Below are 101701 nucleotides of genomic sequence, written 5' to 3'. Positions count from 1 at the left end.
TACTTTAACTCTTCATCTAAAATCGTACCTTCAGCAATCATGTTCGTATCTCCGATCAGATACAGTTCTTCGCCGACCACTTCGACTTTTAACTGTCCCCCCAGCACTTCAATCACGACTGGATCTGCCTTGACTAATTCTTTTTTCGTCAAGACATAGGCTGTTGAACCGGTTCCGGTTCCGCAAGCCAAGGTAAAATCTTCTACGCCGCGTTCATAAGTCCGTTCCACGACAGTTTGATCCGCCAAAATGTCATAAAAATTAACATTGGCACCTTTGGAAAAGGCCGGATGATTCCGCAGTTTGCGTGCAAAAGTAAAAATCGTTGCCAGTTCGGTCATCGCCAGATCCGGCAGCTGAAGGACTAAATGCGGAATCCCGGGATCTCCCAGTTCCACATAATCGACCACGACTTCTTTGCCATCGACTTGCAGTCTTTGGTCGGCTTTAAAAACCGTCGGCGAATTTAATTGGACACGGTAAGTCCGTTGAGCTAAGCGCTCAGCGGGAACCGTACCAGCGATTGTTTCAATCACCATTTTTTCTTTGGTTAGACCAGTCTCATAGGCCCAACGTGCCACACAACGGGCTCCATTGCCGCACATCTCCGCTTCAGAACCGTCCGCGTTGAAGAAACGAGCATAAAAATCGCCCGTTGTTTTCGCCGCTTCAACAGCGATCAATGTATCCGCACCCACTGATTGCCGCCTCGTGCAGACCCGCGCGGCGAAGGAAGATAATTGTTCACTAGTAAAATCCAACTGCCGATTATCGATCAAAATGAAATCGTTGCCGGCTCCTTGAATTTTATAAAAGGGTACTTTCATCTTTTAACCTCATTTCAAAACTACTTATTTTAGAAATTCCGGAATCACTTCATTTTGGATGATTTGGTCCAAACTTTGTCTTTTTACGATCAGCTCGGCTTGGCCTTGATTGGTTAAGACAACCGCGGGAATCGCCAGTTTATTGTAATTGCTGGCCATTGAATAGCCGTAAGCGCCTGTAGAAAAAGTCGCAAAAAGATCCCCCGACTCAACCTGTGGTAACTCAATATCTTTAACTAGAATATCGGTACTTTCACAGGCTTTACCCGAAACGGTGACTTTCTCAACAAGTGCTTCATCCGCCTTATTTGCCAGAATTCCCGTATACTCCGCCGCATATAGACCTGGGCGAATATTGTCGGTCATGCCACCATCGATACTGACATATTTACGCAACCCAGGCAGTTCTTTGATCGCGCCGATTTGATGCAGACTGATCCCCGCTTCCGCCACGATACTACGCCCCGGCTCAATCACGATCGCTGGCTGAGGATAGTTTTCCTCTTGGCAAAAGGCCAAGACTTTTTCCATCATCGGATCAGTGAAGTAGCTAAAAGGCTGCGGTTGGTCTTGCTCCGTATAACGAACACCAAAGCCACCACCGAAATTCAATTCTTTGATTAAATAATCGAAACGTTCTTTAACCATTTTGACTAGATCCAATGCAATCTCTACCGCCGCCAAATGCGCGTGATTGTCAAACAACTGGCTGCCCACATGGAAATGGAAACCTAAAAAGTTGACCTCTGCCGTATCGATGGCATTTTTGATTTGAGGAAATAAGATTGTCTCATCAATCGGAATACCAAATTTTGAATCCTTTTGCCCCGTAGAGATAAAAGAATGCGTCTGGACATTGACCTCTGGCGTAATTCGAAACAAAATATCCACGACTTTGCCTTTTTCTTTGGCAATCGCCGCGATCAAATCGACTTCTTGCAGGCTGTCGACAATGATCCGCCCCACGCCGTAATCGATCGCCATGGTTAATTCTTCGATCGATTTATTATTGCCATTCATTTCAATATGAGCGGCTGGAAAATCAGCTTTAATCGCCGTATACAATTCACCGTCTGAGACAACGTCCAATGAGAATCCTTGCTTTTCAATGATTTTCAACATCGCTAAAGTTGAAAAAGCTTTACTAGCAAAAGCCACCCGGACATTTTGATATTTTTCAACAAAATCCCGCTGTAATTCCTGGCACTTGTCTTCGATCATTGTTTTTGAAAAAACATACAGCGGTGTACCAAATTTCTCTGCTAATGCCACCGTGTCGCAACCATCCCACATCAAATGTCCATTTTTCGTTTCAAATTCCATCGTAAGCCCCCTTCATTATTCACCATTCAATCCCGCAATCAGATTGACATACGTCTGAATCCCTAATAAGAGATTGACTTCATCAAATTTCAACTTGCTACTATGCAGCGGATAAGTATAGCCCTTTTCTTCGTCGCGAATACCTAAAAAGAAAAACACGCCCGGTATTTCCTGTTGATACCACGAAAAATCTTCTGCAATCAAATAAGGCGGTGTCTCTACATAATAATCTGCCGCAACTTTTTCCAATACAGCGACCATTTGAGGATCATTGTCGACGACCCGATACATATGATTGAAGTCAACTTCCGCTTCACAACCGTAGCCTTTGGCGATTTCACTCGCTAGTAATTCCACCCGCCGAACGACCTCGTCATAGACTGCGTCATCAAAGGCCCGCATCGTGCCATGTAAAACGACTTCTTTGGCTACGATGTTCATCGCTTCACCGCCATGGATCGTACCAAAGGTTAAGACGACATTATCGAGCGGCCCGATATTCCGCGCCAAAATACTATTCAAGCCAGAAATCACTCCGGCAGCCGCCACAATCGCATCTTCACCTAACTGCGGTTGCGCGCCGTGACTGCTGACACCCTTGATTGTAATGGTGACTTCCGCATTGCGCGCCATCATCGCCCCTGGACGACAAGAGATTTTTCCCGCCGGTAAATCGGGAAAGACATGCAGTCCGACGATCTCTTCCACTCCTAATTTTTGCAAGATCCCTGTTTGCATAATTAACTCTGCTCCGCCCGGTCCTTCTTCCGCCGGCTGAAAAACAAAGACCAACGTCCCTTGAATTCTTTCTGGATGTCGATGTAAATAAGCGATGAAGCCTAGCAAGGTCGCCATATGACCATCATGCCCGCACGCATGCATTTTCCCCGGTGTTTTCGACGCAAAAGCATAGCCCGTTTCTTCTGCAACCGGTAACGCATCAATATCCGATCGAAAAGCCAGCGTTTTCCCCGCTTTTGCTCCTCGCAAAACAGCAATCGTGCCGGTTCCCAGCACTTCATATGTCTCCGTAACTCCAAATTCTACTAATTTATTACGAATATACGCCGCCGTTTGCTGCTCTTCCAATCCTAGCTCAGGAATCTGATGCAGCTCCCGACGCATCATTGTGACTAAATCTTCTAACTCTCTGACTTGTGTATCGACCATCGACTCACTCTTTTCCACTACTATTCTAAGAAATAATGCTATTCAGATTAAAAATTAATTGATAGTTTCTCATATTATAGTACAAAATGAATCACAGGTCATTCATTTGTTTTCACTATTTTCAGAAATTATGCTCCAACGCTTCTTGTCTGTCTTTCTATTACCTCATGTATTAATAAATAGCTTTTCTTTTGGGATTTAGATCAATGGACTATTTGATTATGATGGTCTTGTCTGCTTTTTTTATAAAAAAATCCCTTACCAGCGAAATACTTTCTGCAAAATCCGAATGGTTTTTTCATCAATTAAAATTTTCATGAGATTTTCGTTGGCATGCGCTCATAATTGAGCTATAATTTTACTATTAAAGAGCTTTTTACAAAGACTTTGAAAAAAAGAATGAAGGAGTTGTTTCCCTTGAAAATATTTGAAGGATCTGGTGTTGCCTTAGTTACCCCGATGAAAGCCGATGGTGCCGTTGATTATAAGAAATTAGAGGAATTGGTGGAATGGCAAGTCAGCTCAGGAACCGATGCGATCATCGCTTGCGGAACTACTGGGGAAGCTTCTACCCTTGCCAACGATGAGCACATCGCAGTGATCGAGGCCGTCGTCAAAAAAGTTAACGGTCGGATTCCCGTGATTGCTGGAACTGGTGTCAACGATACGCAGCACGCGATTGAATTATCAACGGGGGCGGAAAAAGTCGGCGCCGATGCGCTATTGATTGTGACTCCTTACTATAACAAAGCTTCTGATGAAGGCTTGTTTTTACATTATCAAAAAATTGCTCAAAGCGTGAAATTACCGATTATTTTATATTCCGTGGCATCACGGACGAATATGAACATCACCCCGCAAATGGTGAAACGCCTAGCCGAGATTCCTAACATTGTAGCAATCAAAGAAGCCAGCGGAAATATTTCCCAAGTTGCTGAGATCGCTCATTTGATGCCGGATGATTTTGCTATCTACTCAGGCAACGATGATCAAGTCTTGCCGATCATGGCACTCGGCGGCAGTGGTGCGATTTCCACGATTGCCAATATCGCACCTCGGCAAACCCATGAATTAACCCAGGCGCTTTTAGACGGTGATTTCCCATTGGCTAAAAAATTGCAATTGGCGCAAATTCCATTGATCAAAGCGATTTTTTGCGAGGTCAACCCGATTCCAGTTAAAACCGGCGTCGGCTTACTAGGCAAAATCGAGCCAAACTTCCGACTGCCTCTTTCAGCGGCTAAAGCGGAAACGGTTGAAAACTTGAAAAAAGAAATGACTGCTTATGGTTTGGAGGTTGTCCAATGATCGATGTCATCTTAAGTGGTGCCAATGGCCGCATGGGGCAGGTCTTACAAACCTTGATCGCACAACAGTCGGAAATGCAAGTCGTCGCTGGGATTGATCGTGAAGCGTTTGAAGCGGATTTTCCAACCTATCAAAGCATTGAAGCGTGTCAAGAAACGGCCGATGTCGTGATTGACTTTTCCCATTACTCGGCCGTTCCAGCGGTCTTAACTTATTGCGCCGCAAAAAAAATGCCGGTGGTAATCGCGACAACTGGTCTGCCTGATGCGGTGAAAGAACAGCTGGTCCAAACGAGCCAACAGACTGCCGTCTTTTTTTCAGCGAATATGTCGTTAGGAATCAATCTGCTGGCTAAGGCGATTCGGGAAATTACCCCCGTTTTAGAAGACGAATTTAATATCGAAATCGTGGAAAAGCACCACAACCAGAAAAAAGATGCCCCTAGCGGTACGGCCTTATTGTTGGCTGATGCGGTCAATGATGCGGTGGTGGAAAAGAAGACCTACATTTATGGTCGCCATGGCAATGACTTAGAAAATCCTTTATCGGAATTAGGCATCCATGCGGTGCGGGGCGGAACGATCCCTGGTGAGCATACCGTGATTTACGCCGGCCCCGACGAAGTGATCGAACTGAATCATCTGGCGTTATCCCGCAATATTTTTGCTAGCGGTGCGGTCAAAGCTGCGAAATATGTCAGCCAAAAAGCCCCGGGCTTATACGATATGGAACAATTAATCGACGAAAAATAAAATAGATCGTGGTTGGTCAAAACTTTTTTGAACGACCAAAAAGAAAGACTTAAAAAGGAGTAGATTCAATGACTTTAACCGATCCTTATGAAATTGCGAAATACATTAAAAATGCTGAAAAAGCGACGCCTGTGAAAGCCTATGTTCAAGGCGATCTCACCGGTCTCACCAAAGACAAGGTGCAGTTTTTCGGGCAAGAAAAAACTTGGATCTTAATCGGAGAAAGTCAAGCCGTGCAAGAAGTTTTAACTGAACATAAAACCAAGATCAGCGCGGTCCATCTTGAAAATGACCGAAGAAACTCTGCGATCCCCCTTCTGGATATCAAAAATGTGAACGCTCGGATCGAGCCAGGCGCATTGATTCGTGAGCGGGTCTCAATCGGGGATAAAGCAGTCATCATGATGGGCGCAATCATCAATATCGGGGCTACAATCGGTGAAAGTACGATGATCGATATGGGGGCCATTTTAGGTGCTCGAGCAACGGTCGGCAAACACGCCCACATTGGTGCGGGTGCGGTGTTAGCTGGCGTTTTAGAGCCGCCGAGTGCTTCACCCGTAATTGTAGAAGACAATGTGTTAGTGGGAGCTAACGCAGTGATTTTAGAAGGCGTGCACATCGGTCAAGATGCGGTCGTGGCCGCAGGCGCGATCGTCACTAAAGACGTTCCAGCTGGTGCCGTCGTGGCCGGAACGCCTGCAAAGATCATTAAAATGAGAGACCAAATTGATCCGGTAAAAACTGAATTTTTAGAAGATTTACGCTAAAAAACAGCTTGGCGAAGAGAAATCTTCGCCTTTTTTTGCATTATTACTGCACTTTCGACAAAATATGCTATAATACTAACGGATTAGAACAACTCTATAAAGAAAGCGACTGAATTATTCTCGTGAATTTAAAAAGTATCAAAAAATCAATCAAAAACCGCAACAAACAGATCAACAAAGCCTTTGCGCAAGTTGAAGAAACGTTAGCTGCCCACATCCATAGCGAGGTCAGCATTTATTTTGATAAGGCCGAAAATTATCGGATTCATCTTGATGAAAAAGCAACAGACGGCACCCTTCGTCAAATCGTCAGTGCTGAAGATGATCATTCATTCAAGAACCTTGTCGACACGTATATCCAAAAACCCCAAAGCGATACATTGAATCAATTGACCAACAGTATTTACAACTTGTGGTCTGAAAGCTTCAAAAATGCGGCTTCAGTTCCTGCTGAAACAGATCAAGCAGCTGAACTAGCCCAAGATATTTTGGCTGATGTCGCTAAACAACCGGCGGATGCAGGGGTAACGGCTGAACAAGCCGAAGCGTTAAATCAAGCGTTAAAATCAAAAGCGAACTACTCTGCTGAATGGTCAGAGGCAGACAAAGCCATTGAGGTTTTCTACAACCCGCCTAAAAAAGACCGTCAATTATTAGCAACCGTCGCAGCCGATCAAACCATCACTTATACAGATGCGTTAGCAACCAAACGTGTGATGAAAAAAGAATTGCCTGATATGATTGCGGCAGTCTTAGCGTAAGTAAAGCAACCCCCATCGTCTTTTGACGATGGGGGTTTTTCCTGCAACGGTCCAAAATTTTCTGACATAGTCCCTTACTGCACATTGCTCCACAATAACTATTTCGTATCTACTCTTTTTTTCGCTCTTCCAATAAACTCAACAGTTCAAACCCAGTATTCACTTTAGAGTAAATCGAACAAACAACAAACAATCGTTTGTCGGCAAACGTTACTTTTTTGAAGCGGCTAGATGAAGCTGGAATATGATGGTGTCCGTGGATCGCCCCGATGATGTTGTATTGGGCGAATAACCTCTCTATCTCTGGTTCCCCACAAGTATTTTCCTTGTTGTACGCCTCACTCGTTTCTGGCAGCAGGCTCAATTCGTTGAATAACGGCGCGTGGGATACAATGACCGTTGGTGTCGTCTGGTCAGCGCCTAATAATTCTGTCAGCGTTCTTAAGATAAATTGCTGCTGCGCTTGTTTGCGCCGAACCAAGGCAACTGGAAGCGTTAAGCCGATATAGCGTACCCCTTGGTGCATCACGGCACGATTATTCAACAGCTGCAACTTGGGAAAACGGTCGCTAAGTTCACTTTCCACGACTTCATAAAAGGGATGATCCCCCACTGGTAACAAATACCAAGCCTCGTCCGGATCATTCAGCAATTCTTTGAACCAAGCATAGTGGACAATCGGTTGCCATTTCTCCCATTCAGGCGCCTTTTGGTCCGATGTTTCCGGTAATACATCAAGCAATTCATGACCGCCGATCACATAGATCCCTTGAATCTCCTCATCTTGTACACGAGAATCCGACAGATCACCAGCTAAAATATTGAAATGCCGATTAACAAAGGGCAGTTTCCCCTCCTTGGCATGGATATCAGAGACCACATTGATTAAATGGCGATTTTCTGTTGAATGAACATTTTTAAAATATTTTTCTGCTTGATCTGGTGGCACACTATGCGCCAGATAATTTTTTCGGACTTTGCTGAGTTCTGCGCCATATTCGGAGCGCAGTAGCGGCTGGGTATTGACGATAGGCCCGTTGGGAGCGACCACTAAGGCATTTTCCAAGTCTTGTTTGATCTCTTGTGGGAATAAAGACAGTGCGGGTTCGATCTTCGAATGGATCGACAACCCCTGCTCCAGCAACTGATCCTCCGAGACTGTCGCTAACAGTTGAACATTTTTGCCGTCAATCATTAATGGCAACGCATTGGCTGCCTGCACCGCAAATTTCAAATACTCCGCTAGATAACCGGCGATACCGGTTTTGGTATTTTCACTATAAAGAAATTTTCCGGCCAGGTTCGCTGACAACGGTCCCGTCTCGTCGTGTTGCATCAACCGGCCGGCGACTTGGATCTCTAATAAAGGATTTTGCAAAATCGCCTGATAGGCCTGTTTGACTTCAAAGGAATTTTCCGCCACTCGCTGACCCGTCACTTGAAAAATACTCAAACTTAAGTATTTTTCCAAAGTCGTTTGATGCAATTCGACGTAGCACCGGACTGCTTCTGGATGGAGCAAATATTGGACTGCCGCCCGTTGGATATAATTACGCCCGGTATCATAAGGGATCGCCGAATAGACTAGATCACCCTGTGATGCGATCGCCAATGAATGATTGCGCGTGTTATAAGTCAATTGAAAATAGTCATTTTTAAAGACCGTCTTATTGACTGGCCGGCGTTTGTTTTCCGGATAGGCTTCGATCCGTTCGGTTAAAATCGGTGGCAAAACAATCGTTGCCAGCTCGTTGTCTTTTTTTATACTCAAAGCCTGTTTCTTTTTCTGCGATTTCATCCAAGCACCTCTACTCTGCACAATTTCTTTAATTATAACGTGTTTACTAATATTGCGCTCAAACATTTGTACTCACTGCCTATCAGTCTCTCTTCTTTTGTAGCCATCACCACTTTCACTAACTAAAAGTATTTATTCTCCAAAAACGTAAAAATATCCAAGTAGACTTGAGAATTCTAAGTCTGCTTGGATATTTTTTCAAGTTAATTATTAATATACGCGGACACCAAAGTCTGGTGTGTAGTATTGGGTTGATCCATACTTCACGTTTTCACCAGGTTGTGGTGCGTGAATGTATTGGTCGCCTCCGGCTGAGATCGCTACGTGATAGCTTGAGCCTTGGTCGCCCCAGAATAATAGGTCACCTGCTTGCGCCTGACCAACAGAGATCTGAGAACCAGCTGATTCTTGTGCCACGGTCCAACCACCGATGTCTTTTCCAGTCACTTGTTTATAAACGTACTGGGTCAAACCAGAACAGTCAAATCCGCTAGTATCTTTTCCACCCCATACATAAGGTGTGCCGATATATTTGCCTGCTTCATCAACAATTTGCTGGCCACGTGAAGTTTCAGTTGCTTGTTGCTCTTGTTGAGCTTGTTCTTGTTGTCTTTGTTGCTCTTCTGCTTGTTGTTGTGCTAATTCTTGTTGTCTTTGTTGCTCTTGCGCTTGTTGTTGTGCTAATTCTTGTTGTCTTTGTTGCTCTTGCGCTTGTTGTTGTGCTAATTCTTGTTGTCTTTGTTGTTCTTGCGCTTGTTGTTGTGCTAATTCTTGTTGTCTTTGTTGTTCTTGCGCTTGTTGCTGTGCTTGCTCTTGTTGTTTTTGTTGTTCTTGCGCTTGAACTTGTTGGTCAGGTGCTGGAATTGTTTGAGCTGGCTGTACTGGGCTAGCTGCAGGTTGTTCCAACTGATCAACTACCGGCATCTCTGATGTTGATGCAACAGTGTCAACAGTTAACAATGTATCTGTCGCCGTTTGATCAACTGTGGCCGTTGTTTCAACTACTGGTGCGGTTTGAGCGACCGGTGCTTCGACTGCTGGAGCCGGCTCTGCTTGAACGACTGGTGCTTCTTCTTTGACTTCACCGTTACCCACGATGACTGTTTGCCCTGCATAAATATTACTGTCATCAATCTTGTTCCAATCCGTGAACTCTTTTACTCCAATCCCGAATTGATCCGTGATAGAATTAACCGTGTCGCCCGATTGTACAGTATATTCTTGTGCCTGTGCGGGTGTCTCTGCAGCTGGTTGCGCAACTGGTGGTGTCACTGGCTCAGTAGCGTCGCAGCTAGACAAGTTATTTTCTTGAATTGTAGAAACTAATTTTTGAACATATCCTTGATCTTCAGTGAAACGTCCTTCTAAAGCGGCTGCAGCTGTTTGATAATCCTTGGCATTACTGCGCCATACCCCGCTGAAGTAGTTTTCATTGCCGTCACGAGAAGTAGTCTTGATGATCTCAATGTAATCTTGTATTGCTTCTTTATAAGAGCCATATTTTTTTAGCTCTTTCTTTTCAGTTTGTCCAGTCGCTACATCTTTTTTATCCAGCATTACTGACTGACCTTGGTATTGACCTTCTAGCCCGAATAGATTGTAATAAGGGGCTTGCGCAAAATCATGGCTTCCCCAATCGCTTTCGATAATTGCCTGAGCAATCATTATCGAAGCGTACAAATCATGTTTTTCAGCTAACGGTTTGATTTGAGACGAAATTTCCTTAATAAAAGCTTTTTTATCAACATTTGACGTAGTTGCGGTTGGATTTCCTTCTACTGCTTCTGCTTCATGTGTGTTAAGTAATGGCGCGGCTACTGATGCTGTTACTAAAGCTGTACCTAAAACGGTGGACCCCTTTTTCAAGTAACGGTAATTAGAAGTCTTCTGTCGTTTTTGCTGACGCAGCTGACGCCGAGTCAAGGTTCCATTTGACATGCACATCTCTCCATTCTCTCAATTAATTTCTTGACGTATTAATTATAACACATCATAAATACCTGAGTAAGATTAACAAACCCTAATTATTGATATTTCGTATTATTTTTTAAGCGAATCGACCAAAACATTCTATTTTTAACTTATTATTTATTTTTTTGAAAAAGCGAATGCCTCTCAAAACTTTTAAGAGGTATTTAAAAGTCTTTTTTTGTTAATTTGAACAAACGAGGTGATTCTATGCTAAAAGAAAAAGTCAAAGCTCTGCCAAAATTGCCTGGCGTTTATAAAATGAAAAATAGGCGGGGAGAGATTATTTATGTAGGAAAAGCGAAAAATTTGAAACAGCGGGTCAGCTCCTATTTTATTCAGAACAAGCAGCACTCCCGCAAAGTCCAAGAGATGGTTCGCGAAATCGTGGACTTCGATTATGAGATCGTCGATACGGAATTTGATGCACTGCTTTTAGAATGCCAGCTGATTCATCAAATCCGGCCCCGCTACAACCGCTTGATGAACTACTACGAAAACTACGGTTACTTTCAATTCATCGACCGGCCGCCTTATTTGCGGGTATTAAGCGAATGGTCTGAAACCGGTTTGGTGATTGGTCCCTTTTTTAAGGAGAGCAAAATCCAAGAGCTGAAGCAGATCATCAACAGTGTCTATCGCTTGGAAGGACCATTGAAGTATGTCGCTGGCATCGTCAAAGATTACCAAGAAATCACTCCTGAAGCGGAATTTGACCTGCGAATCCAAGAGATCAAGTCCACGCTTCTCGGTCAATCGACTGCCTTGCTTACGCGAATCGATCAACGAGTCCAAGCCGCCAGTGAGCGCCATGATTTTGAGGCTTCGGCAGAATGGTGGACATATTATTTGACCGTCCAGCGCTTTTTACGTCGCAATAAGCAATTGATTCAGATCATGCAAAACCACGTTTTCGTTGGCATTTTGCCGGAAAACGGTCTGTATTACTGCTACCTCTATGCCAAAGGTGAACTTTTGAATCGGGTCGTTTACCAGCGTCAGCCTACCTTTCAACAAGCAAAAAAAAGATTGGAAAAAAGAATTTCTGCTAAAACTTGGCAGCGACTTTCTGCTAAAGAACGCTTGGAAAAAGCTGATGTAGACTTGTTTCCGCTGTTCTTTAATTACTTGAATCAGCATGGACAAGTCTTAGCCCTAGAGTCCTCCTCAAAATAGTTTAGGTTTGTATTCGATTTCATTACTTGTTACAATCGGCATAAGACTTTTATGAAGTGAGGGATGAACATGCAAATTGAAAAAATTACTAAACCAGCACAAACAATCGTTTCGATGTCCACGCATATTTCCCATGAACATTTGCCTAATTACATTGGAACTTCTTTTGTTGAGCTATTAGAATATAGTCAGAAAAACGATGCCGAACTGGTGGGAATGCCCTTTGTTTCCTACTTGAATCTAGATGAGAGCGGTCAGCCAAAAGACGAACTGATCGCTGTTGAGATTGGTTTTCCAATCAATCAAGAGATCCCGTCAACAGAAAAATTTCAAAGCTATCTTCTGCCAAGCTATCAAGCCATGCGAACACTCTACATTGGTGACTATGAGGAATTGACAGAATCCTATCAAGAATTGATCGAAGCCATCAAACAGGAAAATGGGGTCTTCACCTTCCGTAGCTATGAATATTTTCTGACGGATGCCTCGGTTCCTTTAGAAGATCAAGAAACTATGATCGAATTGACTTATCGTTTAAAACAAAAGGATTTATTTACCAATTAATCTAAATTATTTCCATAAAAAAGGAGAAAAGCTCTTCAAATGTGTTTTTGAAGAGCTTTTCTCCTTTTTTAAAGTCTTTTATCAACTTTGAAAGTTGTTTTTTTATTTTTCAATAAGCCACCTGCTTGACAGATAAAAAAACAGATTTAAAAAAACGTTAAAAAGTTTTTTAAAAGTAAGCGGTAACTTTCCCCTTAGTTCGCGCAAAAAAACGTGGTGAATCTAAGATTACTTATTCCTGCTTCGCTTATTCTGCCTAAAAAGCAAGCGGTCCCGACACGAATGAACCCCCATCAAAAAATCAGCTTGCAACCACTTCGCTCACTGTTAATCATGAATAGAAAGATAAGTTGAACAATCATCCATTTTTTATATCAGCTAGAAGGTCTGTCCCCAAGTTTCAAACAGCGCTTTGCCCTCAGAATAGTTTAAAATCGTTAAGCTAGAATTATCAACGATTCCACCTTCGCGGATTTTCGCTAACGGTAGGCCTTTTAATGTATTCAATAAAGCGATCAATAAAATGCCGTGGGTCACTACTAACACGTTGCCCTCCGGCTGGTTTTTGGCGGTCATGTCAATGACTTGCATACTGCGGGTAATCAAAGTTTGATAATCTTCTGCGTGAAATCTTTGGGCATCAAATAAATCTGGGCGCGTCCGATAATAAATCAGCTCTTGCGGATAGTTTGCTTTGATCTGATCAATCGGCTGACCATCCCAATCTCCTAAGCGTAATTCACGCAGCTCTTCAACAATCGTCAGCTGGGGTGCTTGCTCATTTTCTGCTAATATGATTTCCGCTGTCGTTTGGGCGCGTTGTTGCGGAGAAGCCAACGCCAAATCAAAGGAAACATTTTTTAAATGCTCTGCCATTTTCTGCGTGGCTACCACCCCAGACGGAACTAAAGGGGAATCGACTGTGCCTCCATTGAAGCGTCCTTCCGCATTGATTTCGGTTTTTCCATGTCGAACAAAATAAAAAGTTGTCATATCTCCACCTCTTTCACCTACCGAGTATACACTAATATTCAGTAAATTATACTTCAAAACTGCCGGTTGCGGCTAAAAACCAAAAAATAACCATTTTATAAAATTATAAATTTGTCTATACGTGACATCGCAACCGGATTCATTTATAATAAAAACAACAAGGAATGTGATAAGAATTCGTTTTCACTTAATTTAAGTGTGAATCCGTATCAAAATGTAATCAAAAATTAATCTCATCAGATAAGGGAGGCCTCACATGGAAAAAAATCGAAAACAGACCAGTACAGATCTTGCTGTCGCCACCGCAGGTATTTTTAGTTTAATCCTATTCAGTGTCCTAACTCTGGCACGAATCGTCGAACATCGCGAAGTAATGGATCTACTTAGTCTCTTAACAGGTGCGGCCGCAGCCTTCTGTTATGGGAAATTTTTATGGTTTAATCAGCGCAGTTGGCTAGTTTTAGCGCTTATTCTGCTAGTTTCCTGCCTGTTCTTCTTTGTCCGTTATTTATTTTAATCATCAACTGTCGAGATTTTCCTCGGCAGTTTTTTTCTGGCTCGCCATTTGCTACTATTATAAGAGCGAAACAAGCCGCACTGACTCTAATAAAGGAGAAAAATGTTATGTCTGATTTAGCTACCCTCGTCGATTTTTTGACAACCGTCCCTGATAATCCCCACTTTACAGCGGATACCTTGATGATCGCCGGCAATAGTTTAACAGAGTTGATCCGCTCGGCCGCCGAATTTTGTGAAGCGGAACCGAGCATCCAACAGGTCGTTTTCATCGGCGGTATCGGCCACGGAACGAAGCCGTTAATTAATCATTGCCGAAAAGAATTCCCCGAACTGATCAAAGGCGACTGGGAATTGCTATCTGAAGCGGAAATCACGCAAGCGATCTTTAAGCACTATTGCCAACGCCCCCTCAATTTCCGCTTAGAAAAAGCATCTACCAATACTGGTGAAAATGCCCGTTTTTCGCGACAGCTCTTTCAAAAGGAGGCCCCGAAAACCTTCTGGCTCCTGCAAGATCCGCTTTTGCAAAAACGGACTCATTTGACCTTTAGCAAAGAGTGGGACTTGCCGCTAACCGCGATCCAACCGCTGAGCTTTGAACAGCCAAGATTGCGCACTTTTACTGATCGACCACATTTTGCAAATCCCCAGATGGACAACTGGTGGTCAACCGAGTACTTTTTATCTTTAGTCGTTGGTGAAATTCGGCGCCTATATGATACGGAAGAAGGCTATGGTCCAAATGGGACTGGCTTCATCCCCCATGTGGATCTGCCGACAGTTGTTTTGTCCAGTTATCGTCGTTGCCAAAAATATTTAGCGCAGGATTTGCGCAATTAGCTTTTTTATAGAGTCCTGCAATCGGCCTTTCACCCTTCACCAAGAAAAAAAGCGAGCATCCTCCCCTGTGCTTTCAGGAGGATGCTCGCCTTTGTATTCCTATTATCTAGCTCTTTTCCTTAAACGCACCGGCTCTTATAACTCATGGATCTGGGATTTACTATCATACCAAAGTTCTTCGGGCGAATAACTATCGGTTCCGTTCATCACGACTTCCCCGTTTGCCTTAATCTCAAAATCCGAGCCAATCCACTGTTGTCGCGCACCGGCAAAAAAGACCGAACGCTTTCCATTTTCTTTTTTACGAGTGAATGGATGTTGTACAATGTCTTCGTTCAGGCGTGTTCTTAAATAGCGCGTCTCCCCATTGTCAAAGGTGACCCGCAAAAAAGTGGCCAAATTTTCTACTTTGACGGCTTTTGGAACGGTTCCGGCTGGATACGTTTTATTGGCTTCCGACTGCTTATTCATCTGCTTTGCTCCCCCTTGTTTGGCAAACAGCAACGCTAGAAAGGACGGTTTGGAATTACCTAACAATTTATCCGTTGAAATCTGAAAATACTGGCTGAGTTTAAGCAACGTATCAAGATCCGGATAACTTTTATTCCGCTCCCATTTGGACACGGCTTGCGGCGTCACATTCAAAAGCTCGGCCAAGTCCTTTTGCGTCATCTTTTTCGCTTCCCGTAATTCTTTGATCTTTGTTCCTATTTCCACCATAAAGATACCTCTCCCCAATAAAATCGGCAATGAACCGCTCGTTGAAACTAGCCAAATTAGACTCAACCAACCGTTGAACGCTTCCATTTTACCATTCTTTCAGTGAAAAAAAGACTTGATCGTACAAAAAAAGCAGAACGTTTTACCGTCCTGCTAACTGGCTTATTCAATTACCATACTGACAAAGCCCACGACTTTATCAAACAAATCGCCGAAGAAACCGGAGACGCTTTGCCATAACCCACCGAAATCTGGATTTGCGATGAAATGCTGAACTTGTGCGATCGCTTGATCCTTATAAATATAAATGATAAATAGTAAAAATAGGACACCGGCGATCCGCCATAAAACCGAGCCAACTTTTACCACAAAGAAAATCAGCAACGCAATAAAGGCGATTGCAATCAATTGTTCCATTTATAATTCCTCCTCATCTCTTACTCTCATAGTCGTTCCCGTGAATCATTCACTTACAAGACTAGTATGCCCTGTTTCTTAAGTTTTGGCATGGGTCCAAAGACTGAAATTTTTACGCAAAAAAACAGCAAAAATGAATTCTAAGATTTTTGTAAGCGTTCGCTTCGCGTCAACCATGCGCCTTTGAGTAGTTATTAGAAAAAAACACATTTTATTTCTTTGGATTTTAACAGAAACTTTCTCATAAACTCTAAGCGTATTTACGCTGTATTAAAAATTATTCTCGTTACTATGAAATTAAATAAACCATAAAAGGAGTCGTATTTGTGTCTACAATTACCGAACAAGCCCTAGAAGAGCTAAGTCCTTTTGAATTAAGTCTCTTTTTAGAACAAAAAATTCATGAAAATAATAAAGTCACGAACTTACTAAATGCTGGCCGAGGAAATCCTAACTGGACCGCCCCTACCCCGCGCGAAGCTTTCTTTTTACTTGGGCAATTCGCTACCCAAGAAACGTTATATGGTCCAGGTGAACTAACTGCCGGAATGATTCAAGCCGATGCAGGCCGCAGTCAACGTTTCGTTGATTTTTTAGCTGCACACCCGGGCAAAGGTGCCGATTTCTTGAAGAAAATCTGGTTTTCCGACAACAATTATCTCGGAATGCCGAAAGAAGCTTGGCTAACTGATATGTTAGATCATATCATTGGTGACAACTACCCCAATCCCGTCCGCTGTTTAAGCGCCTGCGAAGGGCCAATCAAGGCTTATTTAAACCAAGAATTGTTTTCTAACAGTACTACACCTTTTGATATTTTTGCTGTCGAAGGCGGAACTGCGGGAATTTGTTATATTTTCGATACTTTGTTGAATAATTTCTTATTAAATCGCGGCGATAAAATCGCTTTGATGTTACCAACCTTTGCACCCTACTTAGAAATTCCAGAATTGCCAAAATATTCTTTTGAGATCGTCAAAGTCCAAGCAGAGCAAACAATGCTTGATGGTAAGATGACCTATCAATATCCGGATGCTGAAATCAATAAGCTGCGGGATGCTGAAATCAAAGCAGTCTTTGTCGTGAACCCAAGTAATCCGACCGCTAACGCTTTGGCCCAACCGACGATCGAACTCTTAAAAGAAATCGTGGCAACCGACAACCCAGAATTGATGATTTTAACCGATGATGTTTATGGCACATTTGTCCCAGTTTTCACATCACTATTTTCAGAAATTCCTTACAACACTGCTTGTATCTATTCTTATTCAAAATATTTTGGTGCAACCGGCTGGCGGGTCGGTACGATCGCAGTCGCTAAACACAATCTGTTTGACGAATTGATCGCCAACTTGCCGCAAGACAAGATCCAACAATTGAATGAACGCTATGCTTCATTAACTGCCGATCCAACCACGATTACTTTCATTGATCGAATCGTAGCCGACAGCCGTGATGTGGCCTTGAATCATGCTTCTGGCTTATCCGCACCACAGCAAGTCATGATGGTGATGTTTAGCTTGTACAGTCTGTTAGATGAAGGACAAGCCTACAAAGCCGAAGTCATGGATATCTGCCGTCAACGGGAACGATTGTTGTTCCATACATTAGGACTGCAAGAACCGTTAGAAGATTTAGATACAGCTTACTACTGCGAGATCAATTATGAAGATTGGACCCGCAAACGTTATGGCAATGACTTTGCTGATTATCTAAAAAACAAATGGACCGTCACCAAAGTATTAACTTCCCTCGCCGAAAATGAACAATTGATGCTATTGAAAGCTAACGCCTTTGGTAGCAGTGAATGGGCGGTGCGCGTTTCCTTAGCTAACCTGGCCACCAACCAATATCCTGAAGTCGGCAAACGGATCATCCGCCTGACAGATACCATCCGGGATCAATGGCTGAAAACAAAATAATCTCAGTGAGTATGCGCCCTCGTTTCGTGGGGCGCATACTTTTTTTATTCCCCGTTAATTGGCTGAGGGAAAACAAAGCCAATTGGCTGTTTTCAACCGCTGAGGAAAAGACTATGCTTTGTACATGTAAAAAAGCCCTTATTTATGATCACTTAGCGTTAGGAGTTGAAATCAATGAAAAAAACCGCAACCATCGCCGGCTCAGATGCCACAGGCGGCGGCGGATTAGAGGCCGATCTAAAAACTTTTCAAGAATTCGGCACCTTTGGCTTAGCCGCAATCACTTCGATTGTTACACTAGATCCTGCAACCGGACGGCACAGTTTACACCAGCTGCCCCTCGCCCTGCTGCAAGAACAGTTAGCTTCCATTTTTGCCGGACCGATCGATGCCCTAAAGACTGGTCTATTGCCGACCCGGGAAATAATTGAATTGACCGCCGCAAAAATTCCGAATAACTGGCCATTGATCGTGGATCCGGTCATCGGCGGCAAAGGAACCCAAGATTTTATTGAAAATGATCAAGTCCAAGCGCTACGGGAAAAACTATTACCCCAAGCACTGATCACCACCCCCAATTTACGCGAAGCGGGCATCTTGTCTGAATTAGGCGAACTCACTTCAGAAAAACAAATGCAACAAGCTGCAAAGAAAATTGCGCTACTAGGCGTAGAACATGTCGTCATTAAAGGCGGTACCCGTTTAAATAGCGAGCAGACGCTCGATTTACATTACGATGGGCAGACCTTTCAGACCTATCCCCATCCAGTCATCGCAACGCCTTACAATCATGGCGCCGGATGTACCTTTGCTGCGGCGATTACTGCGGCGATCGCCAAAAATTACCCCATCGAAGCAGCCATCAAAACAGCGATCGACTTTGTTCAAGCTGCAATTGCGCAAGGGGAAAAAATCAATCCTTATGTTGGGCACGTGTGGCACGGTGCTTACACTCAAGGAGAAAAACGAATGGAGTATGTTGATGAAAACTGATCGAAAAATTCAAAACCTCGTATTGATCGCCCTCTTTGCGGCGCTGACTTTGATTGGAACCATGATCAAAATTCCTTTACCGACGGGGGCGTTTATCCACTTTGGCAATTCCGTCGTCTTACTAGCCGTCCTTTTGATCGGCTACTGGCAAGGCGCACTAGCTGGTGGGATCGGCTTTTTCATCTTTGATATCTTAAATGGCTTTGCGGCTGAAGCACCCTACTTTTTAGTCGAAAGCTTCGTTGTCGGAGCGGCCGCCTACTTGGCTTTTACCTTGTTCAAACAAAAACCAACCCGCGTATCGCAAATCATCGTGATCGGCATCTTCGCCGGTATCGCTAAATTTATCATGTCCGTTATCAAAGCGACCGTCATGGGGATGATCGTTGGCGCGCAATTCAAACCGGCTTTTTTCGCCGCATTAGCAACGATGCCAGCAACTGTCATCAATATCTTTTCAACGATCTTGATCGTTAGCCTCGTCTTTTTCCCTTTAAGACGAGCGATGCAACTGATTTTTCACAACCAGCCGGCTTAATGGTATAATAAAGCTCCTTGGCAGGGGCGAAAGAAAATCCACACCATCCGTTTAAAGGATTGGTGTGGATTTTTTGTGTCGTATAGACTAAAGGATAACTCACCCCTAATCAGCTTAAGAATCCGTGTTCAAAATTTAAATAATTAAAATAATTTATGAACACAAATTCATTTTATTATTTTATTTTAATATGTTATAATTTTATTTGTAAGTTCGTTATTAAATAAAAAAGGAGGAAACAAAATGACTTTTCAACAAGAAGAACATTCTTATCGTGTGACCTTTGACTTAGAAGAAAATATTTTTATTGTCTACTCATCAGTCACTGGCCAACAAGCAACTGGGATCACCATTGAACAAGCGATCAACGATCTAAAAAAATCAGCTTAAGGAGCGCATTTCTCAATGAATGAAGCCTATAATTAAAAGCCTCTGCTTAAAATGGAAAGCAGGGGCTTTTTTGCTGTCTTCAGCTTACATAATTGTTCGTTTTTCATTAGCTAAATAAATGTCAAACTTCCAATCATACACGTTATACTGAGGAAACGAAACTATGGAGGAAACTATGGAGGTTGAAAAAATTATGAAACAATTGTTATTTCCATTCTTCGCAATAAGTTATTTGTTAGCTCGTATCACCCTTCACTTGTCCCTTTACCCGATCGACTGGCTGGCCGGTCTCTTTCAGTAAAGGAGTGTGAAGTCGATTGGAACAATTCACTGAATTTTTAGTAAGTCTAGTTAGCTGGGCAGGCACCTTCTTTTGGCAACTGTTTACTGTCATTTCAGATATTATCACCTATTTATTTTCTGCCCAGCTTTAGAAATCAGTCTGCTCTAAAAAAAGAACTCTTTTTTACTTGACTCTCCCCTGCTTTTATTAGATGATGGGGATTTGAGTAAGAAAGTAGGAGAAACATGAGTATCTTAGATTTAACTGGGATCGCCCAACAATTTGGGGACAAGATCCTCTATGAAGATTTAGAATTACATTTAAACAAAGGGGAACATCTCGGCCTGATCGGACAAAATGGCGCAGGAAAAAGTACCTTGATTAAAATTATCACCGGTGAACAATTACCGGATGAAGGCACGATCGCTTGGCAAAAGAACATTCGCGTTGGCTATTTGGATCAGTATGTCGAAGTAGATCCGACGTTATCGATTCGAGCTTTTTTGAAGACTGCCTATGCCGCAGATTTTGAAAAAGAAGCCAGAATCGGCGAACTTTACATGGAATATAGTGAGTCACTGGATGATAAATTATTGGAAAAAGCTGGTCGGCTGCAAACCGAATTGGATCAAGGTGATTTCTATCAAATCGACACATTGATTGCAGAAATGAGCAGCGGTTTAGGGCTAGATGTGCTCGGTATGGACACACCACTGGAGGATTTAAGCGGCGGTCAGCGCTCAAAACTGATTTTAGCGAAATTACTTTTAGAAAAACCAGATGTCTTGATCCTCGATGAACCAACCAACCATTTGGATGATGAACACGTCACTTGGCTGAGTCAATTTTTACAAGATTTTGCCGGCACTTTTGTGGTGATCTCCCATGATCGCGACTTTTTAAATCAAATCACGACCCATATCGCTGACATCGAATTTGGAAAATTGACGAAATATACCGGAAATTTGACCAAAGCGTTAAAACAAAAGGAGCAGTTTCAAGAGACTTATCTGAAACAATATGCAGCTCAAAAACGCCAGATTGAAAAAACCGAAGCTTATATCCGCAAATACAAAGCCGGTTCCCGTTCAACGATGGCCAAAAGTCGCCAAAAGCAATTAGACAAAGTCGAACGTTTGACGCCGCCGTCATCCAATGCGGTCGCTCATTTTGAATTTCCTTACGCACCGATTGTGACAACACTCGCCTTAGAGACGACCGACTTGGTAATTGGTTATCAGCGACCGTTGTTGACACCCATCAATATCACCTTGCGCTACGGTGAAAAAGTCGCCATTCGTGGCTTTAACGGAATCGGAAAATCGACCTTGCTGAAGACCTTGATTGGTGCGATTCCTAAACTTTCCGGTGAATTTCATTTTCCGGCGAATACGAAAATCAATTATTTTGAACAAGACCTGCAATGGGAAAATCCTTATCAGACCCCACTGCAATATTTGAGTGACCATTTCCCCAAAGAAACGGTCAAAGACTTACGGAAACATTTAGCCAAAGCTGGACTACCGAATCAATTAGCGCAAGAACCTTTGAGCACTTTGAGCGGTGGCGAACAAACCAAAGTCAAGCTTTGTCAAATGACCATGCAAACAGGCAATCTGCTGATTTTGGATGAACCGACCAATCATATCGATCAAGCCACCAAGGACAGTTTACGAGAAAGTCTAGCCAATTTTGCTGGCACCGTCATTGTCGTTTCCCATGAGGAAGGTTTTTATCAAGATTGGACCGATCGCGTGATCGAAATCAGTCAATAAACTTCATTCAATTTTCTGCCCCACTACTTTGTCTAACACAGACGAAGTGGTGGGGCTTTTGCGATTTTAAGGCAGTGAATTGCCGCGATTAACGGTCGGCGATCATTCATTGATTTTTTTAACCAAAAGCGAAATTTAGGTAGTTTAACCGGATGTTTAGTTAATTTTCGGCCGACAGCAACCAAGCCTTTGACCCGTTGTCCGGCACTGGAAGCTAGGCGCAGTAAAAACTTCCGCCAGTCTTTTTTCGAAAAATAGGCTTCAAAATCGCGAAAATAATGGCGCAGTGTTTTGCTCAGCGGGCTCGTTAAAAAGATTTGATGGACCAAATCCGGCAACATTTTACTAAAATCTTCTCTCCCTAATTTATCCCGTACCTGCAACGCTACGAGGTAACGGATCGTCAGGTCTTCATCCTGAGATGCTTGATAATAGTCCGTTAACCGTTTTTCCAGCGTTTTACGCTTTAAACAAAATAGTTGCCGCGGTGTGAACCAAGCCTCAGTCATATCCTCCGTTCCCCTCCCTATTTTTGTTACCGCTTTCAATATAGGCTATTTCACTACTTTTGACAAATCCTGTTGTTTGATCCTTTCACATTGCTCACACGTGGTATTATCCTACTTTCTTCAGCGATTTATTTTTTTCACCCGCTGCTTCGGCAAAAAAATAATCAAATTTATTGTCGCTTTTTTTTTAGATTTTCCTGGAGCTCGGCTCTTTTCTCGCCATATCTTCAACTTTCGTGTAAATTAAAATTAACGGATATTAAATCAACCGAAGAGATTTTAGGCACGCCGAATCTTTTTCTTTTATTTTCCTGAATTTGGGTGTATGATGTCAACGTAGAAAAGTTTATAGAAAGGTGGGAATCTTTTGAGCTCAAGTAAACATCCCATTTTGAAACATACAAACGGACTTTCTTTAGAAGAAGTCAATGGTACTGTGGAAGTACCGAAAGGCAAAAATTTCTGGCGCACCTTGCTCGCCTATTCAGGACCTGGGGCACTCGTTGCCGTCGGCTATATGGACCCAGGAAATTGGTCCACCTCCATCACCGGCGGACAAAATTTCCAATATTTATTGATGTCGGTTATTTTACTATCTAGTTTGGTCGCCATGCTTTTGCAATATATGGCAGCTAAACTGGGAATCGTCACTCAAATGGACTTAGCTCAAGCAATTCGAGCCCGAACTAGTAAATCTTTAGGGATTGTCCTATGGATCTTGACCGAGTTGGCGATCATGGCGACGGATATCGCTGAGGTGATCGGAGCGGCGATCGCCTTGTATTTACTATTTGATATTCCATTAGTCATCGCCGTCTTCATCACTGTTTTTGATGTGCTGGTCCTCTTACTCTTGACTAAAATCGGTTTTCGAAAAATTGAAGCGATTGTTGTCTGTTTGATCTTCGTAATTCTCTTTGTATTTATTTATCAAGTGGCTTTATCTGATCCGAACTGGGGCGATGTCTTAAAAGGGTTCGTCCCCACCCATGAAACTTTTGCAAATACTCCAGCAATCGGCGGGCAAACCCCATTGACCGGAGCTTTAGGAATTATCGGCGCAACTGTGATGCCTCATAATTTATATCTTCATTCAGCGGTTTCACAAACACGCAAAATCAATCATGCCGACGAAGATGAAGTTGCCAATGCGGTTCGTTTTACTACTTGGGACTCCAACATCCAATTATCGATGGCTTTTATCGTTAATGCCTTGTTGTTAATTATGGGAGTCGCCGTCTTTAAAACCGGAACGGTCAAAGATCCTTCTTTCTTCGGATTGTATGAAGCTTTATCCAATCCGACGACCATGAGCAATGGGATCTTGATGAATGTTGCCAAAACGGGAACCTTGTCCACCCTATTCGCTGTCGCCTTATTAGCTTCCGGCCAAAACTCCACGATCACCGGAACATTGACGGGACAAGTCATCATGGAAGGCTTTATCCATATGAGGATGCCGATCTGGTTACGACGGTTAGTTACTCGGCTGATCTCCGTTGTCCCAGTCTTAATCTGTGTCTTGCTCTTTAGTGGAAAAAGTGTGATTGAAGAACACGAAGCTTTGAATAATCTAATGAATAATTCACAAGTCTTTTTAGCTTTCGCCCTACCTTTTTCAATGCTGCCTCTATTGATGATGACTAATAGTTCGGCTGAAATGGGCGAGCGGTTCAAAAACAAAAAGATCATCCAGTTACTTGGCTGGATCTCCGTAATCGGCTTGACTTATTTGAACTTGATTGGTTTACCTAGTCAAATCGAGGGATTCTTCGGTGATTCCCCTTCTGCGACTGAATTATTGACCGCCCACACGATCGCTTATATCTTAATCGCCGTTGTGTTGGCACTCTTAGCTTGGACGATCATTGAGCTCCATAAAGGAAATCAACGCGTCGCTGCGGCCGGAAAAGTTGAAGAAAAATTCGAAGAAGACTTATCAGAATAAACAAAACGTCACGCTGGTCCCAGTTGGTCAGCGTGACATTTTGTTTTCATTTAAAAATTGGATAACTATTTTCAAAATGGCACTATGAATTGATAAATGTTTGCACCTTTTTATAATCATTGAGGGCATAGAGCATTTTCCCAAAATCTTTATAGGTATTCTTGCACCCACTGTACTCGCCTACCCCATCCATCCCCTTCAGCAAGGAGTTCAGCACTACACTCGTGGAAATTTTCTTCGCTCCGTAAATAATTGACAGATTGGGATTTTCGTTTTTTAGCGTCCTGACCGCAGCCTTGATTTCTTTTTCGGTCAGATTGTCTTTTGCACCCACTTGATCGGTTTTCCATTTAATGATTTGAATTTGATTTAAAAGTTTCTTTTCCAGTTTTAAAGGATTCGTCACTCGTGCCAAAATAATGAAGCCTAACGCATTTGCCTCTTCAATGATTTTATCCAAAGCCGTTACTGTATTGGCTTGATCGATATCATCCAAGATTAAAACATCGGCACCATCTGTTTTGATTTTTTCCAACCGATTGCGCATCGAATCTTCATAAACAACCCCGACATGAATCCGATTTGTTGCTGCTTTAATTAAAGGAACGTCCGTTGGCCTGGCAGTAAAAATTGCATCTAAATTTAATTGCGCTATTTTTTGATCAATTGGAATTACGTTATTTACCGCATCTGTCCCTCTCCATAACACCTCTGAATTGACACAATAAAACGGAATCTGCAAACTCTTCTTTTTCATACTGTTTACTCTCCTTTAAATTTTAGTGAAAAAAATCACAAATCGAGCTAAAAAAATATAAGACCTTTCCAAAACAATCTGTCGCTCAAAAATAACCTGTCTGATTTAATTCAGTATTATCCCATAGAACGGATGACCTGTCAAACGAAATTGTGAATTATCGAACATTATTTTTTACAGAAAAAATTCTCTAAGCTTCCTTTTTAGTGAAAAGAAATTTTCTGTTCTTCAACTTATTTTTTTTGCCATTTTAAAATCGTACAGTTATACAAGCAAGCTACTTTAACTCGAGAAACCATCAGCCACCCTACCAAAAAACTGCGCTATTATCGTATTTATTTGGGTGAAATATAATTTCAAATGGACACGATCAGTTCTTTGACTTTAAGTATCCCGAAAAAATTTACTTGACCAGACCCGCTCTTAGCGATATTTTACTTGAACGATGCGCAAAAAAATAGTTTTGAATGATTCTTCATCACGAAAATTTTTTTCTTTTTCGCTAAAAATAGTTTACTTTTTCACAAGATAAAGGTATATTGTACTTGAATGTAAAAACGACCAAAAAGGAGTTTTAGCCATGACAGCTCATTTTGATTCGACCGAACAGACTCTCGTTATCATCAAACCCGACGGTGTCCAAAGAAAACTAGTCGGACGGATTATCCAACGCTTCGAAGACCGCGGATTAACCATCAAAAAGATGTATCAAACCATGTTAGAACCAAAAAAGGTGCAAGAACACTATGATCATCTCAAAGAGCGCGACTTTTTCCCAGCACTGATCGATTATATGACTTCTGGCCCAGTCGTTGTCATTATATTAGAGAATAAGGATGTTATTCAAATCGTTCGCAGTATGATTGGCGCGACCAATCCCCTGTCAGCCGCTCCCGGAACCATACGTGGTGATTTTGCTGTTAGTACCACTGAAAATGTTATTCACGCCTCTGATTCTGAAGAAGCGGCCGCAGTAGAAATCCAACGCTTTTTCCACGAACAATAGCGCAAAGACGCCACTAAGAAAGCCTGGTGGTCTACGCCGGGTCCCCCCGTGACGGGCGCTCGTTTATCAAGCGGAAATTCAACCTGCTTTTTACTTTGGGGGAGACCAATTAATCGCCGCCTTTTTCGCCTGAGAAAATAATTGGCGATAGCTTAATTGATAGCTCTTCCCGTCCTTAATAAAATGTGTGCCACATTGCCGAAATTCAAAAGGGACTCCTTGCGCAATCGCTTCAGCACGTATTTTCAAGATCCAATCATAATTCAACGGTCGAGCCTGTCGATGGTATTCCCCACCTGCCATCACCCGTTCGATTCCATTCAAATACTCCCCAATGGTAATTTCTTCCAATAACGGCTGACAAATAATGTTTTTATGTTTGATCGGCAACTCTTGTAAAAGTGACAAGCGTTGATCGGCCCGCGTCTGATTTTCCACCGAAACACCGATGGTCACGTTCTCGTAGCCCGCACCCCAATCGGCGGGCAGTACGGCGGATAAGCGTTCGAGCCGTTTGGTTAAAAAGACAAACATCAAGTCCGGCCGTTCTTTGATCATTTGCCAACACTCAGCCCGCCAAATATCGGCTTCCGCCAGCAAAAAATCACTGGAAAAGCAAACATAGACCGTCTGCCCGCCCTTCATCCGATAACCGGTTTTCGTTTTTTCAACGGGGGCCGCAAACTGCGCCGTTTTTTCAATCTGACTGGTGTCGATCTTGCGTTTTTTATCGCCTTCATGAATGAAACAATATTTGCAGCCTTCGCTAATGCGGCGACACCCCCGCCAAGGATTCCAAAAAGCCATCTTCCCACCTACTTTTTTCTTCTATTTTAACAAATTTTACTAAAAGGATTCGAGCGCTACCATTATCAGAGCAATAATCGTAAAAAAATGCTAAAATTAGGCGACAAATGCTTTGCAAAGGAAGTGATTTTTTGGAAGAATACCGCGGCTTATTAGAAAAAACCATCCTATTACAAGAAAAGCCGATTATGATGTCCTTACTGATTATGAGTGATGGCGAGGAAAAAACCGAAGTCTTGATCAAAGACCGTTATCTCTCCAGTTATGTCTTTCGCCTACCCGCTAATAAATACATGATCCATATTGCCGGCCGGCGCAATAAACGCAATCAGCTAGTCGCCAAACATTTTGAAATTATGAATCCTGATGAATATATCAAGATTATTGGCGCCCCAGAATAAAGAATTTTATGAATTAGAAGAGGAGCAAATCCCTTGTCCAAGAAATCTAAACTAGTTGTCACGATCCTGATTGTGGCAGCTAGTTTCGCTGTTTACAGCTTACAAAAACAACCTGATGCCCCCAAAAAAACGACGCCCACCACCAGTCAAACCCAAAAACAAACGGGTTCGAGCGTGTCACAAGCCGATTTAGCCGCGCTTACTTATAACGGGACGCAAACGATTGAAATCAATCAAAATCAGCCGACCTTTTCAAAAGAAGACCTGAAAACGACTAACGGACCTTGGGAAACGTACGGAGCGTTGGATCATTTAAATCGGGCGACAGGAGCAGAAGCCTTATTGAACCAAAAATTGATGCCGACTGAAAAACGGGGCGAAATCGCCAGCGTCACCCCGACTGGCTGGCACAATAAAAAAATCAACGGTCAGTACCTTTACAATCGCTCGCATTTGATTGGTTACCAACTGACGGGCGAAAATGCCAATTGGAAAAACTTGATCACCGGCACGCGTCAATTAAATAGTCCAGAGATGTTACGTTTTGAAATGGATGTCCGCTACTACCTAGAAAAAAGTCCAAAAAATTATGTTCGCTACTCCGTTGTTCCGGTTTTTCGTGGCGATGAATTGCTGGCCCGCGGAGTCCATATGATGGCCCAATCAATCAACAACGATGCCGTCAAGTTCAACGTCTACATCTTCAACGTCCAAAAGGGCGTCACGCTAAACTATGCGGATGGCACTAGTCAGATTGAAAAAACAACGCAGTCCACTCCTTCAAGCAGTCCCGCCAGCGCCAAAGAATACGTGGACAGCAATGGCAACGGGTTGATCAAAGGGTCAAAAAGCGGCGTCTATCACCTGCCCGGCAGCAAGTACTACGATCAGACGACCAATCCCAAAGCCTGGTTCAAGACGATCGAAGAAGCTAAAAAAGCTGGCTATCGACCAGCCAAATAAATTTGAAAAAAATTCTCATTCCTAGTTTACAGTTATATTTCTTACGTTACAATAACGTTACAAAAGATAAAGGAGTGAGTTTTTTGAAAAAAACAATTTTTGCTTTCTTACTATTATTTTTATTCCCAATGAGTGTACAGGCCGAATCTTCAAATGCAGAATTAACTCATGAATCGAGCCTCACTATTACCGAACAAACTAGTTCAAGTGCAAGTTTCGTTGAGAACAGCACAGTGGCAACGACTGACTCCGATGATTCTGCTGCAACCAGCGAAACTGAAAACAGCGAACTTAGTAATCTCCAAAAAGCTCAAGATACTACCATCGATCAAATCGAAAAAGAAACTGGTATTAAAAAAAGTAATGATCCAATCGATAATGAACAAGACCCTGAAAAAATTCGTACACTGTTGAAAGATCCGTCAATGGCCAGCATCCTTTCACCTAGCGAAGTCGACAGCTATTCGGATCAGCAGTTGCTGAATGCGATGCTCCTTTGTCAACGCATCAGTGCCGATACTTATGGATTAGATGTCAGCGGCTATGCCCGCATCCTACAAGCCTTATATAAAGACCACACTTTATCTTGGGACAACATTCAAAATATTATCAATTATGATCCCCATTATTATACGAATGCCCTTGAGATGGTGGATAAAATCGACAGTCTGCAAGCTTATCTAGCGGCCCTTTATCCTAGTAACAGTTCCTTTATGGCGATTCGTCAAATGAGCAATCAAGAGTTAACCAATGTCTTGAAACATATCTCGCCGCTCCAAGAAGAAATGATCGCCACTCAAGGGAATTTTTTCCCAGGCATCATCGCTTGGATTGCTCGCTATGCTAATGACGATGACGTACGTAGCGGTGGCACTGTCCCAACGAATCCTAGTACAACTGAAACCACTTCAACTTCTACCAGCTGGAGTTCAACTACTGCATCAACAACCGCAGAAAGTGCTGAAAACAGCGTTCCTGCTAAGAGTGATCCCAATAAACAGGAGGATAAAATCTTAGGCATCCTTCCTCGGACCGGCGAAGAAAGAAGAACTTGGCTGACTGTCGCTGGCGTCCTTCTCTTGGTTCTGATCGCATTTATCATGATTCGTCGCAATCGTAAAAAATAAAGATCAGTGAGCGAAAAATCGCTCACTGATCTTTTTTATTGATTCTTTGCTTGGTAAGATTGCCAATCTGCTTCAAATTGGGCGATCCCATTGGTAGTTAAGGGATGGCTCCACAATTTTTCAAAAAGTGTTCCCGGAATCGTCGCAATATCTGAACCTGCTAAAGCAGCCGCCTCCACGTGTCCTAAATTTCGGATGCTGGCGGCGATAATCTCTGTTTTAAAGTCATAGTTATCAAAAATCACTCTAAGATCACTGACTAATTGAATCCCATCTGATGCGATATCATCGAGCCGGCCTAAGAACGGGCTGACGTAGGTCGCTCCGGCTTTAGCGGCCATCAAGCCTTGTGCCGCCGAAAAGATCAAGGTCACATTGGTTTTGATCCCTTCTTTTGCGATCGTATGGACGGCTTTCAGACCCGCTTCGGTCATCGGAATTTTCACTACGATGTTTTCCGCCCATTGATGAATCACTCGAGCTTCGCGAATCATTCCTTCACTGTCTAATGAGGTGACTTCAGCACTGACGGGACCCTCAACTAAGTCACAGATCTCTTTAATGACGGTTTCAAAGTCTTTGCCTTCTTTTGCGATGATAGTGGGATTGGTTGTCACACCATCCACCAAACCAAGTTGATTGATCCGTTCGATTTCTTCCATGTTCGCGGTATCTAGAAAAAATTTCATTATTTCCTCCTATCATTGATTTCCTCGACTGCAACCTGACAATTGACATAAGCGGAAAAAGAAAACGCTTTCTATTGACAAGCCTATACCACTCACCCACTTTCTTCAATAGCTAAATTCATTGTGACAGTTTTGTTAGTTTCATCTCAGCCCCTCGCCCGATTTTTATCCGTCCTTGACTTGCTAAGCTAGTGCTAATAAATTAGAAAGGAAAAACATTCAACTATGCTTAGAAAATTAATTTACGGAATCATTTATGGGGTGGCTGGAATTTTTATTTTACTTTTTGGTGCAGCACTATATTCCAAACAGTCACCGGGGGAAGTCGCTGATCTTTTGGATCAATACAATCCTATTGTCCCTAAAAGTGAGCTTTACGTAAAAACCACAACGCCTCAATCGATAAACGAGAAGGGGACCGCCCTCTACCAGCAAACGGCCGCTAATAAAGATGGCAAAACCCAAAAGGTCCAATTCAATGATTTTAACGGCTTCACTAATTCGAAAAAAAAGCGCTATTTGAAACTAATTATCAAAGGTCATCATGTAGAAGCTTATGAAGACGTAGCCCGTAGTCAAGTTCCCGAAAAAGCGTTGAAGAAACTTGATAGCCGTTAACCAACGAGGTTGTGACAAGGGTAGCTTATTTCAAAAGAAGCTCCTTTTGAAACACTATTTATTCGGAATAAGGAGGTGTGACAAGCTTTTTGTCACACCTCCTTATTTTGGGATAGCCTTTTTTGAAATTAGTAGCACTAAGAGGGGTTAAAGAAAATCCGCCTTAAGTCTGATAGTCCTCCTATACTATGTAATGTATAGTATTACGTATAGAGAGGTGTTTGTGATGGACAGTCAATTAAAAAAAGGCCTGATCGAGTATTGTGTGTTGGCTTCCCTTGTGGAAAAAGATTCTTATGGCTATCAAATCGTCAAGGAGATCGATTCCCAGCTTGAGCTGACCGAGTCGACTCTTTATCCCATCCTCAAACGGCTAGAAACAAATGAAAAAGTTGCGACGTATTCAAAAATCCACAATGGCCGCTTGCGCAAATATTATCACCTAACAGAATTAGGTTTTGCCAGTATCCAACAATTTTTACACGAATGGAACGACGTCGAAGCGATCCACCAGTATATCAAAAGGAGTGTTGCAAAATGAATCGCGTAGAATTTATTAAGGAATTAAGCAATTATTTGGCTTATGAAGTCCGCCCTAGCGAAGTCCACCGCTTGATTGAGTATTACGATGAAATGATTTTAGATTTAATGGAAGACGGTTATTCGGAAAAAGCGGCCGTCGCGAAACTAGGAGATCCTCAGCAGTTGGCTTATGAAGCCGCTGGGATTCCCACCGAGGTCAAGGTCCCCCGCCGTTTTAATTGGTTGTGGATCAGCTTGCTGATTTTAGGCTTTCCTTTATGGGGCAGTCTAGCACTGGCGGCATTTCTCGTACTGTTGAGTATCGACATCATAATCTGGTGTATCCCCTTCACCGGTGCTTGCATCGCTGGCGGAACAATCATCGGTGGTGCTGTCGCGGCTTTCACCAGCCCTTTTGTCCTGTTTGATTCCATTTTTATGGGTGTGACTCAGTTTGGTATGGGGTTGTTTCTGTTCGGCTTCGGTCTATTATGCATGTGGTTGACTTATAAATTCAGTGCAGTCTTTATCAATCTGCATCGCAGCTTGATGGGCATCATTCGGCGCAATATTTTCCAACGAAAGGTGGTCCAAGTATGAAAACAAAATTACTCGTTCCAAAACTAGCCACGTATTTGCTTGGTGCTGGAATCTTGATCATGCTGCTGGGCTATGCCCTCTCTGGTTTTTCACCGGAGCGCTACCGCATGAGCTATGATGACCACCATTGGTATAATGTCGTCAATTTTCATAGCGATGATTAAATAAAAGTGGAGGGACAAGAATTTTGTCTCTCCACTTTTTTCGAATATACGAAATTTTTTGCACAAAAAACAAAGCTTTATTTAGAAAAATCAGCAAGCGAGTCTTCTCCGGCATGTTAAAATAGAATAAAAAACAGAGAGGATGGCCTTTCATGAGTAATGGTCTGAAAAAGCAAGATTATTCTTTTCGCAATTTACGCGGAGCAAATTTCCATGATCTGACCTTTGAAGGCGTTGATTTTTCCAATGCCGATTTATCTGAAGCAAATTTAGATAACTGCCTGTGTATCGATTGTGATTTTTCCGAGGCACAGTTAAAAAATGCTTCATTAAAAGGAACCGATTTTCAAGGCTGTAGTTTGCGCGGGGCGGATATTTCTGGCGCCAACTTATATTTTGCGCTACTGGAACAGGCTGACTTGACCGATATTATCTACGATGAAACCACCCAATATTTCGAACTTCACTGTCCTCAAGAAGGAGCGTTTATCGGTTATAAAAAATGTTTTGATTTTCGAATCGTGCAATTACTGATCCCAGCAGATGCCCGTAGAACTTCCGCCACCAATACCTGCTGCCGCTGTGATAAAGCTAAAGTATTGACTATCAAGGATATGCATACGAATGAAGATTACGAGGAAGCCGTTGCTTATGTCGATGGGGATTTCATTTATCGCGTAGGTGAATGGGTCGTTGCTGATAATTTCAACCCTAATCGTTGGGCGGATTCCACTGGTGGAATTCATTTTTGGCTAACGCGAAAAGAAGCTGAAGGCTATTTGTAAACTTCGCAAAAAATAGGTGTGATCAAATCTTGATCACACCTATTTTATTCTGGCAAATCATTCTGTTTCCCCTTCTTATTCGCTTGAAAATAATCCAGCGTTACCCCTTTCAGATCGGTTAAACGCAATATTTCATTTAAAGAAGCAAATTCCTCATAAAGCTTCTGCTGCTCTTCATCCAGTTGGTAAACTGCGACGCGACCAAAAATTAGTGGCGCGGCGAACATTTTAGCTGCCACAACTTGATGGACCCCTGCCCCTTGCAAGATATAACCATCCTCTTCTTGGTAATAATGAAAATTCAGCGGCATCAAAGCTTCTGCCAACGCTCGGTCGCCATACGCGGCTTGTTGGCTTGTAAGGCCACGCTCTTCCAACGCCTTTAACTGTTCCTCACTCTTTGCAAGATCGCTCCCGGCGGTCTTGCCCATAAAAAAATCATAGACCGAAGTGCCAGCAAGCTCCAAATCGCTGTTTACCGCCAGGATTTTAGGAACTGGAATAACTTGATCGGATTCTTCGGTCGCTTCAATGGGCTTATAATAATTTTCTACCGCAAGATCTTGAAAAAAAATTCTTTTTTGTTGTTGAATGTGAGCTAGTGGAAGCCCTGCTTGCAACATTCGTTCTATCGCACTATTTTCAAAATCAGTCTTCATAGCAAGCTCCTTTCAGTGTGCCTTCCCTTGTTTCAGCTTCGCCAACAGTCCCTCTTAGTCAATCGACTCCCAGCCAGCATTTGTAAAAAGGCACAAACGATTTTTCTTGTATGACTTGTTTACTAGTAGGTCCAATCTTCCTAAAGGTCTGAATCAGGTTCAGTTTGCTTATTGATTGAAATCATTAGACCAAACTTTCTTGTTCTAGCTCCCAATAATACAAAATTCCGGGTGATTGCTTCGACTCTTCCGTTTCTGCTACAAATTGCTGAAGTTCTGCTTCATTATAGCCAATTTGTAAGTTGACGCCATCTGTAATGATCGGTCGCTTCAACAACCCAGGATTATCAGTAATCACTTCGGTCAGTTCTTCAAGGGATAGCTCATTAAAATCAATGGTGAATTTATGGTAGACCTTGGAGCGAGTGGCGATTATTTCTTCTGTACCGGTCTCTGTTAAAGCCAAAAGATCTGCCAAATCTTGTTGCGCTAGCGGGTTGATTATTATGTCTCTTGCTTCAAAATTTACTTCTTGTGCTTCTAACCACGCCTGCGCTTTCCTACATGAATTACAACTAGCCGAGCCATAAAGTTTTATCATTTTTAAAAACACCTTTCGTCAAGTTTTCTTTTTAAATACGGTTTGTTATTCTACAATTCTTACGATACAGTACTTATCATTTTTTGTTAATCTAATTTTAAAAAAGCACCATTCAACGCTAGTCAAAATTCGCTGTTTTTTTCTTTTTTTATAACGAATGCAATACGAAAGAAGGGATAAATCCCAGTCATAGTCCTTAATAGAGATCATTTTGATAACAACCTCTCACTCATCGTCTCCTCATGAATCAAATATTTCTTTAAGAAGTAAAAAGATGATTTTTATAATAATTATTTGTTGGATCATAAATATTAATTAATAAAAAAATCAGAAAATTCCCTGAGCAGAACTGAGCGAAGCAATATTTTTTGACATTTCTTCATTGAAATTGGTCAGCTGATTCATTAGCCGCTTGCTTTTTTAAAGGGAACAGGTAAACTAAACTCGAGCATAAAAACACATGACGGTTGGTAGTCCGTCGCATGAAAATGTCAGTAACCTGCCCTCCCCGGGTTGTCCCTTGCTTAGATTAAAAATTAGGGAGGTGTCATTATGAAGTTAACGGTTTACTTCGATGGCAGTTTTTGGTGTGGCTTAGTCGAAACTGAAGACGATGGTCATTACCAAGTAATCCGATATGTTTTTGGAGCTGAGCCAAAGGATGCGGATCTTTTCTTATTCATCACACAGCACTTGCCGCGCTTATTAGCACAAGCTGGGACGGTCTCTGCCAAGCCGCAGACTAAAAAATGCGGAAATCCAAAACGGATGCAGCGCTTGATCAATCGACAAAAACGGCAACCAGCCGTATCGACTAAGGCACAACTTGCTATTAGCGAATTACGAGATCAGTCAAAAACGGCGAACCAAACGCACCGACGGCAAAGAAAAGCTGCCTATGCTAAAGCCCGCTTTCAACAAAAGCAGGCTAAAAAACGAGAAAAACATAAAGGACATTAAACGGTTTCCGGACTCTTCGCTGTTTGGCGGATCGTTCCTGAAACCAGTAAAAAAAAAATACAGCCGTGGCTGTATTTTTTTTACTTTATTTTCGTCCAATCAACAGAATAGTCGACCGTGATCTTATCACTGACAAAATAATTATCGTCTCCCTGAGGCAGGCGCCAATTCACACTGACACATCCTGGTCGACGGTACTGTTGATCACTTTCATAATTTTCATAAAGAACGAACCACGGAACCAACGAAGTCCCCTTTCCGTTTTCATCCATGTAACGATCCTTAGTATCAAAACGAATGATGTCACCCGAATCATCGAAAGTAAACCGTCCCTTGGCACTCACGCCGTTCCACGTAATCTTCCCTTCAATCGTTCGCTCATCCAATGTACGCCAACTTACATATGTTTGTAAAAATAAACTCGGTAAAAATACTGCATCGGCTAATGCGGTGATCAGCTGGCCTTGATCCATCTCAGGACCGGTCGAGTGAAACAACGGAAACCATTTAGCTAACACACCGATCATTGCACCGCGCCCATCCTGAACACTGTCTCTCACCTGAACAGGCAAACCAAACAGCCGCGCCTGTAAAAACGCGTAGCGATCTGGCCGATCGACAAAGTTAACTTGCCGAAAATCAATTGAGATTGGCTCTTTGTCCGGTGCCATCCGAAATTTGGTATGTTCAAAGCGGACATACATATTGCTCATCAGCGGTTGATTGACATAGCCGTTTTTCTTAAGATACTTTTTCAAAAGCGGTGGCAGCTCCGCAATCGCTGCTTCCGTGATCAATGCTGGTTGAACCGACGATGATTGAGACTGAAAAGACAGTTCAACATCGGTTAAAAACTTCGTCCAGGCCGGTCCGCCCGGCAAAATAAGATAAATGACGATCAAAACAAAAACGATCATAAAACACCAAAGCAGCATGTTCATCCTCCTCACAAATCATTTCTATCATTCATCTCCACTATACATGAAATCAAGCAACTAATCCTCCGACCAAGGGCGGAGTTGCCCCTGACACTTCCTGCTGAAAAAGTCAGCCCGCTATTTTTAATACAACGTTGACTTAAATGATACTATGTTGTATTATTCTTTTGGAAACGTTTCAATCTAATAAAGAAAGAGTGAATTTTATGAAAAAAAAATCAGTAATTATCAGTACAGACCCGGGAATTGACGATGCCGTTGCAATTGCTTTGGCTCTTTTCAGCGAACAACTTGATGTGAAGCTGATCTGTCCTATTTTTGGGAATGTAAGTTTAGAAAATACTAAAATAAATACCGAAAAATTACTTACGCTTTATAAAAAGTCTCCTCGTGTTGTATTAGGCAGTCATCAACCACTGTTAAGAAAATCGATCAATGCCAGCAATGTCCATGGTAAAACTGGGATGGACGGATATGCTTTCCCTGAACCTGTACTTTCAGTCGACCAATCAGTGACTGCTGCTGCTGCAATGCACGAAGTCGTTGTCCAGTCAGAAGATAAGACAACTCTGATCGGTATTGGCCCTTTAACTGATATCGCTTTATTTATCCATCAATACCCACAAGACTTTGAAAAAATTGAACAAATCGTTGTCATGGGCGGGAGTTTAGGTAGAGGGAATTACGGCGTATTGTCCGAGTTTAATTTTGCCGCTGATCCAGAGGCTGCTAAAATCGTTTTTGATAGCGGCATCCCAATCCAAGTTGCCCCGATGGAAGTTGGTCGTCAAGCCAAAGTAATGCCTGCCGTTTCCGAAAAAATCAACGATCTAGGAACGATTGGTGAGATGTTCTATCAGCTATTTTCAAAATACCGCGGAGGCAGCTTCGCTTCAGGTTTAAGTATGTATGATGCCTTAGCGATTGGATTAGTTTTGAATCCAGCAATGTTTGAGATTGTTTCAACAAGAGTCGAGATCGAAACGACAGGTTTACTGACTGCGGGCGCATCGCTGATCGATCTAAAAGGCTACTTGAATCTTTCTGCCAATGCCGAAGTAGCTATCAGTGTAGATCCTGAACAATTTGAAGAATGGTTTATCGAATCCATTGCTAAAACAAGATAAGGAAAGAGTGGTTGAATAATATGAATGTTTTATTAACTTGTATCGTTGGTATACTAGCTGTTGGAATTCTTGTTTATATGTTATTGAAAAAAAACGATATTAAGATGACTTTACTGATTTTGGGTGTCATCCTCATGTATATCGCCCTTATGATGGGAAGAAAACTTGAAATAAGTGAAACAACCGGTGCACTTTTACTCGATCCCTTTCAAGTAATCGTAGATCAATTCACCAATACCTTGGTCGGTCCTGGGTTTGTCATCCTGATTTTAGGCGGTTACAGCGCTTATATGAACCACATTGGCGCAAATAAAGTCACCGTGCAGGCTTTAACAAAACCAATCGCAAAAATAAAGTCGATCTATATTCTAATCCCAATTGTTTTCTTGATTGGAAACTTATTGTCTTTAGTTATTCCAAGTGCTTCTAATTTAGCGATTATTTTATTAGCCACGCTCTATCCAGTTTTACGGACAGCTGGTATGTCTCGCTTAAGCGCAGCGGCCATCATCGGAACTTCCGCTACGATCGTGCCCACACCTTTAGGTTCAGACAACGTGGCGATTGCTTCATTATTAAATGTAAACGTTACAGACTACGTCTTCAAAAGCCATGCCATTGTTTCAATTCCTACTCTTTTAGCAATTGCGCTCGTTCATTATTTCTGGCAAAAACATGAAGATCTGAAGCAAAAGGAAACTCTGAGTTATGCAGAAGAAATCGCCGGAAATGACGGAAATGAAGCAAAAGCAGATACTGAAACTACGTATTCTGGTTTTCAAGCCTTTGTCTACGGGATATTGCCTCTACTACCAATCATTTTATTACTGATTGTTTTTGTATTGAACCTGGTTCTTGGAACTACATTGAATATCAGCGTACAAGTAGTCAGCCTGATCAGTTTCATTATCGCTGTACTTGTCGAATTTGTGACTCGACGCTCCGTCAATTCCGTTTTAAAAGAAACAAGCTATTTCTTTGATGGAATGGGTAGTGTCATGAGCATCGTGGCTTTATTAGTTTCTGCACAAGTCTTTGTCCAAGGACTTACATCAATCGGTATCATCGAATTGGTTCAGAAAACAATGGAAAATATCAATGGTGCCGGAATTCTACTACCAGTTATCATGGTGGCCTTTACAGCAGTAATCGTTTTGCTTAGCGGAAGTGGAACCGCACTGCTTTTTGCAATGATTCCATTAATGATTCCGCTTTCGAAAGCTGCTGGAATTGATCCTGTCGCTTTGTCGATTCCTATGCAGTTATCTGGTAATCTTTTGAGAGCCGTTTCTCCAGTCGCAGCGGTAATACTAATTGTCGCCGGGACAACAAAACTGTCTCCGATGCAAATCGTTCGCAGAACGTCAGTGCCAATGATCTTCGGCGTGATCCTTTCATTAGTGCTCTCATTGCTTCTTTTTCAATAGTGACAATGATTTATTGCAGACGAACAGCCAAACTCAGTGATTATCCCCATATTATGGCTTTGATCGCTGACGGAAAGAAACAAATGGACAAAGCGGGTATTACTCAATGGGATACCTCCTACCCGAATAAGAAAATCATTCGACAAGATATCCAGCAGAAACATTTGTTAATTTACGGTATGCACTATGAAGCCAGTGTTGCCTTCTCAAAAAATAAAAAAACCGGTTTTATCCAACGTCTAGTTGTCAGCTCGCAACATCAAAGAAGCGGAATTGCCCGATTTATTTTGTCAGATATCATTCATGAAGAAAAACAAAAGAGTGAGTTATTGCAATTAAAAATAAGCACAAATCATTCTAACCTCCCGATGCAACATTTATTGTCCAGTCTAAACTTTATTTCTTACAGAACATATACGATGCCTGGTCGTGAACATTTCGGTTCCTTTATTGAATTTATCTATCCAATCTGATTATGATACAATGCAACTATATTGATTTTACGAGGAATGGTGATAAAGATGCATCGTACGCCAAAATATGTTCAAGTTTACAACCAAATTTTACTGATGATCAAACGATCGCAATTTGCTCCCGGTTCAAAATTACCTTCTGAGGAACAATTAACGAATGATTTCAATGTCAGCCGCGTGACCCTGCGGACCGCCTTGTCTCTTTTGAAGGAAGACGGTATCATCAGTAGCATTCATGGTCAAGGACATTTTGTCAATCTTTCAGAAACGCAAAAAAATGATCAGGGGATCCGGGCCTTGGGGTGTCCGATTTTAGATAGTTTAACTATTCCGATCGAACAGATCACTCAAAAGGATGCATATTATTTTAAAAATCCTAGTAGTGTGTTTACAGATAAGCTATTTGAAGTGAAGGATATCTCCTACTTTACATTGAACGTTTGGTATAAACTCGCTGAAGAAAATGTTGCGAATATTTTTTCAATCTTACTACCCGAAACAATTAAAACATTCGGCTTGGACTTGGAAGACAAAGAACAGATTATCCAGTTTTTGGAAAAAGATATTTATCGAGAAGTAGCCAACTCTAAACTGACGATCAGCATCTCCTCAAGAAAGCCGGATAGCTTCAGACGGGAGTTTTCCGAAGACGAGACATTAGTGCTAATGACCGAAAATCTCTATACGACGAATGGAAAAGTCTTGGCGCAAAACAAGTATTACATCGCTGAAAACTTTTTTAGAACTTCTTTGGTTCGCTACCAGACCAGTCATTAAATGCGCTATAATAAAAAAGGATCACTCATTTTCTAGTATGAAAGAGTGATCCTTTTTTGGCTTATAGAAAAGCATAATCCGTAAACAATAAAGCTCAGATGTTTGCTGCCCTCACTGCTCTTCTTTCAAGCTGCTTGTTAATAATCTCCATAGAAAAAAGCGTGACAGAAACTTGTCACGCTTTTTCGAACAAATGATATTCAGCAGGAGCTACTGTTTCAACGGCTTATTCGTTATAACTTAAAACTTTTCGACTATTCAACGGCTGGCAGAGCCGTTTGTTTCTACCGTGAATAGCGATAAAGCGGGCAAGTTGTTTTTCTGAAACCGTCAAGCTCGTCTGCAGCACATACCACTCCACTCCTTCAGTCAAAGGCGGCGTCGTCAATGACCCGATATAATGGTAGTAACTTTTATTTTCAGGGAGTAGACAGGCCAGCGAACAAACACCGTCTCCTTGTTGCTCATACTGCTTTAAGACTTGTTCAAAGTCCGGATTAGCGGCACCGATCTGATAAAACACGCCGATCACTGCCTGCTGACCATTTGGGGCTTGAAATAAAAAATGACCTTCTAAAGGAAAAGTTTGACCATCTAGCTGATGCTCAGAATCCGTATGAAAATGCATTTGCACAAATTGAAAACAGCGATTATTCAGATAGGCTTCTCCGGCTCCTAAGAGCTGCAGATTCTGACCGTTGTTAAAAAAAGTGGCCGGTGTCGTTGAAAAATTCACCTGAATATTGCTCAGGTGAGCATCGGTCTCAATTTGGCTCGTTTCAATATCAATCGGTGATTGACGCTGGCCCTCTTGGCGCAACCACTCGGCTTGACGACAATAATCAATCAGAAATTCTGCTTTCATATAATCCCTCAATTACCTAAAATTTTTACAATGATATCATTTTCCGGAAATTTTTTCCATCCATTTGCAAATATCACGAAAAACTGTTGGTTTTTGAGTTTCATTCAAGAGCTCATGGCGCGCACCTTCGTAGAGTTTGACCGTCACCTGTTGCACGCCCGCTCCTTGGTAGGCGGCGGCTGCCTTCAGCACGCCTTTGCCGAATTCCCCGACTGGATCATCGCTGCCGGATAAAAATAACAGCGGTAGTTCTTTGGAGACTTGTTGGAGTAACACTGGGTCTTGTGTGCGAATAATTTGTGAAAATAACTCCTGATAACCACTTAAGGTAAATAAAAAGCCGCAAGCCGGGTCCGCCAGATAATTGTCGACTTCTTGTGACAGACTGACCAACCAATCTTTATCCGTTCGTTGGGGAGAAAACTTACGATTCATCCTACCAAAAGCCAGGCGATCGATCAGCCAGCTAGGATGTTTTTCTCCTTGGATCTTACTTAGTCCTTTAGCAACGCTTCGACCAACACGCGTCAGCCAGGCCGGCTGCTGACCGGTACCGACTAAAATGGCGCCACTAATCTCTGCGCCGTATTCTGTTAAATAATTCCGTAAAACAAATGAACCCATGCTATGACCCAAGACTAAAAAAGGAATGTCCGGGTAGTTTTTCTTACCCCACTGTGTCACTTGGTACAAATCGCGCACTAAGCCATTTTCAGTCTGGGAATCGTGGAAATAACCCGCCGGTTGCTGATGCATCGAAGCACCATGCCCTAGATGATCGTGGCCGATCACTGCGATTTGCTGCTGATTCAAATATTCAGCAAAACCAGCGTAGCGTAAGAGATGCTCCGCCATCCCGTGGGTGATTTGCAACACGGCCCACGGTTTTTCACACGGCCAGTGATAACCTTGCAGCCGCGTTTTTCGATCGACAGAAAGTAAATCAAATCGTTTCAACCTGTTCGCTTCCTTTCTCGTTTATTTGCTAATTTGGAGTCTTTACGAAAATTTCCAACTTAAGTTGGAGGTCCTTTTCTTGAAAAATGCTACACTAGTATCAAGGGAGTGATGAAATATGTCTTGTATCGGAAATTTAATCTGGTTGATTTTTGGTGGTCTAATCGGCGGATTGACTTGGTGTTTGGCCGGTTTATTATGGTGTCTCACGATTATCGGCATTCCCATAGGGTTACAGTGCTTTAAATTTGCCAGCTTGAGTTTTGCGCCCTTTGGAAAAGAGATCGTCTACTCAACAACGGGCATAAATTTTATTGTCAATCTGATTTGGCTGATCGTCTCTGGAATCCCCTTAGCTTTGGGGCATCTGATTAGTGCCTTGCTGCTTTGTCTGACCATCGTCGGGATTCCTTTTGCTGCCCAATCCTTAAAGCTTGCGCAATTAGCCCTAATACCTTTTGGCGCCCAAATCATTTCAAAACGCTACTGATGCTCGTAAAAAAAGAGGAAGGACAATGTCTTCCTCTTTTGCTTATCCAAAAATCAAGTAAATCAAACCCACAATAATCAATGCCAGATTCAAGGTCACTTGGATATTCACCATTAACGGAGTGATCTGCTTTTTCTTGCGGCGGGCCAGACTAAGAAAGACATTGTATGCCCCCACCAAAATAATAAAGATTACTAACGCGATTAAAAACAAAAAGCCACTTCCCTTTTTGTTTTTAGTGTAACGTGAATAGTCTTGCAAGTAAAGTCAAAAAAAGCTAATCTAATTGTTTGAAAAAATCCCGCAGCTCAGCCTTCCGACGCTCACTTAATTCTCGCTTAGGAATATCTTGAATCGCACCTTCTAAGCCATACAATAGATGTAAACAAGCCCCATCATCAACTAAATGGCGGATCTTTAAAAAGGCCGCCTCCGTACCTAGCTCACGCAATTGAGCGGGTTCCACGATCCCTACTTCTGCCAATTTCCCTTCATTTACCACACCAATATTTTTCATTTCTGAAATTCTCATTGCCGACTCCTTTTAGATCTATTATACCCTATAATGTAAGCGGAAACGATATTTTCATAAAAATTTATCGCTTACTTTTTCTAAAAACCATTCGGCTAACCACCAGTACGAATACGGTGAGTAATCCGTAAATTAAGGATGGATCAGGCGCTTCTTGTTTAAGCGTCACATCCGTTGTGTTTAGCTTTTGGGCCTTTTCGGAAGTAATTGTAAGTTCATCCTCTAGTGACCAATGATAGCGATAACTTTTTTTCGTCCTCGGATCGTAGAAAGGACCCTCTTGTGCTTCTTGCCCATAAGCTTCCAGTACTACTTGATACTTTCCCGGTGCGACGCGCTTGTTTTCTCCGGTTTCATTCAAAAAACTGGTTAATTGAAAACGACTATTTGGTGCCACCTGTAAATTTTTTTGAATTCCTTGATAGAAAGCGGTGGTCTGCCCTTGCTTTATCAGCGTTAGCTGACAAACAAGCTGATTTAAATATGCGGCAGCCGGATTTTGCAAAGTACTTTGTAGTACCGTCCGCTGATTGACTTGTCCTATTTGGCTTTTGATCAGGCGTAGATCGGGTGGCCCAGTTTCTCTTTGCTGGCGAAGCAAAACTGCTAAGGCGTAAGAGAACTTATTGTTGATTGCCACCCCCGACTGATTCGTGACTGCTGCCGGCTCTGTTTTCTCGCTAAAGGTAATCCCTCCAGCAATCAAGCCGCTAAAAACTTCAGCTGGCATTTGAAGAGTGAAACGATACGGTCTTTTCGTATGAGGCTCCAGTTTCAACTCGCGAGGTGCTTGGATCAATTCAGCAAAATCAAAACGCAAGGTTGGATCATTGATTTTTTTGACGTCGGATCCGCCATACTCAACCACTCCGTTATCATTCGTAAATGCTGAATGGGTAGTCGCTGTGACTAGCACCGGTTGCGCCGTATCGTTTTTTAGCCAGATCGTCAATTCCTGTTTGTGGTTTGGTGGCATCAGCAAATCAAAATAGCTACTATTTTGCGCTAGCTGATTCGCTGGAATTTCTGGTAAAACTGAAAAGTTGAATTCCGCAGCCCAACTGGTATTAGTAAAACTACCCAAAAGTACCAAAAATCCCCACAACACCAATAAATGGCTTCTTCTACATCTTTTAAGCATTTGGTGGCGCATCAGTTAAACACCAAGTAAAGGTCGTGGTATACGCTTTAGCCAGTTTAGTGGCTGATCCGGGTACGAATAATTCAATACTTTCAGCCGCCGTCTGTTCATCACCCCAAGCAAGCAGAAAGGTCCCTGCACCAGTATTTTTTTCAGACACCAAAACATCCTTCAGCATATTGTTTGGCTGTATCACTACGGACGTTGAAGCGGTGGGAGGCACTGATTCCGCAATCGTTGCGATCCGACCGTTTTTAAAGGTTACTTGGGCCCCACTCAAGCTTTCGCCTTCTTCTGTTTTAAATTGCTCTGCTTGTTTGACCTGCAACCGCCAGCCAGCTTGACTCCCCCGTTTATCTGAAACTTGAATATAATTAGGGCCTTGCTTTTCTTCAGAGGTGGTCGTCTGGTATTTTTGCGCCTTGGCTAGATAAATTTTATCTTGTGTCGTGATCTTCTGCGCACCAAAATCCAAACTTGAAGCATAATCAATCGATAGCGCTCCCCCAGTACCGGGGTTAGGACCGTTTGGATCAATCGGATCGACTGGCTGAATTGGTTGAAGAGGATCACTCGGATTCAAAGGATCGGTGATTTCTTCATTTGGTGTAAAGGTGATCATTCCTTTTGTGGTATACTCACCGCCTTCAGCCGCGGTTGCTTCTGGCAGACAGATGCCGACCCCAGAAAAAAATAATAGTAGCAACAAAATCAGTCGTTTGCTCATGTTCTTCCTCCTTTTGATTTTCTTAACTCTCAAAAGAAGATACGCAGTTTTGCTTGTTTGCTTGGAACACTTCGACTTCTATCTTAAAAACACACAAATAACAGCGGTTATAAGAATGAATATTTTTTATCTTTTTCAGCTTAACGCTTTATTTTTAACCAATTATTAGGTTATTATTTAGGACAAATGATATTATCAACAAAAAAATAAATTACTGGTGTTACTTTTTAATAATTGAGAATCGAGGGAATATTTGATGCTAGGAATGGATAAAAATACCTTGTTGAAGATTCAGATCATCGAGACTTTAGACCGTCTATCGGCGCCGATTTCATTAAAAGAATTACAATTAAAGATCGAGCACGCCAGTCTAGGGACGATTCGGATGAATTGTAAAGAACTGCAAACAATTATCGCTGAGCTTTATAAAAATAAAGACTATTCATTGAAACTTTGCATAAATAACGGTGGTATCCAGCTAGAACGCTCCTCATCGAATCTTCAATCCTTGGCTGGCTACTTATACCAGCAGGACCTTGCTTGCCAAATCATCCGTGCGATCCTAGTCAAACGGAAGATTTCAGCCATCCAGTTTTGTATGGCCAAAAATATCAGCGAATCTAAATTACGACGCAAAATTAAAGAAATCAATCGCGAGCTGGCCGATTATGAACTTTATATTTCTTGTTCAGCAAATATCAGTTTAAAAGGTCGTGAGGTTGATATCCGCCGCTTCTATTACATCTTTTTGCGGGGGCTCTATCAGCAATTCGCAATGGTCGGGGCAAGCGATACAGACTCTTATTACCAGTTGTCTCAGCAGATCGAGGCTGATTTAAAACTGACCGACAATCCCGCCAACCGTGAGATGATCAGTTTTTGGCTTTTTATTACCAATCAATTTCTAAATAAAAAAGCAGATCTGACATTCACCAGGGCGGAACAAGAGTGGCTCAATCAATTCAAGTTTCCTAAGAAGCCGCCCTTTTTAAAAACTTGGAACACGAATGAATGGAAATTTTTCCTTCATGCGATTTATAGTTCATTGTTAAATGATTTTGAATTACAAACCAAAAACCCTTCACAAGATCAGGTCTTTAGTCAAGCTGCCACCCACTGGATCGCAGCCTTCACCAACAATTTCAGGCCGCTAAATCACCGTGAACAAAAATTTATCACGCGCAAAATCAAACAGCTGTATGCGGCGCTGGTCTTTTTCAATTTAAACGATGAAATGCTTAACCGTCTAAGTGACACCCTTTCACTCAACACATTGCAGACCCAGTTTCCTTATTATCATCACCGTTTCGAAGCGTTTTGGAACAAGTTCACTCAGGAGGTTTCATGGTGTGACCAACAGCAACTAAAACTTTACTCCTTGTTGACTTGTGTCAGCCTTTTTCCCTTGGAGAATTGTCTACCGAATATTTCTATCTATGTCTTCTCTGAGTATAGCGAGCTTTTTAGTATTCTTATTCGTGAAAAGATCCAGCTGCATTTTAAAAACCAATACCATTTGGACTTTGTTGCTGAACCACAGACGGCCCAACTGATCATTGGAACCTCTCCAGCCTGTCGAAACTTTTTAGTGGAGGGCCAAGAATTCCTGATCATTCGTTCAAATCTGTCCGCTACTGATTATAAAGATATTGAAGTCGTTTTAACTTCCTTAGTGGCTAAAGATTTAGCAGAATCGTCAAAAAAGCTAAATTTGGGTTGATAAATTGCTAAAAAACACGTATTGTAGTATTTATCACAAATCCAAAGGAGGCTGTTATGGTTTACGTTAGTGAAATGTCTACGACTCCCCCAACGGAGTTTGGTTCCGAATTAGAAGCAAAAACGTATGCTGTCTTGGAAAAATTAGCGATTTCTTTTCATCAAGTCGCCACCGGTGAAGCACTGACGATGGAGGATTGTATCGACATCGATCAGCGTTTAGGAATCGAAGTCGTCAAAACGATTTTCTTATGCAACCAAAAGAAAACAAAGTTCTATCTCTACATTACTCCGGCCGATTTCAAATTCGTTACGAAAGAATTCGGCAAGAAATTAGCGATTCCGCGGGTATCGTTTGCTTCGGCTGATTTATTGAAAGAACGGCTAGGCGTAATTCCTGGGGCGGCAACCATTTTTGGCTTGTTATTAGACCCAGAACACGAGATCCAACTGGTTTTTGATCAATCGGTGGCCGACCGTGAATGGTATGGCTGCAGCTCCGGTTCGGTTACCAATTATATGAAATTAAAAACGGCTGACTTGTTCGAAAAATTCTTGCCCTATACTGGTCATGAAGCAATTTTTATCGATTAATCGGTTGTTCATTCAGAAAAAGGAGGTCTGACAAAAATTTTGTCAGACCTCCTTTTTGGAACGATCTTGTCCAATTGAAACGTTAGCCGTTAACGGACTATTTTGTTAACATTTGACGGTGACACAGCCGATTTCCTTGATTGGTCCCGTAATTTCTTTGCCGCAATCTGAACCCACCGCTTGAATCGCGAAGTAATGGGTGCCTTTTGGTAAGCAGACTTTACTTAATGAATAATCCAAGTAATAGCCTTTCCCAAAAGAACCATTCATACATTTCGCATAACGAACATCGATGGTTTTATAGGCTGCGCCATAACCACAACCGCCCGTTTTGCGATACACACGAACTTTCGTGTATTCTGTCGGTTTTTGCGTTCCTAAGAAAATTTGTGCGCCATAGTAACGCGTCGGACGACCGCAGCTCAACTGATTTTGGATACAGCCTTTTAAATCGGTTCCGATTTCTTTCTTCTTAAGGGTCGTTGCACAAGCTGATCCCCATTGAAGGCTGACCCAGCTGCTCCATTGACCATAATTAGCTTTTACCCAGTAATAGTACGTGGTGCACGGATTCAAGCAATTATCTTGGTAAGTCATTTCCGAACCCTCTTGTTTACCAGTGACCTGAATCGCAGTCGCCTGATTGATATTATTGGTCGTACTGCGATATAACGTGTAGCTGGTAGCATAACGCGTAGCTGCGTTATCGCTCTTCGTATTCGTCCAAGAAACTTGGATCGCTCTTTCGGAAACGGCCTTGGCTTTGATACATGGATTCAACGTCGTTGCGCAAACCGTAAATTTACTGATGTTCCCACTGCTAACAGTTTCAATCGTGTAAGAAGGCGTTGCTTTTGGACGTTTCACCATGACTTTGTAGCAATAAGTTGTATTGTGGTTCAATTTGAGATCATTGTAACTGGTTTTCCCTTTAACCGTTGCGATCTCTTTGAAGGAACTTGAGTGGTAATCGTTACACTTGCTCGTGCTCCGATAAATTTTATATTCGGCATCTGCACCTTTGGATTCCCATGAAAGACCTAACCAATGGTGTTGAGTCTCCGTGATGCAAACCGATTTAACAGCATCCCATTTTTCTTTGTAGTTGTTTTGATTGCAGTTTTTATCACTATGTTTTTTGTCACAGTCTTCATCGTGTTTCCAGTTGTCGTTGCAACCGTGCCCGTTATGTTTTTCATCACAATCGGGTTTGTGTTGCCATTTATTGTCATTACAGTTGCCGCCATTATGATTTTTGTCGCAGTTTTCATCATGTTTGCAATTGTTGTTGTTGCAGTTTTTGCCACTGTGTTTTTTGTCACAATTATCCGTATGTTTCCAATTATTTTCGTTGCAGCCTCGCCAACTACTGTGTTTTTTATCACAGTATTGGCCATGCTTATTGTTGTCATTACAAGACGAACCGCTATGTTTCCCATCACAGCTGGTTTTGTGTTTCGTTGTTGGCGCACAATACGCGCTGGCTACTGCCCCAGAGTCTTGTGCTGTCTTACTTGTTTCAGTCGTCTCACGCTCAGCTTCTTTAGAATCACCCACTTCTTTAAGAACATCCTGATTGGCGACTGGTTCGGTGGCCGCTTGTTCTTGACCTTCGACCACGGCTGAAACTTTATAATAGTAAAGATAATCAGCCTTAAGTGTTCCGTTGACCTTGGCATCCATGTAAGGATCGGCGGTATGGGTATCCTTGGTTGTTTGAACTCGTTGATACTCACCGTCTATCTCTTCCGCCCGATAAATATAATAATTTTCGGCCTTGTCTACTTTATCAAACTTAATTTCTGACCATTTTTGTGTAGCATTATGCTCTACGGTCAAATTAGCAGGAACCGCCTGATCAGCAGCAAAAACTTGCGCTACGCCCCCTAACGAAGAGAATGTCATCCCCAGCAGCATCACCAGTGACATGATTCCCTTTATTTTTTTCCCCCATTTACTTTTCATTCTTTTCTCCTTTTCTGTTTAACCCGTAAAAAAATCCATACCAAATAAACGTCCCTTAATTAATCGAAACAACTTTTTCAGTTTATTTTGTGAAGAATGTTTTTGGCCAAAAACAGAAATCAGGTATTCATAGCTCACCCCCTTTCAAGAAATCTGCAAACTAATTTAGTCAGATAGCAACGCAATCAGCAGATTCCTCAACTATTTTCCTGTTATCTCGAATATAACAATTTTTATGATTTTTATCTATATTCCATCAAATTTCAAAGATTATCTTTGAATTATGATGAAAAATTTTTGCAATAAAGTGAACCTTCCGTTTATTTAATATTCTATTTAATAAACGGATTGTGGCTCTTTGCCCGCCTTAGACACGCCAAAAAAGACGAAGCAAAAAATGCCTCGCCTTGCACATATTTTTAGGAACGCTGATTGATTGAAAGAATCTTTTGCTGCAAGCGATCATAAACCACTGTGAATTCGGCCACCTTGGTCGGGGAAGTCGGCACGCGGAAATAATAATCGGATTGACCATCCGTCGGCGTATTGGTGTGATAAAAACCCGCCAGATACGCATGGGAAAGATCTCCGCGAGTCGCCTCAAATAAGTCAAAGAAACCGCTGGGATCGGTGATATTCAGACTTTTTTCCAGCGCCTTGAATTCTGTCTGCTGGCGATCCATACCACCTTTTTTCATTTGACGATACAGTTGCGTATCGGTGCCACGCCGGTTAAGTTCTGTCCACGCCGTCTCAAAATCAGCTGTCTTATCTAAATACGTATCGGACTGAGTGATGACGGACTTCACTTCCGCTCCATCTTCAGCCGTTAATTGAACGAGCTTATCTGTAGTAAAGCTCAAACTAATCGTATAATCGTGCCGCGTTCCCGTAGTATCCGTGAAGCTCCAGACTTGCCGCTGGGTCATCACTGGCTGGTCGTCCATTAACCGCTGACCAAAACCTAGCACACTGACACTGACAAACCCGTTTTCTTCGGAACTCACCATCGGATAAATTTTACGATAAAGATCAAAAATATTTTTTTCAGTCTGGGCTGGACCGTAAATTTTTTCAATCGCCATAGCCAGCGCCTGCGAGCTAACAAACCGATCGTCTGCTTCAAGAGCCTGATTCAGCGCCTCGACTTTTTCAACTTGCTCGGTCAATAAGCGTTGGTCATTGACATCTTTTAAGGGCAGCACGGTTAGCTTCGGTAATTCTTCCTTTTTAACTGCTTTATTATCACTGGCAAAAACACTGAAGGGTAGCGTAAACTGCGGAAAATTCCCACTTAATACGACGGCAATCGTCCCTAAAAAAAGGGCAGCTAAAATTCCCCAAAAAATCAGCCATTTTTTTGTTGTGTTCATAGGTCACCTCGTCTCCACTATATTGTGGCGACAAATTATTCGAGCGTCAAGTATTTCTAATGAATAAACACTTATTTTTATGAAATAATCTAAATTTTTTCTTGCAAAAATATGAATTGGATAGTTATTCGAGTCATTTTCTATTACACTAGAGGAAATGATTTCAATAAGGATAGGCAGGATATGGCAAAAAGACAAGAACGACATGAAACTAAAAAAACAAACAGCGCGAAAGGCGCTCCTAAGAAATTGCCTAAACTGGCAAAATCAACCAAGATCTCACTAAGCATCTTAGCGGTACTGCTTGCGCTGGTGATTGCAGGGACCGTTTTCTTCTTCCAAACATATGGCAAAGAAGTCACGGCCGCGATCGATGCCGGTGAAGAACACGCCGCTACGATTCAAGAAAGTGACTTCAAGCAACATCATCCGACGACGATTTTAGATAAAGATGGTCAAGTCATCAAAGAACTGAAGACGCAAGAGCGAGACTACTTAACATACGATAAGATGGACCCCCTTGTTTCCCAAGCGTTGATTTCGATTGAAGATAAACGTTTTTACGAACATCACGGTGTCGATACGCAAGGCTTGCTGACGGTCGCATTGAATGCGGCACTTGGTCGCGGGGTACGGGGCGCCTCCACAATTACTCAACAGCTGGTCAAAAATATTTATCTAACACCCGAAGTTTCTATCTCTCGGAAGATCGAAGAGATGGTGATGGCGCAAGCCTTAGAAAAAAAATTCAGCAAACACCAAATTTTGGAATATTATTTGAACAATGTTTACTTCGGTCATGGGGCCTATGGAATCAATGCGGCGGCCAAAGTCTACTTCGGCAAATCGATCAACGATACGAGCCTGCTGGAAAAAGCGACTTTGGTTGGGATCACCAACAATCCAGGGATTTTTGATCCCACCACTGAAAAAGCCAACGCGCTAAAACGGGCTAAATTGATCTTAGAAGAGATGAATGCTCAAGGCTATATCACTAAAGAGCAATACGATCAAGCCGTGGCTGATGATTTTACCGCCAAGATCCACAGCAATGCTCTCAATAACCAATTAGACAATCATGAAGTGGCTTTAGCGGTCGATTCAGCGACGAAAGTCTTGATGGGCCAACAAGATTTCCGCTTCCAATACCAGTTCGATTCTAAGGAAGAAGAAGATCGCTACAATAAAGAATATAAAACCGCCTATAATAAAGTCTATCAACGGATCCTTTCCGGCGGGTATCAAATCAGCACCAATATCGATCCTGCCATGCACGATCAATTGCAAGGTATTGTCAGCAACGTGATGAATGCTTGGCAAGATCGAGGCGACAATAATTTTTACACAAAACAAGCGGCGATGACCGTCATCGATAATCAAACGGGAAATGTCGTTGCTAGTATCGGCGGTCGGGGCGAAGAAGGCAATTATTACAATCGCGCTTTCCTTTCCCTTCGTCAACCGGGGTCTGCAATCAAGCCATTGGTAGCTTACGCCCCCGCCTATGAACGTGGTTTGTTGGAAAATAGTACGGTCTCCGATGATCGCTTAAACAATACCTATCCAAACAATGTTTATAATGGTTCCAAAGGTCTTTTAACATTGCGTAATGCTTTAGCGATTTCCTCCAACGTAGTGGCGTACAAATTAGCCGATGAAAATCGTGAAGCCACAAAAGAACCAGTCTATCAACCGCTGGCTCAAATGCAATTTACCGGACTGGACGTTCAAGATGACAATCCGATCATTGCCGTCGGCGGAATGACCTACGGCGCGACTACTCAGGAAATGGCTAGCGGGATTGCCACCTTGGTCAACCAAGGAAACTATCGCGCACCGTCAAATATCCAAACAATCAAGCGCAGAGACACTGGGCAAGAAATCTTCTCCCAAAACGATAGCGCACAACAAAAAGTTTACAGCGATGATGCTGCTTATTTAACGATCGATACGATGAAGGCGGTCCATCAAAATACCGATGGAACTGCTAGCGGACTTAACTTGGCTCACAATCAATATTGGGCCGTCAAAACCGGTACGACTGACGAAGCCAAAGATCTCTGGACCGTGGGCGCGACACCTTACTATACCGTTGCCGTCTGGGCCGGCGATGATACGCCGCAGCCGCAAGACAACGCCAGCGTCGGGCAAGCGACCAAGGAAATCTTCAAACAAACGATGGATCTTTTAAATAATGGCAAAGAAGATGTTGATTTCCAAATGCCCGCGTCGGTCCAAAAATCAGGCAATCAATTGGTTACCCGCTCCAGTCAAACGAAACAAGTTCTAGCGGCCCGCCAAGAAGCTTTGCAGACGGCAACTGCTAAGATTGATACGTTAGCCAAGGAAAAAGCCAATCAATTAACCATAGCCAAATTGAATACGCCAATGGTCGAAGAAGCATCGACCTTCAGTAATCAATTGATTTCCGATCGAATCGACAGTTTGAGTCAATTTGAACTGATCGTCACGGATACGCAAGACAATTGGCAAACCTTTGACCAGTATGCTCAGCAAGTTTTCGCCTTAGTCCAGCAAGTCGAACCAACGGGCGGAACACTTTCTGACCAATATACAAACGTATATCGCAATAAAGAAGCGGAATACGCTCACGAAAAAGCTGCCAGAAATGCCGAGTTGAATTCGATCAATGACCAGATTCAAGACGTCGAAGACCAAAGCAAAGATCTCGACAAACAAATCAGTGAGTTGAAAAAACAATTAGAAGCAGAGAAAAAAGATTAAACAAAAACAGTCGCCAAGTTGGCGACTGTTTTATTATAATAAGAAGAAAAGGAGTGTTTTAATGGACACTGTGTTGACGCTTTTGACCGCTAAAGATACCAAAGAAGCTCTGATGGCTTTCAAAAAATTGGAAGCTGTATGCCTGGGCGAACCTATTTACATGGATAAACTTGAGTCATTCTTGCCTGCCCTTAATGCAGAGACGCCCTCCGGACGAGGACGTGCTTTTAAATTTTTTATGATCAACGCACGCTGGGATTCGCAAAATATCATTGACACTCATCTTGAAGAAATTTTAGCGATCTTGGATGATTCCAAAGCTCCTATTATTCGTCAATGTATTCCCTACTTAGTTTATTTAACAGAAGCTAAACCAGAAATGACTCCGCTCATTCGCCAAAAATTGGAAAATCTGGATCTCAGTCAATTTAAAGAAAGCATGCAAAGTTTGATCAAGAGAGACATTGCGAAGGTCTTGACTGAGATGAAAAGCTAACCCTTTTTTCTTCTTGTCAAAACTAAAATCTCAGCCCTAACAGGCTGGGATTTTAGTTTTAGATTTGTATCTTCGTTCCGCTGTTGCCTTTAACGGCTTCTGAAGCTTGTTCCAAAGAAGCAATGATGGCCTGACGACCGGCTTTTGATTCCGCAAAATCAATCGCAGCTTCAACTTTTGGCAACATGCTGCCAGGAGCAAATTGATCTTCCCTGATATATTGTTTCATCTCTGTCACTGAAGTTGTTTCCAGTGCTTTTTGCTCTGGGGTACCGAAATTGACAAAGACATGATCGACTGCCGTCAAAATAATGAAGACATCGGCATCGATCAAAGCCGCCATTTTAGCTGCCGCAAAATCTTTATCGATTACAGCATCGACTCCCTTGTAGCGAGTGCCTTCATAAATAACTGGAATGCCTCCTCCACCACAGGCGATCACGACTTGCCCCGCGTCGACTAAGGTTTGTAAACTGATTTTTTCGTAAATATCGACTGGTTTCGGTGAAGGTACTACCCGCCGCCAACCACGACCGGCATCTTCAACGTAGACATCGTCGCTTTCTGCCATCAATTTTTGGGCTTCCGCTTCGGTGTAATAGCCCCCAATCGGTTTCGTTGGATTGGTAAACGCCGGATCTTGTGGATCGACTACGACTTGCGTCAACATCGAAACCACCGGAATATCGTTTAAACCCCGGGCGACTAATTCTTCATCAATCGCTTGTTGCAAATGATAACCGATGTACCCTTGGCTCATCGCGGTACATTCAGGAAACGGCATCGTGTCTTCAGGCGTTTGGCTAGTTTCTTCAAAAGCTAAACGAATCTTGCCGACTTGCGGGCCATTGCCGTGAGCGATCACCACATGATGCCCGGCTGTGATTAGATCGGCGATTGATTTCGCCGCTAATTCGGCTTTAGTTAATTGTTCATTGGCGGAATTTCCTAACGCGTTTCCACCTAATGCGATTACGATTTTTGACATGCGCTTCTCCTATCTTTGCGGTTGTTGTTGGGTGATACAGTGGATATTCCCGCCGCCGTAAACAACTTCTACGGTATTGACACCCACGATTTTTTTATCTGGGAAGATCATTTCCAATTGTTCCAAAGCTAAGGCATCATTCTTATCGCCATATTGTGGCACGATGACCCCGTTGTTGGTAATCAAGAAATTCATATAAGAAGCGATACAGATATCGCCGTCTTCCCGTGGCAGTGTTCCTTCCACGTAGTCGATCTTGAAATTGCCGTCGATGGTGACATTGTCGATCGGGCAACAGATTTTATGCACTTTTAGTTTGCGGCCTTTGGCATCGGTCATTTCGTTCAAGCGTTTATAGGCATCTTGGGCTGCTTCATAAAATGGACTATTTTTATCTTCGGTGTAGATACAAGCCACTTCGCCTGGGCGAACGAAACAAGCAACGTCATCCACGTGACCGTTGGTTTCTTCTGGATCAATCCCATCACCTAACCATAAAACTTTTTCACAATTTAAGTAGTCGCATAATTTTTCTTCGATTTCTTCTTTGGTCATATGTGGATTGCGCCCTTCACTCAACAGACACATTTCCGTTGTCAAAACCGTTCCTTCGCCATCCACGTGGAAAGAACCGCCTTCTAAAATAAAGTCCGCTGTCCGGTAAGAGTCAACCTTTTCGATTTCACAAATTTTTTGTGCGACTAAATCATCTTGATCCCAAGGGAAATACAACCCGTCAACTAAACCGCCCCAAGCGTTAAAGCCCCAGTCATTAGCTCGTAATTCACCGTGGTCATTGATTACAAAACTTGGTCCACAATCTCGCACCCAAGCATCATTATTCGACATTTCATAAACGGTGATTTTTGCTGGTAATTGCCGACGACAATTTTGGAATTGTTGCTGAGAAACCACGACGTTCATCGGCGTGAATTTACTGATGGCTTTAGCCACTTCCGCAAAAGCTGCCTGAGCAGGTTTGCCACCATCCCGCCAATTATCCGGCCGCTCCGGCCAAATCATCCAAACTTTTTCTTGTGGTTCAAATTCACCGGGCATTCTAAACCCGTCTTGTTTCGGTGTTGTCTTCTCGATTCTCTTTGCCATGATAGATGACTCCTTCTTTTTTAATTTTTTTCATCCAAATGATTGCTTCACCAAACAAGGTGAAGACGATTGCACCGATGGTGATCGGTAACTGCTGACTCAAACTTTCGGCATCAAATTGTAACGGTAGCGCGGTAAAGATCAATGAGATTACAATCATGATCATTGGTAATGCCACCAAGATTTTCAACACGGTATCACTGCCTCCGACTTTAAACGGACGCGGTGTATCGGGATCACTTTTGCGTAATTTGTAAAAAGCTGGAAAGACTGGTACATAAGACATCAAGAACATCACGAGATTCAATGAGAAGAATGCCCAGAATAGATCTTGGTTTGGTAGGATCGGTGCGATCACGACCACTACCGTTGCCACGATCCCATTCATGATCGCTGCGCCGATCGGCATTTCGTCTTTGCCGCCACGCTTTGCAAAAATTTTCGGCATGTCCCCATTTTCGGCTGCGTAACAAGCCGTATTATTGACACCTAAAGACCAAGAGATCATATTGCCGAACAAAGTCAATAGGAATAAGAAAGCCATCGCGATGATGAACCAACCACCGGTCGAGCCGGTCAATAACTTGAAGCTGTCCATCAAACCGCTGCCGGTACTGATTTGATCGGTTGGAATGGCAACGCCAATCCCAAAGGCTGAAAAGATGTAAATTGCCGCGATCACTAACCCACCGGCAATAATTGCTTGCGGGATTTGTTTTTTCGGATTTTCCATATCGTCAGCAAACGTACAGATCACTTCAAAACCTAATAGATTGAAAATAATCACTGAAATAAAGGACAAACTATTCAAATTGAAGCTAGGTAATAAAGAAGCTAACGTAAATTCATTGGCGGCCCCTTTAGTCGCAAAGGTATACAGGCCTAACGCACCAATCAAAATCGCCAACAGCATCTTGATCACCGCGGCCCCATTCAAGATCCAGACACTGTCTGCGACTGGATAAAAACTGATCCAAACGATCACCCAAATAAAAACTAACTCAATCAAAATCGCGGGGATCGTTGAAAATTCAATTCCTGTGATCGTCGTTAATAAATCGGGACACACCACAGCTAAGGAAGCCAACCACAGTGGATAATTGATCCAATAATACCAAGAAACACGGGATCCCCAACGGTGGCCGAAAGCTTGGGTCACCCAGTCATAAATCCCACCATCACCAATATAGGTGGTCCCTAATTCTGAAGAAATCAAACCATACGGCAAAAGGAACGTGATTAGTAGAAAGATCCACCAAAAAAATTGGGAATTTCCGATCGCCGCAACCGGCGCCGCCGCCTCTGCCACGAACACGACACAGATAACGGATAATATTGCACTCATCAAACTAAATTTTTTCTTTTTTGCTTCCATTTTTCTTCCTTTCCGGTAGAAACAGGGATTGAGGATTGCCCCAATCCCCGAATGGAAATAATCTTGATGAATTTATTTAACCCTGCAGATCATTTCCGTCCTTACCTGTGGGTCTATAGTGCTTTACCTAAAAAGACTTCCAGTTCTGCTTTAGCTGCTGCTTGTTGTTTTTCGTCGATCGGATTCTTATCCGCATAGTCATGCATCAAATAAACCAATAAGCCGCGAATCGAGGTCAAACGATTTTCTGCTTCATCAAAACAGATGGAGTTTGGTCCGTCCATCACTTCATCGGTCACTTCTTCGCCACGCGTTGCTGGTAGACAGTGCATGAATTTCGCATCTTTGCCAGCGCGGGCCATCAATTCATCATTGACTTGGTATTTCGGATAGAAAGTACTCATCCGTTCTTCTTCTGATAACTCTGCTTCGTATAAGCCGTACCAAACGTCGGTGTAAACAAAGTCCGAGCCTTCGATCACTTCGATTTGATCAGAAACGGTATAGGAACCGCCCGATTCTTTACAAATCGCATCTAAGCGCGCCCGATGATCGTCATTTAATTGGAACCCTTGCGGACCAAATTGGACAAATTCCATGCCCATTTTAGTAGCGACTAACCCCAGTGAGAAACATACTTGTGTAGCATCACCGATGAAGGAAACTTTGCAGTCTTCAATTTTCTTGCCTGCCGGTAAATGTTCGATCATCGTACAAAGGTCGCCTAATTCTTGTGTTGGATGGTTGAAATCAGACATACCGTTGATGACTGGAATCGTTGCATTATTCGCTAAATCATAAACGCTGTGATGACGTTCCACCCGAGCCATTAGAATATCGACTAACCGCGACAAGACGCGACTGGTGTCTTCAATGGTTTCATGTCCGCCTAATTGGATTTGACCGGGCGCCAAATATTCTGCGTGCCCCCCTAATTGAGTCATCGCTGTTTCAAAAGAAACTCGCGTTCTAGTAGAAGATTGTTGGAAGATCATGCCTAAGACTTTATTTTTTAATAATGGCGGATAAAAACCGTTTTTAATAGAAGCTTTGATTTTCAGTGATAAATCAACAATGTATTGAATCTCCTCCTTCGTGTAATTTTCTGTTGTAATGAAATCTCTTTTTGCCATGATGACGCCTCCTAAGTAATTTGTTTGCTTTTGCTCCTTTACTTTAGGCAAAAAATGGCAAGTTTACGATAAGCTAAAGGATGTAAACACTAACATTTGCGATTGTGATTAGTTTCACCTGGTTTATTTTTAGATATAAACCTTTTATTTTACAAGGGTTTAGAAAAGTTTAGAGGAAAGTTTAGCGTATTTTGAAGCGATGGAGGAATAAATGATGTTATACTTAACGTGCGAAGCAGGATTTTTCAACTTCAAAATGAAAGGGGATTCAATATGATCGTAATCTTCATTTATAATATCCTTTTGATCATTCTATACTCTGTAACCATGGCATTTGCGATCAATTTCTATTTAAAAGAAAAAAACAAACTGTTTTTATTAATCAGCGCCTATCTGGCCTTCTTTATTTTCGATAATATCATTATTTATATGACCGAGTTCATCAACTCCTTTGCCCACAGCTACGACCAAGCCTTTATGAGTGCCCCTGCAGTCAAAACCATTATTTTTCTCGGCAATGCCTTCTTCTCCGTTTCGATTATCGCCGCTCTCCGTAAAGAAAAATTCAAGGCGTTGCATTATGGCTTATTGATTGCTTTAGCTGTTTGGATGATCTCTGTCCCGTTACTGCCCAATTCAGCTTTTAAAGTTTGGCTTTATTACTTGGCCAATCAGCTTTTCCTTGGCTATTTAGGTTTTTATTGTTGGCGCGGTAGTAAAAAGGCCTTGCCGGCAATGAATCAAAGCTATTTAAAAAAATTAACTTTGATCAACATCTTCTTTAGTATTGTGATCGTGCTGGAAGATAGTTTCGTGATTTTCAATATTGATCAATACAGCTCGTTGACCACTAAAATTTATAATCGCAGTATTTCAGAAGATATCTTTTCCATTGTGATTTGTCTCCTGCTCTTCCACTTCTTCTTAAAAAACCAGCCGGAGCCTGAAGCGACTGAGGATCAAGATACTACTCTTTCCATCCGACAATTTTGCACTGCGCATCAATTTACTAAAAGAGAAGCTGAGATTTTTGCATTATTACTGGCGCATCAGACCAACCAAGAAATTGCCGACCAGTTATTTCTCTCGCTGGGAACGGTTAAGACCCATGTTCACAATATCTTTATTAAACTGGATATCAAAAAGAGAACGCAGATTTCCCCATTATTTGAAGAATACCAAACCACTTCCAAAGAACGGGTTACACTAAGTTGATTTTACTCGCTAAAAAAGGCGGTCTGACAAAAAAATCTTGTCAGACCGCCTTTTTTCGCAGAAACGTCTTACCCGTAGGTCTTGAAAAAAAGTCAGCTAAAATTTCTTGCAGCAGTTTCGCCCCATCATAGCCCCCTTGACTTAGTCATCCGATGAATCGGATTCTTCTGAAGAAGAGCTGGAACTAGAGCTCGAGCTGGAAGAGCTGCTGCTGGAATCAGATTCGCGGGAACGAGATTCTGACTCGGCTTTTTTACTGTCAGCTTCTTGTTGCTTGCTCTCATCGATCGAATCCAATAGCTCTTGGTAGGACTCATAGATTTCCTGCTGATCGGCTAAATCTTTCTTCAATTCAGTCAATTCTTTATTCCGTTCCGCCAGTGCTTTGGCTTGCCGTTCTTGATAACTTTTTTCCGCGGCTGCCATCGCGGCATCGCTTTGTCGGATCTGACTGGCAAATTGTGCATTTGCATTCGCCAGTTGATTTTTAACAGGGGCTAATTTATTCAACAGTCCTTGTTTTAAATCACCATCCGGCAAAATCGCCAATGTTTTTACTCCAGCCAAATAATCCGACAAGCTCAAATCAGCGCCTTTATTCAGTAAATTCGTTACTTCAGTTTCCGCATTGCTGAAATCTTTGGCCTGTGCTTCCGCAATTCCTAAGATCATACCGAGATCTTGGCCCCAGTCCTTCTCTTTGGCTGAACTTTCACTTAGCCGCTCTTGCAAGCCTTTGATTTTAGTCTCATTAGCAGATTTTAAAACTGGATGGGCCGCTAGATCCAAACCATTTAACACGTCATGTTCAAAAAGTGCGTTTAAATCGGTCTGAAGTTCAAAATTTTGCTTGGCTTGTTCGATATCAGCTAAGGTCTGGCTTTCACTTTGCTGATTCTTCACTTCCTCCGCTAAATCATCAAAGGCCGCCACTGAAATATCCGCCTTAAAATAGCCCGTTTTTTGATCGGCGTAAAGATCGGCTAAACGTTTATTCAGTACTTGTTTATTTTCTTTTTCTGATTGAATGATTTTATCTTGATAAATCTGGTAACCAGCAAAACTGACCGCGCCCAGCACAACCAGTCCTAAAATTACCCAACCGATCGTCTTTTTATTCAAATCGGTTCCTCCTTATTTCTCTTCTTTTTACGAGTATGGAAAATAGCGATACTGCTACTATTAAGTTGAACATAGCAGAATCTATTTAAGAATTTTCCAATATTATAGCATTTTAATCATTCCTAGAGATGAGTTATAGCAGATTCTTTAATAACTCTTTTGATTTTTTTGTTATTTTAAAATTATTAGAATTTTTTAGCAATTATTTTTTTAAAAGGATTATAGTTAAATTACTAAGAATTTTCTGATAAAATCATTCTAATCTTAAAAAAAGGACTGATTTTATTGGAAAGTCATGAAGAATTAGATAGAGGATTAAAAAGTCGTCACGTCCAGCTGATTTCTATTGGGGGTGCGATCGGAACCGGTTTGTTTCTTGGTTCTGGCAAAACGATTCAATTGACCGGTCCTTCGATCCTGCTGTCTTATCTGATTACCGGTGGCATTATTTTCCTAATCATGCGCGCTTTAGGCGAATTGATGCTGTCAAATTTGAATTACCATTCATTTTTAGATTTTATTGCTGATTATTTAGGCACCAAAGTGGCCTTTGTAACCGGCTGGACTTACTGGTTTTGTTGGATCGCCATCGCGATGGCCGATTTAACAGCGACGGGAATGTATGTAAGCTATTGGCTCCCTCATATCCCCCAATGGTTGCCTGAGATCATTGCTCTAGCTTTACTCTTAGGATTGAATTTAGTAGCTGTTGGTTTGTTTGGCGAATTAGAATTTTGGTTTGCTTTGATTAAAGTAGTCGCCATCGTAGCCTTGATTATTGCTGGTGGAGTAATGATCTTTACCGGTTTTAAAACGAGCGCCGGACCCGTTGAAATTAGCAACCTTTGGCGCCATGGCGGCTTCTTTCCAAAAGGGGCTGGTGGTTTCGTCCTCTCCTTCCAAATGGCAACTTTCGCTTTTTGCGGTGTCGAATTGGTTGGTTTGATCGGCGGCGAAACTTCGGATCCTAAAACCGTGCTCCCTAAAGCCATCAATACGATTCCCGTTCGGATCATTTTATTTTATTTAGGCTCACTCTTTATGATCATGTCGATTTATCCATGGTCAAGCTTATCCGCCGATCAAAGTCCCTTTGTGCAAGTCTTTTCGGAGATCGGTATTACGGCGGCTGCTTCGATCGTTAATCTAGTCGTTTTAAGCTCTGCCATGTCGGCTTGTAACAGCGCGATTTACAGCACGAGTCGGATGGTTCGTTCATTGGCCCAAGAAGGCAGTGCACCAAAAACCTTTACTAAATTGACCCGTAATCGCGTTCCGGGAAATGCGCTGATCTTTTCAACGATGATCATTTTTATTGCAGTCATTATGAACTTTTTTGTTCCTAGTCACATTTTCACGATGATCAGCTCGATCGCCACGATCTGCTTTATCTTTATTTGGGGCATGATCGTCTTTACCCATCTGCGCTATCGGCAAACCAAACCGGAATTGGCAGCTAAAAGTACTTTCAAGTTGCCCCTATTCCCTTATACGAATTATTTGGTCTTTGCTTTTCTCGCTTTCGTCTTGTTCGTTTTAGCACTAGCAGCTGATACACGGGAAGCTTTGATCTTTTCGCCGCTATGGTTCATCGCACTATTGGCGATTTACCATTTCAAATTCGAGAAAGACAAACCGATATTCGGTAAAATTTTTAAGAATTCTGAAAGTCGCAATTAAAATCAGTTATTTTTTTATGGGCCAAGCTTATCGCGACTTTTCACAAATAAAAAGGAGGTACGACAATTTTTTTGTCGCACCTCCTTCTTTTATTTAGTCTTCTCCCCGATCTGTAAAGAGCTGACTCTCCCGCCGCAGCAGATAAATTTTATGGATGTTAATAATCAAGGTCTTGATCACGGCATAGACTGGAATACAGATCAGCATCCCGACGATCCCTGCCACACTTCCGGCTCCAATCAATACTAAGATAATCGTCAACGGATGGATATTCAAGGATTTACCGAATAAGAGCGGCTTGATCAAATTACCGTCTAACTGTTGAATGACCAAAATGGAGATCCCCATGTAGAGCGCTTGAAAAGGTGAAACAAATAAACCGACGATCACCGCTGGCACCGCTCCGATAAAGGGTCCCACATAAGGAATGATGTTCGTAATGCCGCAAAAAATCGCCAACAACAGACTATAAGGCTGTTTAAAAATACTCATAGCAATAAAACTTAAGATTCCAATGATAAAAGCATCCAACACCGTACTGCTGATATAAGCTGACAAAGTCTCATTCAATTCACGGACTGTTTGCCGTAATTCTTTGCGAATCGTCAGGGGAAAGAACTGTGAGACGGCATCTAAAAATTTGTGGCCATCTTTAAACATAAAGAGCAGAATAAATGGCACCGTAAACAATAGTACGAAGAATTTCATGGCAAAACCGACAACCAAAGACAGACTAGAGGTTACACTGACTAACCCCATCTTGATCAAATTATTGATCGTCAGATTCGCAGAAGCCAACTGCTCTTCTAAATTGAAATTCTTAAATTCCGCTTGATTGGCCAGATCATTCAACCAACGACCGGTTTCTTCCGCATAAGCCGGTAAATTCTGAGTAAGCTGAACCGTTTGCTCGATCATTCTTGGCACTGCGTTCATCATGATCAACACGATAACAATCGCCACCACGATAAAGGACAGCAAAAACCCAAAAACGCGGGGAATCCCTCTTTTTTCTAAAAAAACCACGATCGGATCAAACATGTAATAAAGAAAACCTGCCACTAACAGCGGCAATAAGACCGCGGAAAGCATCCCAATCACTGGTTTAAAAACATTCGGCATTTGTAAAAGAAAATAGATCCCGATAATCGTTAAGACAATCTCCGCCGTCCAAAAGAACAGTTTAGATTGTTTGAAACGTGATAGCATAAATGCCTCCTTTAAAAAATCATTAGCCCTGAGGACCTACACTCATCTTATCATTTATCGTAAAAAGTAAGAACGGTTTTGCTGAAAATAAGCTATAAGTTTTAGTTAATAACTAATTTGACAGAAAGATTCGCTCCTCGCTTACCCTTTTAATGAGGAAGCTTGTTAACTGCTGGCTCTTCTTGTATGCTACAATTTACTAAAACCCACTATAATAATGAGGAAATACGTATGAAAAAAATAAGAGCAAAACTGGCCAGCGAGCAACTCGCCGAAAGAATCTGCTACACTATCCTCTGCTTTTGCGGCATCTTTTTCCCCCTTATAATTTTTAGTTACTATTTTTTACCGGAAGCACTCCTGCGGGGGAAAACCGGGGCTACTTTTGAAATGACTGGAAACTTATTGAGCCACACGCTGCAAATTTTCCGGTGGAACTTGCTTTCAGTGGGCTGTCTTTTGATTGGCTCGCTTTTTTCCAAGAAAACAAAAAAGGAAAAGCACTATTTTTCAACCGGTTATACCGTATTCTTTGTCCTGATCGCCATCAATGCCATTACGCTCGGCACTTGGTCCTTCTCCGTTGAAAGCGTAGCGGTTCCCTTAACTAAGCGGATCATTGGTCTTTTTCAAGTAAATAAAAATGCGGGGCTGATTGAAATGTTTGGACAACTATTGATTCTCTGTTCTTTGGCAAACATCAGCCTAGTCAGAGTCTGTGGCAAAGAGATCCAGACTAGAAAATTTAGTGCCATCAAACTAACGACTAGCGAAAAAATTGGGACCCTGCTCGGTTTACTACTGATTTTTGTGGGCGCCTTGATTGAAAGCCACACGATTTTAAATCGGTGATGAGTGGACTTGGCTAGCTGAAACATGTAGACACAAAAGGCGAAAATCCTTCCATATTCTTTAATGGAGGACTCTCGCCTTTTTTGTCGCAGATTTAATAATGTTCGGTTGACACGCTTATGCCTCCGCTTGCTCCTGCAAACGCTGGATAAAGCGTTCTAAGCGCCGGATCGCCTCTTTTAGTTCCTTGATGGAATACGCATAAGAAAGACGTAAAAAGCCTTCACCACTTTGCCCAAAAGCTGAACCAGGAACGACCGCTAATTTTTCTTCAGCCAATAGGCGCAACGCAAATTCCTCACTGCTTAAGCCAAATTGGCGGATTTCTGGAAAAAGATAGAAGGCGCCTTTGGCCTTGTAACAGGGTAAGCCCATTTGCTCCAACGCATGGTGCAAATAATTGCGGCGTTCTTCATAAGATAAACGCATCGGCTCGACAGTTTCCTGCCAATTGTTTTTCAAACCAGCTAAGGCGGCATATTGGCTGGCAGTCGGGGCTGCCATGATCGTGTATTGATGCAATTTTAACAACTGCTCCATAAAAATTTCCGGTCCCGCCATAAAGCCTAAACGCCAGCCAGTCATGGCAAAGCCTTTTGAAAAACCATTGATTACGATTGTCCGCTCTCGCATTTCCGGCAGTTCCGCGATGCTGGTGAAGGGCTCATCGTAAACTAATTCCGCATAGATTTCATCGGTGATCACTAGTAGATCATGTTTTTTCACCACATCGGCAATCTTGATCAACGCTTCGCGATCCATCGTTGCTCCCGTCGGATTATTAGGATAGGACAAAATGAGAATCTTGCTCTTAGCCGTAATCGCGCCTTCCAATTCTTCTGGCGTCAGCATAAATTGATTGGCGGCCTGTAAATCGATGGGCACCGGCGTTCCCCCTGCCATCTGAGTGATCGGTTCATAACAGACAAAACTTGGCTGGGGAATAATCACTTCATCGCCTGGGTCAATGAAAATCCGAAGCGCCAGATCAATCGCCTCACTACCGCCGACTGTCACCACGATCTCACTTTGCGGATCATAGTGGACTTTATTGCGAAAAGCCAGATACTCACTGATTTTTTCCCGCAGTTCTAATAGACCGGCATTGGCCGTATAAAAGGTTCGCCCTTCCTGCAATGAGCGTACCCCCTCGCGCATCATATGCGAAGGCGTATCAAAATCCGGCTCCCCCACTCCTAGAGAAAGGGCATCGGGTTGTTCCGAAACAATGTCAAAAAATTTGCGAATCCCCGATGGTTGAATCTCAGTAATTTTTTTAGTCAAAAAATTTCTCATGGGCTCACCTGAATTCTATGATCGGAATCGTCTTGATACAAGTCGATCCCCCATTCTTTGTATTTATCCAACAGAAAATGCGTTTGGGTGCCAGAAACAGCGGGAATCGATGCCAAATTCGTCGAGATGAATTTTGAGATCTCTTTGATATTGCGCCCTTGCAGCAGCAAAATAAAATCAAAACCACCGCTGACAAAAAAGAAGGATTTGACTTCGGAAAACTTGCGTACTTGTTCCGCAATTTCACGATACCCCTCTTCACCGTTAGGGATCGTTTGGACTTCGACCAAGGCTTCGATCCAATCATCTTCAACTTTATCCCAATCGATCAAGGCCCGATAGCCGCAAATTATCTTTTCTTGTTCCAAACGTTTGATTTCTGCCGCCACGATGACAGGCTCTTCCCCCAGCATGACTGCGTATTCCTCAACGCTTAAACGGCAGTCGGCTTCGATCAGTTTTAATAACTGCTTGCGTTTACTTTGTTCCATTTGAACGTCTCCTTTAACTTAACAACTTGTTAGTTAGTTTTAATCTTTTATTTATTATTCCCAAAAAAAAGAAAACTGTCAAATTATTATGAAAATTCATGTTTCGTGTTGGAAATTATCCAAATTCCTTTTTTAACGAAAATATTTCATGGTTTTTATAACACAAATGAAGAATTTCATAGTACAATAATTAAGATGAGAAACAAGCAAAGTAGAGCCAGATAGGAGGATTGTGAATGGAACAAGTAGTCGAACTTTTTATTGATAAACAGCGGGAACGCCTAGCTGATGGCAAGATCCGCCAGGAAGAATACGAAGCCTTTTTAGAGGGAATCAATGATGCCCTTTCATTTTTAGGCAAGCATTATGTGAACAGCTCACAAACAGTTGAAAATGAGGAACGCAAAGCCGTCAGCTTTAACGAGATCGAGGAAAAATACAAGAAATTTCGTGAAGTCGCCATGTATAAAAATAGCTTCCTTCGCGTTTCAGATATTATCAAACATTCCGGTCAAATGACCCCCGAACTTGAAAAAATTACCAATACAATCAAAGAAGAACTCTAGAAAACCGTTTTTATTTTCTAGAGTTCTTCTTTTTTGCGCGTGATGCCTGTTAGCCCTTCAATAGCAACTCATTGTAAAAGGCTTGACCGATTTCTTTTAATTCGGTTTTATTAAAGGATTTTGCCATCCAAGTCGGCATCACCATTTCGATCTGACCGTAAAGTTCAATCATCACTTGAATAAAACTTTGCGCATCTAATTGATCGATCGCTTTTCGTAAGCGTCTCGCCGGCTCCAACAGTTGACTTTCCAACTGACGACTGCGATAAAGCCGATAGATTGTCCGACCTTCTTCTGCCGCCAATGAAAAGAGCGGCTGTTCACCAGCGATTGATTGCAGACTTTCTTGCTTATAACGATCGTAACGCTGCTGCCATTCCAATAATTCACCATAAACGGTTTCAATTTTTTGCTGGCGCACGGTCGCCAATGCACTGTAAAAATCAATCGGTAATTTTTCGACCCGGCGGTCTCGTTTGATCCAAGTCGCCAAGGTCGATTGGGGGATACCGGCCAACTGACCGAATTGTTCAACCGTGATTCCCAAGTCACGGCGAATGTACATCTTGATCGGATGTTCAATCGTGGTTAATGCCATTTTAGCCACCCCACTCTCCTGCAATAGTTATACTTCATTATAACGAAGCCGCTAAAAAATACCAAGCTGAACCGCAGCGGCTTTTCAGCTTGGTCGTTAGTTACGTTAGTTGTGTTCTTTTTTCTTTTTGCGTCGCCGGCTTGGACTTTCATGTTGATTTACTTGATCAGTCGGACCTTTTGGTTGATTCAGCCAGTGATCCTGTTCCGTTTGCTGGTTGACACGACGCTCCGTCATTTCCTTTTGGATTGCCAAGCGCTGTTTTTGTTTTTCTAAACGAGTTAGCTCAGCGGCTACTCGGCGGCGATCATTCTCATTTAAGGAAGCCAGCTGCTCTTTCCGCTGCTTGATCTCCTTGTCGAGATGATCTTCCCAATCCGCCATGACTTGCTTCCAGCGCTCCGGATCTTGCTCATCGCCAGCTCTTAGGGAATCCCGTAGTAAGGTCGAATAACGGCGGACGGAATTGCCCCAGACTTGATTCCGAGCTTGTAAATAATCCGTTTGCTGTTGATTATCCAAAGATGCCAGCAAGTCATCCTCTTCGCGATCCACGATATTTTGTAAAAAGGCCAGAATCGGTAAAATCAAATAAATCACCAGTGCTAGTTTTACAAAAAAATGACCAAAAATCAACAATAGCAACCGAAAGCCGATCGCCAATAGATCTTGTCTGTTCAATTCCTGCACGCGCCGTTTTCGCTGTGTTTCATCCTTCAACGACTGCTCAGTTAAGGCGACGATCAAACGCCGCATCACGAAGGTGACGATCAAGGTCAATACCCCATAAATCAAAAGGGTCTGTTGGATCGTATCTTCGATCAACAAGCGAGTAGCCGACGGGACCAGTGACAAGAAAAACAATAATAGTAGATAGACCACTAGATCCTTATTTTTTACTCGCTCGATTTTATTGAAGGCATAACCGGTCTGAAACCATAAATTAGCCACAAAACAAAAACTAATAAAATAAATCCCCACCGCCCGAAATAAGGAATACATATCCACCGTTCCATTGGTGGCGGTCTGAATCGGTAATTCTAAAACGATAATCGTCAGAATAATCGCGATAATCGCATCGCCAAAAACTACCACGCGTTCTTTCATCTTTTCAGCTCCTGACTTTTCTTTTGGCTAGCCGCCTGCAGCAACTAACCTTATCAAATCTATCATAGCTCAAACCTAGTAAAAAGAATAATGATACGGATAAAAGTTGGCTGATGCTACGAACAGCAAAAAAGCGGTGTGACAAGAATTTTGTCACACCGCCTTCTGCTTCCTTATTCGCCGATCGGTAAAATCACGGATGATTCGGCCAAGTCTAGCGTATAATCTATCGCTTGATTGCCCCGCACGGTCATGCCAAAATCAGTGCCATAAACGGCTAAACCAATTTGACGACCGGCTGGCAAATGATACATCGTCGGTTGCAAGCTGACTTCTACTTCAACGAACTGATTGGCCTGCAAGTCATCATTTTTCCAAGCATTTTCCCGATTTTGCAGATTGATATGACCGCGGGTAATCAGCTTATACTCATCTTCTGCCCCTAATTTGAATTCAACTAAATTATCTTCCCGCCAATTACGACCTAATGGCAAGCCGTGTAAAGCCAAAACATCCGGAACTGGTTTCAAACGTTGAGCCGTCCCAAAGTCGATCAATTCAAAACTCAACATGCCTAAATCCAGACTGGAAGCGACTTTGATTTTAACTTTTGGTCGACCGTTTAAGAAGAGCGCTTCATTCAATTTAGCGGTTTTAGCTAAATAGCGGTGCCCATCCATGGGGCCAGCTTCCTTCAACTCTTTTTCCCATAAATCGATATTTTTCGTATAGCCTTCATATTGCGCTAGTGGCAATTGATCGCTAAACGTCAGTTGGCTTTCACTGGCGGTTTCGGTCAGCGCATTTTCAGCTAGATGATAGACTTTTTCATTGGTAGGGCCCCAATCTGTCAAAGTCTCCCACGTTTCTGGTGCCGTATTCTTTTGGTAAACGATGTCTGGCAAGATTTCCTTGGCATTGTTTTCTACATCGTAAAGTTTATGACTCAGCCACAAGTTCATCATATCTTGAAAATCTAGTGACGGCATATTGTTGATATAGATATGCTGTCCTTGATGTAAGATCAGTTTTTTCGCAACCGGTACTTCTTTTAAAGCCTCCCACAGATCGGCTACTTGCCGCGGTTTCACGTTCCAGTCATTCAATCCGTGAACCATCACCACATCACATTTGATGTCTTTGATCAACGGCAAATAATTTCGTTCGTCCCAGAAGGTATTATAATTGCCAAACTGGCGGTCTTGCAGGATTGCCATTTCCTGCAAATAATTCAAGAAAAATTCCTTACTGTGGAGATAATCCCCAGCGTTACGCATCTTACTGAAAGTTTCGATTGCCAGTACGTCGGCATCTTCGCCCGGAAAGCCCCCCGGAGCAATCACTAATCCATTATCCCGGTAATATTGATACCAATCAGAAATCGCTGCTTCGGAAATAATCGTTTCCAATCCTTCAACTTGGCGGGTCGCACAAGCCGTCGCCAATGTTCCTAGATATGATTTTCCGGTCATCGCTACCTTACCATTGCTCCACCAAGCTTTGATCTCGATCTGATCGGTCCGGTTGGTGAAGGCCCGCCGATTGCCAGCCAACCATTCGATATAAGCCACCATCGCCGTCGTTTGTTCGACAGAACCACACGTTTGAATCCCATCGGAATCCCGCGTACCGATACCCGCACCGTAAACTGCCGCAAAGCCGCGCGCTAAGAAGAAATCATTCAAACTATGATTGTTCTCCCGGCTAAACGTTTCCGTCGCATGGGTCGCATGGCCTTTGACAGCTCGCTCTTTTGGTAATACAACGGGAGTTGGTTGGTATTGAATCTCTTCATAGGTCGTTTCCGTCGGTTCTTTGCGCTCCAAGGGCACATTGACATCATAAGTCAATGCTTCGCCAGCTGGCCCATTGACTCCTTGACTGTAAGGACTCGCCGTAAAGACCGTCGCGACTTGCAAACCTTCTTCCGTTTCTTGCGGACGTAAAATTTCTAACTTTAATAAATCCCGCTGACCATCTTGATCCGTATCCAAAGGCGCTTCCACGTAAACTACTTCTCGTATCAAACGGCTTGTATCAAAAACGGCTTGGGCTTTCCCGTTGAAGAAGAACGGTTTACTAACCGTCGTTTTTTCGTAATACCCCTCAGAAGCCAGCTTATCTAAATAATTCAACCCATTTTTCGTATGGCTGATTAAGAGTAAATACCATGCTTCGATCACCGTCTCCCGCAATGAAAAATCACCATCGATCATGGGAACGCCAATTTTTTCGGCATCCGCCAAAACATTTTTCACCTCAAAATCAAGCGTTGGTTCAAATTCCAACTGCTGCAAAGCCACTGTGTAAAAAACTTCTTTGGTGACAGGCGTGCCGGCTTGGTAAAAAGCGCCTAAGTCTGTTGTTTCATTCGCTAAAAAGTTTCCTAGTTTATTGACAAAGCCGCTGTGGTCACGCACCGCTAAAAAACTTTTCTGTAGAAATTCAAACCAAAGTTTCGTCGCATCTTTCGCTGACTCAACTGTCAGAAACTCAGCCGCTGATAATTCTTTTTTCGCTTCTGCTAGTGAAACACGTTTTAAACCAAATTGATTAAGTTTCATCTCGTTCGCTCCTTATTTTTCGTTACTTTTTCCAGAAAACTAAGCATCTTTATTCCTGATAAAATAATTATAACAAATCCCACTTCGAATTTGCTTAAAGTTCAATGAAAACGGTTGCTTTATACTCTATGCAGAAGACCAAAAAATTTAGGTCTTCCTCTTTCCTGAGCAAAACAACTAAAAATGCCCTCCAAGCTGATTGCTTGAAGGGCATTTCGATTAAACTAACTCAATATATTTTTCATTCTTCTCTAAATGATGCAAATAAATCAGTAAGCGATCATACAATTGATCATTGGCTTCTTCGATGGCTGAACCAAGGTTTTCACCGATCTCTTTGACTGTTCGTTGACCGTCGATCTGCTGAAGAATAAAACTGCCATATTTATCTAGTTCCATCTCAGAAGTTTCTGGGATCTTGTAATGAATCTTGCGTAAGACTCGTTGGATCCAAGCATTTTGTTCGGTAATGACAAAGACGATGCCATCGCGAACGTCATAATGCAATCCTTCTTTGAGGCGATAAACCCGTTTTAACAGTTCTTCCGTCTCCGGATTTACTGCTTCCGGCTGGTTTTTAGTCATTGTGTTTCACTTTCTTGACGCTTAACAATGGCGCGATAATTGCTACCACTAAGATTGCTAATAACAAGAAGGCTGAACCATTAGATCCTAAGAAACCAGTTGGTGAGCCAGGTGTTACGACACCTGTTACTTGTAAGATGATTCCGATTAGACCGATGATTGAGCCACCAGCAATCAAACCAGATGATAAGCTGACACCCAAAGTAATCCGTTCTTCGGCCACTTCTTCGGTTTCTTTTTTGTTTAATTCATCGATTAGACGACGGATTAAGGCACCAACTAAAATGATTGAAGTTGTTGAAATTGGTAAGTAGAAACCAATCGCAAATGTCATAATTGGCACTTTCATGAAGTGTAAAACAATCCCCATTACGATCCCAGCGATAACCATATGCCATGGAAGTGATCCAGACATGATCCCTGAAGTCAATGTTGCCATCAAGTTCGCTTGTGGCAAACCAAATGGAGGATTTGAACCAGTGATTGCTAATTGTGGAGCTAAAATAACCATCATACCAGTTACGATAACGACGCCCACGATATTAGAAATAATGAAGTAACGACGGCCTTCGTTGAAGTTTCCGCCCATTACAAAAGTAACTTTTTGTGATTGAGAATAACCACCGGCTACAGAAATTGCTAATACGATAAAGGTACCGAACATTAATAATTGTTGTGTATTTTCAGCTGACGTCCAGCCCATCATAACAAAGACTAATGTCAAGATAACCATTGACGCAATCGTCATACCAGATACTGGTAAGTTTGAAGTTCCGATTGTACCAGTCAAACGACCAGCAACGATAACAAATAGGAAACTTAAAACGATTGATAAAAGACCACCGATCAATGCCATTGCGACACTGCCAGTGATGATGAAGCCCATTACGATACCTACGACAGCACCGATGATCAATGGCAACATTCCGCCGCCTTCTTGTTCAACACCGTCTTTACGGCCTTTCAAAGTTGCAGAGATTGATGAAATGATTGTTGGGATCAGTTTGATCGCACCGATCAATCCACCAGAGATCATCATACCAGCTCCGATGTATTTAACATAAGAACCAGAGATCACAGCAAAGTCAGAAGCGCTCAACAATTGTGCTGCATTATCCCAAACGTGTGCATTGCTGTTAGCCATTTCCATGAAATAGCCAAGTAAAGGCGCAATCGCGAAGTTTGCTAAGATCGAACCTGCAAACATCAACACAGAAACGTCCATCCCAACGATAAAGCCGATTCCGGCTAATAATGGGTTAACTTCTGTTTCAAATTTCCATTTGTAGAAGCTTTCATTTACATAGCTGATGACATTGTTCATGATGCCGAAAACAGAACCAGTCAAAGCCGTTAAAACTCCACCGATACCAAAACCGATTCCCATGTATTTCAATGAATCGCCACCAGTATCAGAAGCGACTAGTGTTTCAGAGATCGCCATTGCTTCTGGATAAACCAATTTACCGTGTTCAGAAACTAACATGTAGTCTTGAACGATTGAGAATACACCGACACCTAATAATACAGCACCGATACCAAGGCCGACTCCTTGGATGAAGTTCACTTTACCACCGACTAAGATTACGGCTGGTAATACGAAAATCATACCTGAGGCAACTGATTCCCCACCACTTGACATTAATTGCAATAAGTTCTTACCTAAAATTGTTTTAGGTTTTACAAATAGAGCGACTAGCCCTGATCCAATAATTGCACCTGGAATACCTGCGGCTACTGTCAGACCTGCTTTCATACCTGAATAAGCAGTCGATGCAGCGAATAGTGCAGCCAGTAAAATACCTAAGATCATAATGATCGGTGAACCAGATTTTTTAGGTTTGTCTGCAACGTAAGGGACGTAATCCTTACCTGCTACTCCACCAAAAGCGTCTTTTGAGAGTTTTTTCATTATCTTTGAAATTCCTTCCTTACTGTCTTTTCCTCAATGAGATGAGGAATCCTGTAAGAACAGGATTCCTGCTCTCTCATAAGTGCCTATTTAGCTAAACGATAAATTGCATCTGCATAGATAGCTGTTGCTTTGAACAAGCTATCAAGCGGCATAAATTCGTTTGGTTGGTGCATTACGTTTTCTTCACCTGGGAACATTGCGCCGTATGCGACACCACGTTCTAAGATTCGACCGTAAGTACCCCCACCGATTGATTCTTCATGACCTTCAAGGCCAGTATGTTCTTCGTAAACGTCCAATAATGTTTTCACTAATGGATCAGTTGCGGGAACATAGTGAGGAGTTTTCACATCACCGATGATTGCGATGGAAACGCCTGCTTCTTTAAGAACTTCTTCCATGTTCGCTAAGATCTCATCTTTTGTGATACCTTCTGGATGACGAACATTGATTGTGATTTTTTTGTCGCCAGCGGCACTGTAATCAAACAAGTTGGCTGATGAAGTAGTTTCACCCATTACATCGTGTTTTGTGTAAGCATTTAATTTCTTACCACTGTAATCTAAGTGTAAGTATTCAGCTGTTGTTTTGATGTAGTTTGCGCCATTGCCGTCTAAGTTGTAATCAGCTAGGAATGCTGCTAAGAACGTTGCAGAGTTCACGCCGAATTTTGGTTCTTGTGCATGAGCCGCTTTACCGATCACAGTCAGTGTGATTTCACCGTTGTTTTCAGCAAATTCGCCCTTCACGTCAGATTTTTTGATGAAGGCTTCAAAAGCTGCTTTCATGTCGGCAACTTTTCCTTCGTCGTTAACTTTCAAGACTGCTGTTGCATCTCCTGGTACCATGTTCGTCCGTAAGCCAGATTTAAAGCTTACTAACTCAAGGTCGCTAGCTTCAGCGTTGTCTTTGTTAGCAAAAGTTAATTCGTAAGATAAGATCCCTTTTTCACCATTGATGATTGGGAATTGAGCATCTGGAGAAAAACCAAATTTAGGCATTTCTTCCACTTCCATGTAACGGTGGATGCCGACCCATTCGCTCTCTTCATCTGTACCGAAGATAAAACGAATCTTCTTAGAAATTGGTAATTCCAAATCTTTAATGATCCGCATTGCATAGTAAGCTGCGATTGAAGGTCCTTTATCATCAGCTGAACCACGTGCGTATAATTTTCCATCTTTGATGACTGGTTCAAATGGATCGGTATCCCAGTTATCATCTACTGGTACTACGTCAACGTGTCCCAATAAACCAAGCATATCGTCGCCTTCGCCGTATTCGATGTGGCCAGCTACGTTTTCGATGTTTTTCGTTACGAAACCATCACGCTCACCAAATTCCAATACTTTACGTAATGCGGCAGCAGGTCCAGGTCCAAGAGGTTCTTCTTTTGTTCCATGTTCCACGTCGCGAATACTGTTGATGCGAATAAGATCGCCTAAGTCTTTCAGTAAGTCGTCTTTGCGTGCTTCTACTTCTTTTTGCCAATCAATTGTCATTGTTTAATCCCTGCTTTCTCTTTTTTGTAACAAGTTTTCAAACCTGTTAGATTCATTAGAAAGATCATGTCCAAATAAATTTTTCAAATTTTGACAGCTTGAATAACTTTTTCTAAAGACGAATTCACGGTCCCTTTTGAGGATGAAAAACGCCAAAACAATCAACGGAAAATTCCGCTCATAAATGTCAGAAATGTTATTCTATGATTCCTAATTCCGCAGTTTGTTTCACCTCCCAAATCAATATTATACCGTATTATTATTCATAAGTCATTGTGAAAAAACTATCATCCAATAAAAATAAGTCGATTTTTATCAGAAATAAACTTTTTTACTAGTTTTCCCCCGTTATTCAAGCGAGCCAAAATCCGGTCTTTTTTTTGATGACATGACGTATTTTAAGCCTATAAGAAGTATAGCGGAGTTTGAATGCGTTTACAAATTATATTTTATTCATATAGCGTCTTTTGTTCTCATTTTATTGTTATCTATTACTAATTTTTAAATTTTTGAATTGTTCTGATAATAACAAAAAAAGAACCTCGTTCATTCGAGGCTCTCTTTTTAAATTCATTCCGTTTTTTAATCAAAAACTCATATAAATGTTTTTTTATCCGGTCTTCTTACATTTTTAAAGCAGCTTGCGCCAGCGTCATCTTCGCTTGGGGAATTCTAAATGGCGAGCACGAAATATAATCGATCCCTAAATCCTTCAAAAAGGCGATTGATTTCGGATGAGCAGCTGCCTCCCCACAAATACCAATCTTCAATTGAGGATTTGTCTTACGACCCCCTTCGATTGCTAGCTTCATCAACGCGCCTACTCCAGCCTCATCCAATACTTGGAAAGGATCATCGGCAAAAATACCGCTGTCCAAATATTGCGTAATAATTCGTGGCGAATCGTCCCGCGATAAGCCCAACGCCATTTGAGTCAGGTCATTGGTCCCAAAGCTAAAGAAATCTGCATATTCAGCAATCTCTTCTGCCACAAAGCAGGCTCTAGGAATCTCAATCATCGTGCCGATTTGATAAGCTAAAACTAGTTGCTGCTTCTCTAAACTTGCTTGAATCGCAGTTTCGATCGCTGAACGAACCCGGGCAAATTCTTGAGCATCGATTGTAAAGGGAATCATGATTTCCGGTTGGATCACAAAATCGTTTTCTTGCGTGACTTCACAAGCGGCCTCAATGATTGCCTCGGCTTGCATTTGATAGATTTCAGGATAGGCCACCCCTAAGCGTAAGCCGCGGAAACCTAGCATCGGATTGACCTCGGCCAAGTTATCCGTTTTCCGTTTCACTTCATTGAATGTTTTCCCTAAATCCTTCGCGACCTCGCGACATTCATCGGCACCCTTTGGTAAAAACTCATGCAATGGCGGATCAAGCAAGCGAATCGTAGTGGCTTTGCCTTGAGCAGCTTCATACATAAATTTAAAGTCCTGTTTCTGGACTGCCTTCAACTCTTTTAAGACAGCAAGCCGTTCGTCTAAACTATCCGCCAAAATCAACTGCCGGAATTTCAAGAGGCGACTTTTCTCAAAAAACATATGCTCCGTTCGGGCCAATCCAATGCCGACCGCCCCTAAAGCCATTCCTGTTTGAATATCCTTTGGCGTTTCGGCATTGGCCCGCACTTTGATCCTAGCATGACGATCCCAAATTGCATGTAAATCATCTAATGCGACGGTATTCGTCACTTCTTCCATCGGAATTTCACCGAAATAGATTTTGCCGGTGCTGCCATCGACGGATAAAATGGTTCCCTCTTCGATCGTTTCACCAGCGACGGTTGCTCGTTTTTCCGTTTCACTGACATCCAGGCGTTCACAACCGACGACGGAGCAAATCCCCATCCCCCGAGCCACTACTGCCGCATGGGAAGTCATTCCACCACGACTAGTGATCACGGCTTCACTGACTGCGATGCCTTCAATATCTTCCGGTGAGGTTTCTTCTCGTACTAAGATCACCTGTTCACCGCGGGCTTTGGCCTCGGTCGCAGCTTCCGCTGTAAAATAGACCGCTCCGGTTGCCGCTCCGGGACTAGCAGCTAGACCAGATAAGAATGAGACTCGTTTTTTCAGGCTATCGGCGTCAAAATTAGGATGCAAGGCGGCTTCCAGATCCTTCGCTTCGATTCGATTGACTAATTCATTTTCATCGATAATCCCTTCATTATAAAAGTCCAGTAAGATCTTCAAGGCCGCTTTCGATGTGCGTTTGCCACTTCTTGTTTGCAAAATAAATAATTTTTCCCGTTCGATGGTAAATTCAACGTCCTGCATATCATGATAATGCTTTTCGAGATTCTCGCAAATTTCCTTCAACTGCTGGAACTGTTCGGGCAATTCATCGGCTAACACTTGGATCGGTTTCGGTGTCCGAACCCCTGCTACAACATCTTCCCCTTGCGCGTTAATCAAATATTCACCGAACAAACCGGGATCTCCTAACGATGGATTGCGGGAAAAGACGACACCGGTGCCAGATGAGTCGCCAAAATTCCCAAAGACCATCTCTTGAATATTGACTGCCGTTCCTAAATCATCGCTGATATCATGCAGGCGACGATAAGTTTTGGCCCGTTGATTGTTCCAGCTACCAAAAACGGCCTCAATCGCTAGATACAGCTGTTCGATTGGATCTTGCGGAAATTCACGTTTGAGTTGTTTGCGATAAATTTCTTTGTACTCGCTTACAATTTGTTTCCAATGATCTGCCGTTAATTCATTATCAAAGTTCAAACCGTTGACTTTTTTCAAGGCTGTGATGCGATTTTCAAACTCATTATTGTCCAGCCCCATCACGACGTTGCCGAACATTTGCAACAAACGACGGTAACAGTCATAAGCAAAGCGTTCGTTTTGACTATTGCTGGCAAGGGCCACCACGGTTTGATCATTTAGCCCTAGATTCAAGACAGTATCCATCATGCCCGGCATCGAAAATTTTGAGCCGCTGCGGACAGAGACTAATAAAGGATTTTCAAGGTCATTAAATCTTTTTCCTGTTTTAAGTGACAGTTTTTCAACGGCTGTCATGACTTGCTCTTTCATTTCAGCAATCAGCTGGTTGCCATGATTTAAATAATGCAGACAGGCTTCGGTAGTTACAGTAAAACCGGTCGGTACTGGCAGCCCTAATTTGGTCATCTCAGCCAGATTAGCACCTTTCCCACCTAATAAGTCTCTTTGTTCTTTTGATCCTTCTGAAAATAAATAAACCCAACGATTCATGGAATTCTCCTTTAAAATAGTTTTATTTGACTTGATTACAGTTTAATACGATGATTATATAAAGTCAATAAGATGTTTATTTATTTTTATTAACCACATATAAGAGAATGAATCCCGACTCAATTATATTTAAGGCAAAAAAAAGGTGTGACAAAATACTTGTCACACCTTCTTTTTCGAATAAACGGGATAGCCACAATCAGCCTTAGTCGCGATAACAAAGCGCCAAACCTTTTAAAAAATTCCGCGTATAATTATCTCCACAAGGTTTAAAATTGCGGTGCCCTTCTTTGCGCATGATCCCACTAAGCTCACTTTTTGATGGATAGACTTCAGCGGCTGCTAAAATATCTAACAGATCCTCACTAGTCAGTGCCAGTGCAATCTTAACTTTTTTCAATAGCACATTATTGATATGTTTGATCTCCCCAGTTGGTGCCGGTGTCGGCTGCCCCGCTTGATTTTTAGGTGCGCCTCGTTTCAAAAGGATAAAACCGTTCAAAAAGGCATCAAATGCTTGATTGTCCAACATTTTATCGTAAATATTTTCTTCAAAATCGTTCCCTGCGACTTTTTGCCGGCCGCTTTTTGTCAGCAAAGCCTTTTCTTCTTTGCTTGAGATGGTTTGGCCACCTAATTCAAAAGCTTTGATAATATCCGTATCTTTAATATCCAAGGCATAGCGTAGCCGTAATAATCGATCATTGTTGTTCATCATATTCCTCCACCGTTTGTACTGCCTTTTACTATATCACATCTGCCACGCTAAAAGCGTTCGACCGCGCAGACTCGGTGAACGCTTAAGCAAAATGAAATAAATTTAAGGCAAAGTTGAGACTAGCTTTCTTCGATCACAAAACCATGCGACAAGAGCTGGTAATCAGTATCTTCATAAATATTTTGACCAAATAAACGACAGCCGCTTTTTTCAACGCGAGTCGGTTGACCTTCGTTAAAAGTCGCGATAAGCGTTTTCCCGCGATAGCTACGAGTCAGAGAGAAGATTTTCTGCTGATCATCGTATTCCCAAATCAATGTCCCATAACTGAAGACATCAGAAAACTGCTTTCTAAGGGCGATCAAGGCTTTGACAAACGTTTTGAATTCCTCATCTTGCTCGTCCCAGATCATACAGCGCCGACAATCCGGATCCATCTCGCCTTCCATCGCTACTTCGGTGCCATAATAAATACAAGGAGTCCCTTTTTGGATGAACATAAAGGTCAAGACGGCTTTTGCCAAGTCACGATTTCCTTGACATAAAGTCAAAATCCGCGGTGTATCATGGGAATCTAGCAAATTAAAACTGACTTCATTGATTTGATCCCGATAAAGCAATTGCTGGCGATTCATTTTAGCGATCATTTGTGAAATCGAGATCGACTGTTCGATGAAAAAGTCCTTGATACTGTCTGTAAAGGCGTAATTCATCACCCCATGGAACTCGTCGCCTTCCAACCAGCGTTGGGCAGAATGCCAGATCTCCCCTAAAATATACAAATCGGCTTTTTCTTGCAAAACCGCCGTATGAAATTTTTTCCAAAAATGATGATCGACCTCATTGGCAACATCCAGCCGCCAGCCATCGATATCAAACTCACGAATCCAATAGGTCGCAATAGCTAACAGATACGCCTGTACCTCGGGGTTCGCCGTATTGAGCTTAGACATATTTGGATTGAAGTTAAAGGTATCATAGGTCAGATCTTTCGCATTTTCCGAACCGGGAATCGCTGTATAGCGCGGCGGAAAAGAATCAATATGGAACCAATCGGCATATTGTGATGCTTCTCCCTGCAAAAGCACATCCTGCCACTGAGGGGAGCTGGCTCCGAGACGATTGAAGACCGCATCCAACATGATCCGCATGCCCCGCTGATGAGCCTTTTCTACCAATTCACGGAAAATTTGTTTATCACCAAAATGGGCATCAATCTCATAATAATCAATCGTGTCGTATTTATGGTTCGACGGTGAAGTAAAAATCGGACATAAATACAAGCCGTTCACGCCTAAATCTGCTAAATAGTCCAATTTATCAATAATCCCCTGCAAATCACCGCCAAAAAAGTTCTCTCTTGTAGGTTTTTGACTGCCCCACGCTAAAACGTCTGCGGGATCGTTGGTAGGATCACCATTATAAAAACGTTCGGGAAAAATTTGATACCAGACCGTTTCGGCGACCCAATCAGGTACTTTGCAACGATCGATTTCTTGAAAATAGGGCATCCGAAAATAAAGATTGTCCTGACTCAGCCGTTCCAGTGTATAATCAAAAACTCCTTGATCATTATAAAAAGCTTGTTCGCCCTTCGGATCGGTTAAACAAAACCCATAGGCCAAACGCCGATGCGGAGCGGTCACTTCGATCTCCCAATAATCGTGGAACTCGGTCGTATAGGCTTTTTTCATCGGTTGTTGTTCTTGGTACCATTTCTCTTTCGCAAACGTATAAAAATCTCCGCTGATCAACCCGACGGATTCAATCTCAGCCCGAGTCGTTTGCAAGCGAATCCGCATCACATCTTTCGTATAAAGATAAGCAAATTCGCTTTCGGGACGATGATAAATTCCTGCATGATTCATCCCTCCACCTCCATTTCTGTTTTCATTGTACCAAAAATCATGAGAGGGCCTCTAGTCTGAACTTTCTCAAGGGTTTATACGCATTTTTTTTAGCAAAATATGCTAATATAGTAGTAGAAGAAATCTTTCTTCGCCTCGTTTATCGAGGATCACTCCAGGGCGTAGCATGTTTGGGGAAGCGGCTGCGTCCGTATTTTTTTTTGACAAAATTCGCAGATTCTGTTTTAATAAATGTATCAAAAACAGAAACGAGGGATCATGCCATTGAAAAACTAAGCGAATGTTGGAAGTTGCAAACTGATATTATCTTGACCGATGTCAAGGGATCAGTGGGCAGATTTTCAGGATTGGCTTAGGATTTCAAAGGATGGTCTCTTTTTGTTGTTTTTCTAGTCTAGCTGTCAATTTTATGGCTAGTTCGACAAAGACCTCCCCCTACTCCTTTCCTGAAAATTGGGAAGGATTTTTTGTTTCCAGCGGGAAACGAAAAGGGGGAATTTTTTTATGTCTACCATTAAACTGACACATTTAACTTTCGGCTTCGATAAACAAGTCGATTTACTATTTGAAGATGCAAATTTAACCATCGACAGCAGTTGGAAACTGGGCCTCGTTGGGCGTAACGGACGCGGCAAAACGACTTTATTACAGCTGCTGTTGGGGAATTATCGTTACCAAGGAACCATTCAATTTCCCATGCGGCCGGTTTATTTTCCAGCCGCCGTCACTGATGAGGCGCAATTGACTTATTATGCCCTGCTGGAAGTGGCGGATTTTGAACTTTGGGAACTGGAACGGGAAATGAACTTGATTCAATTAGATCCTCAGCTCCTCTGGCAACCGTATCAAACACTCTCTGGCGGTGAACAGACCAAAGTTTTATTGGCGCTGCTGTTTACCCAAGAAGATTTTTATCCTTTGATCGATGAACCGACCAATCACTTAGACCAGCCCGGCCGGCAGCATGTTGCTGAGTATCTTCAGCACAAAAACGGCTTTATCGTCGTCAGTCACGACCGGCAATTTTTGAACCAAGTCACCGATCATACTTTGGCGATTGAAAAAAGCCAGCTAGTCTTATATCAAGGTAATTTTGCGACCTATGAGGAACAGAAAAAATTGCGGGATGAGTTTGAATTAGCCCAAAACCAAAAGATCAAAAAAGAAATCGGTCGGCTGAAAAAAACGGCCGCCGAAAAAGCCGAATGGTCGCGTTCACGAGAGACCGATAAATACGGCAAGCCTTCTGAAAAAGGCAGCGGGGGCATTTTCGATACCGGTTTCATCGGTGCTCGAGCGGCCCGGACTATGAAGCGTTCAAAAAATATCGAAAACCGGATGTACGAACAGATCGAAGCTAAAGAAGGACTGTTAAAAGATTTGGAAGACGTTGATCATTTAACGATGAATTATCAGGCGAGCCGCCATGCTCAGCTCTTAAAAATCACGGATTTGATGCTCCACTATGAAGGGCACGCCCCGCTTTTTGCGCCCCTCTCCTTTGAGCTGAAGCGCGGTGAAATCACGGCTTTGACTGGCGCTAACGGCATCGGAAAATCCAGTGTGCTCCATTACTTGCTGGGCAGTTTTACAGGCGAAGCCAGCGGAGAACTATTGCGTCCCAACACCAAAGTCAGTTACGTTCGCCAAAACTATGAAAATAACCGCGGCAGTCTGCAAGCTTTTGCCGAAGCCAACCAGCTAGATTATTCCGCTTTTTTAAACAATCTGCGAAAACTCGGGATGGAACGAAATGTTTTTCAAAATAACATTGAAGAAATGAGCATGGGCCAGCGAAAAAAGGTGGAATTAGCTAAATCTTTAGCTCAAGAAGCGGAGTTGTATATTTGGGATGAACCCTTGAATTATCTAGACGTTTTCAACCAAAAGCAGCTAGAAGATTTACTCCTGCAAATAAAACCGACCATGCTGATCGTCGAACACGACCAAACTTTTTTAGAAAATATTCATGCGCACCAGATTGCTTTAAAAAAAAGCTGAACAAAAAAACGACCTAGCGATAATCGCGCGGTCGTTTTTTACTGGTTTTAACCGAAAGCTTGCTCCGTTCGAGAAATAATCTCATCTTGTAAGGCTTTTTCCAAATTATTGAAGTAATCACTGTAACCGGCTACCCGCACGATTAAGTTTTCGTAGTCTTGCGGATTTTGCTGAGCCTTCACTAAGGTTTCTCGATCGATCACGTTAAACTGAATATGATGACCATCCAAAGCAAAGTAACTGCGAACCAAGGCGGCCATATGGGTGATCCCGGCTTCCCCAGCGACAACACTTGGGGTGAATTTCTGATTTAGCAAGGCCCCGCCGGTTTTCGTTTGATCGATTTTTGAGGCAGACTTGATCACCGCTGTCGGCCCATTGCGATCGGCCCCTTTTTCCGGTGAGATTCCATCTGGTAACGGAATCCCTTTATGGCGTCCGTTTGGTGAGGCCTCCATCACTTGACCAAAGTAAACGTGACAGGTCGTTGGTAAAAATTCCACGACTGTTTTCGAGCCTTTAGGCGTTGGACGGCCCGCGATCACTGCTTGCAGTGAGGCTGCGACCGCGCGCAATAAGCTATCCGCATACTCATCATCATTGCCGTATTTAGGCGTTTCATTGTAGACGAGATCATAAACCTCGTCATAACCTGCGAAGTCGGCTTCACAGGCAGCTAGTAATTCCGCCATCGTCAACGTTTTTTCTTCAAAGACATTGCGTTTGATCGCAGCTAGCGAATCGGTGATCGTGGCGATCCCGACACATTGGATGTAGCTCGTATTATAACGCGCCCCGCCGGCATTGTAGTCTTTACCGACCTTGATACAATCATCGGACATGACCGACAGCAATGGTACCGGCATGAATTCCATGTACATCCGTTCGATCATATTATTGCCGGCAACCTTCACGTCCACCACGTATTGCAATTCTTGATGGAAGGCTTCAAAAACCTCCTCATAGGTTTCCATCTTCGTAAAATCACCGACATCAATCCCGACTTGTTTATCAGTGTAATGATCATACCCGCGATTCATTGCCAGTTCAAAGACTTTTGGAATATTCAAATAGCCAGTTAAGACATAGGCTTCTTTTCCTGCCACCCCAACTTCGACACAACCGGAACAAATGCCGCTTTCACGGGCATCATCGACCGATTTCCCAAGATAACTTAGTTCCGCCAAGATCGCCTCGGAATTATACATCGCCGGCTGTCCCCAACCTTTGCGTGAGACTTTTAAGGCTTCTCGCAAGAATTTTTCTGGCGTTTTGCGGGAAATTTGAACGTTGGAGCTAGGCTGTAACAATTTCATTTCATCCATGACTTCTAAAATCAAATAGCTGACATCACTGACCCCGCTAGTCCCGTCCGGTCGTAGCGCTCCGGTATTCAAATTACAAAAATCCGTATATGTTCCACTTTCTTTTAAAGTAATCCCGACTTTGGGTGGTGCTGGCTGATTATTAAATTGAATCCACAGATTTTCTAACAGTTCCCGCGCGGCTTCGCGAGTCAAGCGACCTTCCGCCAGATCTTTTTCATAAAAAGGTTCCAAATGCTGATCTAGTTTTCCCGGCGAATAGGCATCCCAATTGTTCATTTCAACCGTCACACCGATATGAGTGAACCAATACATTTGGATTGCTTGCCGGAAAGTCTGTGGCGCGTGTTCCGGCACCACATCGCAAATCTCGGCTAATTCCAAAAGTTCCTGCTGCCACTTTGGATCGGTTTCTTTTGCGGCCAAATCACGACATTGCTGAGCATAACGTTTCCCAAAAATAATCATGCCTTCGCAAACTAGCTTCATACCCTCTAATTCTTCCCGTTTGTTCAAGGCTTCCATATCGTTGTTGTAATCCAAGTTATCGATTTCCTGTTGGATTTCCGCTTTGAAATCAGCGAAGCCTTTTTGATACATTTTTCCGTCCGCGACGGTATGCCCCGGTCCCCGTTGCATCAAAAACTCGGTATATAAGCCGGCATCAAACAATAAATGCCACTCTTCTGGCAATAAACGATTCATCCGCGTCATCATCGCACGATCATGCCAATAAGGAATGATCACCTCTTCTTGGAGCTTACGGTCTGCTTCACTAACTCGGAAAAAGACTTTTTCTCGGTTGTGCATGTTGTCAAAATCTTCCAAGGTATGACAGCACAATTCCGGAAAAGTTGGCGCAGCCCATGGTCGCTCACCCTTCTCGCCTAAAATCAACGAACCTTTTTCGATGTAATTGGTTCGCTTAGACATGATGTACTTAAAAGCTTGCCCCCGCAAAACTGGAGCAGAAACTTTGCCTTCCCATTTCTGATAAGCTTCCGTCAGCAAGACTGCTCGCTCCATCGAGATACTCGGTGTACATTCCTTGTCGCTGATCTCCCGTAACCGCTTGATGCGCTCGGTGCTCCCTCTACGGGTTGGTTCCAGTGTTAATTCCGCCATTTTCTTTCCTCCTATTTCTATTTTTGTCCCTTAGCCGCCAATCGTCACTTGATAGCCTGCCGCCTGATAGGTTTTTTGCACCAAGGCGACCTTTTCCTCAGCCGGTTTTTTAAAATTTTGAGTACAAACGCGTTTCAGTCGCTCATACTTGTCACGGCCGAAATCATGATACGGCAACAAAGAAATTTCACTTACATGAATTTCCTCTTGTGCTAGCCAATTAATGATCGCTTCGGCATCAACTTTTTCTGCGTTGATCTCATCGAGTAAAATCAACCGTAGATTGATCGTTGCTTGATTTTTTGCTAAAAAGCGTAGATTCTCCAACACCAATTGATTTCCGGCACCGGTATATAAACGATGTTTTTGTGAATCAGTGAACTTTAAATCGTATAAAAATAAATCTGCATAAGGCAAGATTCGCCGGTAGTTTTCAGTGGGAGCCACGCCGCAAGTGTCGATCGCAACTGAGATTCCTAAACGTTGGCATTCTTTGGCCAATGCTACCACGTAATCCATTTCTTGCGCCATTACTTCACCGCCAGAAAAAGTTACTCCGCCCCCCGACTGATCATAAAAAATCTGATCTGCCTGAATTTTTTTGACTAACTCAGACAACGAATACTCTTTACCGATCATTTCTTCTTTGCCGTATTTATTCAGCATGATTTCCGGTCGATATTTCTGACTTTCCGGATTGTGACACCATTCACATCTAATCGGACAACCTTTGAAAAAAATCGTCGTGCGAATCCCTGGTCCGTCGTGGGTTGAAAATTTTTGAATGTTAAATATCGTCGGTCTCTTCACGTGCTCCCCTCCCATCACTAATTATAAGACCACCCGGCCATCACCGCAAGCGCTTTCTTCATTTTAGTGAAAAATTATTCTATTACGACTTATTTTATTCACCTTAATGATGTTGGGCTTTTTTTTATTTTTCAGGTATACTAAAAGCAACATAAACACTAGGAGTATGCAGATGAACATTGGCGAAAAAGTAAAAAATTTGCGAAACGAACGCAACATGACCCTTAAACAGCTGTCAGAAGCAACCGGGCTGTCAACCGGTTTTTTATCACAGTTTGAGCGCGGCATCACCACGATTGCCGTGGAACATTTGGCGAATATTGCCGAATTATTCAATGTGAAAATCAATTATTTTTTCACGGATGATACCGAAAGCAAGCCAATCATCCGCGGTTATGCTCAACCCGTGACCCACAAACTCAACGATATGATCTCCAAACAACTCAGTCACCATCCGCATGACAAAAAAATGGCTCCAAAGATGATTGAGCTTATGCCCCATCAAAAACGCGAATTGCCGACAACTTATCCCCATCAAGGAGAAGAATTCATTTATGTCTTAGAAGGAATCTTGACCCTCGTGATCGAAGAAAAAGTCTATCAGCTCTATCCCGGGGATTCCGCCCATTATTTTTCTACCATTAACCATAATTGGGACAATTTAACCAATAACATCGTGAAATTTATTGTCGTCCATTACCCGAATGACTATTAAAAGCGCTCGATCAATCCGATCGAACGCTTTTTTTCTCCAAAAAAAGGGGCATGACAAAAGTCTTGTCATCCCCCCTTTTCCGAATAAACGGTGCAAAGTAGCTTCTTCGGAAATTCCTTCTTATTTCTTGAAGCTGACCACTTTTGTCACAACCTCATTCGTCATTATTTTTCTAAAACGGCTAAACGTTTGTACACGTCGATTAACTCTTGCGTCAAGCCTAGATAAGAAATTGCATTCATCAGATGATCCTGGCTATGAACCATTAATAACGTAACTTCTGAATGATTCCCACTTGCTTCAGCGGTCAGTAAACTCGTTTGAGTATTGTGAGCCTCAACTAGTGCTTCATTGGCAGCTTTCATATGTTCTTCAGCAGCAGCAAAATCGTTCTCTTTAGCAGCTGCTAAAGCTGCCACCGCTTCACCTTTTGCATTGCCCGCATTCATGATCAAACCCATGACTACTTGTAATTGTTCATCGTTCATTTAAATTTTCCTTCCATTAAAAGCAGATTTGCTTTCCTAATTCTTTCGTAGTTCTTCTTGCAGTTTTTCCCGCTGGAGTCTACTTAGATTTCATCAAAATTGAAGCTATCAAAGTCAATTTCTTCACTTTCCAGTGCTTCTGCTTCTTTTTCTTCTCGTAGGTACTGATCATCTAATACTTTAATGAACGGATAGTAGATCACCATTCCTAAAACAATCAGCAACGCTTGCAATACAGAAGCCTGCCAGCCGCTGACTAAAAAGCCTGAAATAATCGGTGGGACAGTCCAAGGTAATTGAATCCCATTCGTATAAGGAACTAAGCCCCAATCCATTGCAAAATAAGAAATAATAATGTTAATTGTTGGTACTAGTGCAAACGGAATTAAAATAATTGGATTTAGAACAATCGGTAGTCCAAAAATAATTGGTTCGTTGATTCCAAAAATACTTGGAACTAAAGAAAGTTGTGATAATTTTTTCACCCGTTGGCTCTTACAGAAAATCACCATCACAATAATCAATGACAGTGTCGATCCACCGCCACCAAATGTCGCGAACATATCTTGAAATTGTCCGGTAATAATATTAGGAATTTCATGACCATCTTTAAAGGCTTGCATGTTTTCAACGGATAAAGCTCGTAGTACCGGATTGAAGACCGCTCCAACCACGCTACTTCCGTTAATCCCAAAGAACCAGAAGAAATGTAAGAACAAGTAGGCAACAATCATTGCACCTAGTGTATTTCCTAAGCTTAATAATGGCGTTTGTAAGAATTTGAAGATCACATCTTGTAAATTACCCATTGGTGTTAAAGAAACTAACCAATTAATCACGAACATAATCGTTATAACCACAAAACTTGGAATCAAGGCTTCAAAAGATTTTACTACGGTCGGCGGTACGCCCTCTGGCATTTTAATTGTCCAGCCGCGATGAATCACTGCCGCAAAGATCCGTGTCGATACTAATGCGATGATCATTCCTAAGAACAAACCGCTTGAACCCATCCATTTTAAGGGCAGGCTCGTTACATCAAACACTTGGGTACTATTTTCCGGCGTAAACTGTGTCGTGAACGGGGTTAAAATGAAAAATGATACCAGTGCCAACGCCCCTGACTGAATCGCATCAATATCCAACTGACGACCTAAGCTGTAGGCAATCCCTACAACGGCTAAAATCGTCATCACATCAAAACTCGCAGAAGCTGGTACAGACATCAGCGATTCCCAATTTTTTCCTAAAATTGGAGAAATCATGTCACTCCAATTCGGAATCGGAAAGTTTGCCAATAACAAGAAGAACGACCCAACAATCAATAATGGCGTAGAAATCAAAAATCCGTCACGGATCGCAATCAAGTATTTATTTTCCCCGATGACTTTTGCTAAAGGAGTCAGAACTTTTTCTAACCAGTTTAAAAATTTTTGCATTATTTTCCCTCCAATCGGTCACGTACTATTTTTTATTTTGTTTGATTAATTTTAGAACTTCTTTCATCGCTTTTTCGCCATCCATCATGCCATAAATTTCAGGCGCAATGACTGCAACTGGGATTCCTTGTGGCGCGAAACGTTCTTTTGTTTTTTCTAATAAAAATTTCACTTGTGGCCCTAGAAGAATTGCTACTGGTTTTTCCTTTTCAACCACTTCTTGTGAACGTGCGACTGGAAAAGCCGTGATCTGTAAAGGCATATTATGCTTTTCAACGACTTCCATCATCTTGTTAACCATAATACTAGTTGACATTCCTGCATCACAAAATAGATAAATTTGCTTTTTACTCATAATTTCCACTCTCCTATATTTAGTCAATCGGTGCTTTGATCCGTTTTTCATATGCTGCTAACCACTCTTGGGTGATCGGTTGGATATCGGTGGTATGATCAGTGCCCATGTTGGCAATAAAGATTTGCGGTGCTTCCTGATCATTGCCGACACTGAAAGTAAATTCGACGTTGGTAGCCACGCCCCACTCGCCTTGGTTATTCATCGCGATTAGTGAAAAAGCGCCGGCCTTGCCGTAACGAGCGGTCAATTTATCATGAAACTCATAGACCGCCTTATCGCAAGCTGCTTGCGGGGTAAAGCCTTCACCCATCAAACGAACAATCTCATACGATAGACAACCTTTCATTAAATCTTCGCCTAACCCGGTTGCTGTCGCGCCACCAATCTCACTATCTACGTAAAAACCGGAACCGGATAACGGTGAATCACCGACGCGCCCAGGTTTTTTCATAAACAAACCGGAACTAGATGTGCCTGCCGTCATTGTTCCCATTTGATCTAAAGTGACTGCGCCCACTGTATCATGGCCATCGTAAGGGTTCAGATTGTTTTCTTGAATCTCTTTTAGTCTTTTTTCCCAAATCTTATGGGCCCGTTCGGTCAGCATGCTTTTGCGTTCAAAACCTTCTAGCATTGAATACTTGGTAGCACCGTCGCCAACCCGAAAGCTGTTGAATTTATCTTTGCTAAGTTTTCGCGCCACTGAGATAGGATTTTTTACATCCGTAATTCCCGCTACCGCACCAATTTCAAATGTATCTCCATGCATAAAGGCTGCGTCCATCTCTAGGATTCCTTCAGCATTTGGCAATCCGCCAAAACCAACGGATTTATAATATGGATAATCCTCGACTGTTTTGATTAAAGTCTCGACTGCATCGCCGGCCGTTTGCTGCTTTTCTAATAATCGTAAGGCTTCGACTACACCATCGTGTGCCATCCGCCATGTGGCAATTGCTCCCCACGCCATCATTTATTCCCCTCTCGTTACCGTTTTCATTTCAAATCTGATTTTATTATAGATAGTATATACTGTTTTGTATATACTATATTTGTAATTTCTCTATTATTTTTAAGCGTTTTCTAAACTAGCCAATTTTTCATGAAAAAAAGAAGTTGCGACAATAATTTGTCGCAACTTCTTTTGGGAGTTATTTTTCAGCTAACGCTAACATCCCACGTAGATAAATTTCCATATTTAATAGTAGATCTTTTTCATCCATGTATTCATCCTGATTATGAGCGATTCCTTTTTGTCCAGGGAAAGATGGACCAAATGCAACAATATTGGGAACAAATCGGGCGTAGGTCGCTCCCGTCGTTGTAACTGGAGTGCCATCTAATTCAGTGACTTCTTCATATACGTTAGACAGTCGTTGAACATTTGGATCCTCTTTCGGAAAATGATGGCTCTTGATTCGCCGAACAACCGTTAATTGACTATCGGCTGGCAAATGTTTGGCCAATGCTTCCGTGACTTCTTCTTCTGTGATCGAAACCGGATAACGAACCGCCAACGCTAGTGACAATCTGCCATCTTTTTTTTCCAACTCGTATGGTGTGACCATTAAATTGCCACTGTCGGCATCAGAAAAAGCAATCCCTAAGCCTTGCCCCGCATGCTTATCTTTCAAGCTGGCTTCGAGCCAAGCAAAGTAAGCTGCTAATTTTCCACTCACTGATTTTTCCTGATTAATTTTTTCTGCTAACAACGTAATCGCATTCACCCCTAATTCAGGCGCATTCGACGGTGCTCGCTGACCGAAAACTTGGATCGTTTTTCCATTGATGGCTACTGCTAGATCGTCAGGCACATGGTCGCGAGCTTGATCCCCAATGAAATCACCTAAAACTGCTAATTGATCGGCTGAAAAATCGGTTAGGATCTCATAATTCACGATTCCCCGCTCCCCGTAGACTACCGGATATTTTCCATCCGGTGTAAAACCAAAACTGGGCGCTTTTTCTTCACTTAAATAAAGCGGAATATCGCCACTACCATTTTCTTCATCCGTCCCAAAAATGATTCGAATGGTTTTCTTCAAGGTGATCCCGCTGTCTTTCAAAAGTTTCAAACCAAATAGACAAGCCATGATCGGCCCCTTATTATCTAAAATCCCGCGACCATAAAAGCGCTCTCCTTTTTTACTTAACTTAAAGGGCGGAAATGACCAACCTTCCCCAGCTGGTACAACGTCCAAATGACCGACTACGCCAATATACTCATCGCCTTCGCCCCATTGAGCATAACCAACCGCATCATTCACGATCTTCGTCTCAAAACCATAACTTTTTGCTAATTCCATTACGACCATTAAAGCTTCTTTCGGACCTTGACCAAAGGGTGCTCCCTCAACCGGTGTCCCTTTTACACTTTGAATTTGCATGACTTGATCGAGATCCCGATAAAATTCTTCTTTGTGCGCCTCAATTATTTTGCTAAAATCCATTTCCATGATAAGCCTCCTAATGACCATAACGGGTCAATGTTGTTTTGAATACGTAACGATCTGAACGATAATAAGAAATATCATAAAAGATCGGTGTCGCGTCTAAAGCATAGGTTACTGAATAAACCTGCAACAAAGGATCGCCCATCGGTACTTCCAATAATTCAGACAGCTCCGGCTTGACTAAAATCGCTTCCACTTCTTGGTGGGAATAAGCAATTTCCGTCTTTTGTTCTAATAATTTAAATAACGATCCGCTAAAATCTTCCTTCGTTAATCCGGCCACGAAAGCTTCCGCTAGATAAATTTTTTCCACTGTCATCGGTTCTTCATCGAGAATCCGGCGACGAACCAATTCATAGATTGGCTGATCTTCTTCTAACTGTAAAGCGCTTAAAATATCTTCCGTTGGTTCAGCTACTTTTTCAAATGAAATGACTTCTGTTCGACTCGTTTTACCATAAGCTTTAGCCGCTTCCGTAAACCCTTGCAGCCCCGAACGTCCGCTTTGGATTTTTTGCTGGGACATCACATAGCTACCTTTTCCACGACGTTTAACTAAAATATTTTTACTGATCAAATCGTCGATCGCTTTACGAACCGTCAAACGGCTACAACCAAATTCTTTTGCTAAATCATATTCTGACGGCAATTTTTGGGAACTTACATATACCCCATCATGGATCCGCTGTTCGATCTCTGCCGAAACTTGGTCAAATTTTGCTTTGGTGGTTTTCTTATCTTCCATAGTTTCTCCTTTATTAGTAATGAAAACTAGTAAATTTTCACCCTCTGATGCCGCAAACGGCGGGATACTATTACTCGTGATCAAGTATATACATTATAGTATATACTACAAGTCATATTTAGCGAAATTCTATTATTCTCAGCTTTTTTTTACTTTCAAAACAGCTCATTCTAATCGTAAACAAATTCTTCTGAGACCTGCTTTCACCGCATTTTTTGCACAGTTTAGCGCAAACCCATCGTGCTATGTAAACAGAACCACAAAAAAACGGGAAAACAGTCTGTTTCGCTGTCTTCCCGTGGTTTTATTGCAATAGTTCTTCCAATACCTGTAAGACTCCTGAATCATTATTCGAAGGCGCCTGTTTTTTAGCCGTTGCTAAAACTTCGGGGCTACTTTCTTTCATCGCATAACTATGTTCCGTCAATGCCAGCATTTCACGATCATTATTAGCATCGCCAAAAGCAGCCAATTCATTGGGTTCGATCCCCCATTCCGCTAACAACGCTTCGATCGCTCGGCCTTTGGTCACACCGGGAATGATGATATCGATACTGCCATGCCCGCTAGTTACAGCCGTGATTTCACCGGCAAATGTTTCGTTCAAATGATCTGCGATCTGATTGGTTTTTTCTACGGCGACATCCAACGCAAACTTCACGATTGGATCAGTCGGACGTTCTGCAAAACTAGCTAACTCAGCCAACTCATAATTATAGATCCGAGCAAATTGTTTAAATTGTTCACTCGCGCTTTTTAGCACATAGGATGATTTGATCCCACAAGCGATAAATTCTAAATCGTTGCTCTCATCCGTTAAAAAGTCGATAATTTTATCAACTAATTCCGGAGCAAAATGTTGCTCTTGCACTAGCTCCTGATCTTTGAAAGTCAACGCGCCATTTTCTGATATAAAAGTCATCTGATCCGCATTTTCGGGAAAAAATGATTTTAATTGATAGTACTGGTTCCCGCTAGCTACAATAAAGCGAATCCCTTTTTCCTGCATGTGTGAAAAAATCCGTTCAAAACGTGGACGGTCGTAATCATTTTGACTATTCAAAAAAGTGCCATCCATATCAACTGCTACTGCTTTAATCATCTCTTCCTCCTCTAATAAGTAATCACAAACAGTGCTCTGCCTGCTTAGCACAAATTTTTAGTACACTTGGTATTCTTGTCCTGTTTGTTTACCTTCAACACTTTTGACATACGCCAGTGCCACTCGCTCTACCGGTACCGGGTCAAATCCTTTGAAGGCAGCTTGATATTTTTCATAGGATTCCACTAGCACATTCGGACTGACACAATTGATCCGAATCCCTTGGGTAAAATCAATCGCTGCTGATTTGACAAAAGCTAAGACTCCGCCGTTTGCCATTGCCGCTGAGGCCCCGCCAGGAATCGGGTCGTCCTTCATGATCCCCGTCGTTAAGGTAATACTGCCTTCTCTCCGCAAGTATTTTTGCCCGATCAAAGCTAAGTTGATTTGGCCCAGCAATTTACTTTGAACCGCTACCAAATTATCCGTCGGTGTCATTTCCTCCACCAATTTAAATTTGGCTGTACCTGAAGCATTCACGATTGCATCGACATATCCCACTTTTTTAAATAGCGCTTCAATACTTTCCACTGAAGTCAAATCTACTTGAACATCACCGCTCGTTCTACCAGCTGTGATCAATTCATGGTCACCTTGCAATTTTTCGACAATTGCTTGACCGATCGTTCCTTTACCGCCGACTATTAAAATGCGCAAATTAGCTGCTCCTTCCTTCATTCTTCCTTCTATTATAAAGGAACAGACGCGGCTTTTCATCTAGCAAAAAAATTTCTGCAAAAAAAGAGACCCCACTCCATCATGAGTTGGATCCCATTTTCTTTAAAAAAAGCTAGTCTTCGTTATTTTCATCCAGCTTTTTATTAAGCTTACCAGCTGCCTCATCGACTGTTTCCTTCGCCTTATCCTTCGCTTTACCTAAGCCTTGTTGGATTTTTCCTTTTAATTCAGTTGACTCATCATCTGTTATTTTCCCTTTTGCTTCGTTCAATTTCCCTTTTAATTCGTCATTATTCGCCATCATATTTCCTCCTATTGACAAAATTGTTGTTACTTTCATTCTATCATTAGTGAAAATAGAAGGCTAAGGATTTGCTTGCCCTAAGATAAATGCTTCCGCATGTTGGATATCCTGACGCAATGTTTTGATCCGCTCTTCCTTTAACTCACTGATAAATGTTAATCCTTCCAGTCGTTCCAACTCTTTTTTAGCAGCCGTTAACTCCTCTTGCACCTCCAAAAGAACGCTTTCATTCATCTCCATTGTACGTTTCCTCCCAAGCATCATTTGCCGATCTTCTGCTGCTTCTATGCTACACTGCTTTTGAGGTGAAGTAAATGCGAAATACTTGGTTAGCGGAACAATTAGCGACAATTTCTGACGAAAAATATCAATTTGTCATCACAGAAACCATCAAATACATCGAGCAATTAGAAGATGATAACGAAAGCTTACAAGTCGCACTAGAGGGCAACATTTGGAGCCCTAAAAAGTGGAACGAAAAAGCAGAGCAGTAAGCCCCTTTAGGTGGGCTGACTGCTCTGCTTTTTAAAAGGCTTTATTCTATTCATCAGCTCAACATTTGATATAAGAATATCCTTGCTCTTGCAGATTCACTAATCCGATCACGCCGGATTCAATGATTTCGACTTGTTCGTGCATTTGCTTGGAACGGACATGGAAGTTCCGCATGGAGTGATGACAGGCTTGATAGGTGACATGAGGATATTCCTTCATAAATTTGATCACCCGTGGCAACAAATAGCCTTGGATCGCCTCACCATTCATCAATAGTACGATGTCTGCTTTAGGCTCCGACAATAAGATATGCTCAATATTATGACGCGCCTCTCTGATCATTCCCAACTCATCAACATGAAAAACTACTTTCATTTAAAACGCCTCCTTTGATTTATTTAATGGGTGAAGCCATAATTTTTAATTTCTGTTTCTTCGTGAAAAACTAAGTGGCTGTTTTCTAATTCTTTGATGGCTTGCCGCAAATCTTCAATAAAATCATGGGCCATGTTCATGCCAAAATCACTCCGCACGACGATTCGCTGAATGACTTGGTCATCTAAATTTTTCGGTAGCGGATACGTTGGGACTTGCCAGCCTTTCATTAATAAACGATCCGACAAATCATACAAAGTCCATTTTCGCTCAGCATCTTCTGCCAGCTTATAACAAACTAACGGCAGCTGCTGACCATCATTAATCAGCGTAAAATGACGTGAGCGCGCGATTTCTTTCGCTAAATAGACCGCTACATCATGTGTCCGACGATGAATACTTTGATAGCCTTCAAAGCCAAACCGAACAAAATTATAATATTGCCCGATCATCTGAGACGCACTATGGGAAAAATTGATCGCCATCGTGGGCATTTCACCGCCGAGATAGCTGACTTTAAAGACTAATTCTTCCGATAAATATTTTTCATCGCGCCAGACAATCCAACCAACCCCCGGATAGACCAAACCATATTTATGCCCCGAAGCATTGATCGAGATCACATTTTTCAATTGAAAATCCCAAACCAATTCCGGTTCAACAAACGGCGCATAAAGTCCCCCTGAAGCCCCATCCACATGAATATAGACTTTGTGCTCAGTCTGCTGGTTGTAGGCTTCGACTAATTGATCCAATTTTTTGATATCATCGTATTGGCCGGTATAAGTGATACCTAAAATCCCAACGATCCCAATCGTATAGTCATCTACCGCTTCCACCGCCTTTTCCACATCTAAGGACAAATGATCCGCAGACATTGGAATCTCTCGCAGCTCAATATCCCAGTAAACACAGAATTTTTCCCAACAGACTTGATAGCCCGAAGAGATGATCAAATTTGGTCTCTTGGCCTGAATATCCACCCCTAATTTTTCAGCACGCTTGCGCCAAGCAAATTTCATGGCCAGCCCCGCTAACATACAGGCTTCCGAAGAACCAATCGTCGATGTCCCGATATATTTTTCCGCTCCACCAGCATGCCAGAGATCCGCGATCATATTAACGCAGCGATTTTCCATTTCTGCTGTGCGAGGATATTCCGATTTATCAATCATATTTTTATCGAGAGTTTCACTCATCAATCTGACTGCTTCTGGTTCCATAAAGGTTTGACAAAAAGTCGCTAGATTCAAGCGTGAGTTCCCTTCATCTAATAAATCATCCTTAATCATTTGATAAGCGATCCGCGGTTCAATCGATTTTTCCCCTAAATGATACGAAGGCAAGGTTTCACCTTCATTCGTCGAACCAAAAATCGGTTCCAAATAACTGGCTTCTCTTCGATCTTTCTTTCCATAAAGCATCCGACCACGCCTCCTAATTAAATCTTTCTACTATAAGAGTAGCCGAAAGCGCTTGAAAATACAAAAGAATTCCTGTGGGAGCGAGCGACTATTTTTTCTTTTCCCGTCAATAAGTTCAAAATAAGCAAAAGTTTTGAAAAAATCAAATGTTTTTTTAATAAAAGGCTTTCTTTTTCCTTGTGAATCTATTATTTTGTAAGTAGTATGCAAAAAAATATTTAGCGGAGGACGCATTATGTCTTATCAAGAAATGCTTTTCACTTTCTTAGGTGGATTGGGGATTTTCCTTTTTGGAATCAAATATTTAGGAGACGGGCTGCAAAAAGCCGCCGGTAATCGGTTAAGAGAGATCCTAAATCGTTTTACGTCAACACCGTTTCGAGCCGTTTTAGCCGGAATCATTGTGACTGGTTTGATCCAAAGTAGTTCAGGAACGACCGTTTTAGCCGTCGGACTCGTTAGTGCCGGCTTTATGACCTTGCGACAAGCCATCGGGGTCATCATGGGGGCTAATGTGGGAACAACCGTTACCGCTTTCATCATTGGCTTTAATTTAAGTGAATATGCATTACCGATCATTGGTGCTGGAGCGATTCTGCTCTTTTTTGCCAAACGTAATTCACTCCAATCGATTGGTCAAATCTTGTTTGGCTTCGGTGCGCTGTTTTATGGCTTAAAATTGATGGGCGCCGCGATGGACCCTTTGAAGGATTTGCCACAATTTAACGACTTAATGATCAGTGTTGCCCACCATCCAGTATTAGGTGTCGGTATCGGAACCTTATTAACGATGGTCTTGCAAAGTTCTAGTGCGACGATTGGGATCCTTCAGCAATTATATATGCAAGGAAGCGTTACGTTAGGAGCGGCCTTGCCGATTTTATTCGGAGATAATATCGGAACGACGATCACTGCCATCATCGCTTGTCTAGGTGCCAGTGTCGCCGCCAAACGAACAGCCGCCTCTCACGTTATCTTCAATCTAGTTGGTGCTCTGATCTTTACGATTTTATTGACGCCCTTCACTTCTGTCGTCGTTTTCTTCGCTGACAGATTAGGATTGAATCCCGCGATGCAACTCGCTTTTGCCCATGGGCTCTTCAATTTATCAAATCTGGCGATCCAGTTTTGGTTCATCCCACAAATCGAGATGCTGGTCAAAAAGATTGTTCCTGGCAGCGAGAAGAATTTGAATATTCGCCCAGTAACATTGAGTGAACCGCTCATCCACGCTTCGTCGGTCATGGCGATCGAGCAAGCCAAAGGTGAGATCATCCAAATGGGGAATTATGTCCTCTCTTCTTTAAAAGGAGCGCGAAAATATTATCACGACAATAAAGAAGAATGGTACGAAGATGTCCGGCAATACGAAGAGGCCATCAATCAATGCGATATCGAATTAACCGAATACCTCGTTAAAATTTCTGCCACCGGCCTTTCACCTTTAGAAAGTCAGGAACAGGCGATGCTTTTAGAATTCACCAAAGATTTTGAACGAATCGGCGACCATTCGATGAATATCATCCGCTACGTCGAAGAATCGATTGCTTTAGAAGAAAAACAACGGGCCAAAGATAAACGCAATAAGACTAAAACAACAAATAACCGCCAAACCTTCCTGTTGCAAGATGAGGACCTTGAACGCCTATTCGATAAGGTATTAAAGAATATTCACGACGCCTTGCAAGTCTTAGAAAATGACGATATCGATCTAGCACAAAAAATGCTTTATCGTGAAGAAGAAATCAATCAATTGGTGGAACTATTACGCCAAAAATACATTAAGCTTATGACCAAAGGTGAAGGACGGGCCGCAGACGGCGTCTTACTGATCGACATTAGTTCCAACTTAGAACGCTCCAGCGACCGCACACTCCATATCGCGAAATATTTCTTAGGTAACAAATACAATTTCAAATACGATACTTCGAATTTCCACTATGAAAGACCTGACACACCAGTCCTTGATAATGTCGTCGATCTGAAAAAATAAGCCAGCCAAAAACTCCGCCTACTATTGATAAGTAGACGGAGTTTTTTTGTCTTTTGTTTTAAATTTTCAATCTTTGAGCCGATATAGAGCTTTCTAAAAGACCATCAACCCCTCAACACACTTCTTTCATTCATTTATTCGTCTATTTGTTCCTTTTTGAATGGATCAACGTATTCTCGATTACTTATACTATCCCGAATATGAGTATCTGATTCCTCTGCTCTCAAATATTTTGCGAGCAGTTTCTAATTCAGCCTTACTATGCTTAAGAAAGAGCCTCCCAATATCTTTTCTCAATTTCCCATAAATTACTTTCCTTCTATTACATGATAAACATTTGTCGCCACTTGATGGTATAGAGGAAAAAACATCATTTTAATTAAAAATTTAATTAAAACATGGTATGATACTTACAAGAGGTGATTTAAATGGAAAATATCTTACCTGTGTCCGATATGAGATTTTACAACAAGGCCCTTAGTAGTATTGACGAAGGAAACCAAGTGATTCTTACGAAAAATGGACGTCCGAAATACGTGGTTGCAGATTACACTGAATGGACGAAAATGAATGCGACGATTGAATTGTTTACTGAACTCCAAAAAGGAGTCCAGTCTTTTGAGACAGAAACCCCTTTGACATTGGATCAGTTAAAATCTAGAACGGCTTCTAAAGCGCATGACGAATAGAAAATACCAACTGTCGATTGCAGCACAGGTTGAGCGCGACTTAAATGAAATTACCTTCTATTTAACAGAGCTTGGTGCTTATGAAAATACTGTAGATTCTTTGTTGAAACATATTTTTGATGGTTTGGAGCAACTCCAAACGCACCCATTGTCAGGAGCTCCACTTGATAAAAAAACTTCGATTCCGACAAATATGAGATATTTGGTTATTGAAGATTACCTTGTTTTTTACGAGTTTGACGGTCAACTTATCAAAGTATTCCGCGTATTGTCCGCGAAAAAAGATTATATTCGTATTTTAGGGCTTTGAAAGCCCCTTGAAGAGAGTAAAGGAAAAGAGCCCATGAATTTATCGTGGGTTCTTTTTTTGTGTAGCTTGTAATTATTTAGCTGCCCTTTTCGCTCCTTTTTAATTATCATCTTTTATATTGGGCAGTGGAAAAGACGTGGTGTTAGCGTAAAAAATGAAGGCTGGATGTATTAAAAAAAGTGCATCGGACGTTAAACCGATGCACTCCATATCTAAACGCTTACTGTTATTCTTTATAGCAAACTAGACTCCTATGTCAATAAGCCGGAAGCAAATACTTGCGTGACGAGTTTTGGAAGCATTCAAAACAACATAGCTCTAAAACCGTCTCGGATTTACTGCTACGCCTTGGAGGGTTTTGGAAGCATTCAAAACAACATAGCTCTAAAACGTGGATCTATTCCCTGTTTTATAATCCACTGTTTTGGAAGCATTCAAAACAACATAGCTCTAAAACAGGATACCGGGAAGAAGTGGCAGACACACTGTTTTGGAAGCATTCAAAACAACATAGCTCTAAAACTCGTAAGTTGGCGGCCCAACAAGCGGATAAGTTTTGGAAGCATTCAAAACAACATAGCTCTAAAACGAACAGTCTGTACCACCTGAACGGCTAGGAGTTTTGGAAGCATTCAAAACAACATAGCTCTAAAACTAATTACAGCAGGCGGTGATGTTTGTTTTGGTTTTGGAAGCATTCAAAACAACATAGCTCTAAAACTACGGGTTATAACGGCACTTATGAACTTGCGTTTTGGAAGCATTCAAAACAACATAGCTCTAAAACGTACCAATTTCGTTAAAACCGGCAATAGATGGTTTTGGAAGCATTCAAAACAACATAGCTCTAAAACGAACTCCGTTTAGAAGCAAACGATTATTATGTTTTGGAAGCATTCAAAACAACATAGCTCTAAAACAACCGCTCATTAAGTTGACCGGTTCGGGTGGTTTTGGAAGCATTCAAAACAACATAGCTCTAAAACAATTTGTGCCAAATCATGATTCGTTTTTAAGTTTTGGAAGCATTCAAAACAACATAGCTCTAAAACTCGTACAAGTCAATTTCATCGCTATCAATTGTTTTGGAAGCATTCAAAACAACATAGCTCTAAAACGCGAAATAGTTTTCCCATACCCCTGCATACGTTTTGGAAGCATTCAAAACAACATAGCTCTAAAACAGCACCTTTTAAACGTGCAATATCGCTATTGTTTTGGAAGCATTCAAAACAACATAGCTCTAAAACTTCACAGCATCAATATGAGCTTGTAGTTCTGTTTTGGAAGCATTCAAAACAACATAGCTCTAAAACAGACATACGCGCCATTTCCATCACTCATATAGTTTTGGAAGCATTCAAAACAACATAGCTCTAAAACTCTTCTAGCGAATACGTTGAACAAACTGTCGTTTTGGAAGCATTCAAAACAACATAGCTCTAAAACTCAACATATCGAGTGTTGCCAAAAATAATTTGTTTTGGAAGCATTCAAAACAACATAGCTCTAAAACTATCCATTTAATCGACCTTCACTAGTATATGTTTTGGAAGCATTCAAAACAACATAGCTCTAAAACTTATTACAGAAACGTTCCCAGCATATTACTGTTTTGGAAGCATTCAAAACAACATAGCTCTAAAACGGAGTTGTGAAAATCATCATTAACACGAACGTTTTGGAAGCATTCAAAACAACATAGCTCTAAAACAGCAAGATTGGCGTTTATGGAACTGGAACAGTTTTGGAAGCATTCAAAACAACATAGCTCTAAAACGTAATAACGGGCATACGGCTATTCTTTTAGGTTTTGGAAGCATTCAAAACAACATAGCTCTAAAACATCACTCTCGACCAGTCTATCTTTCTTTGAGTTTTGGAAGCATTCAAAACAACATAGCTCTAAAACTAAAGACGTGTTGCCATTTTTGGATAATTCGTTTTGGAAGCATTCAAAACAACATAGCTCTAAAACAAAAGTATATCCTGCATATTCAGATTTTAAGTTTTGGAAGCATTCAAAACAACATAGCTCTAAAACATCAGTCTCTCTGTTTCCGCTGGCATCTTTGTTTTGGAAGCATTCAAAACAACATAGCTCTAAAACGTGGAGGACGAACGCTACACCGTTTCAGGAGTTTTGGAAGCATTCAAAACAACATAGCTCTAAAACTGTCTGCCTTACGTTGATTTGGTCGCATTTGTTTTGGAAGCATTCAAAACAACATAGCTCTAAAACCGCATATTTGGTTTGGATACGTTGAACCATTGTTTTGGAAGCATTCAAAACAACATAGCTCTAAAACTATTCTTGATCCAGCAATTCAAGAATTCCGGTTTTGGAAGCATTCAAAACAACATAGCTCTAAAACGCGAGGGCCGCGAACAGATCAAAAGACTGAGTTTTGGAAGCATTCAAAACAACATAGCTCTAAAACAATAGATATTGCGCTAAGCACAAAGGCAA

General features: G+C 42.1%; 98 protein-coding genes and 1 CRISPR repeat array. Of the genes, 44 read left to right on the top strand and 54 right to left on the bottom strand.

What is annotated here, in order from left to right; all coding sequences use genetic code 11:
• From dapF to EP1_RS05205, 3 genes are all read right to left on the bottom strand, one after another.
• Nucleotides 1-827: diaminopimelate epimerase (gene dapF / locus EP1_RS05215; RefSeq protein WP_067624528.1), on the bottom strand; the 827-nt coding region annotated here is incomplete at its 3' end.
• A 24-nt stretch (nt 828-851) separates the two neighbouring features.
• The gene (gene lysA / locus EP1_RS05210; protein WP_067624527.1) at nt 852-2150 is read right to left on the bottom strand and encodes a diaminopimelate decarboxylase; all 1299 of its coding nucleotides are present in this window, start codon (nt 2148-2150) and stop codon (nt 852-854) included.
• Between the two features lie 15 nt (nt 2151-2165).
• Nucleotides 2166-3320 carry a M20 metallopeptidase family protein gene (locus tag EP1_RS05205; protein WP_067624526.1) on the bottom strand — a complete coding sequence of 385 codons (1155 nt, stop codon included), beginning with the start codon at nt 3318-3320 and terminating at the stop codon, nt 2166-2168.
• 417 nt (nt 3321-3737) lie between these two features.
• On the opposite strand from EP1_RS05205, the gene dapA reads away from it, so the two are divergent.
• From dapA to EP1_RS05185, 4 genes are all read left to right on the top strand, one after another.
• A complete protein-coding gene (gene dapA, locus EP1_RS05200) occupies nt 3738-4628 on the top strand; it encodes a 4-hydroxy-tetrahydrodipicolinate synthase (RefSeq protein ID WP_067624522.1) in 891 nt (296 codons plus the stop codon).
• Nucleotides 4625-5380 (top strand): 4-hydroxy-tetrahydrodipicolinate reductase, encoded by a 756-nt coding sequence (gene dapB, locus EP1_RS05195; RefSeq protein ID WP_067624519.1) that lies wholly within the window; start codon nt 4625-4627, stop codon nt 5378-5380. Before dapA ends, dapB begins: the two co-directional genes overlap by 4 nt.
• Before the next feature lie 68 nt (nt 5381-5448).
• A complete protein-coding gene (gene dapD, locus EP1_RS05190) occupies nt 5449-6150 on the top strand; it encodes a 2,3,4,5-tetrahydropyridine-2,6-dicarboxylate N-acetyltransferase (RefSeq protein WP_067624516.1) in 702 nt (233 codons plus the stop codon).
• 122 nt (nt 6151-6272) lie between these two features.
• Nucleotides 6273-6911 (top strand): hypothetical protein, encoded by a 639-nt coding sequence (locus EP1_RS05185; protein WP_067624512.1) that lies wholly within the window; start codon nt 6273-6275, stop codon nt 6909-6911.
• A 109-nt stretch (nt 6912-7020) separates the two neighbouring features.
• Here EP1_RS05185 and EP1_RS05180 read toward each other — a convergent pair whose 3' ends face one another.
• Together EP1_RS05180 and EP1_RS13725 are read right to left on the bottom strand one after the other, a co-directional pair.
• Nucleotides 7021-8709 (bottom strand): metallophosphoesterase family protein, encoded by a 1689-nt coding sequence (locus tag EP1_RS05180; protein WP_067624509.1) that lies wholly within the window; start codon nt 8707-8709, stop codon nt 7021-7023.
• 210 nt (nt 8710-8919) lie between these two features.
• Nucleotides 8920-10647, bottom strand: a complete 1728-nt coding sequence (locus tag EP1_RS13725) for an NlpC/P60 family protein (RefSeq protein ID WP_067624505.1) — start codon at nt 10645-10647, stop codon at nt 8920-8922.
• Nucleotides 10648-10887: 240 nt separating this feature from the next.
• On the opposite strand from EP1_RS13725, the gene EP1_RS05170 reads away from it, so the two are divergent.
• On the top strand, nt 10888-11853 hold the full coding sequence (locus EP1_RS05170; protein ID WP_067624501.1) for a GIY-YIG nuclease family protein: 966 nt from the start codon (nt 10888-10890) through the stop codon (nt 11851-11853).
• 69 nt (nt 11854-11922) lie between these two features.
• Nucleotides 11923-12417: a GyrI-like domain-containing protein gene (locus EP1_RS05165; RefSeq protein ID WP_067624498.1), complete on the top strand. Its 495-nt coding sequence runs from the start codon at nt 11923-11925 to the stop codon at nt 12415-12417.
• A gap of 378 nt (nt 12418-12795) precedes the next feature.
• Here the strand turns inward: EP1_RS05165 and EP1_RS05160 are convergent, their stop codons facing one another.
• Nucleotides 12796-13410: a histidine phosphatase family protein gene (locus EP1_RS05160; RefSeq protein ID WP_067624495.1), complete on the bottom strand. Its 615-nt coding sequence runs from the start codon at nt 13408-13410 to the stop codon at nt 12796-12798.
• A gap of 256 nt (nt 13411-13666) precedes the next feature.
• On the opposite strand from EP1_RS05160, the gene EP1_RS05155 reads away from it, so the two are divergent.
• Together EP1_RS05155 and EP1_RS05150 are read left to right on the top strand one after the other, a co-directional pair.
• Nucleotides 13667-13927, top strand: coding sequence for a DUF6442 family protein (locus EP1_RS05155; RefSeq protein ID WP_067624492.1), 261 nt, complete (start codon nt 13667-13669; stop codon nt 13925-13927).
• 107 nt (nt 13928-14034) lie between these two features.
• Nucleotides 14035-14769 carry an ElyC/SanA/YdcF family protein gene (locus tag EP1_RS05150; protein WP_067624488.1) on the top strand — a complete coding sequence of 245 codons (735 nt, stop codon included), beginning with the start codon at nt 14035-14037 and terminating at the stop codon, nt 14767-14769.
• Between the two features lie 135 nt (nt 14770-14904).
• On the opposite strand, the gene EP1_RS05145 is transcribed toward EP1_RS05150, so the two are convergent.
• Nucleotides 14905-15489 (bottom strand): helix-turn-helix domain-containing protein, encoded by a 585-nt coding sequence (locus EP1_RS05145; protein ID WP_067624547.1) that lies wholly within the window; start codon nt 15487-15489, stop codon nt 14905-14907.
• 162 nt (nt 15490-15651) lie between these two features.
• A complete protein-coding gene (locus EP1_RS05140) occupies nt 15652-15906 on the bottom strand; it encodes a hypothetical protein (protein ID WP_067624485.1) in 255 nt (84 codons plus the stop codon).
• 326 nt (nt 15907-16232) lie between these two features.
• Between EP1_RS05140 and aspD the strand changes: the two genes are divergently transcribed.
• The 6 genes from aspD to EP1_RS05120 all read left to right on the top strand — a co-directional run bounded on the left by aspD (nt 16233) and on the right by EP1_RS05120 (nt 21807).
• Nucleotides 16233-17828 carry an aspartate 4-decarboxylase gene (gene aspD / locus EP1_RS05135; RefSeq protein ID WP_067624482.1) on the top strand — a complete coding sequence of 532 codons (1596 nt, stop codon included), beginning with the start codon at nt 16233-16235 and terminating at the stop codon, nt 17826-17828.
• Between the two features lie 174 nt (nt 17829-18002).
• Entirely contained in the window at nt 18003-18821 is an 819-nt protein-coding gene (gene thiD, locus EP1_RS05130; RefSeq protein ID WP_067624479.1) for a bifunctional hydroxymethylpyrimidine kinase/phosphomethylpyrimidine kinase, read from the top strand.
• A complete protein-coding gene (locus EP1_RS05125; protein ID WP_067624476.1) occupies nt 18811-19359 on the top strand; it encodes an ECF transporter S component in 549 nt (182 codons plus the stop codon). The genes thiD and EP1_RS05125 overlap by 11 nt, the downstream gene beginning before the upstream one ends.
• A 243-nt stretch (nt 19360-19602) precedes the next feature.
• On the top strand, nt 19603-19749 hold the full coding sequence (locus EP1_RS13515; protein WP_167540745.1) for a hypothetical protein: 147 nt from the start codon (nt 19603-19605) through the stop codon (nt 19747-19749).
• 163 nt (nt 19750-19912) lie between these two features.
• Entirely contained in the window at nt 19913-20050 is a 138-nt protein-coding gene (locus EP1_RS13420; RefSeq protein WP_157065577.1) for a hypothetical protein, read from the top strand.
• 227 nt (nt 20051-20277) lie between these two features.
• Nucleotides 20278-21807 carry an ABC-F family ATP-binding cassette domain-containing protein gene (locus tag EP1_RS05120; protein WP_067624473.1) on the top strand — a complete coding sequence of 510 codons (1530 nt, stop codon included), beginning with the start codon at nt 20278-20280 and terminating at the stop codon, nt 21805-21807.
• Between the two features lie 32 nt (nt 21808-21839).
• Here EP1_RS05120 and EP1_RS05115 read toward each other — a convergent pair whose 3' ends face one another.
• Nucleotides 21840-22316 (bottom strand): hypothetical protein, encoded by a 477-nt coding sequence (locus tag EP1_RS05115; protein ID WP_067624471.1) that lies wholly within the window; start codon nt 22314-22316, stop codon nt 21840-21842.
• Between the two features lie 367 nt (nt 22317-22683).
• Between EP1_RS05115 and EP1_RS05110 the strand changes: the two genes are divergently transcribed.
• A complete protein-coding gene (locus tag EP1_RS05110; protein ID WP_067624468.1) occupies nt 22684-24264 on the top strand; it encodes an Nramp family divalent metal transporter in 1581 nt (526 codons plus the stop codon).
• Between the two features lie 82 nt (nt 24265-24346).
• On the opposite strand, the gene EP1_RS05105 is transcribed toward EP1_RS05110, so the two are convergent.
• Nucleotides 24347-25021: a hypothetical protein gene (locus tag EP1_RS05105; protein ID WP_067624458.1), complete on the bottom strand. Its 675-nt coding sequence runs from the start codon at nt 25019-25021 to the stop codon at nt 24347-24349.
• 580 nt (nt 25022-25601) lie between these two features.
• Between EP1_RS05105 and ndk the strand changes: the two genes are divergently transcribed.
• Complete coding sequence (ndk, locus tag EP1_RS05100; protein WP_067624456.1) at nt 25602-26027, top strand: nucleoside-diphosphate kinase; 426 nt, start codon at nt 25602-25604, stop codon at nt 26025-26027.
• A gap of 90 nt (nt 26028-26117) precedes the next feature.
• Here ndk and EP1_RS05095 read toward each other — a convergent pair whose 3' ends face one another.
• The gene (locus EP1_RS05095) at nt 26118-26834 is read right to left on the bottom strand and encodes a DUF5131 family protein (RefSeq protein WP_067624453.1); all 717 of its coding nucleotides are present in this window, start codon (nt 26832-26834) and stop codon (nt 26118-26120) included.
• Nucleotides 26835-26965: 131 nt separating this feature from the next.
• On the opposite strand from EP1_RS05095, the gene EP1_RS05090 reads away from it, so the two are divergent.
• From EP1_RS05090 to EP1_RS05080, 3 genes are all read left to right on the top strand, one after another.
• Nucleotides 26966-27235 carry a hypothetical protein gene (locus EP1_RS05090; protein WP_067624450.1) on the top strand — a complete coding sequence of 90 codons (270 nt, stop codon included), beginning with the start codon at nt 26966-26968 and terminating at the stop codon, nt 27233-27235.
• Between the two features lie 33 nt (nt 27236-27268).
• Entirely contained in the window at nt 27269-28198 is a 930-nt protein-coding gene (locus tag EP1_RS05085) for a DNA/RNA non-specific endonuclease (RefSeq protein WP_067624446.1), read from the top strand.
• A gap of 83 nt (nt 28199-28281) precedes the next feature.
• Nucleotides 28282-29325, top strand: a complete 1044-nt coding sequence (locus EP1_RS05080; protein ID WP_067624445.1) for an LPXTG cell wall anchor domain-containing protein — start codon at nt 28282-28284, stop codon at nt 29323-29325.
• A gap of 35 nt (nt 29326-29360) precedes the next feature.
• Here the strand turns inward: EP1_RS05080 and fsa are convergent, their stop codons facing one another.
• Complete coding sequence (gene fsa / locus EP1_RS05075; protein ID WP_067624442.1) at nt 29361-30014, bottom strand: fructose-6-phosphate aldolase; 654 nt, start codon at nt 30012-30014, stop codon at nt 29361-29363.
• 225 nt (nt 30015-30239) lie between these two features.
• Between fsa and EP1_RS05070 the strand changes: the two genes are divergently transcribed.
• The 5 genes from EP1_RS05070 (at nt 30240) to EP1_RS05055 (ending at nt 32703) form a co-directional block, all read left to right on the top strand.
• The gene (locus EP1_RS05070) at nt 30240-30632 is read left to right on the top strand and encodes a YxeA family protein (protein ID WP_067624439.1); all 393 of its coding nucleotides are present in this window, start codon (nt 30240-30242) and stop codon (nt 30630-30632) included.
• A 226-nt stretch (nt 30633-30858) separates the two neighbouring features.
• Nucleotides 30859-31173, top strand: coding sequence for a PadR family transcriptional regulator (locus tag EP1_RS05065; protein WP_067624436.1), 315 nt, complete (start codon nt 30859-30861; stop codon nt 31171-31173).
• Nucleotides 31170-31754 (top strand): DUF1700 domain-containing protein, encoded by a 585-nt coding sequence (locus EP1_RS05060; RefSeq protein ID WP_067624433.1) that lies wholly within the window; start codon nt 31170-31172, stop codon nt 31752-31754. Before EP1_RS05065 ends, EP1_RS05060 begins: the two co-directional genes overlap by 4 nt.
• The gene (locus tag EP1_RS13510; RefSeq protein WP_167540744.1) at nt 31751-31918 is read left to right on the top strand and encodes a hypothetical protein; all 168 of its coding nucleotides are present in this window, start codon (nt 31751-31753) and stop codon (nt 31916-31918) included. Before EP1_RS05060 ends, EP1_RS13510 begins: the two co-directional genes overlap by 4 nt.
• A 152-nt stretch (nt 31919-32070) precedes the next feature.
• On the top strand, nt 32071-32703 hold the full coding sequence (locus EP1_RS05055; protein WP_067624430.1) for a pentapeptide repeat-containing protein: 633 nt from the start codon (nt 32071-32073) through the stop codon (nt 32701-32703).
• A 44-nt stretch (nt 32704-32747) separates the two neighbouring features.
• Here the strand turns inward: EP1_RS05055 and EP1_RS05050 are convergent, their stop codons facing one another.
• A complete protein-coding gene (locus tag EP1_RS05050) occupies nt 32748-33362 on the bottom strand; it encodes a hypothetical protein (protein WP_067624427.1) in 615 nt (204 codons plus the stop codon).
• Between the two features lie 184 nt (nt 33363-33546).
• Nucleotides 33547-33963, bottom strand: a complete 417-nt coding sequence (gene spx / locus EP1_RS05045) for a transcriptional regulator Spx (protein WP_067624424.1) — start codon at nt 33961-33963, stop codon at nt 33547-33549.
• 552 nt (nt 33964-34515) lie between these two features.
• On the opposite strand from spx, the gene EP1_RS05040 reads away from it, so the two are divergent.
• Nucleotides 34516-34923, top strand: a complete 408-nt coding sequence (locus EP1_RS05040; protein WP_067624421.1) for a YjdF family protein — start codon at nt 34516-34518, stop codon at nt 34921-34923.
• 80 nt (nt 34924-35003) lie between these two features.
• Here EP1_RS05040 and EP1_RS05035 read toward each other — a convergent pair whose 3' ends face one another.
• On the bottom strand, nt 35004-35858 hold the full coding sequence (locus EP1_RS05035; RefSeq protein WP_174519740.1) for a DUF6544 family protein: 855 nt from the start codon (nt 35856-35858) through the stop codon (nt 35004-35006).
• A gap of 209 nt (nt 35859-36067) precedes the next feature.
• On the opposite strand from EP1_RS05035, the gene EP1_RS05030 reads away from it, so the two are divergent.
• Genes EP1_RS05030 through EP1_RS05015 form a run of 4 tightly spaced genes read left to right on the top strand, consistent with a single transcriptional unit; the run spans nt 36068 to nt 39665 of the window.
• Complete coding sequence (locus EP1_RS05030; RefSeq protein ID WP_067624414.1) at nt 36068-36988, top strand: nucleoside hydrolase; 921 nt, start codon at nt 36068-36070, stop codon at nt 36986-36988.
• Nucleotides 36989-37008: 20 nt separating this feature from the next.
• Nucleotides 37009-38415, top strand: coding sequence for a C4-dicarboxylate transporter DcuC (gene dcuC, locus EP1_RS05025; RefSeq protein WP_067624411.1), 1407 nt, complete (start codon nt 37009-37011; stop codon nt 38413-38415).
• A 5-nt stretch (nt 38416-38420) separates the two neighbouring features.
• Nucleotides 38421-38888, top strand: coding sequence for a GNAT family N-acetyltransferase (locus EP1_RS05020; protein ID WP_245630583.1), 468 nt, complete (start codon nt 38421-38423; stop codon nt 38886-38888).
• A 48-nt stretch (nt 38889-38936) separates the two neighbouring features.
• Nucleotides 38937-39665: a winged helix-turn-helix domain-containing protein gene (locus tag EP1_RS05015; protein ID WP_067624408.1), complete on the top strand. Its 729-nt coding sequence runs from the start codon at nt 38937-38939 to the stop codon at nt 39663-39665.
• 226 nt (nt 39666-39891) lie between these two features.
• On the opposite strand, the gene EP1_RS05010 is transcribed toward EP1_RS05015, so the two are convergent.
• Both EP1_RS05010 and EP1_RS05005 read right to left on the bottom strand, forming a co-directional pair.
• The gene (locus EP1_RS05010) at nt 39892-40530 is read right to left on the bottom strand and encodes a carbonic anhydrase family protein (RefSeq protein ID WP_067624406.1); all 639 of its coding nucleotides are present in this window, start codon (nt 40528-40530) and stop codon (nt 39892-39894) included.
• A 36-nt stretch (nt 40531-40566) separates the two neighbouring features.
• Nucleotides 40567-41487, bottom strand: coding sequence for an alpha/beta fold hydrolase (locus EP1_RS05005; protein WP_067624403.1), 921 nt, complete (start codon nt 41485-41487; stop codon nt 40567-40569).
• A 118-nt stretch (nt 41488-41605) separates the two neighbouring features.
• Here EP1_RS05005 and EP1_RS05000 point away from each other — a divergent pair, with 118 nt between their 5' ends.
• Nucleotides 41606-41977 (top strand): YccF domain-containing protein, encoded by a 372-nt coding sequence (locus tag EP1_RS05000; RefSeq protein ID WP_067624401.1) that lies wholly within the window; start codon nt 41606-41608, stop codon nt 41975-41977.
• A gap of 42 nt (nt 41978-42019) precedes the next feature.
• Here EP1_RS05000 and EP1_RS13505 read toward each other — a convergent pair whose 3' ends face one another.
• The 4 genes from EP1_RS13505 to EP1_RS04985 all read right to left on the bottom strand — a co-directional run bounded on the left by EP1_RS13505 (nt 42020) and on the right by EP1_RS04985 (nt 44377).
• On the bottom strand, nt 42020-42190 hold the full coding sequence (locus EP1_RS13505) for a hypothetical protein (RefSeq protein ID WP_167540743.1): 171 nt from the start codon (nt 42188-42190) through the stop codon (nt 42020-42022).
• 64 nt (nt 42191-42254) lie between these two features.
• Nucleotides 42255-42509 carry a TfoX/Sxy family DNA transformation protein gene (locus EP1_RS04995; RefSeq protein ID WP_067624398.1) on the bottom strand — a complete coding sequence of 85 codons (255 nt, stop codon included), beginning with the start codon at nt 42507-42509 and terminating at the stop codon, nt 42255-42257.
• A gap of 64 nt (nt 42510-42573) precedes the next feature.
• A complete protein-coding gene (locus tag EP1_RS04990) occupies nt 42574-43617 on the bottom strand; it encodes a WxLIP family cell surface protein (protein WP_167540742.1) in 1044 nt (347 codons plus the stop codon).
• A 25-nt stretch (nt 43618-43642) separates the two neighbouring features.
• A complete protein-coding gene (locus EP1_RS04985) occupies nt 43643-44377 on the bottom strand; it encodes a WxL domain-containing protein (RefSeq protein WP_067624396.1) in 735 nt (244 codons plus the stop codon).
• Nucleotides 44378-44633: 256 nt separating this feature from the next.
• Here EP1_RS04985 and EP1_RS04980 point away from each other — a divergent pair, with 256 nt between their 5' ends.
• Together EP1_RS04980 and EP1_RS04975 are read left to right on the top strand one after the other, a co-directional pair.
• Nucleotides 44634-46097 carry a helix-turn-helix domain-containing protein gene (locus EP1_RS04980; protein WP_067624393.1) on the top strand — a complete coding sequence of 488 codons (1464 nt, stop codon included), beginning with the start codon at nt 44634-44636 and terminating at the stop codon, nt 46095-46097.
• A 56-nt stretch (nt 46098-46153) separates the two neighbouring features.
• Nucleotides 46154-46690, top strand: coding sequence for a prolyl-tRNA synthetase associated domain-containing protein (locus EP1_RS04975; RefSeq protein ID WP_067624390.1), 537 nt, complete (start codon nt 46154-46156; stop codon nt 46688-46690).
• A gap of 105 nt (nt 46691-46795) precedes the next feature.
• Here the strand turns inward: EP1_RS04975 and EP1_RS04970 are convergent, their stop codons facing one another.
• Both EP1_RS04970 and EP1_RS04965 read right to left on the bottom strand, forming a co-directional pair.
• The gene (locus tag EP1_RS04970) at nt 46796-48655 is read right to left on the bottom strand and encodes a fibronectin type III domain-containing protein (protein ID WP_067624387.1); all 1860 of its coding nucleotides are present in this window, start codon (nt 48653-48655) and stop codon (nt 46796-46798) included.
• Between the two features lie 419 nt (nt 48656-49074).
• Nucleotides 49075-50028, bottom strand: coding sequence for a hypothetical protein (locus tag EP1_RS04965; protein WP_067624384.1), 954 nt, complete (start codon nt 50026-50028; stop codon nt 49075-49077).
• 183 nt (nt 50029-50211) lie between these two features.
• On the opposite strand from EP1_RS04965, the gene EP1_RS04960 reads away from it, so the two are divergent.
• Both EP1_RS04960 and EP1_RS04955 read left to right on the top strand, forming a co-directional pair.
• Entirely contained in the window at nt 50212-52773 is a 2562-nt protein-coding gene (locus EP1_RS04960; RefSeq protein WP_067624382.1) for a transglycosylase domain-containing protein, read from the top strand.
• A gap of 61 nt (nt 52774-52834) precedes the next feature.
• Complete coding sequence (locus EP1_RS04955; RefSeq protein ID WP_067624379.1) at nt 52835-53269, top strand: hypothetical protein; 435 nt, start codon at nt 52835-52837, stop codon at nt 53267-53269.
• Between the two features lie 58 nt (nt 53270-53327).
• On the opposite strand, the gene arcC is transcribed toward EP1_RS04955, so the two are convergent.
• The 4 genes from arcC to ptcA form a co-directional block, all read right to left on the bottom strand.
• Nucleotides 53328-54257 carry a carbamate kinase gene (arcC, locus tag EP1_RS04950; protein WP_067624376.1) on the bottom strand — a complete coding sequence of 310 codons (930 nt, stop codon included), beginning with the start codon at nt 54255-54257 and terminating at the stop codon, nt 53328-53330.
• 9 nt (nt 54258-54266) lie between these two features.
• Nucleotides 54267-55364 carry an agmatine deiminase gene (aguA, locus tag EP1_RS04945; protein ID WP_067624374.1) on the bottom strand — a complete coding sequence of 366 codons (1098 nt, stop codon included), beginning with the start codon at nt 55362-55364 and terminating at the stop codon, nt 54267-54269.
• Nucleotides 55318-56739, bottom strand: coding sequence for an APC family permease (locus EP1_RS04940; protein ID WP_067624372.1), 1422 nt, complete (start codon nt 56737-56739; stop codon nt 55318-55320). Before EP1_RS04940 ends, aguA begins: the two co-directional genes overlap by 47 nt.
• A gap of 113 nt (nt 56740-56852) precedes the next feature.
• A complete protein-coding gene (ptcA, locus tag EP1_RS04935) occupies nt 56853-57872 on the bottom strand; it encodes a putrescine carbamoyltransferase (protein WP_067624370.1) in 1020 nt (339 codons plus the stop codon).
• A 273-nt stretch (nt 57873-58145) separates the two neighbouring features.
• Here ptcA and EP1_RS04930 point away from each other — a divergent pair, with 273 nt between their 5' ends.
• A complete protein-coding gene (locus EP1_RS04930) occupies nt 58146-59087 on the top strand; it encodes a helix-turn-helix domain-containing protein (RefSeq protein ID WP_067624367.1) in 942 nt (313 codons plus the stop codon).
• Nucleotides 59088-59228: 141 nt separating this feature from the next.
• On the opposite strand, the gene EP1_RS04925 is transcribed toward EP1_RS04930, so the two are convergent.
• The gene (locus EP1_RS04925) at nt 59229-60209 is read right to left on the bottom strand and encodes a hypothetical protein (RefSeq protein ID WP_067624364.1); all 981 of its coding nucleotides are present in this window, start codon (nt 60207-60209) and stop codon (nt 59229-59231) included.
• A 285-nt stretch (nt 60210-60494) separates the two neighbouring features.
• Here EP1_RS04925 and EP1_RS04920 point away from each other — a divergent pair, with 285 nt between their 5' ends.
• A complete protein-coding gene (locus tag EP1_RS04920; RefSeq protein ID WP_067624361.1) occupies nt 60495-61889 on the top strand; it encodes an amino acid permease in 1395 nt (464 codons plus the stop codon).
• 93 nt (nt 61890-61982) lie between these two features.
• Here the strand turns inward: EP1_RS04920 and EP1_RS04915 are convergent, their stop codons facing one another.
• Complete coding sequence (locus tag EP1_RS04915) at nt 61983-63098, bottom strand: AI-2E family transporter (RefSeq protein ID WP_067624357.1); 1116 nt, start codon at nt 63096-63098, stop codon at nt 61983-61985.
• A 231-nt stretch (nt 63099-63329) separates the two neighbouring features.
• On the opposite strand from EP1_RS04915, the gene EP1_RS04910 reads away from it, so the two are divergent.
• A complete protein-coding gene (locus tag EP1_RS04910; RefSeq protein WP_067624355.1) occupies nt 63330-63950 on the top strand; it encodes a hypothetical protein in 621 nt (206 codons plus the stop codon).
• A 117-nt stretch (nt 63951-64067) separates the two neighbouring features.
• Here the strand turns inward: EP1_RS04910 and EP1_RS04905 are convergent, their stop codons facing one another.
• On the bottom strand, nt 64068-65246 hold the full coding sequence (locus tag EP1_RS04905) for an aminotransferase class I/II-fold pyridoxal phosphate-dependent enzyme (protein WP_067624352.1): 1179 nt from the start codon (nt 65244-65246) through the stop codon (nt 64068-64070).
• The gene (locus tag EP1_RS04900) at nt 65243-65737 is read right to left on the bottom strand and encodes an Lrp/AsnC family transcriptional regulator (protein ID WP_067624349.1); all 495 of its coding nucleotides are present in this window, start codon (nt 65735-65737) and stop codon (nt 65243-65245) included. Before EP1_RS04900 ends, EP1_RS04905 begins: the two co-directional genes overlap by 4 nt.
• 236 nt (nt 65738-65973) lie before the next feature.
• Between EP1_RS04900 and EP1_RS04895 the strand changes: the two genes are divergently transcribed.
• Nucleotides 65974-66303 (top strand): hypothetical protein, encoded by a 330-nt coding sequence (locus EP1_RS04895; RefSeq protein ID WP_067624346.1) that lies wholly within the window; start codon nt 65974-65976, stop codon nt 66301-66303.
• 49 nt (nt 66304-66352) lie between these two features.
• On the opposite strand, the gene EP1_RS04890 is transcribed toward EP1_RS04895, so the two are convergent.
• The 9 genes from EP1_RS04890 to EP1_RS04850 all read right to left on the bottom strand — a co-directional run bounded on the left by EP1_RS04890 (nt 66353) and on the right by EP1_RS04850 (nt 80402).
• Complete coding sequence (locus EP1_RS04890; protein WP_067624541.1) at nt 66353-66901, bottom strand: hypothetical protein; 549 nt, start codon at nt 66899-66901, stop codon at nt 66353-66355.
• Between the two features lie 105 nt (nt 66902-67006).
• A complete protein-coding gene (locus tag EP1_RS04885; protein ID WP_083507495.1) occupies nt 67007-68008 on the bottom strand; it encodes a TMEM175 family protein in 1002 nt (333 codons plus the stop codon).
• A 173-nt stretch (nt 68009-68181) separates the two neighbouring features.
• A complete protein-coding gene (locus EP1_RS04880) occupies nt 68182-70572 on the bottom strand; it encodes a Xaa-Pro dipeptidyl-peptidase (RefSeq protein WP_067624343.1) in 2391 nt (796 codons plus the stop codon).
• A gap of 219 nt (nt 70573-70791) precedes the next feature.
• Nucleotides 70792-71157: a PqqD family protein gene (locus EP1_RS04875; RefSeq protein ID WP_067624340.1), complete on the bottom strand. Its 366-nt coding sequence runs from the start codon at nt 71155-71157 to the stop codon at nt 70792-70794.
• A complete protein-coding gene (locus tag EP1_RS04870) occupies nt 71150-73069 on the bottom strand; it encodes an OPT/YSL family transporter (protein ID WP_067624337.1) in 1920 nt (639 codons plus the stop codon). The genes EP1_RS04875 and EP1_RS04870 overlap by 8 nt, the downstream gene beginning before the upstream one ends.
• Before the next feature lie 86 nt (nt 73070-73155).
• On the bottom strand, nt 73156-74574 hold the full coding sequence (gene pepV / locus EP1_RS04865) for a dipeptidase PepV (protein ID WP_067624334.1): 1419 nt from the start codon (nt 74572-74574) through the stop codon (nt 73156-73158).
• 623 nt (nt 74575-75197) lie between these two features.
• A complete protein-coding gene (gene ppdK, locus EP1_RS04860; RefSeq protein ID WP_067624331.1) occupies nt 75198-77816 on the bottom strand; it encodes a pyruvate, phosphate dikinase in 2619 nt (872 codons plus the stop codon).
• A 205-nt stretch (nt 77817-78021) separates the two neighbouring features.
• Nucleotides 78022-78531 (bottom strand): YehS family protein, encoded by a 510-nt coding sequence (locus tag EP1_RS04855; RefSeq protein ID WP_067624328.1) that lies wholly within the window; start codon nt 78529-78531, stop codon nt 78022-78024.
• Between the two features lie 122 nt (nt 78532-78653).
• Nucleotides 78654-80402, bottom strand: coding sequence for a glycoside hydrolase family 13 protein (locus EP1_RS04850; RefSeq protein ID WP_067624325.1), 1749 nt, complete (start codon nt 80400-80402; stop codon nt 78654-78656).
• A gap of 504 nt (nt 80403-80906) precedes the next feature.
• Here EP1_RS04850 and abc-f point away from each other — a divergent pair.
• Nucleotides 80907-82403 carry a ribosomal protection-like ABC-F family protein gene (abc-f, locus tag EP1_RS04845; RefSeq protein ID WP_067624322.1) on the top strand — a complete coding sequence of 499 codons (1497 nt, stop codon included), beginning with the start codon at nt 80907-80909 and terminating at the stop codon, nt 82401-82403.
• A 47-nt stretch (nt 82404-82450) separates the two neighbouring features.
• On the opposite strand, the gene hypD is transcribed toward abc-f, so the two are convergent.
• Both hypD and EP1_RS04835 read right to left on the bottom strand, forming a co-directional pair.
• On the bottom strand, nt 82451-84853 hold the full coding sequence (gene hypD / locus EP1_RS04840) for a trans-4-hydroxy-L-proline dehydratase (RefSeq protein ID WP_067624319.1): 2403 nt from the start codon (nt 84851-84853) through the stop codon (nt 82451-82453).
• 30 nt (nt 84854-84883) lie between these two features.
• Nucleotides 84884-85663 (bottom strand): glycyl-radical enzyme activating protein, encoded by a 780-nt coding sequence (locus tag EP1_RS04835; RefSeq protein WP_067624316.1) that lies wholly within the window; start codon nt 85661-85663, stop codon nt 84884-84886.
• Nucleotides 85664-85835: 172 nt separating this feature from the next.
• On the opposite strand from EP1_RS04835, the gene EP1_RS04830 reads away from it, so the two are divergent.
• Entirely contained in the window at nt 85836-86378 is a 543-nt protein-coding gene (locus EP1_RS04830; RefSeq protein ID WP_067624313.1) for a helix-turn-helix domain-containing protein, read from the top strand.
• Nucleotides 86379-86542: 164 nt separating this feature from the next.
• Here EP1_RS04830 and EP1_RS04825 read toward each other — a convergent pair whose 3' ends face one another.
• The 10 genes from EP1_RS04825 to EP1_RS04780 all read right to left on the bottom strand — a co-directional run bounded on the left by EP1_RS04825 (nt 86543) and on the right by EP1_RS04780 (nt 94185).
• Nucleotides 86543-86866, bottom strand: coding sequence for a PTS lactose/cellobiose transporter subunit IIA (locus EP1_RS04825; protein WP_067624310.1), 324 nt, complete (start codon nt 86864-86866; stop codon nt 86543-86545).
• An 83-nt stretch (nt 86867-86949) separates the two neighbouring features.
• Entirely contained in the window at nt 86950-88305 is a 1356-nt protein-coding gene (celB, locus tag EP1_RS04820) for a PTS cellobiose transporter subunit IIC (RefSeq protein ID WP_067624307.1), read from the bottom strand.
• Nucleotides 88306-88330: 25 nt separating this feature from the next.
• Nucleotides 88331-88660: a PTS sugar transporter subunit IIB gene (locus EP1_RS04815; protein WP_067624304.1), complete on the bottom strand. Its 330-nt coding sequence runs from the start codon at nt 88658-88660 to the stop codon at nt 88331-88333.
• A gap of 19 nt (nt 88661-88679) precedes the next feature.
• Complete coding sequence (locus EP1_RS04810) at nt 88680-89633, bottom strand: glycosylasparaginase (RefSeq protein WP_067624538.1); 954 nt, start codon at nt 89631-89633, stop codon at nt 88680-88682.
• A gap of 181 nt (nt 89634-89814) precedes the next feature.
• Nucleotides 89815-91113, bottom strand: a complete 1299-nt coding sequence (locus EP1_RS04805; RefSeq protein ID WP_067624534.1) for a M20 family metallopeptidase — start codon at nt 91111-91113, stop codon at nt 89815-89817.
• 16 nt (nt 91114-91129) lie between these two features.
• Nucleotides 91130-91861 (bottom strand): GntR family transcriptional regulator, LSA1692 subfamily, encoded by a 732-nt coding sequence (locus EP1_RS04800; protein WP_067624301.1) that lies wholly within the window; start codon nt 91859-91861, stop codon nt 91130-91132.
• Nucleotides 91862-92165: 304 nt separating this feature from the next.
• Nucleotides 92166-92963, bottom strand: a complete 798-nt coding sequence (locus EP1_RS04795; protein WP_067624298.1) for a Cof-type HAD-IIB family hydrolase — start codon at nt 92961-92963, stop codon at nt 92166-92168.
• 57 nt (nt 92964-93020) lie between these two features.
• Nucleotides 93021-93620 carry a short chain dehydrogenase gene (locus tag EP1_RS04790; RefSeq protein ID WP_067624531.1) on the bottom strand — a complete coding sequence of 200 codons (600 nt, stop codon included), beginning with the start codon at nt 93618-93620 and terminating at the stop codon, nt 93021-93023.
• 133 nt (nt 93621-93753) lie between these two features.
• Nucleotides 93754-93942 carry a CsbD family protein gene (locus tag EP1_RS04785; RefSeq protein ID WP_067624296.1) on the bottom strand — a complete coding sequence of 63 codons (189 nt, stop codon included), beginning with the start codon at nt 93940-93942 and terminating at the stop codon, nt 93754-93756.
• A gap of 63 nt (nt 93943-94005) precedes the next feature.
• Nucleotides 94006-94185, bottom strand: coding sequence for a hypothetical protein (locus tag EP1_RS04780; protein WP_067624293.1), 180 nt, complete (start codon nt 94183-94185; stop codon nt 94006-94008).
• A gap of 74 nt (nt 94186-94259) precedes the next feature.
• On the opposite strand from EP1_RS04780, the gene EP1_RS04775 reads away from it, so the two are divergent.
• On the top strand, nt 94260-94439 hold the full coding sequence (locus EP1_RS04775) for a hypothetical protein (RefSeq protein WP_067624290.1): 180 nt from the start codon (nt 94260-94262) through the stop codon (nt 94437-94439).
• Between the two features lie 58 nt (nt 94440-94497).
• Here the strand turns inward: EP1_RS04775 and EP1_RS04770 are convergent, their stop codons facing one another.
• Together EP1_RS04770 and gad are read right to left on the bottom strand one after the other, a co-directional pair.
• Nucleotides 94498-94815, bottom strand: a complete 318-nt coding sequence (locus EP1_RS04770) for a DsrE family protein (RefSeq protein WP_067624288.1) — start codon at nt 94813-94815, stop codon at nt 94498-94500.
• Between the two features lie 23 nt (nt 94816-94838).
• Nucleotides 94839-96239 (bottom strand): glutamate decarboxylase, encoded by a 1401-nt coding sequence (gene gad / locus EP1_RS04765; RefSeq protein WP_067624287.1) that lies wholly within the window; start codon nt 96237-96239, stop codon nt 94839-94841.
• Between the two features lie 235 nt (nt 96240-96474).
• On the opposite strand from gad, the gene EP1_RS04760 reads away from it, so the two are divergent.
• The 3 genes from EP1_RS04760 to EP1_RS04750 all read left to right on the top strand — a co-directional run bounded on the left by EP1_RS04760 (nt 96475) and on the right by EP1_RS04750 (nt 99231).
• Nucleotides 96475-98232 (top strand): Na/Pi cotransporter family protein, encoded by a 1758-nt coding sequence (locus EP1_RS04760; RefSeq protein WP_067624285.1) that lies wholly within the window; start codon nt 96475-96477, stop codon nt 98230-98232.
• A gap of 428 nt (nt 98233-98660) precedes the next feature.
• The gene (locus tag EP1_RS04755) at nt 98661-98921 is read left to right on the top strand and encodes a type II toxin-antitoxin system prevent-host-death family antitoxin (protein WP_067624283.1); all 261 of its coding nucleotides are present in this window, start codon (nt 98661-98663) and stop codon (nt 98919-98921) included.
• A complete protein-coding gene (locus EP1_RS04750) occupies nt 98911-99231 on the top strand; it encodes a type II toxin-antitoxin system RelE/ParE family toxin (RefSeq protein WP_067624281.1) in 321 nt (106 codons plus the stop codon). Before EP1_RS04755 ends, EP1_RS04750 begins: the two co-directional genes overlap by 11 nt.
• A 289-nt stretch (nt 99232-99520) precedes the next feature.
• A CRISPR array of direct repeats spans nt 99521-101672; the repeat unit is 36 nt; unit sequence GTTTTGGAAGCATTCAAAACAACATAGCTCTAAAAC.
• Nucleotides 101673-101701: the final 29 nt, after the last annotated feature.

Origin of the sequence: Enterococcus pseudoavium NBRC 100491 (genome assembly GCF_001544295.1) — a bacterium.
Classification (GTDB): Bacteria; Bacillota; Bacilli; order Lactobacillales; family Enterococcaceae; genus Enterococcus_A; species Enterococcus_A pseudoavium.
Note: the sequence above shows the minus strand (reverse complement) of the source record. Positions and strands in the feature narration are given on the sequence as shown.

Bases quoted from the DNA above. Each gene is read 5' to 3' on its own strand.
- lysA (WP_067624527.1), bottom strand. From the start codon at position 2,150: ATGGAATTTGAAACGAAAAATGGACATTTGATGTGGGATGGTTGCGAC.
- EP1_RS05205 (WP_067624526.1), bottom strand. From the start codon at position 3,320: ATGGTCGATACACAAGTCAGAGAGTTAGAAGATTTAGTCACAATGATG.
- dapB (WP_067624519.1), top strand. From the start codon at position 4,625: ATGATCGATGTCATCTTAAGTGGTGCCAATGGCCGCATGGGGCAGGTC.
- dapD (WP_067624516.1), top strand. From the start codon at position 5,449: ATGACTTTAACCGATCCTTATGAAATTGCGAAATACATTAAAAATGCT.
- EP1_RS05180 (WP_067624509.1), bottom strand. From the start codon at position 8,709: ATGAAATCGCAGAAAAAGAAACAGGCTTTGAGTATAAAAAAAGACAAC.
- EP1_RS13725 (WP_067624505.1), bottom strand. From the start codon at position 10,647: ATGTCAAATGGAACCTTGACTCGGCGTCAGCTGCGTCAGCAAAAACGA.
- EP1_RS05170 (WP_067624501.1), top strand. From the start codon at position 10,888: ATGCTAAAAGAAAAAGTCAAAGCTCTGCCAAAATTGCCTGGCGTTTAT.
- EP1_RS05165 (WP_067624498.1), top strand. From the start codon at position 11,923: ATGCAAATTGAAAAAATTACTAAACCAGCACAAACAATCGTTTCGATG.
- EP1_RS05160 (WP_067624495.1), bottom strand. From the start codon at position 13,410: ATGACAACTTTTTATTTTGTTCGACATGGAAAAACCGAAATCAATGCG.
- EP1_RS05155 (WP_067624492.1), top strand. From the start codon at position 13,667: ATGGAAAAAAATCGAAAACAGACCAGTACAGATCTTGCTGTCGCCACC.
- EP1_RS05150 (WP_067624488.1), top strand. From the start codon at position 14,035: ATGTCTGATTTAGCTACCCTCGTCGATTTTTTGACAACCGTCCCTGAT.
- EP1_RS05145 (WP_067624547.1), bottom strand. From the start codon at position 15,489: ATGGTGGAAATAGGAACAAAGATCAAAGAATTACGGGAAGCGAAAAAG.
- EP1_RS05140 (WP_067624485.1), bottom strand. From the start codon at position 15,906: ATGGAACAATTGATTGCAATCGCCTTTATTGCGTTGCTGATTTTCTTT.
- thiD (WP_067624479.1), top strand. From the start codon at position 18,003: ATGAAAAAAACCGCAACCATCGCCGGCTCAGATGCCACAGGCGGCGGC.
- EP1_RS05125 (WP_067624476.1), top strand. From the start codon at position 18,811: ATGAAAACTGATCGAAAAATTCAAAACCTCGTATTGATCGCCCTCTTT.
- EP1_RS13515 (WP_167540745.1), top strand. From the start codon at position 19,603: ATGACTTTTCAACAAGAAGAACATTCTTATCGTGTGACCTTTGACTTA.
- EP1_RS13420 (WP_157065577.1), top strand. From the start codon at position 19,913: ATGGAGGAAACTATGGAGGTTGAAAAAATTATGAAACAATTGTTATTT.
- EP1_RS05120 (WP_067624473.1), top strand. From the start codon at position 20,278: ATGAGTATCTTAGATTTAACTGGGATCGCCCAACAATTTGGGGACAAG.
- EP1_RS05115 (WP_067624471.1), bottom strand. From the start codon at position 22,316: ATGACTGAGGCTTGGTTCACACCGCGGCAACTATTTTGTTTAAAGCGT.
- EP1_RS05105 (WP_067624458.1), bottom strand. From the start codon at position 25,021: ATGAAAAAGAAGAGTTTGCAGATTCCGTTTTATTGTGTCAATTCAGAG.
- ndk (WP_067624456.1), top strand. From the start codon at position 25,602: ATGACAGCTCATTTTGATTCGACCGAACAGACTCTCGTTATCATCAAA.
- EP1_RS05095 (WP_067624453.1), bottom strand. From the start codon at position 26,834: ATGGCTTTTTGGAATCCTTGGCGGGGGTGTCGCCGCATTAGCGAAGGC.
- fsa (WP_067624442.1), bottom strand. From the start codon at position 30,014: ATGAAATTTTTTCTAGATACCGCGAACATGGAAGAAATCGAACGGATC.
- EP1_RS05070 (WP_067624439.1), top strand. From the start codon at position 30,240: ATGCTTAGAAAATTAATTTACGGAATCATTTATGGGGTGGCTGGAATT.
- EP1_RS05065 (WP_067624436.1), top strand. From the start codon at position 30,859: ATGGACAGTCAATTAAAAAAAGGCCTGATCGAGTATTGTGTGTTGGCT.
- EP1_RS05060 (WP_067624433.1), top strand. From the start codon at position 31,170: ATGAATCGCGTAGAATTTATTAAGGAATTAAGCAATTATTTGGCTTAT.
- EP1_RS13510 (WP_167540744.1), top strand. From the start codon at position 31,751: ATGAAAACAAAATTACTCGTTCCAAAACTAGCCACGTATTTGCTTGGT.
- EP1_RS05055 (WP_067624430.1), top strand. From the start codon at position 32,071: ATGAGTAATGGTCTGAAAAAGCAAGATTATTCTTTTCGCAATTTACGC.
- EP1_RS05050 (WP_067624427.1), bottom strand. From the start codon at position 33,362: ATGAAGACTGATTTTGAAAATAGTGCGATAGAACGAATGTTGCAAGCA.
- spx (WP_067624424.1), bottom strand. From the start codon at position 33,963: ATGATAAAACTTTATGGCTCGGCTAGTTGTAATTCATGTAGGAAAGCG.
- EP1_RS05040 (WP_067624421.1), top strand. From the start codon at position 34,516: ATGAAGTTAACGGTTTACTTCGATGGCAGTTTTTGGTGTGGCTTAGTC.
- EP1_RS05035 (WP_174519740.1), bottom strand. From the start codon at position 35,858: ATGCTGCTTTGGTGTTTTATGATCGTTTTTGTTTTGATCGTCATTTAT.
- EP1_RS05030 (WP_067624414.1), top strand. From the start codon at position 36,068: ATGAAAAAAAAATCAGTAATTATCAGTACAGACCCGGGAATTGACGAT.
- dcuC (WP_067624411.1), top strand. From the start codon at position 37,009: ATGAATGTTTTATTAACTTGTATCGTTGGTATACTAGCTGTTGGAATT.
- EP1_RS05020 (WP_245630583.1), top strand. From the start codon at position 38,421: ATGATTTATTGCAGACGAACAGCCAAACTCAGTGATTATCCCCATATT.
- EP1_RS05015 (WP_067624408.1), top strand. From the start codon at position 38,937: ATGCATCGTACGCCAAAATATGTTCAAGTTTACAACCAAATTTTACTG.
- EP1_RS05010 (WP_067624406.1), bottom strand. From the start codon at position 40,530: ATGAAAGCAGAATTTCTGATTGATTATTGTCGTCAAGCCGAGTGGTTG.
- EP1_RS05000 (WP_067624401.1), top strand. From the start codon at position 41,606: ATGTCTTGTATCGGAAATTTAATCTGGTTGATTTTTGGTGGTCTAATC.
- EP1_RS04995 (WP_067624398.1), bottom strand. From the start codon at position 42,509: ATGAGAATTTCAGAAATGAAAAATATTGGTGTGGTAAATGAAGGGAAA.
- EP1_RS04985 (WP_067624396.1), bottom strand. From the start codon at position 44,377: ATGAGCAAACGACTGATTTTGTTGCTACTATTATTTTTTTCTGGGGTC.
- EP1_RS04980 (WP_067624393.1), top strand. From the start codon at position 44,634: ATGCTAGGAATGGATAAAAATACCTTGTTGAAGATTCAGATCATCGAG.
- EP1_RS04975 (WP_067624390.1), top strand. From the start codon at position 46,154: ATGGTTTACGTTAGTGAAATGTCTACGACTCCCCCAACGGAGTTTGGT.
- EP1_RS04970 (WP_067624387.1), bottom strand. From the start codon at position 48,655: ATGAAAAGTAAATGGGGGAAAAAAATAAAGGGAATCATGTCACTGGTG.
- EP1_RS04965 (WP_067624384.1), bottom strand. From the start codon at position 50,028: ATGAACACAACAAAAAAATGGCTGATTTTTTGGGGAATTTTAGCTGCC.
- EP1_RS04960 (WP_067624382.1), top strand. From the start codon at position 50,212: ATGGCAAAAAGACAAGAACGACATGAAACTAAAAAAACAAACAGCGCG.
- EP1_RS04955 (WP_067624379.1), top strand. From the start codon at position 52,835: ATGGACACTGTGTTGACGCTTTTGACCGCTAAAGATACCAAAGAAGCT.
- arcC (WP_067624376.1), bottom strand. From the start codon at position 54,257: ATGTCAAAAATCGTAATCGCATTAGGTGGAAACGCGTTAGGAAATTCC.
- aguA (WP_067624374.1), bottom strand. From the start codon at position 55,364: ATGGCAAAGAGAATCGAGAAGACAACACCGAAACAAGACGGGTTTAGA.
- EP1_RS04940 (WP_067624372.1), bottom strand. From the start codon at position 56,739: ATGGAAGCAAAAAAGAAAAAATTTAGTTTGATGAGTGCAATATTATCC.
- ptcA (WP_067624370.1), bottom strand. From the start codon at position 57,872: ATGGCAAAAAGAGATTTCATTACAACAGAAAATTACACGAAGGAGGAG.
- EP1_RS04930 (WP_067624367.1), top strand. From the start codon at position 58,146: ATGATCGTAATCTTCATTTATAATATCCTTTTGATCATTCTATACTCT.
- EP1_RS04915 (WP_067624357.1), bottom strand. From the start codon at position 63,098: ATGCTATCACGTTTCAAACAATCTAAACTGTTCTTTTGGACGGCGGAG.
- EP1_RS04910 (WP_067624355.1), top strand. From the start codon at position 63,330: ATGAAAAAAATAAGAGCAAAACTGGCCAGCGAGCAACTCGCCGAAAGA.
- EP1_RS04905 (WP_067624352.1), bottom strand. From the start codon at position 65,246: ATGAGAAATTTTTTGACTAAAAAAATTACTGAGATTCAACCATCGGGG.
- EP1_RS04900 (WP_067624349.1), bottom strand. From the start codon at position 65,737: ATGGAACAAAGTAAACGCAAGCAGTTATTAAAACTGATCGAAGCCGAC.
- EP1_RS04895 (WP_067624346.1), top strand. From the start codon at position 65,974: ATGGAACAAGTAGTCGAACTTTTTATTGATAAACAGCGGGAACGCCTA.
- EP1_RS04890 (WP_067624541.1), bottom strand. From the start codon at position 66,901: ATGGCATTAACCACGATTGAACATCCGATCAAGATGTACATTCGCCGT.
- EP1_RS04885 (WP_083507495.1), bottom strand. From the start codon at position 68,008: ATGAAAGAACGCGTGGTAGTTTTTGGCGATGCGATTATCGCGATTATT.
- EP1_RS04880 (WP_067624343.1), bottom strand. From the start codon at position 70,572: ATGAAACTTAATCAATTTGGTTTAAAACGTGTTTCACTAGCAGAAGCG.
- EP1_RS04875 (WP_067624340.1), bottom strand. From the start codon at position 71,157: ATGACTAAAAACCAGCCGGAAGCAGTAAATCCGGAGACGGAAGAACTG.
- EP1_RS04870 (WP_067624337.1), bottom strand. From the start codon at position 73,069: ATGAAAAAACTCTCAAAAGACGCTTTTGGTGGAGTAGCAGGTAAGGAT.
- pepV (WP_067624334.1), bottom strand. From the start codon at position 74,574: ATGACAATTGATTGGCAAAAAGAAGTAGAAGCACGCAAAGACGACTTA.
- ppdK (WP_067624331.1), bottom strand. From the start codon at position 77,816: ATGAATCGTTGGGTTTATTTATTTTCAGAAGGATCAAAAGAACAAAGA.
- EP1_RS04855 (WP_067624328.1), bottom strand. From the start codon at position 78,531: ATGAACAACAATGATCGATTATTACGGCTACGCTATGCCTTGGATATT.
- EP1_RS04850 (WP_067624325.1), bottom strand. From the start codon at position 80,402: ATGAATCATGCAGGAATTTATCATCGTCCCGAAAGCGAATTTGCTTAT.
- abc-f (WP_067624322.1), top strand. From the start codon at position 80,907: ATGTCTACCATTAAACTGACACATTTAACTTTCGGCTTCGATAAACAA.
- hypD (WP_067624319.1), bottom strand. From the start codon at position 84,853: ATGGCGGAATTAACACTGGAACCAACCCGTAGAGGGAGCACCGAGCGC.
- EP1_RS04830 (WP_067624313.1), top strand. From the start codon at position 85,836: ATGAACATTGGCGAAAAAGTAAAAAATTTGCGAAACGAACGCAACATG.
- EP1_RS04825 (WP_067624310.1), bottom strand. From the start codon at position 86,866: ATGAACGATGAACAATTACAAGTAGTCATGGGTTTGATCATGAATGCG.
- celB (WP_067624307.1), bottom strand. From the start codon at position 88,305: ATGCAAAAATTTTTAAACTGGTTAGAAAAAGTTCTGACTCCTTTAGCA.
- EP1_RS04815 (WP_067624304.1), bottom strand. From the start codon at position 88,660: ATGAGTAAAAAGCAAATTTATCTATTTTGTGATGCAGGAATGTCAACT.
- EP1_RS04810 (WP_067624538.1), bottom strand. From the start codon at position 89,633: ATGGCGTGGGGAGCAATTGCCACATGGCGGATGGCACACGATGGTGTA.
- EP1_RS04805 (WP_067624534.1), bottom strand. From the start codon at position 91,113: ATGGATTTTAGCAAAATAATTGAGGCGCACAAAGAAGAATTTTATCGG.
- EP1_RS04800 (WP_067624301.1), bottom strand. From the start codon at position 91,861: ATGGAAGATAAGAAAACCACCAAAGCAAAATTTGACCAAGTTTCGGCA.
- EP1_RS04795 (WP_067624298.1), bottom strand. From the start codon at position 92,963: ATGATTAAAGCAGTAGCAGTTGATATGGATGGCACTTTTTTGAATAGT.
- EP1_RS04785 (WP_067624296.1), bottom strand. From the start codon at position 93,942: ATGGCGAATAATGACGAATTAAAAGGGAAATTGAACGAAGCAAAAGGG.
- EP1_RS04780 (WP_067624293.1), bottom strand. From the start codon at position 94,185: ATGGAGATGAATGAAAGCGTTCTTTTGGAGGTGCAAGAGGAGTTAACG.
- EP1_RS04775 (WP_067624290.1), top strand. From the start codon at position 94,260: ATGCGAAATACTTGGTTAGCGGAACAATTAGCGACAATTTCTGACGAA.
- EP1_RS04770 (WP_067624288.1), bottom strand. From the start codon at position 94,815: ATGAAAGTAGTTTTTCATGTTGATGAGTTGGGAATGATCAGAGAGGCG.
- gad (WP_067624287.1), bottom strand. From the start codon at position 96,239: ATGCTTTATGGAAAGAAAGATCGAAGAGAAGCCAGTTATTTGGAACCG.
- EP1_RS04760 (WP_067624285.1), top strand. From the start codon at position 96,475: ATGTCTTATCAAGAAATGCTTTTCACTTTCTTAGGTGGATTGGGGATT.
- EP1_RS04755 (WP_067624283.1), top strand. From the start codon at position 98,661: ATGGAAAATATCTTACCTGTGTCCGATATGAGATTTTACAACAAGGCC.
- EP1_RS04750 (WP_067624281.1), top strand. From the start codon at position 98,911: ATGACGAATAGAAAATACCAACTGTCGATTGCAGCACAGGTTGAGCGC.